This window comes from Afipia sp. DC4300-2b1, from assembly GCF_049895725.1.
GTDB lineage: Bacteria > Pseudomonadota > Alphaproteobacteria > Rhizobiales > Xanthobacteraceae > Afipia > Afipia broomeae.
The window spans coordinates 111,988-223,325 of sequence record NZ_JAFCSX010000003.1 but is presented as its reverse complement, the minus strand read 5'-3'; the positions used below and the strand labels follow the sequence as shown (position 1 = coordinate 223,325).

The window sequence follows — 111,338 nt, the reverse complement described above, 5'->3', positions numbered from 1 at the left end:
CCGAGATCATCGACCGCAACGAGTTGTCCGCGCCGGGCAAGCCGCTCGGCAAGGAGCGCTGGGCCGGCGGCATCGACAGCGTCGGATCGACCACGCTGGCGAATCTGCTGTCGATGACCAGGTACGGCGGCGCGATCGCGGCCTGCGGTCTTGCCGGCGGTATGGATTTGCCGTCGTCGGTGGCGCCTTTCATTTTGCGCGGGGTGTGCCTTTTGGGCATCGATTCCGTGATGTGCCCGATCGGCCCGCGCAAGGCCGCCTGGGAGCGGCTGGCGAAGGACCTCGACCATGCCAAACTTGCTGAAATGACTAAGGAAATCGGTCTCGCCGACGTCTTCGACGCAGGCCCGAAAATCCTCGCCGGCCAGCTTCGTGGCCGCACTGTGGTGAGAATTTCCTGAGGATGTTCAGACTTTGCCAACCATGATGCGCCAATGTTGCCATGGTTGGTATGGTAATCAGCGAGTTAAGGCGTAAACCGCCGGGCGCTTGGCCCAGCGGGTTCACTTGATCCGCAAGTTCAGTCAGTTGGAGTAGCTCGTATGCTCGTCCGCATCGTTCTTGGAGCCCTGCTTGCCGGTTCGGTTGCAGGTCCCGTCTTGGCCGAAACCATGAACGCGGACGAAGCCCGCAAGTTCGTCGCCAACAAGATGTTCGCCTTCACGTGCTTCGACGGCACCAAGGGTGTCGGCAAGATCACGTACGACGGCGCAGCTGCGGGCGCGGTGCAGTTCAGCGGCGCCGGCGAGACCCGCCATATGCGCCTGCCGTCAAATACGCTTCAGGTGCGCGGCCAGCAGATCTGCGCATCGATCAAGGGCATTCCCTTCGAGCCATGCTTCAACCTGAACAAGACTGACAATGTCAGCTTCCGCGGCTCGGTCTCGGGCATGGGCTTTGCCTATTGCGATTTCCGCAAGCACGGCAATGCACGCGTGTTCCTGGCGCAGTCGATCTCGCGTCCGCGCTCGCTGCGCGCACCCGGTGTGACCCAGTCGGCGGATGCGACCCCGCGCGCCGAAGTGCGTCCGGCCTCGGTCCGCAGCGAACCGGCGCTCGAACTGCGCCGCTCCGCCAGCGAGTAAACGAAGGATTTTGCTTCGTCATTGCGAGGAGCACTTGCGACGAAGCAATCCAGTTTTCTAAGAGTGGATTGCTTCACGGAGTTTATCGTCGGGCGGCGCTTTGCGCCGACCCGTTGGCTCGCAATGACGATATCGAATCACGCCGCCGGGCTGCCTTCAGCCGGCGGCGTCTTCGTTTGCCGGAACAGGATGCGCTGGTACAGCCATCCGATCGCCACCAGCACGAGGCCCAGACCGATGAACGAGAACGCGCGGTAGGCGCCGGTCAGGTTCGACATGTCGATCAGGAATACCTTGAGCACGGTGAGGGCGATGATCACCGCCGAGGCGAGACGCGCCCGCTGCGAGGGCAGCAGCAGGCCGATGCCGAGCAGCACCACGCCGAACACCAGCCACGCCACCGAGTAGGTGTACTGCTCGGCGTCGAAGGTGGTGCTGCTGTTCAGGTAAGGTCCGTGATAGAGGTGCCGGATTTCCAGCGTGATCCAGGCCAGCGCAAGAACGAGCGAACCGGCCGCGATGGTGTTGGCATAGGGCGCGGCGCGGCGTCCCGCCACGGCATAGGACAGCAGCAGCGCGAGGATCGCCGGAAGCGCGTAGCCGAGGATCAGCGGGTTGATGAACGTGCCTGCGATCTCGATCCTCCAGATCGCCGGATTGGCGATGAAGAACAGCCCGAACAGGATCGCGAGACCGGCGAACCATGTCAGCAGCAGCGCGCCGGCGTTGTGGATGACGCTGCCCGTCCGGATGCGAAGCCGCTCCAGTCCGATCGCCATCGCGAGTGCGACGCAGACTTGCAGACCGACCTCGATCAGACTCGACGATGTGCGATAGATATCGCCGTTGTTGATGTAGTGGCGGATCTCCGTGAAGGCGAGCAGCACCGTGAACAGGATCGCGGCGGCTTCCACGCCGCGCAGCGGGCCATCGTCACCGCGGCGGCGCAGGAAGTAAGAGCCGAGCCAGAATGAGGCTGCCGGAATGCCGTAGCCGAGCAGCAGCCAGTTGAAGATCGGCGTGGTGCCGAGGTCATCACCCACGATGCGTGGCTCGTGGCCGATCCGCAGCACCACGATGCCTGCCAAAATTGCCGCGAGCGCCCGCAGGAACGGGATCGGCCGTTTCATGGAGATCCATGCCGTGCCGAGCGACATCAGCGCCAGCGCGATGGTGAGCCAGCCTTTCTCAAGCGCGAACGTAAACGCCAGCGCCAGTGCGGCGAGCGTACCGGTGGCGAACATCGCGGTTGCGATCATCTGGCCGGGACGCGTATCGCGCTTGGTCAGGAGTTCGGTCGCCGCGGCGAATGCGCCGGCGACTGCAATGGCGATGATCGCAAACGGGATCGAGCGATCGAGATGCGCGATGCGCGCGTAAAGCGCGACCAGCAGTGCCAGCGGTGTGAACACGCCGGCCGCCGACCAGATCACCGGAATGATCGCGCTGACGGAACGGCCCTGCGCGAGGAAACCTGCTGCGCCAAACGCCGCGCCGAAACCGGCCGCCGCGATAAGATGCATGCTGATCGAGCCTTCGTCGGCGCGCGTGCCGATGCCGGGCATTGCGCCGCCGGGCATCACGGTGAGTTCTGGATTGGCGCGGATCGCCCATTCGGCGAACACGGCGAAGACGAACAATGCGGCCGCAACGATTGCGCCGGTGGCGCTCTCCGCGCGCCAGGCGATGGCGAAGGTTGCTGCAACCAGCAATGCGAACACGATCATCGCCGCATCGGCGTGATTGTGGCCGAGCACCAGCGCCGTGGCGCCGAACAGGAAAACCGCGAGCGATATCGATGAAACAGGCTCGACCTGGCCTTGCTCCGCCGACGGGCCGAACATGAACCCGGCGACCACCAGAACCGCGGCCAGCGCGAAGCTTGCAATCATATCGAACGCATGCGGGCCCAGCGTATTGGCTTCGGCAATGCCAACCAGCATCCAGAACGCCCCAAACGCGATGGTGGTGACGGCGAGCCAGCGCCACAGGCGAATGCGTGCAAGGCCGAAGGCGGCTGCGGTGACGATGGAGATATAGATATAGAGCGCCCAGTAGTCCGGCTTGTCCGATGCCACCAGCAGGGGCGTCACGAATGCGCCGACCACGCCGAGGCCCGCAAGCGCCGGACCATGCAAGAGCGCAGCGGCAAGGGTGCCGAGCGCGACCGCGCCGAGCAGGACGAAGGCAACAGGCGGCGCGAGAAAACCGTAGAGCGCGTAGGATGCATAAACGGTGGCGAATGCGACCGCCGTTCCGGCGGCGGTCAGGATCGCCGGGATGTTGGCAATCGGCAGCGGTGCGATCGACGACAGGCTCTCCTTGCGCCGTGCGAACTCACCGACCGCAAGCAGCGCCAGCGCGAACAGGCCGCCGAGCAGCACACGCACCTCGGGGCCGAGCAGTCCGGCTTCGATGGAATACTTGACCAGGAAGACGCCGCCGAGGGCGAGCGTCAGTCCGCCGACCCAGACCACCCAGCGGGTGCCGATGCGCTCCTCGAAGCCGGGGCCGCTCGATGCAGCCGGTGCGGCAGGTTGAGCGGGTGTTTCAGGAATGCCGCCGTCCACTGTTTCCCGATAGCGCGATCCGGCAGGCGGCAGCGGCGGCGGAGTTGACGCGGCCCGCTCGGCTGATTCAGGCACTGCCGTTTCGGGCGCGATCGGCGGAGCGATCGGAGCATCCGTTCTTGTTGTCGATGGACGCGCGCCGCCCGCGAGCGAGGCTTCGAGCAGGGACAGCCGCGCCTCCAGTGCCTTCGAGCGCATGGTCACGTTGCGGGCAATGCCGATCGCGATAAGAGCAAGGACAAGCGCAATAAATTCCATCGATCCTCCTTGCGCGATCCGCCTCAGCGAGGGCTTTCGGATCACGCGAAAAATTCTTTGCCGCTTAGTGGCCGATCAACTTCTGGAAACTGATCCGTTTGAACTGGAATGCCTGTGTCGATACTGGCGTGGCAGGGCTCCCTCTCCCGTGGGGAGAGGGTTGGGGTGAGGGCGTAGAATTTGTCGTGAGACCGTACGCCCTCACCCGCCGCGCTTCGCGCGTCGACCTCTCCCCACGGGAGAGGTGAGGCTGTAGCGATGCCGCTCTCTGGCTCCACATTCTCACCTCATTCTAGCGTCGTCCCCGTACCCGCAATCCGGGCGCGGGCCGTTCCTGCAAGACTTCGCGGCGAAAACGAAACAGCGCCGCCGGGCGTCCGCCGGTCTGGGTCGACATTTCGCCGGTCGGTTCGACCAGCGCACCGGCCTCCACCAGACGGCGGAAATTCTGCTTGTGCAAATGACGTCCCGAGATCGCCTCAACGGTGCGCTGCAAGTCCGTTAGTGTGAACTCCGAGGGAAGAAGTTCAAACACCACCGGGCGATATTTCAGCTTGGCGCGCAGCCTCGCGATGGCGGTGGCGAGAATCCGGCGGTGGTCGAACCGCATCGGCGAGCCGAGCGCCGGCAGTGTCTTGCGCGCCAGTGCGGCGGGACGCCCGTCGCGGCGGGATTCCTCGATCAGCCCGGCCTCGTAGAGCAGCTCATAACGGTCGAGCACGCGCTCTTCGTCCCACTGCGCACCGTGGGTGCCGAAGTAAAGCCGGACGCGGTCGCCGCGCGCCAGTGCGCGTGCGGTATCCGGCTTTTCGGATTGCGCCGCCCAGTCTTCCAGCGCGGGGAGAATCTCTTTCTCGATCATTGCCGGGCGCTCGTCGCGCCAGTCCTCCCAGGGAAAATAGCGATACCACGGCTTGAATGTCGCGCCCGCCACCTGCGGCTTCGAGGTGCTGTCCGCGGCGCGGGTCAGCGCGAGATAGCCGACCGAGGCGACATGCGCGTCGGTGTCGCTGCGCTGGGCATGACGGCCGCGATCGCCGAAGGTGTAAAGCTGTTCGACATAGCCGAGCCGCAGGCCGGTCTGCTCTTCCACCCATGAGCGCAGGCCGATTTCCAGTGTGCGATGAGCGACCGCGTCGAACGGCCCGAACGGCAGGCCCTCGAGCTCGTCGCCGTCGCTGCCGGAGGCGGTCAGGATCGACGGCTCGTTGCCGTCGATCGACACGATGGCCGCCGTCAGTCCGATCTCGATCGGTGTGAGGATTTTATCGGTCATGATGCAAAAGCCCCGTCATTGCGAGAAGCGTAGCGACGAAGCAATCCAGCTTTCAGTTGCCCTGGATTGCTTCGCTTCGCTCGCAATGACGGATCTCATTCAATCTCCACCCGGAACGGCCGCCCCTCGATGGTCATGTTGCCCGGACCCATGGCGTCGAGCGCGCGGACCATGCGCCCATTACGCCCCAGCACCTCGTCCGCCAGCGTGACGATCAGGCGGTTGGGATAGGCGCTCGGCGATGCCGAGCGAATCTGCCGTGCGATGGAGGTCTCGTCCCGATGCGGATTGAGCGCGCAGGCCGCCATGAATGCGCTCGCGGTAGAGCGGCTGATCCCGGCATAGCAATGGATCACCATTGGCGCGGTGCGATCCCACTTGCGGATGAAGGTCAGCGCCTGTTCGACATGCTCATGCGACGGCGCGGTGAATCCCTGCGCCGGTTCGATGATGTCGTCCATCTGGATGCGCAGGTGATTGGCCTCCGGCACTGACACCGGACGCACCACCTGTGAGACATTGGCCATCACGGTGAGGATGTGTTGGGCGCCGGTGGCTTCGACAGTGGCGGGCAGGGCGGCGAGCGAGCAGACGTGAATCATGGCGGTCCTTATGTTCCGCACGAGTATATGCCTGCTGTCTTCGCCCGTCATGCTGCACGGCAAACATGCCGTGGATGATTATGACAAAAGCGCCTTGAATCGCGCGAGAAACTGCTTTTCGGCGCGCCCGGCCGACCATGGCGTCACATAGTCTTTTTCGGTCGCCGCAGGTAGCTTGGGATCGCGGCCGAACAGGCGCCTGGCTTCGGCCTGCGCGAAGCCGGCGAGATGCGTCGCCTCGAGATAGGCCGCGCCCATGTCGGCGGACTTGATCTGCTGCTCGATCTCGGCGGGCAGCACCGCAGGGAGGCCGAAGCGGATGTGGATCGCCGACAGGAGCCGTTTCTCGACGACTTTATACGAGCCTCCGATCACCGCCTTGAACGGCGAAATCATGTCGCCGATCACGTATTCCGGCGCGTCGTGCAGCATCGCCGCGAGGCGAATGCGATGATCGACGCGCGGGGTCTGCTGGCGCAGCACGGCCTCGACCAGCAGCGTGTGCTGTGCGACCGAGAAGATATGCGCGCCGTGGGTCTGTCCGTTCCAGCGCGCCACGCGCGCGAGGCCGTGAGCAATGTCCTCGATCTCGATGTCGAGCGGCGAGGGATCGAGCAGGTCGAGGCGGCGGCCCGACAGCATGCGCTGCCAGGCGCGCGATGCTGGTTTGGAGGGCGATGATTTCTTCGTGGTCATTTTGATTTTACGCGCACGGGCTTCTTCAGCTTGCTGCACGTTTCATGGCAATGGCAGGTCACAAGATGGTCGTTGACCATGCCGGTGGCCTGCATGAAGGCGTAGACGATGGTCGGCCCGACGAACTTGAAGCCGCGCGCCACCAGCTCTTTCGACATTTTGATGGACACGGGCGTGGATGCGGGCACCGAGGCTGTGGTCTTGAAATTGTTGACCTTCGGCTTGCCGTCGACGAAGTCCCATAGGAAGGCCGAGAAGCCGGGACCTTCTTCCATGATCTTCAGATACGCCTTGGCGCTGTTGACCGTGCCTTCGATCTTGGCGCGGTTGCGCACGATCCCGGCTTCGTTCATCAGCGCGGCGACCTTCTTGTCGCTGTAGCGCACGATTTTCGCCGGCTCGAAATCGTCGAAGGCCTTTCGGAAATTGTCGCGCTTGCGCAGGATCGTGATCCACGACAGCCCGGCCTGAAATCCGTCGAGGATCAGTTTCTCGAACAGCGCGCGGTCGTCGTATTCCGGCACGCCCCATTCGGTGTCGTGATAGGCCATGTAGAGCGGGTCTTCACCCGGCCACGGGCAGCGCTCCAGCCCATCGTCATGCAGGCGCGCGCTTCTCATGCGGAGGCCTGCTTCGGTGTGGCCTTCACGTCATCGGGCGAAACCAGACTGATCGGGAGCCCGCCCGCGGTGAGCGGCAATCCGGCCTCAAGTGCATCGGCAACGCGGTCGGTTCGCAGCAGCGCGAGGCCGACGCCGTTCGCCGACGAACCCATGGTGCCGACGGCCTTGTCGCCTGCGGTCACCGGCAACCCGATTTCCGGCACCGAGCCGCCCAACCGCACCCGGACGGTGCGCGTGCGCGCGGTGCCGCGATGCTGCATGCGGGAGACGACCTCCTGGCCGACATAGCAGCCCTTGTCGAAATCGACGCCGTGCAGGCGGTCCATGTTGGTCTCGTGCGGGAAGGCGTCGCCGTAGATGAAGTCCACGCCGCCGCGCGGCGCGCCGCAGGCAATGCGGTGGGCCTCATAGGCCTCGCTGTCGGTCACGTCCGCGCCGATCGCGGCCGCGGTCTCGTCGACCAGATCGTCCGGCACGAAGATACGCCAGCCGAGCTGCGGATCGCGCGGGTCTTCAAACGCAAGATCGGGTGTCGTTGCCGGAGCACCGCCCCAGACCGCCATCACGCCGAGCTGCGAGGACAGGTTGTCGACCGTGACTTTCTTCCGCAGCTTGTAGAATCCGAGTTTGGTGGCGAAGGCCTGCGCGAGCGCCAATGGCACGTCGAACACGAAGCCGCCGCCATGGGCCTCCGGCGCCTCGGTGACGAGAAAATCCACGATGATCTTGCCCTGCGGCGTCAACAGCGCGCCAAACCGGCCCACACCGGGCCGCACCAGTTCCACATTGGTGGTGATCAGCCCGTCGAGGAATGCCCTCGCATCTTCGCCGCTGACTTTGACGACGCCGCGATCCGGCAGAAACGCTGCTTTCATAAGGTTCTCTCGGGATTCTCAAGTTCTGTGGGACAATTCGCCCGCTGGTTGTTACATCGCAACGTAAGGCGCTAAGGTGCGGACAACAAGGCCCGCGCCGCCGTGCGACCACAGCATTGAACGCGTAAAATCCGGCCCCAAAATCAGACGAGTTTCGAGCATTGACCCAGACATTTGATGTGATTCTAAAATCCGGCACCGTGGTCAACCAGGACGGCGAGGGGGTCCGCGACATCGGCATCTCCGCCGGGCGGATCGCGGAAATCGGATCGCTCGGCGCTGCCAGCGCGGGCGAGGTCATCGACTGCAAGGGCCTGCACATCCTGCCCGGCGTCATGGACACGCAGGTGCATTTCCGCGAACCGGGCCTGACCCACAAGGAAGATCTGGAAACCGGATCGCGCGGCGCGGTGCTGGGCGGCGTCACCGCCGTGTTCGAGATGCCGAACACCAATCCGCTGACCGTGACCGAGGAAGCCTTCACCGCCAAGGTGAAGGCCGGGCAGCACCGGATGCATTGCGATTTCGCATTCTTCATCGGCGGCACCCGCGACAACGTCAATCATCTGCCTGATCTCGAGCGCGCGCCGGGTTGCGCCGGCGTCAAGGTCTTCATCGGCTCCTCGACCGGCTCGCTGCTGGTGGAGGACGACGACAGCCTGCGCCGCATCTTCAAGGTGATCCGCCGCCGCGCGGCATTTCACGCCGAGGACGAATACCGCCTCAACGACCGCAAGCATCTGCGCATCGAGGGCGATCCGCGCTCGCATCCGGTGTGGCGCGACGAGGACGCGGCCCTGATCGCGACACAGCGCCTCGTGAACCTCGCGCGCGAGACCGGCAAGCGCATCCATGTGCTGCACATCTCGACCAAGCAGGAAATCGAATATCTGCGCGACCACAAGGACGTCGCCTCCTGCGAGGCGACGCCGCATCATCTGACCCTCGCCGGTCCCGAGGCCTATGAGCGGCTCGGCACCAAGGCGCAGATGAACCCGCCGGTGCGCGACGCCAGCCACCGCGACGGCATCTGGCGCGGCATCGAGCAGGGCATTGTCGATGTGCTCGGCTCCGACCACGCGCCGCATACGCTGGAAGAAAAGGACAAGGTCTATCCGGCCTCGCCGTCGGGCATGACCGGCGTGCAGACGCTGGTGCCGATCATGCTCGATCATGTCAACGCGGGACGGTTGTCGCTTGCGCGCTTTGTCGATCTCACCAGCGCCGGCCCGGCGCGGCTGTTCAACATCGCCTGCAAGGGCCGGATCGCCGCCGGCTACGACGCCGACTTCACCGTCGTTGACATGAAGCGCGAGGAAACCATTACCGACAAGTGGATCGCCTCGCGCGCGGGCTGGACGCCGTATGATGGAGTGAAGGTCAAGGGCTGGCCGGTCGGCACCTTCGTGCGCGGCAAGCGCGTGATGTGGCAGGGCGAGGTCGCGACCCCGTCGACCGGCGAAACGGTGCGGTTTCTCGAGACGCTGAAGGCGTGATCTGAAGAGCGACCGAACAACGCCCCGGCAGCGATGCCGGGGTTTTTGTTGTCGCGAAATCCATCAATCAGGATCGCAAAGGCCTCACGCGACCTCGTCGGTCCAGACCTTGAAGCTGATCAGTTCATTCGGCCCGAATGTCTGCGTGATCGGAACGTCGGAGGCGTCGCGGCCCTGCGCGATCAGCACACGGCCGATGCGCGGCACGTTGTTGCGCGGATCGAACATGTGCCAGTGGCCGCCGATATAGGCCTCGAACCAGCCGGCGAAATCTCCAACCCATGGCTTCGGCGTGCCGATGTCGCTGAGATAGCCGGTGCAGTAGCGCGCCGGAATATTCATGCAGCGGCAGAGCGTGATGGCGAGATGCGCGTAGTCTCGGCACACGCCCTTGCCTTCGTTATAAACCTCGAATGCCGTCATCGTCGCGCGCGCATGCTCGTAGCCGAACGTGATGCGGTGATGAACGAAATCGCAGATCGCCTGAACGCGCGCCCAGCCCGGTGCGGTGTTTTCAAACTGCTTCCACGCGATGTCGGACAGGCGATCCGTCTCGCAGTACCGGCTGCCCAGCAGATAGACCAGCGTGTCCGGCGGCAGATCCTCCACCGCGTGCTGGATCGCCGACGGGACGGCGACATCCGGCACGCCGCTGTCGCGGACCAGTCCGTCGGCGAAAAGGCGAATCCGTCCCGGCGGCGCGACCATGCGGCTGCACCAGTTGCCGAACATGTCGCGATAGGGCGTGATCGGCACCGGCGGGGTCGTGGTGAGAAAATCGGGCGTGATGACATCCGACGCGCGCGTGAAGTGCGTGCCCAGCACCATGATCATCGGCGTGGCCTGCGGAAAATCGTAGATCATCTCGTAGCCGACGCGAATCTTGATTCCAGTCACGTGTTTCCAATCGTGGGTGTGTGTGAAGGTCATCCCGGCATCGATGCCAGGCCTGTTGTTTGACGTGTTAAACCAGTGCGATCACCGGCTCCTGCAAGGACGTGACCGGAATATTGACGTGGCAAACGAGACCGGCCGGATTGAAGATCAGCCGTGCTTCGCCCTGAAGCTGGCCGGGCAGCGCCTGCTCGATGAACCGGCTGCCGAAATTCTTCTGCTTCGGTTCGGTCACCGCCGGCCCGCCGCTTTCCTTCCATTCGAGGGTGAAGCGTTCCGCCTCGGCATCGACCGACCATGTGATCGAGACGCGGCCGTCCGGCACCGACAGCGCGCCGTATTTCAGTGCGTTGGTGCAGAGCTCGTGGATCACCATCGACAGTCCGACGGCTGGTCCCGACGACACGGCGATGTTTTCGCCGGTGATCGTGAACTGCGCCAGCCCCTCGGTCTGGAACGCGAGGATTGCGTTTTCGATCAGCGAGCGGCAGCCCGCGCCGGTCCAGCTCTCGCGAATGAGAAGATCGTGGGAGACGCCGAGCGCCGCCAGACGGCTGGCGATGGTCTTGGCCGCCGCCTCGACGCTGGTGGCTTCGCGCAGGCTTTGCGAGGCGATCGCCGAGGCAATCGCCAGCATGTTCTTCACCCGGTGATGAAGCTCACCGATCAGGACGGTCTGAAGTTTCGCGGCGACAACATGGGCATGAGCTTCGACACCTGCCTGAATGAGCAGTTGCCGAAGCTGGTCGTTTTCGTCCTCGACGTCGCGTAGCGGGGCGAGATGCCGCTCAGTGCTCATGAATTATCCCGTGTTTCGGCGGCGCCTTACGATTTGCGCTTTGCCACAGGCGGCGGGGGCGGATTCAGTTCGGCGATCTTGAGCAAGGCGTCGGCATGGGTGGCATGGGGACCGGTGACGAACGTCCCGCTCATCTTGGTGGTGTACCATCCCGAAACGACGCCAAGACGAAGCGCCTCTTCCGGTTTGACGTGCCGCGACGACAGCTCTTTCGTTGTCATATCAAGCATGCATAGTCCTCCCGTTCCCGCCGAACGTCGCAATGAGTTTCAGGATCAATCGTTCGCGGAAAACAATCGAGGTGGAAAACGTAGTCAGCTTTCGCTGTCGAGCCGCGCGAAATCCTTGAGGACCGAGGCGACCAGATCGCGGTGGTGCGTATCGTGCACACCCAGCGTCGCGTAATAGAGATTCAGAATGTAACGCGCCTTCGCAGCCGCTTCGGGCCACGATGTTGCATCCGTGTCGAGCAACTCCGTCTCGATCTGAAGCTGCCGCTCGCGCAGGACTGCTGCGTGGCTCTCGGCGTCGGCGAGAATGCGCCGCAGTCCCGTCGCTTTCTGCGCTGCCATTCCGCGCCGGGAATCGAGATCGACTGGATCGTCAGACATTTGGCGCCACCGCGTCCCGATGCTGCGCGTCGGCAAGATCGACCGAACCGATGGCGATCATTTCCATCGAGTGATGATGCGGCGGCGCGCCCGGCACCATGATCATGGTGGCGATGCGCCGAAAGCTCGGAAAGGACAGGCCTTCGATCATTTCCTCGTCGGTCACGATCTCGTAAGCGCCAGCCGGAAGCAGGCGTTCAATGCCCTTGATGCGCGCCGGATGTTTGAAGGTGACCGTCTCCCGCCGCGTTCTCGTGATCATGAGAAGCGCTCCGCGGCAACCTGATGGTGTGGCATGAGTTGACTGTGCGCCTTTCCGGCGCGGATAGCTATCGGTTTATTGCCTGCGAACAGAGGCAATTCGCGCCAATTAAGGCGGCAACGCATTTCCGTCGAAGGCCCGGCTGATTGCCCAGCTTTTTCATTTGCAGATGAACGCGTTCATGTTGTCGCGCATCCCTGCAACATTTCGTGATGGGGATACAAATCCCCGCGCTCGGAACCTCACTTATGTTCGGCATGTCCCGCCCCGTCATGAGGGGCGTTTCGCGATCGTCACGATACGCGGGGCGGGATGCGGTGGCGCGGCAGCGTCAGGCCGGAGCGAGGGTCGCGGGGCGCAAGCCCGGATCGCGCGCACGCACCCGCAAGGGCGTGCGCAACATCCGGAGGCGCGTGAGCGATGCAAGCGACGGCAGACGAACCACGCTGTGCGCGCCGGCCCAAGTCGTGTGGTCCCGACGCCCGAAGCTGGCGTCAGTCCGGCAGAGAGCCGCTTCCAACCGGAGGCGGAAACCCTCAGCAGGGATGCGGTGACGTAGCATCGTCCACCGGGGAGAGCACGAAGCAGGCCGGAGCCCCACCGCGTGCGGAACGCCGGATGCAAACGGCGTGACCGTGGCGACTACGCTCGTGTGCTTTTTACCTTTTGCACACGGGGCTGCGGATGCGCTCGCGCATCCGGCGTTCCGCGCGCCCTCATTCAAGGGCGAAGCGATCAGGATTTCGGGCGCCCCCGCGCCGTCATAACAACAGGGGCGATGGCGCGTGGCTGTTTGAAATTTGAATAGGAACAAGGGCGCGAGCCCTTCAACACCACCGATGTCGTCCCCGCGCAGGCGGGGACCCATAGCCACTGGATTTGGGGTGACGAAGAAAGGCGTTGATCTGTTTTCGCGACAGGATCGATAGCGCGGGGGAGTATGGGTCCCCGCCTTCGCGGGGACGTCGTGGAGAGGGTCGCGCGCGATGCGTCTTACTGCTTGAACTCGACCACCGAAAATTCGCCGCTGCGGATGCGGCCGGCGAGACCTTCGACGAACTTCGCCACCGCGTCTTCGCCATAGGTGCTGACGAGTTCAGCGAAGGCGGCGAACAGGCTGGCCTGCGCCAGGCAATCGCCATCGACGCCGTCGTGACGCGCTTCCGCCCAGGCCTCGTTGAGGTAATTCAGCGCCGCCCGCTTCTGGTCCTGATCGGGCGAAAATCCGTGAACGGGCGTCCAATAGGAAGGATGCGACATGAAATCAATTTGCCTGTGGAACGCGTCCGGGCGGACTGCACGTTGAAACTGCACAGAGCATTAGCATGCAGGGCGGAGCCCGCGAGCCGGTTCTTTAGGAAAGGTTAACGGCGCGAATTCAAGTTATCGCGTTATTTCCGGCATTCCCGTTCGGGCCGGCGAAAGCTGTCCACCGGAATTTTCAGTTGGCGTAGCGCGCCGTGAGATCCCGCGAGATTTTCGAGCCTTCGTCGAGGTAGCGGCGGATGGCGACATTCGCGGCCGGCGTGCAGGAGCGGTAGGTTTGCTGGAACCCGTTATAGCCGCGGTTGAAGCTCGCGATCATCCGGCTGCGGCGATCGCCGGACGGGGTCTCGGCATCGACCAGCGCCTGCATTTCGGCGCGCCACTTCTGGCCTTCATTGGTGCCGCAGATTCCGCGCAGGTAATGCAGGGCGCCGAGGATTTCAGCCAGCCGCTGGAGATCGCCGTCGAATGGCGCAGCCGCGTCCTGGGCCCGGACCGGAACCGGACCGGCCAGTGCCGTCACCAGGAAAATCGCGAAAATCCGCTTTAGCATAAGGGCCGCATATGCCCGTTCAACGGGCCGGAAGCAAGGCAGAGACTAAAGGCCCATGATGGCGCAGGCGGAGCGGATCGTCTCGTCCAGTCCCTGGGTCACCCGCAGGCCGTGGACCGCCTCGCGCGGGGACAGCCATTTGGCGTCGTCCAGTTCGTCATTGAGGGCGATCTCGTTGGCGACCCAGCGGGCAGCGAACGGCAGGACGACAAAATGGCCGTGGCCGCCGGTTCGCGGGGGGAGGGCCTCGCGATAGCCGATCAGGGCGACGATCTCGATCCTGAGCCCGGTTTCCTCGCGGACCTCGCGGGCCAGCGCCTCGTGCAGGCTTTCACCGAATTCCACCCGGCCGCCGGGGAAGGTGTAGACGCCCTTGGCCGGCTCGCGGGCGCGGCGGACCAGCAAAATCTTGCCGTCACGGAAAATCCCGGCGCTGACGGCGAGCTGCGGGCCGGTATGGGAAAGGCCGGTCACGGTCAGCGGTTCATGATCTGGTCGATGTCGTCGGCATCGCTGCTGCTGCCGTTGATCATGGAGCCTGCCAGGGTGACGAGCGGTTTGACCCAGCCCGCGGCCTGCTCGGCCAGGATGGTGCGGGTGTCGTCATGCCGGACCCGGCGCATGGCGTCGCCGACCGTGGTCAGGATCGACGTCATGGTTGCGGTGATGTTGTCGAACTCGGCGCGGACGGCGGGATCGCTGGAATCATAGGCGCTGATGGCAAGGTCGCGGGCCTTGAAATTCGAGGCGGCGAAATGCTCGCGATAGCTCATCGGCTGCCAGCCGAGAAAGTCCTCGAAACATTCCGGAATGTCGGGGATCATTTCGAGCAGCATGATCGCTTCGTTGAAATGGTTCAGATAATCTGTAGCGAGCCCGGTGCGGGGATTGATGTTGGCGTCGCGCAGCCGCTGGGCGCGGGCGGCCATGTCATCGGCCAACTGGGCGTCTGAGGGGCCGCACTCGTCGTCAGCGGGGGACATTGCGTGCAGGGCGGAATTCGACATCGTGATGGATGTTTGGGCATCGCAGGTTAAAGGTGGCTGAACAAGTTTTGCTTATGTGTCATTTTCCAGCGCTGAGGCTTTATTTTCGAGTCTTTTTATGTGCGGGCGATACCTGATTACATCATCCCCCGAGGCGCTGCGCCGGCTGTTCGGCTATGGCGAGCAGCCGAATTTTCCGCCCCGGTATAACGTTGCTCCGACCCAGCCGGTGCCGGTGGTGATCCTCGAAAACGGCGTCCGCCAGTTCCGGCTGATGCGCTGGGGTTTTCTGCCGGCCTGGGTCAAGGACCCGCGCAAGTTCGCGCTCGTCATCAATGCGCGCGCCGAAACCGTTTTGGAGAAGCCGTCGTTTCGCAATGCCATCCGGCGGCGGCGGTGCATTCTTCCGGCAGATGGCTATTACGAGTGGAAGACATCACCCACGCGCAAGCGGCCGCATCTTATCCGGCGGCGAGATGGCGCGCCGATCGGTTTTGCCGGCGTGGCCGAAACATGGATGGGACCGAACGGCGAGGAGGTCGACACCGTGGCCATCGTGACGGCTCCCGCTGCCCCGGAGATGGCGGCGCTGCATGACCGGGTTCCGGTGACGATCGAGCCGCGGGACTTCGATCGCTGGCTCGACGGTGGCGAGATCGATCTTGAACCCGCGCTTGAATTGCTGGTCGCGCCGCGGGCGGGGACTTTCGTCTGGCACGAGGTGTCAACCGCAGTGAACCGCGTCGACAATGACAGCGCGGACCTGATCCTGCCGTGCAGCGAAGAGGACATCGCCATCGCCGAGGCTGCGAGCCGCAAGCAACCCAAAGAGCCTCAAAGAAAGATTAAGGTCTCTGCGCCCGAAGAGGACAACGGGCAGGGCTCTTTGTTTTAGAGGCTCGCTGCTCTAGGGCTGCTTCGCGGCTGTCACGTCGGGGAAAATGTTCAGCGCCGCGTATTGCAGCAGCATGATGGTCTTGGCGTCGACAATGCGGCCGTCCGCGATCATCGCGAGCGCCTCGGCGACCGGCAGTTCCAGCGTCTCGATATCTTCGCCTTCGTGGGCAAGGCCGCCGCCGCTTCCGATCTTCATGTCGGGCTGATATTCGGCGATGAAGAAATGGAGTTTTTCGGTGACCGCGCCCGGACTGGTGAAAGCTTCGAAGATTTTCTTGATGGGGCCAAGGCGATAGCCGATCTCTTCTTCCGCTTCGGAGCGGATGCGTGCTTCGGGCTCGGCATCGTCCAGCGAACCGGCCGGCGCTTCGACCAGCAGGCCATCGTATCCGTTGGCATAGGTGGGATAGCGGAACTGTCGGATCAGGATCACGGTGCGCTGCGCACGGTTGTAAGGGAGTATCGTCACGCCGTCGCCGCGATCGAAGGTTTCGCGATGCTGTGTTTGCCATTCGCCGCTGGAGCGCCGCCAGTCGAAGGTTGTCGAACGTAGTTTGTATTTGTTGTCCGAGAGCACGCGGACGTCCTTGATGCGAATGCGGTCGCTCACGCTCATGCAGTTACCTTCAGGACTTGTCGGAAGTTGCTGTCAGGGCGTCATCGGGCGGCCATCGAGCCACTTTGCATAGACGACGCGCTCCTGCTGATCGTAATCAAGCGTCTCGTAAAATGCTTGTACACGGGTGTTGTCTGCACGAACCAGCAGTTGGAGTTTCTCGATGCCACGATCGCGCAACCAGTCTTCTGCCGCCGCCATGATCGCGCGCCCGTATCCCTTGTTGTGGTGATCAGGGTCCACGGCGACATAATAGACCCAGCCGCGATGTCCATCGTGTCCTACCATGACGGTTGCAACGATGGTGTTTCCGTCGCGGCCGACGAGTACCTCCGAATTGGTCTTGCCGCGCGCACGTGCAATGTCCGCCTGCGGTTCGTTCCATGGTCGCGTCAGTTCGCAGCGCTTCCACAGCGCAACGACAGCGGGAATATCGGCGTCGGCGATAGCGCCGATGGCGAGGTTGCTTGTTGTCGTTGCCGATGCGTCGGTCACAGCACCTTGCCCGGGTTGAGAATGTTGAGCGGATCGAGCAGACGCTTGATCGACCGCATGATTTCAAGGGCAACGGGGTCTTTGACATTCGGGAGTTCGTCGCGCTTAAGCACGCCGATGCCGTGTTCGGCCGAAATCGACCCGCCATGCTTTGCGACGACCGCATGTACCACGTCGTTCATGTCGTGCCAGCGCGCGAGATAGTCCGCCATGTCAGCTCCGATCGGCTGGCTGACATTGTAGTGGATGTTGCCGTCGCCAAGATGACCGAATGCAAACGGCCGGGCGCCGGGAATGAGTTTGGTCACGGCGGCGTCGGCCTCGCGCAGAAAATCCGGCACGGCGGCGACGGGGACGGAAATATCGTGCTTGATCGAACCGCCTTCGGGCTTCTGCGCCGGTGAAATGACTTCGCGCAGTTTCCAGAACGCCGCCCGCTGGTCGAGATTGGCGGCGATCACGGCGTCGTTGACGATGCCGTCCTCCATGCCTTTGCCCAGGATCGCCTCGATGGTGTCGCGGGCGTCGTCGCGCGGCGAGGAGATTTCCATCAGCACGTACCAGGGGTGACGGCCGGACAGCGGCGCGCGGATCGATGGGCCATGCTTAACCGTGAAATCGATAGCGATCTGCGGGATCAGTTCGAAGCTGGTCAGGCTTCCGGCGGCGATGTTGCGCGACATGTCGAGCAATGTGAGCGCATCCTCAGGGGAAGCGATGGCGGCGAAGGCCGTCTCGACGGAGCGCGGCTTCGGAAACATCTTCAGCGTCGCGGCGGTAATGATGCCGAGCGTGCCTTCCGCGCCGATGAAGAGATCGCGAAGGTCGTAGCCGGTGTTGTCCTTCTTCAGGCTCGACAGACCATGCATGATGCGGCCATCGGCGAGCACGACTTCAAGCCCGAGCACGAGATCGCGCGCAACCCCGTAAGCAAGCGCGGCGATGCCGCCGGCATTGGTGGAGAGATTGCCGCCGATGGTGCAGCTTCCTTCCGCGCCGAGCGACAGCGGAAACAGCCGGTCGGCATCGGTGGCGCGCTGCTGCGCATTGGCGAGGATCACACCGGCTTCGACAGTCATGGCGTTGGATTGCGTATCGACGGCACGGATCTTGTCGAGACGCCGTGTCGAGATCACCACTTCGCCGTTGTGCGGCGTCTGGCCGCCGACGAGGCCCGTATTGCCGCCCTGCGGCACCATCGCGGTTCTCGTCTCGGTGGCGAGCTTGCAGATCGCGGAGACTTCCGCGGTCGAGCCCGGACGAAGTACCAGTGGTGAGTGGCCCTGAAACAGGCCTCGTTCTTCGGTAAGATAGGGGGCGGCGTCGTGCGGATCGGTCACCGCATACTTCTCGCCAACGATCGCGGCAAAGCGCGCCAGCAACTCGGGCGACAGAACGGTGGGCGGTGGCTGCACGATATTCATGTCGTTATCAAAGTCCTGATCTGTCAGCTTCTTGGAACGGCGGCGCGTTGCAGGCGATCGTTGATGGCTTCGCCGAGACCCTCATTGGGCACTGCCATGACCGCGATGGCACGGGACCCGCGCGCATCGAGTTCGCGAAGATAACCGAAAAGGTTCGCGGCGGCCTCCACCAGATCGCCGGCTTCCGACAAATTCATGACGCTGGCCCGTTCGGAGCCGGGAATCATGCGCGGCCCGAATGCCAGCAGTGCTTCTCCAGCTTCCAGCCGGTGCGCATTGAGCCGCACGGGGGTGTGCGGCGCGTAGTGCGAAGCCAGCATGCCCGGCGCCAGCGGAAGCGCCTCGGCTGAATTATGGTCCTCCGGCACGCGCGCGAGCTTTTCGCCCAGGACGCGTTCGATGTCCTCACGGGGAAGCCCGCCGGGCCGTAGCAGCAGGGGCGTCTCGAAGCAGCCGACGATGGTGGATTCGACGCCGACCGAGACAGGCCCTCCGTCGACGATGAGATCGATGCGGCCGGAAAGATCGCCGAAGACATGCTCCGCCGTGGTCGGCGAGACGTGTCCGGAGATATTGGCAGACGGCGCAACGATGGGCTTGCCGAAAGCCCGCAAAATCTCATGAGCGACCGGATGAGCGGGGACCCGAACCGCAACCGTCTCAAGCCCGGCGGTGGCGAGATCGGACACCGGACATCCGGGAGCTTTCGGCAGCACCAGTGTCAGGGGTCCCGGCCAGAAGGCTTCCGCGAGACGCAAACTCCTGTCATCGAAGCGTGCAATGCGCTTGGCGGCCTGCAAATCACCGACATGGGCGATGAGAGGATTGAACGAGGGGCGTCCCTTCGCCTCGTAAAGCCGGGCGACGGCGCGGGCGTTGGTCGCGTCCGCGCCCAGTCCGTAGACTGTCTCGGTCGGAAACGCGACAAGTCCGCCGCCCTCAAGGCAGCGCGCAGCGGTGTCCGCTGCGCCGGAAGCGGGAAGAATTGCCGTTTTCAAACCAAGTTTCATCGCATGAGCCGCGCCATCGTGGCGTTTGTTGAGGGATTTGATCCCTTATACAGCTTCTTGCGGTCCGCGAGAGCCGACGCTATACCGGCGCCCATGTCGGAGTGTGGCTCAGCCCGGTAGAGCACTGCGTTCGGGACGCAGGGGTCGCAGGTTCAAATCCTGCCACTCCGACCATAACTCTTAGAAAAATCAGCTATTTTTCCCCTGTGAGGCCCTCAGCGCTGCCTTGGTCGAAGATCGCCCGCGCCGTCAGCGTCCGCTGACCCGGGTCCAGTTTTCGCCGCCGCAGATGGCGCCGACACAACCTTCGACGCGCAAGGTTCTAGGCCCCGTCAACAAGACCTTGCTGTCGTATACCTTGCCGTCATCGCCATTGTAGATGCGACCGGCCCACGTGCCGGGGCCGCTGGGTGTCATTCCGATGAAGAGCTGCACGCCGACCATGGGCCGCGATGCCAAAGCAGGATCGGGATTTTTGTCGTCGGTCTGCGGCTTCCCGGTTGCAGGATCGATTGCCTCGCGCAGCCAGGCGACCTTTCCGCACAGAGCCCGTCCACACTGGGTGACCTGAATCCGGGCGTCGCCCTTTTCCGTAAGCCAAAGACCCAGCGGAGATCCTTCGTCGGCTCTGGCGGCGCTCAAGCCACCCAACAAAAAAACCAGCGCCAAAATGAGATTCAATTTCGAATTCATGACCAACCTGTACTGCTCCGAAGCCCCCGGCGCGGAGCGAACCTATACAGGCCGATCCGTTATTCAAGCCGCGGAACCATTCTGACCGGCGTGTTTTTGGCGATTGTCACATCGCAGACACCATCCGTCAGTTTTCGCGCCGGGCTGCGGCGAACTGTCGTCATTGATGCGTCCGAGATGGCGTAAATCGCGCCATGGATATTGCTTTCACGGCGGTCTTTGGTCCTTATACAGAAGCCTGATTCAGGCTTTTATTATTGCTGCCAGCCGGTTGAGGGCATGCACGAACTTATTCGCGATATTACCTTTTCGATCCTGTTTGCCTGGGTGCTGGGCCTTGCCGGTCATTTTTTCCGGCAACCCCTGATTCTCGCGTATCTGGTCGCCGGATTCGTCATCGGCCCTTACGGCATGGGCTGGGTCAAGTCGCAGGAATCGATCAGCACGATCTCCGAACTCGGCCTGATCTTCATGCTGTTCATGATCGGGCTGGAAATCGATCTGAAGAAGATCATCAGGGCCGGTCGCGTCATCCTGTTCGCCGCCGGCGGTCAGTTGATCGGTGCATGTGTGCTCGGCGTGGCGTTTTTCCTCGCCATTGGTCTGTCACTGGGCGCGGGCAAGTTCGACGCGCTTTACCTGACAGTCGCGTGTGCGCTGTCGAGCACCGTCATCATCGTCAAGGTGCTCTACGAGAAGCGGGAACTGGATACGCTGCCGGGCCGCATCACGCTCGGCGTCCTGGTGCTCCAGGACATTTTCGCGATCCTGTTTCTCGCGGTGCAGCCCAGCCTCGCCGATTTGCAGATCAGTATTGTCCTGCTCTCGATCGGCCGCGTCGGGCTGCTGGTGGCGACCGCGATGATCCTCAGCCGGTTCGTCCTGCCGAAGATCTTTCACCAGATCGCGCGCAGCCCCGAACTGGTCATGCTCGGTGCGCTGGCATGGTGCTTTCTGATCGGCGAAGTCGCCGAACGCCTGCATCTGTCGCGCGAGATGGGATCGCTCGTGGCGGGCGTGTCGCTCTCCACATTCCCCTATGCGCTCGATGTCACGGCGAAGGTCACCACGCTGCGGGATTTCTTCATCACGCTGTTCTTCGTGGCGCTTGGCATGACGATTCCGATTCCGAATTCGTCCACCATCTGGCTGGCGCTGGTCATTGCGGCGTTCACGGTGGTCAGCCGCATCCTCACGACATTCCTGCCGCTCTACTTCATGAAGCAAGGGTTGCGCGCCAGTCTTTTGCCGGCACTCAATCTTGCGCAGATCAGCGAATTCTCGCTCGTGATTATTCAGACCGGTATTGTGGCGGGACACATCACAGCCCAAACATCCAGTGCCGCGTCGTTCGCGTTCGTGATCCTCGCGGTGCTTTCGACCTTTGTGATTATGCGCAGCGACCCGATCACCCGGTGGGCCATCGGTGCGTTGAAAAGAATTGGATTTCGGGATCTCGACCAGGCCCATATCGCCGATGCCGATCACGAGGGCGGACACGGCACGGCGCGGCGCATCGTCATTCTCGGTTTCTTCCGGGCGGCGAGCGCGCTGCTCAGCGAAATCGAGCGCAAGAATGCGTCCCTGCTTGAGCAGATCAGCGTCGTCGACTTCAATCCGAACGTGTTTCGCACGCTCACGGCGCGCGGCATTCATGTCATCTACGGCGACATCAGCAACATCGACACGCTGCTGCATGCCGGTGTCGGCAAGGCCGAGATCATCATTCTCAGCGTGCCGGACTCGCTGCTGAAGGGCGCCAATAACGAGAAGCTGGTCCGCCACGTCCGCTCAATGAATCCCAATGCGAAGATCATTTCGACGGCGGACCTGCTGGCGGACGTGTCCGATATTTATGCAGCGGGCGCGGACTACGTCACCGTGACCCGCCTCACCGATGCAGCGGAACTCTACAGGGTCATTGATGCCGCCGATCAGGGCCTGCTGGAGGAAAAGCGCGCCGAGATGGACGACCTTCTGAGCGAGCGCCGCGAAGTCCTGCCCTGAGGCTTCGGCGGCAGTTCTCCGGAGCGCGTTCCGCCGTGCGGAAGCTTCGCGCGTTTAAAACCGCGAAATCCGTTCCCTCTGGACCTCTTGCCCGGATTTGGCAGGGGCATATCTCTTGTTTGAAGCCGTCAAAGGCCAGTGGATGACGGCCATGTGGACGGGACAGTTGCGCGGGCCCGCGCCCTGCGCCATACGATCTGCACCCCTTTTGAGAGCAAGAGCGCGTTATGGCCCATCCTATCCCTGAAGTTTTGAAGGCGTTTGCCGCGGGTGAAATCGTTGTGGTGACCGACGACGATGACCGCGAAGGCGAGGGCGATCTGATCGTCGCCGCCACGCTTTGCACGGCGGAGAAGATGGCCTTCATCATCCGCCACACCTCGGGCATCGTCTGCGCCCCGATCACGGCCGATAACGCCCGCCGGCTTCGGCTCGATCCGATGGTCGCCCATAACGACTCCAACCACACCACCGCGTTCACGGTGTCGATTGACTACAAGCCCGGCATGACCACCGGCATTTCGGCGGAAGAGCGCACGGTCTGCTGCCGGGCACTCGCCAATCCCAATGCGGGCGCCAGCGATTTCGCGCGCCCCGGCCATATCTTCCCGCTGATCGCGCGCGATGGCGGCGTTCTGCTGCGCTCGGGTCATACCGAAGCGGCGGTCGATCTCTGCAAGTTGTGCGATCTGCCGCCGGTCGGCGTCATCAGCGAACTGATGAACGACGACGGCACGGTGATGAAGGGCGAGCAGGTCGTGAAGTTCGCGGCCCAGCACAACCTCAAGCATGTCACCATCGCTGACATGATCTCGTACCGGCAGGCGCGCGAGAAGCTGATCGAGCGGGTCTCGACCTTCACCGTCGACAGCCCGATCGGGCAATTGGATGGCTATGCGTACCGTTCGCCGTTCGATCCGGTCTATCATGTCGCTTTCGTCTACAAGGGTGTCGGCAACGGCCAGAACGTGCTGGCGCGTTTCCACAAGCCTAACATCGTGAAGGACATCTTCTTCGGGTCGGGCCGGATTCTCGCGGCACTGGAGCACTTCAAGAAGAACGGCAGCGGCGTATTGGTCTATCTGCGCGATGGTGCAGCGGGCGTGCCTGTTGCTCCTATCGCTGACGATCATTCGGCGGAAGCGGACCGTCATCGGCAGTGGCGTGAAGTCGGCGTCGGCGCGCAAATCCTGCGCGATCTCGGCGTAACGTCGATCCGGCATCTCACCTCATCGGCGCACGACTACAAAGGTCTTTCGGGATTTGGCATCGAAATCATCGCCAATGAGCCATTCGAGAGCTAGGTGCTCGCGCGCGGGAACAGGTTTTGAGCTTGCAACCTGACGCCGACGATTTATCGTGATTTCACAGCAGCAGTCTAAAGCTGAAAGGATTTTGTCATGAGTGCCCGCCCGCAGACCAAGGACAAGCCAGCCAAGGCGACATTCCAGTGGGACGATCCGTTCCTGCTCGACGAGCAGTTGACCGAGGACGAGCGCATGATCCGCGACACCGCGCGCGCTTACGCCCAGGACAAGCTGCTGCCGCGCGTCACGCAGGCGTATGCCGAAGAGAAGACCGATCGCGAAATCTTCAACGAGATGGGTGAGCTCGGCCTGATCGGCGTCACGCTGCCGGAAGAATACGGCTGCGCCAATGCGAGCTACGTGGCTTATGGCCTGGTCGCGCGCGAGATCGAGCGGGTCGATTCCGGCTACCGCTCCATGAACAGCGTGCAGTCGTCGCTGGTGATGTATCCGATCTACGCCTATGGCGACGAGACCCAGCGCAAGAAATATCTGCCCAAGCTTGCCACCGGCGAGTGGGTCGGCTGCTTCGGTTTGACCGAACCCGATGCCGGTTCCGATCCCGACGGCATGAAGACCCGGGCCGAGAAGGTCGCGGACGGCTATCGCCTGACCGGCTCGAAGATGTGGATCTCCAACGCGCCGATCGCCGACGTGTTCGTGGTGTGGGCGAAATCCGCTGCGCACGACAATAAGGTCCGCGGCTTCATTCTCGAGAAGGGCATGAAAGGTCTGTCAGCGCCGAAGATCGGCGGCAAGCTGAGCTTGCGCGCCTCGATCACCGGTGAAATCGTGATGGACGGCGTCGTGGTTCCGGAAAGCGCGCTGCTGCCGAACGTTACGGGTCTGGCAGGTCCGTTCGGTTGCCTCAACCGCGCCCGCTACGGCATTTCGTGGGGTGCCATGGGCGCTGCGGAAGACTGCTTCCAGCGCGCGCGGCAGTACACGCTCGACCGCAAGCAGTTCGGCCGGCCGCTCGCGGCGACGCAGCTTGTGCAGAAGAAGCTTGCCGACATGGAAACTGAAATCGCGCTCGGCCTTCAGGGTTCGCTGCGGGTCGGCCGCCTGATGGATGAAGGCAAGATGGCGCCCGAGATGATCTCGATCATGAAGCGCAACAACTGCGGCAAGGCGCTCGACATCGCCCGCGTTGCCCGTGACATGCATGGCGGCAACGGCATCTCGAGCGAATACCATGTGATGCGTCACGCGCAGAACCTCGAGACCGTGAACACCTACGAGGGCACCCACGACGTTCACGCCCTCATTCTCGGCCGCGCCATCACCGGCATTCAGGCGTTTTCGTAACGCCTTGCCAGGCGAGGGCTGAACTTGAGCGATAACGAAGACATTCCGTTCAATCGGGATTTCCCGCTTGCGCCCGGCGTCGTGGACGAGGTCGTCCCCGGCGTGCGGCGGGTGTTGTGCAACAATCCGAGCCCGTTCACGTTCACCGGAACGGTGAGCTACATCGTCGGCAAGGGCAACGTCGCCATCATCGATCCCGGCCCCGCCGATGAAGCCCACATCCAGGCGTTGCTCGACGCGGTGCGCGGCGAGACCGTGACTCATATTTTTCTTACCCATACCCACAAGGATCATTCGCCGGGCACACCGCGCCTCAAGGCCGCGACGGGCGCGACGGTTTATGCCGAAGGGCCGCATCGTGCTTCGCGTCCGCGTTATGGCAGCGAACTTGCGCCGACCGAATCCGGCGCGGATTATGAGTTTCGCCCCGATGTGATCCTGAAGGACGGAGAGAGAGTCACCGGTGACGGCTGGCAGCTTGAGGCTGTTGCCACGCCGGGACACACGGCCAACCACATGGCTTTCGCGTGGGCCGAGCGCAAACTGATGTTTGTCGGCGATCACGTCATGGGCTGGTCGACCTCGATCGTCGCGCCGCCCGACGGATCCATGGTCGATTACATGGCCTCGCTCGAACGGCTGACCCGCCGCGGCGAGCAGCTCTATTTCTCCGGCCACGGCCCGGAAATCCCCGACGCGGTACGGTATGTGAAGTTTCTGATCCGCCACCGCAAGGCGCGTGAAGACTCGATCCTGTATCGGCTGGCCAAGGGCGAAGCGGATATCCCGACCATTGTTCGCGCGAGCTATATCGGTATCGATCCGCGGCTGATCGGCGCGGCGGGTTATTCGGTGCTGGCGCACCTTGAGGATCTGGTTGCGCGCAATGTGGTTGCGACTGACGGTGATCCCACCATCGACGGCACCTATCGCTTGGTCGCGCCCTTGGCTTGAGGCTTGGCCGGCGTGATCAGCTTCTTTACCGGTTGGGCGGTGTCGACGGCATCATTCAATTCTTCTGCGAACTTGGTGATGCGTGCCGCGTTGGAGCCGAGATCGTGCTCGAAATAGCGCGATGATGAGCGCATATCGACGCGGGCACTGTCGCCATCCGGTGTGATGCGGATCGCGACATCCTCGCGGAAACCCATGATCGGCGTGCGCGCCACCGCCTCGATCCGGCCGATCCGCTGGGGCGGCAGTGGCGGGCGTTCGTCTATGATCAGCCACTTGTGCCGGTTCACCAGGCGCAGGGCCATCTCGTAAGCCTTCTGGGCCGGGACATCGATGCTGATAGGCTCGACATCGGGGTAGGCGGTACGCTGCTGTTCGGCTGAATAGAGGCCTGCATAGACGGCGGGGTTCGCGCCATCGCCGGCGCGCAGCCGCGCCAGTGCCTCGAACCGGGGCGGATCGATCGGATCGGTGGTGATGTCGTGAATCGCAGGCAGCGTTCGGTACTGGAATGCGAGATAGGCCGGGTAGGCGAGGATCGCGGCGTCGATCAGAAAAGCCAGCAGAATGCGGCTCATGCCGCGCGAGCCGTTCTGCCAGATCGCCGCGAAGGCGGCGAGACCAACCAGGATTGAGAGGCCAGCACAGGCGAGCGCGCCGAAAAGGGTCGTTAGCGCCGGTTTGAAATCGAGGACACCGAACCTGACGATAACCACAGCAACGACCGATGCGAGCAGCGAAAACACCGCGAGGCGCCGCGACCACGACGCGAGGGCGGAGATCGGCTCCATCTGGTAAGCGGCGGCAATCCGGCGGGCCATGCCTCGAATCCGTATATGCGTGGTCTGAAAGGGTGCGCCGGTGACCTAGCCCATTTTGAGGGCTGGTGGGAAGCAGGTTTGGGAACCGGGTACGAAAATGCCCGGCACGAGGCCGGGCATTTGGAACCTTTCGATATCCGGCGATCAGGCCGCCGCCGTCGGGAATTGGTAGTCCTTGAACTGATCCCGAAGCGCGGTCTTCAGAATCTTGCCGGTGGCGGTGTGCGGAATGGCGTCCACGAACTGAACGTCGTCCGGCATCCACCATTTGGCGATCTTGCCGTCCATGTATTGCAGGATCTCCTCGCGGTTCGCCTTCTGCTCCGGCTTAAGCTGCACGATCAAAAGGGGACGCTCGTCCCACTTCGGATGATGCACGCCGATGACCGCAGCCTCCAGCACCTTTGGATGGCCGACCGCGAGGTTTTCGAGATCGATCGACGAAATCCATTCACCGCCCGACTTGATCACGTCCTTGGAGCGGTCGGTGATCCGCATATAACCGTGGCCGTCGATGGTCGCGACGTCGCCGGTGTCGAAGAAGCCCCTGTCGTCGAGGATATTTGTCTCGACACGGTAGTAGCCTTTCGAAACCGCCGGCCCGCTTACCTTTAGGCGGCCGAAGGTCTTGCCGTCCCACGGCAGTTCCTTGCCGGCGTCGTCGGTGATTTTCATCTGGACGCCGAACGGCGGATAACCTTGCGTCTGCAGGATATCGAGCCGGGCCTCGCCCGTCAGGTTTTCGAACGGAGGCTTGAGGGCGCCCACGGTGCCGATCGGGCTCATCTCGGTCATGCCCCAGGCGTGACGGACTTCGCATCCCATATCGACGAACGCCTTGATCATGGAGCGCGGCATCGCCGATCCGCCGCAGATCACGACCTTGAGGTCGGGCAGGGTCTTCTTTTCCGCGGCCATGTATTGCAGCAGCATCAGCCAGACCGTGGGCACGCCGGCGGTATAGGTCACCTTCTCGGTGGAAAGCAGTTCATAGACCGACGCGCGTCGAGCTTGGCGCCCGGCATCACCAGCTTGGTGCCCATGGTGGGTGCGGAGAATGCGATGCCCCAGCTGTTGGCGTGGAACAGCGGCACCACCGGCAACATGGTGTCGCTGGCGCGGGTGCCGAGCGCGTCCGTGTTGTTTGCCATCAGGGCGTGTAGAACGTTCGAGCGGTGCGAATAGAGCACCCCCTTCGGATCGCCCGTGGTGCCTGAAGTGTAGCACATCGCGGCTGCGGTGTTCTCGTCGAACTCCTTCCACTGAAAATTGCCATCGACCTCGGCGATCCACTCTTCATAGGAGATCGCATTCTTCAGCGTGGTCTGCGGCATATGAGCCTTGTCGGTGAACACGATGAAGCGTTCAACGGAAGGCATCTTGTCGGCGATCTTTTCCAGCAGCGGAACGAAAGTCAGGTCCGTCATCATGATGCGGTCTTGCGCATGATTGACGATCCAGACGATCTGGTCAGGGAACAGCCGTGGATTGACGGTATGGCAAATGGCGCCAATGCCCATGATGCCGTACCATGCTTCGAGATGACGCCAGGTGTTCCATGCAATGGTGGCGACGCGGTCCCCGATCTTGATGCCGTGCTTGTCGAGCTGCTGGCCGACCTTCAGCGCGCGGGCACGAATTTCAGCGTAGTTGGTGCGATGAATAGGCCCTTCGACCGATCGCGTCACGACTTCCTGCTTGCCATGAATCGCCGCCGCGTGATCGATAATCCGATGACACAACAAGGGCCAATTTTGCATCAATCCAAGCATTCGGTATTCCCTCCTCAAGACATTCTTTTTGTTGGTGTGATCGTTGCTCCCCGAAGGGATTGGAATGAACTTTAGCGCGGACCACGCGGCCCGCAAATGGCCTTGTAACTGGCATGCCACGGGTCGGCTGCCGGTGCTCTTTTTTTTGGCGTTGGCGGCGGTCCTTACATGTGCTGCGTCGATGGAGGCAAGTGCCAATGTGCCGCTGCCGCGGCCACGGCCTGCTGACGCGCCCACTGCGGCCGAGCCGGAAGGGGGGCCGCCCGATCAGGCGCCGCCCGTGCAAGAGCCAGCGGAGGCCAGGCCTCCCGAGCTTTCGGCGTGCAGGAAGGCGCTGACCGAAGATATCGCAATCGCGCCCTCGATCCCGCCCATCAAGGGGCCCGGCGGATGCGGCGGCGAGGACCTGGTGCGCCTTGAGGCGATCGTGTTGTCGCCGACCCAGCGGGTGGCGCTGAAGCCTGCGGCGATCCTCCGCTGCACCATGGCCGCTGCGGTGGCCGACTGGATTCGCACCGACATGGCGCCGCTGGCGGCGAAGCTCGGCACCACCATCAGTGAACTGGATAATTTCGATTCGTTTGAATGCCGTGGCCGCAATCGCGTCCGCGGAGCAAAACTCTCCGAACACGGGCTTGCCAACGCGCTCGACGTGAGGGGCATGACGTTTGCGAACGGCAATAAGCTGTCGTTGACCGATCGCACGGCGTCACGCGAGATCCGCGAGAAGGTGCTGGCCTCGGTCTGCACGCGCTTTACCACGGTGCTTGGACCAAGCTCGGACTGGTACCACGAGGACCATATTCATCTCGACCTCGCGCAGCGGCGCGGCAACTACAAACTTTGCCAGTGGGGCGTCCACGATCCGCTGCCGGCAGTCGCGCCGCTCCTCCCGGCCGAGCGGCCCGAGGAAGCTCCGCCGCGTCCGACTGCGGAAGAGAAGGCCGCATCCGGGAATCCATCCGAGGCCGCTTCAGAGGACGATGACGGCAAGCCGGCGGCGCCTGCGAAGCCGCGTGGCAAGTTGTCCCGGCGGAGCGGCACTCAATAAAAAAGCGCCGGACTGACCGGCGCTTTTGATCTGGTTCGGTTCAGCGAAGCTTAGAACGGACCCGTTCCGCCGCCGGCGCCTTGCAGCGCCATCTTCGAGTTGTAGGGTGAGTCACCCTGCTTCGGATCGAGCACCACCACGACCGTGCCCTGCTTGGCGCGGCTGTAAAGATCGATCACGTCCTCGTTGGTCATGCGGATGCAGCCTGAGGAAATCGACGCGCCGATATATTCCGGCTGGTTGGTGCCGTGAATGCGGAACAGCGTGTCGCGATTGCCCTGATAAAGATACAGCGCACGCGCGCCGAGCGGATTGTCCGGGCCGCCGGGGACCGACTGCGGCAGACCTTCGATGCGCTTGTGAATGTCCGCTGTGGGGGTCCACTTCGGCCATTCCTGCATGTTTCCGACGCGAGCGATGCCGGAGAACGCGAGCGCCTCTTCTCCGACGGTGATGCCGTAGCGGATCGCCTTGCCGCCCTCCAGCACGTAGTAGAGATAGTGGTTGTCGGAATCCACCACGATGGAGCCCGGCGATTCCTTGCGATGATAGTTGACGATCGCGCGCCGGAACGGCGCCGCCACTTCCACCTTCTCATAGCGCGCCTTGGCCAGAAGCTCCTTGTCGCGCGGCTTGAGGGTAGCTTCCGGTGATTTCTCGTAAGTGGCCGACGTCGCCTGCATGCAGCCGGCGAGCGAAAGACCTGCGAGAAGAACGATAATTTTTGAGCCGAACGAGGACATTCCGAAGTTCCAAAAGAGGGCGCGGGGTGTGTCTTCACGCCAAATCTAGCCGGAAGAAGCTTCCGATTTCGTTACCCTTATTTGCGCCGAAACGCGCCGATTTTCCAGCGCTTCCAGGACGGTTTTGCCATGCAGCACGCCACCTGTGGCATTTGCGCCTCAGGAGAAGGGGCGATTAAACCGGAGGGTGCTTAAAGGCCCGGCAAAGGCCCGGATTTCGGGCCAATCAGGCCAATCAGGACGTCCGGGAGGACGTCATTCTGCAGTCGTCCCGGCGAATCGATCTCCTTTTTGGATGTTGCTCCGGTTAGGAAAATGATCACGTCCTCGTTATTCATCGCCGGGGAATCGATGCGGCAGCCGCCGGTCGGATTCGTCCGTCTCCCATCGGATCGACCGGACCGGCCTGACGTCGATCGCTCCGGCTGCCTCGTCCCGCATGACAATTGTATGTCTCGTCGCCGTTCGTGCAGGAATCGGAGAGATTGCGCTTTGAGAGCAGATAGACGACACGTTGTTCGCGAAAGAGAGATTCTAGGAGTCGCCTATGTTGTCGGTCTTCGTTCCCACTGCATCTTCGTTGAAGAAATTCGACAACGTCGAGGCCGACGCGCTGCCGCCGAACGCGATCTGGATCGATATGAAGTCGCCATCTCCTGGCGAAGACAAGGCGGTCGAAAAACTGGTCGGGATCGAAATCCCGACCCGCGAAGACATGCAGGAGATCGAGATTTCCAGCCGCCTCTATGTTGAGAACGGCGCGCGCTACATGACCGCAACGCTGATGTGCGCGGCGGATTCGCAGGCACCGCGGACAACGCCGGTGACGTTCATCCTGACCGATCACCGCCTCGTCACTGTGCGTTACGACGAGCCAAAGCCTTTCGCGCTGATTGCGGCGAAGCTCGCGCGGAGCTGTTCGCCGAGCATTACCGGCGATGGCGTTCTTCTCGAATTGCTTGATGGTGTCATCGATCGCTGCGCCGACATTCTGGAGCGGGCCGGCGCGGATGTGGATGCGGTTTCTTCGCAGATTTTCGAACCTTCCGCCGAGCGCGGCCACGCGCGCACCTATTCGCAGATCCTTCTGACCATCGGCAAGAAGGGCGACCTGACCTCGAAGGTTCGCGAGAGCCTTGTCTCAATCGGCAGGCTGATCTCTTTCGTCACTGTCGAAACCGATGCCGGACGCTGGAGCAAGGAGCAGAAGGCGCAATTCAAGACCTTGCAGCGCGACGTGTCATCACTGACGGATCACGCTTCCTATCTGTCGAACAAGATCACGTTCGTGCTCGACGCCATGCTCGGTGTTGTCAATCTCGAGCAGAACAACATCATCAAGCTGTTCTCGGTGATGGCGGTGGTGCTGATGCCGCCGACGCTGATCGCCTCGATCTATGGCATGAATTTCAAGATGATGCCGGAACTGGAGCAGCCTTGGGGTTATCCGTCGGCGCTGATCGCAATGCTTGTCGCGGCGATCGGGCCGTATCTGTTCTTCAAGTGGAAGCGGTGGCTGTAATTCCGGCCACGTAGCTATTTTGCAAGCTTCGCAATCGCCGCCTTGATTGGCCGCGCGGCGCTGTCGTAGTCGGCCCATGCCTTGGTCTTCGCGAGCAGCGCCGGCACGGTGCGCAACGTATACCTCATCGGATCGAGATCGCTGCGCACCTGCGCCCATGTCATCGGCATCGACACCGGTGCGCCATCGCGGGCGCGCGGGGACAGTGGCGCCACTGCCGTCGATGTCCGGTCGTTGCGCAGATAGTCGAGGAAGATTTTGCCCTCGCGCTGCTTCTTAGACATGTTGAGCAGATAGTGTTCGGGGCTGTCCGCTGCCATCTGCTGGCAGACGGTCTGCGCGAACGCCTTGGCGGTTTTCCAGTCGACTTTGTCCTTCTTCGCATCCTTCAGCGGAGTGACGACATGCAACCCCTTGCCGCCGGTGGTTTTGCAGAAGCTTTCCAGCCCGAGATCCGTCAATCGCTCGCGCATCTCGCGCGCCGCGTCGACCACGGCGGAAAACGCGACATCGGGCGATGGATCGAGATCGAACACCAGCCGTCCGGGCACATCGGGCTCGTCCGGCGCGCAGTTCCAGGGATGCAGTTCGAGTCCGCCGATCTGTGCCACCGCGACCAGTCCCTCGACGCGATCAATCTGCACATACGGCTTCTTGTCACCGGAGACCTTCACCAGATCGAGCAATTTCGACATGCCGCTCATGGCGTGACGTTGAAAGAAAGTCTCGCCGCCGATTCCGTCGGGGGCCCTGATGATGGAGCAGGGCCGGCCCTTGATATGCGCGATCAGCCAGTCGCCGACCTGCTCCATGTAGTGAGCGAGATCGAGTTTGGTGACGGGCTCGCCATCGCCGCCATCTGGCCACATCGCCTTGTCGGGATTGGAGATCGTCACGCCCATGACGATGTTGTCGCCACCGCGCGAGGCGGCGCCGTGTGGGGAAGGAGTCTTGCCGTTCGTCTTCGCGGACAGTGTCGCGACATGAGTCCTGGCGGGCTTGTCTGCGGTTACCTCGCTTGCCGATTTGTCCTTACGCAATCCCTTGAACGCAGCCTGCCGGACCATATTGTCCCCGGTCCAGCCGGCGAACTCGATTTCGGCCACGAGCTCCGGTTTCAGCCAGTGCATGTCCGATGTCTTTTTTGGCGCGCCTTCGCCGCCGAAAGGACTCTTCGCCGCTGCGTTGGCCTTCAGTTCAGGCATGATCTGCTTGACCGTCGCCTGTCCGTAGCCTGTTCCGACGACGCCGACATAGGCGAGGTGACCGTTGCGCGGCACGCCGACCATCAGCGAGCGGAATTTGCCGCCGTTGCTCTTCCATCCGCCGATCACAACCTCATGTCCGGCGCGGACCTTCGCCTTGGTCCAGCTATCCGAGCGTCCCGAACGATAGGGTGCGGTGACCTTCTTCGACACGATGCCCTCGAGCGACAACGCGCGCGCGGATTCCATGATGGCGTTGCCGTTGGACTCGAAATGCTCGACGTAACGGATGGTTCCTTCATGGCGCTTTCTCTTGCCGTCGAGCAGAAGCTTGAGCCGTTTCTTTCGCTCTGGCAGTGGAAGCGGCCGCAAATCTTCACCTTCCGCGAACAGGAGGTCGAACGCGAAGAAGATCAAATCGTCGGTCTTTTCGTCCGACAGCGCTGCCTGCAAGGAGGCAAAACTCGGATGGCCCTCGGAATCCAGCGCAACGACCTCGCCATCGATGATGGCATCAGGAAGCTTCGCTGCCTGTTTGGCGATCGCCGAGAATTTTCCGGTCCAGTCGAGACCTTTGCGCGTACTCAACGTGACGTCGCCGTTCTCGATCCGCATCTGTACCCGATACCCGTCGAACTTGATCTCGTGCACCCAGTTCCTGCCGGAGGGCGGGTTCTCGACGGATGCACACAACTGCGGCTCGACGAAATCAGGCAGCTTCGTCACGCGCTTTACGGCGGCTCTTGATTCTGCGTGTTTGGCGACGGGCTTTTCCTTTGCGGCCGAGGTCTTGGCGTGGCCCTTCTTGCTGCGCTCGTCAGCCGCGAGACCCTTGTTCGAATCCCATACGGCATCTGCCCCCGCGCCCTTCGATTTACCTGTCATGAATGGCGTCGGCGCGGGGCCCTTGCCCGCCGCGATCTCTGCCATCGTGCGGCCTGATGCGACGGACGTGTCGTCGTCGAGAATGTTGTTCGCCTTGCCTTCGCGAACGTATTCGTCCCGGTGCTTGATCAACAGCCAGTTGGTGCGTTTGCCGCCGTTGCGGTCGTGCTTCATCCGCACCAGCACCCACTCGCCGTGGAGCTTGCCACCTTCCAGTGCGAACTTGAGGTCGCCTTTCTTGAAACCATGCTCGGGATCGTCCGACAGCCAGTAACCGCGATCCCAAATCATTACGGTGCCGCCGCCATACTGCCCCTTGGGAATGGTGCCTTCGAAATCGCCATAGTCGAGCGGATGATCTTCCACTTCGACGGCCAGGCGCTTGTCTTTCGGGTCGAGGGACGGGCCCCGGGTTACCGCCCATGACTTGAACACGCCGCCAAACTCCAGCCGCAAGTCGTAGTGCAGCCGCGTCGCATCGTGCTTTTGAATGACAAAACGTCGCGCCTTGGCCGGCGCCACAGGAGTACGGCCGCTCGGCTCTGCCGTCTTGGTGAAATCACGTTTTGTTCGGTAAACCTTAAGTTTCTTTTGGGCCACGGCGAGGCATTCCCAACGGTGCAATAAACGCGGAACAATTGTATCATGCGCCATCAGGCGGGAGTTCAGGAACCAAAACCTGCGGCTCCTGTTGGGGTTCCGTCCCGGGTATGCGTTTGAGTTGGAGGTCGCCGATGTTGCCGCGTGCGTACTGGAAGGGTTCGCTGAAGCTGTCGCTGGTCACTTGCCCCGTGGCGCTCTATCCCGCCTCGACCACGGTCGAACGAACCCGGTTTCACATGATCAATACCGAGACAGGAAACCGGCTGAAGCAGCAGATGGTCGATTCCGAGACCGGTGAAGTGGTCGAGAAGGAACAGAAGGGCCGCGGCTACGAAGTCAGCAAGGGCGAGTACGTCCAGATCGAGAAGGAAGAGCTGGAAGCTGTTCAGCTCGAGAGCAACCACACCATCGACATCGACAACTTCGTTCCGCGCGACGAGATCGACCGCAGATATCTGGACAGTCCCTATTACATGGTTCCGGACGGCAATGCCGGCCTCGACGCCTTTGCGGTGATCCGCGATGCGATGAAGGATCAGGATCGCGTGGCGCTCGCGCGCGTCGTTCTGTCAAATCGCGAACGTATCGTGGCGATCGAGCCCCTCGGCAAGGGTCTGCTCGCCACCACGCTGCGATATGCGTACGAAGTTCGAAACGAGGAAGATTTCTTCGCCGACATCAAGACACCGAAAATCTCGAAGGATATGGTCGAACTCGCTTCGCATATTCTCGACAGCAAGGCGGCGAATTTCGACGCCTCAAAGTTCGAGGACGAATACGAAAACGCGCTGAAGGCCTTGGTCAAACAGAAGGCTTCGGGCAAGACCATCAAGTCTGTCGAGAAGCCCGCGAAGGCCGACAACGTCATCAGCCTGATGGATGCGCTGAAGCAGAGCCTGAAGGGCAAGGCGCCTGCACAGCGTCCGGCACGCGCATCCCGTACCGAGCCCCGGACTGCAAAGAAAGCAGGCCGCTCGACTGCGCGGCAAAGGAAGGCCGGTTAAGTTTACGCCGCCTGCGCGGCAAGCAGCTTTTCGCGCAGCGCCTTGATATCGTCGGTCAGTTTCATCACCTCGGGAATTGTGAGGTTGGTCGAGCAGCCGATCGCTCGCGGAATCTCGATTGCCTTCTGCTTCAGCTCTGCGCCCTTCGGCGTCAGTTGGATCCGTACAACCCGTTCGTCGTCCTGATCGCGGGTCCGGCGCACCATGCCTGCCGTTTCAAGCCGCTTGAGCAGCGGAGTGAGCGTGCTCGATTCCAGCAGGAGCTTCTCGCCGATCTCGCCGACCGTTCTGCCGTCTTTTTCCCAGAGCACCGCCATCACCAGATACTGCGGATAGGTCAGTCCCAGCGGGTCAAGCAGGGGCTTGTACAGCCGTGTGAAAGCATGCCCTGCCGAATACAGGGCGAAGCAGACGAAATTATCGATCTTCAGCAGATCGTCCGCAGTTGGTCGGGCGGCCATGACCTGTCCTCAAAGTTTTTCAGCAAGGGATCACACCTATTTAAGGCGCGCGCGATTGAATCGCGCAACGCATTTTTGCAGGGCTGCCATTCCAAATATATGTTGTACGATTATATCGTGCACGATATAAATGATCTTGTTCAGTTCCCGGCGGGAGGCAGCGCAAAGTTGTTGGTCCGCCTCTCGAGTGAAACCCCAAGGAGAAATCCATGCCCACCAAAGTTCTTTATCGCACCCAGGCCACAGCAACCGGCGGCCGCGATGGCAAAGCCTCGACCACGGACGGCACGTTTCAGGTCAATCTTGCGACCCCGAAGGAACTCGGTGGCGGCGGCGGACCTGGCAACAATCCCGAGCAGCTTTTCGCAGCCGGTTATTCGGCCTGTTTTATCGGCGCCATGAAGGCGGTTTCGGGAACGGTCGGCGTCAAGGTGCCAGCGGATGCCACCGTGACTGCTGATGTGGGTATCGGCCCGCGTTCGGAAGGCGGCTTCGGTCTCGATGTTGCGCTGACCGTGGCGCTGCCTGGCCTCGATCGCGCCGACGCGGAGAAGCTGGTCGCCACCGCGCATCAGGTTTGCCCGTATTCCAACGCAACGCGCAACAACCTCGATGTGAAGCTCAACATCGTCTGATTTTGCGGCGAGACAAACAGAAGAGCGGGCCACGGGCCCCGCTCTTTTGTTTGCGCCTACACGTGCTGACCGCCGTTGATGTGAATCTCGGCGCCGTTCACGTACGAACTGGTTTCGGTGCACAGCACGTAGATGATCTTCGCGACTTCATCCGGCGTGCCGAGCCGGTGCATCGGAATTTGTTCGTGAACGATCTTGTCGGTGCCCGGTGACAGGATCGACGTATCGATCTCGCCCGGCGCAATCGCATTGACGCGCACGCCGACGCGGCCGAAGTCGGACGCCATCTCCCGCGTCAGCGCGGCGAGCGCTGCTTTCGATGTCGCATAGGCCGCACCCGCGAACGGATGCACGCGCGAGCCCGCGATCGATGTCACGTTCACCACCGATCCCTTCGCGGCCTTCAGTTCTTCGATCAGCCCGCGTGCCAGCATCACAGGTGCGAAGAAGTTGACGCGGAACACATGGCTCCAGACATCGACATCGGTGTCGATAGAGCCCATCCGCGCGCCGCCTTCTCCCTTGGGAGAGATCGCCGCGTTGTTGACCAGCGCATGCAGTACGCCGCCCTCGAGCCGCTCGCGGATTTCATCGATGGCGCGTGCCGTGTCCTTGTGATCGGAAAGGTCGACCTGGATGTGATCCTCAGGGCCGGCGTCCCAGGGGCATTGCTCGGGAAACGGATGGCGCGAGCAGGTGATGACGCGCCAGCCCGCGCTGGAAAAGCGGATCACCGTGGCGTGGCCGATGCCGCGGCTGGCGCCGGTCAGCAGCAAGGTGCGCTTGGGCGCGTTGGAATCCGCGGGAGTTGAAGTCGGCATGAATGAGGGTCTCGCCTTCGGGCGTTAGCGTTCAGGACATCAGTTACGGATAGAGCCGCGTCTTGCTCCATTCGGCATCGGGGGCCGCGCGGCGGAATTCGATGCGGTCATGCAGGCGGAACGGGCGGTCGTGCCAGAATTCGAAGGCCTGCGGCGTGATGCGCCATCCGCTCCAGCCGGGGGGGCGGGGGACCTCGCCGATAGCATACTTGGCGGCGTTGAGCGCGATGGCTTTTTCGAACGCCATCCGGCTTTCGAGCGGCTGCGACTGCTTGCTGGCCCAGGCGCCGATCTGGGCCTGCTTCGGACGGGTCGCGAAATAGGCATCGGCCTCGGCGTCGGTGACGCGGTTTACGGTCCCGCGAATGCGGACCTGCCGGCGCAGCGATTTCCAGTGAAACAGCAGCGCGGCCTTGGGGTTGGCGGCGAGCTCCCGGCCCTTGGCGCTGTCGATGTGGCTGTAAAACACAAAACCAGCGGTATCGAAGCCCTTCAGCAGCACCATCCGCACATCCGGAAGCCCCTCCGGGTCCACGGTCGCGAGCGCCATGGCATTGGGATCGTTCGGTTCGGACTTCACCGCCTCGGCAAACCACACCGCAAACAGCCCAAAAGGCTCGTCGGCGGCGGTGAAATCACCGGAAATTAACTCACCTGGGGTTTTGATGGAGTGTGGACCGTTCATGTCTGGAGTATCCGGTTGCGTACCCTGGCGCCTCTTCGTGCCAAGCGTGTTCTCGAGCGTTCCCTATATAGGGTACGCGAGGGCCGCGGCCTATCGCCGATCGGGCTTGTCACGGCTGCTGTGCTGGTGGCCGTCGGCTGCTCGTCCGGGGGATGCAGCATGGGGCCCTTCGGAAAGGACGCTAAAAAGGACGACATGTCGGACGTCACCGGCTCGATCGGCCCGATGATTCGCTCCCACGACGACACCAATCTGACCGACGCCGATCTCGCACTGGCCCGCAACGCCGCGTCCGATGTGCTGACCCGAGGGCAAAAGGACGTCAGCCAGCCATGGGAAAACCCGGAAACCGGCGCGCGCGGCTCGGTCACGCCGTTGGCCTCCACCTATACGACCGAGGGGCGGACCTGCCGGGATTTCCTCGCCAGCTACGTGCGCGGCGCCAATGAAGGCTGGCTGCAGGGTGAGGCCTGCCAGCAGGGCAAGGGGCCCTGGGAAATCCGCCACATGAAACCGTGGAAGCGCAGCTAGGCCGGTTCGATCGCTCGGCCAGAACCGCCCAACTTTGTAGTTTTGACACCGTTCCGGGCGAAACCCGTTGCGGGATTGTCACGAAAACACCACATCAGGGCAAAGGGCCGCTCGGCCCGAACCTGAATTCCTGCAAGGAGACCGAACGAATGCGCGACCCCTACGAGGTCCTGGGGGTGCAGCGGGGTGCCACTGCTGCGGCGATCAAGAGCGCCTATCGCAAGCTCGCCAAGAAGCACCACCCCGATGCCAACAAGGGCGACCCCAAAGCGGCTGAACGCTTTTCCGAACTCAACATGGCGAACGAAATCCTCGGCGACGAGGACAAACGCAAGCAGTTCGACCGCGGCGAGATCGATGCCGAGGGCAAACCGAAGTTTCAGGGTTTCGACGGCGGCTTCCCCGGAGGCGGCGGCGGACGACGCGCGGGCCCGGGCGGCTTCGAATATTCCTTCCGCACCGGCGGTGGACCGGGTGCCGGCGGCTTTGCCAGCGGCGGCGCATTCGAGGACATTCTCAAAAGCATGTTCGGCGGCCAGGCTGGCGCCGGAATGGGCGGCGGTCCGCGCGGCGGCGCCAGCACCTTCGAATACGACACGCCGTTCGCCACCGATCTCGATGTCGCCGTCGCGATGACGGTCGCGCTTGAGGAAGCCATCAACGGCGCGACGCGGCGGGTCCGTCTGCCGACCGGCAAGGAGCTCAACGTCAAGATTCCGGCAGGTGTCGCCGCCGGTCAGCAGATCCGCCTCAAGGGGCAGGGCGAAACCGCGCCCGGTCATCGTCCCGGCGATGTGCTGATCACGGTGAACATCGCACCGCATCCCTACTTCAAGATCGACGGCAACGATCTGCGTCTCGATCTGCCGGTCACGCTGTACGAAGCCGTGCTCGGCGCGAAGGTGCGCGTCCCGACGCTCGACGGCGCGGTGCAGCTTTCGATTCCGAAGAATACATCATCGGGCCGGACGTTTCGTCTGAAGGGCAAGGGCATGCCGATCAAGGGTGCATCGGGTGCCGACGGGTTCGGCGATCTGTACGTCACCACCCGCATAGTGTTGCCGGATGCCAATGACGCGGAGCTTGAAGCGCTGATGGAAAAATGGCGCACCGAGCACCCGACGAATCCGCGCAAGGATTTCGAATGAGGCGTGCTGGGTCATCCTGAGGTGCGAGCCGCGTTTGCGGCGAGCCTCGCAGGATGCGGGCTTGCGTTACCTGCCGTCATCCGTTGAGGCTCGCTTCGCTCGCACCTCAGGATGACGGCAATCAGATTTTCGCGTTGTTCGTGATCTCTCTCCGCGTGGATGTGGCAGTCATCGCGCGCGACACTCACAGATGTCATCACCGGCCTTGTGCCGGTGATCCCGATTTTCAGATTCAATTTTCAAACAGCCACTTTGAAATTCCGCGCGCGCACGCGCATTCTTCCCGCGCATCGCGCGAGGTGAGCTTTTCGTTGTGCCCCTCACCGCGCGCGCGAGGCCTGCCTCGTTCGCGCCCTCAATATGAGGGGCATGGAGCGCCGCGAGGCGCACCTTTGTATCGTTTCGCTTCCGGCATCGCGTGCGAGGCGATGGTCTTCCGGAAGCGCATCGCCTTGCGGCGCTCCATTGCGGGACTTTGGGCGAGGGGACCGTACTTCCGGGTGCGGACGGGGGAGGTTACTCGACCCCTGATCCGGACGGCTTTCGCCGCCTTCGTCCGCTCCGCGTCCAGCCGGCGAACGGCAGAGCCACATAGTTGGCCCGGACGGTGACCCCAGCCTCCCGGACGCGTGTGTGCGAAACACGCGCGCAGGCGCCGCATCCTGCTCCGCTTCAAAGCGCCCTCGAGAAGCGCCCCTCACGAACAGGACGTGACGAACTTAAGCGCGCTTCAGAACACGGGGACGCGTATCCCCATCACGAAATGTTTCGAGGTCGGATTTCCCCACTTGTCATTCCGGGGCGCGCGGCTTCGCGCGAACCCGGAATCCATGGCCACTCACCGGATTCCCGCATCATCATGGATTCCGGGCCTGCGCCAACCGGCGCATCCCCCGGAATGACGGGGAGGATTCTCGCACGAAGGCGCGCATCCAGGCATGACGGGCGGAGAAATTGCGGCCGGTCAGGCGTTCGCGCCGAACCCGAAAAGTTCCGCTGCCGGGACGATATTTTACAACCGGTGGCAATCCGGCGCCGGAATACCCATATGTTGGTAATGACCAGCAAATCACAGACCAAGCCGCGAACTCCCGAACAACTGGCCCGCCTTGAAAAACAGCGGCTGGCCAAGATCGAGGGCGAAATCGCCCTCGCAGAAGTCGGCAAGGAGTATGTCGACGTCCGCAAGAATATGGATCGCCTGAAGGCGCTGCGCCTGGCGAAGGAAGCCGAAGAGGCCGCCAACCCACCGCCGGTCGAGCCGAAAAAGAAAAAGGCCGCGCCGAAAAAGCTCGCCGTCGTCACAGCACGTGAAGCGGAAGCCGTCGGCGAGTGACGCCATTTGTATTTTCCTGCAACTGACATCTTTTTTCCGACTGACCAAGAGGCCCGGCAATTTGCCGGGCCTTTTATTTTTCGGCGGATTGTTGCCGTCGCGCTTTGAATCTGTAACGTCGGCCTGATGACAATCAGCAGGACCGGCACCGGCACATTCGATGGTTAAAGCGCGATGGATCGGCATCGCCTGTCTCGGCATCACAGCGTTCGGCTGGGGCCTGAACTGGCCTTTCATGAAACTCCTGTTGCGTGAACTGCCGCCGCTATCCGCGCGCGGCCTCGCGGGAGTTACGGCGTCGCTCATTCTGGCGGTCGTGGCATGGAGCCGCCGCGAACGATTAAGCGTGCCGCGCGAGGCCATCCTGCCTCTGCTGTTCGCGACGTTTACCAATGTCATCGCGTGGATGGGATTTGGCACTGTTGCCATGAAATGGGTCACCGTCGGCGAGGGCGCGCTGCTCGCTTACACAATGCCGATCTGGGCGACGCTGTTCGCATGGCCGCTGCTCGGCATGCGTCCCACGGTCCGCAATATCATCGCACTGTGTCTCGGCATTATCGGAATCGTGATCCTGTTCGGCGGCGACGGATTTTCATTTACGCCGGAAAAGCTGGCGGGTGCGTCGCTGGCGCTGTCTGCGGCAATTCTCTTTGCACTCGGCAACATTCTCAATCGCGCGCCGATACCGGTGCCGCCGGTTGCGCTTGTGGCGTGGCAGGTCGGACTTGGTTGTCTGGCGATGATTGTCTTCGGCCTGTTGTTCGAGAAGCCGGATTTTTCCGCCGTCTCGCTCCAGGGCTGGGCGCTGATGGCTTACATGACAATCGTTCCGATGGGCGTGTGTTATCTCACCTGGTTCGAAACCTTGCGCATCCTGCCGCCAGCGACAGCATCGACCGGCATGCTGCTGGTTCCGATCGTGGGCGTGATGTCCGCCGCGTTGATGGTCGGGGAACCGCTCGGTCTGCGCGAGGTTCTTGCGATGGTCTTCACACTGGGCGGCGTCACATTGGCGCTGCAACGGACGTAACCGAAATTCGGGATGACGCTGCGGCAACGCCGATGCTGTGCGCAGCGCAATGGCATGCTATCTGTTTCGACAGAAAATAATACCGCAAAGGATCAGCTTGTTACTTGAACTTGGAATTGTCGCCGTCCTCATCGTCATCAACGGTCTTTTGGCGATGTCGGAGCTTGCCATCGTCTCATCCCGTCCCGCGCGATTGTCCGGTCTGGTTGAGAAAGGCGTCAGCGGTTCGCGCCGTGCGCTCGCCCTGGCGTCGGACCCCGGAAAATTTCTCTCCACGGTTCAGATCGGAATCACGCTGGTCGGCGTGCTGTCCGGCGCATTTTCCGGCGCGACACTCGGCGCGCGTCTCTCGGCATGGCTGGCGAGCGTGGGACTGTCGCCGGGCGCCGCGGATGCCGTTGGCGTCGGTGCGGTGGTGACGCTGATCACCTACGCCTCGCTCATTGTCGGTGAACTGGTGCCGAAGCAGATCGCGCTGCGCGATCCTGAAGCGGTGGCGGTGAAGGTCGCGCCGGCGATGGTCGTGCTCGCGAGGGTATCGCTGCCGCTGGTGTGGATCCTCGATCGTTCGGGCAAGGCATTGCTGTGGGTGCTCGGCCAGCGCGGCGAGGCCGAGGAGAAGGTGAGCGAAGAGGAAATCCACACGCTGGTTGTGGAAGCCGAGAATGCCGGCGTGCTCGAGCCGGGCGAGAAGGAAATGATCGCAGGCGTGATGCGGCTCGGCGATCTTCCGGTCGGTGCGGTGATGACGCCGCGTCATGAGGTCACGATGATCAATCTGTCGGAGCCGGATGAGGCGATTCGATTTGCTTTTAGGAACAGCACGCATTCGCGCCTGCCGGTGTTCGACGGCGAGGAGACGCTCGGTATCCTGCAATCCAAGGACATGCTGGATGCGTATCTTGCGGGCGAGACACCGGACATCCGCAAGCTGATCCGCGAGGCGCCGATCATTCCCGAAACGGTCGATGCGCGTGATGTCGTCGCCATCCTGCGCGATTCACCGGTGCACATGGGACTGGTCCACGACGAGTACGGCACGTTTCAGGGCGTCGTCACCAGCGCGGATATTCTTGAGTCGATCGTCGGGAGTTTTCACACCGAGGAAGGACCGGCCGAACCCGCCTTCGTCCGGCGCGACGATGGATCGTTTCTCATTTCCGGTTGGATGCCTGCGCTCGAATTCGCGCGCCTGCTCGACATTCCGTTGCCGGCGTCACGGTCCTACCAGACCTGCGCCGGTTATCTGCTGGAGAAATTCGGCGCGATTCCGTCGGTGGGGCAAAGCATCAGCGCCGACGGCTGGAGATTCGAGATCGTCGATCTCGACGGGCGGCGTATCGACAAGGTGCTGGCCAGCAGGGAGTAGGCTCGTCGTTGCGAGAGAAGCGAAGCAATCCATCTTTTAAAACAGAAAATGGATTGCTTCGTCGCAAGCGCTCCTCGCAATGACGTGTTCTCCAAAGGCTGATTACAGCCCGGCCTTCTCGTTCTGGTCATAGACCAGCCGCGCGACGTGCTCGAGGCGGGTGCGATCGGTGCCGCCGCTGACGACGTAACCCACGCCGCGATCGGCCCAGAACAGCGCGCCGGTGCCGTCGTTGACGGCGTAGCGCATCTGCGTCGTCTCGGTTTCCGCGCGCGCGGCGAAGATCGTGAAGCGCTCACCCGACGCCGTCTCATACATCAGGAACGATGCGGGACCGGTGGGGCCGGGCAGCAGCCGTCCGCCGACGAGCTTCAGCCCGGTGGCGTCGAGTTCGGGCGCGCGGACTTCCCAGCCGCAGCGCTTGCTCAGCCACTGTTGCAGATGCGCCTTGTCGCTGCCCGCCACTTCGACGGGATGGCGCACCTCGACCACATAGAGTTTGTGCGCGCCGAGCGCATCGCCGGTGAAGCTCGCGAACGCCGACGGCGTTGCGTTCGCGCCGCGGGCGGCCCAGCCGATGCCGCCGCCGACAGCGAATGCCAGCAGCGATGCGGCGATTGCGCCCATCATCCAGCGGCGCGGGGTGCGCGACAACTGATCGACCGAGAGGCTGTGTGGCACCGGCTCGTCCGCGACGGAGTCGTACTTCGCATGCAGCGCGTCGCTCATTGCGCGCCATGACGTGACCCGCTCGGCGTCGTCGGGATGCGCCTCGAGCCAGGCCTCGACCGCCGCGCGGCGCTCCACGGGGAGTTCGTTGTCCACGTAGGCGTGGAGTTCGTCCTCGGTCACCGGAATGTTGTGGTCGGTCATCAGCGTTGTCTCTCGAATTCGAAGTCTTGCAGCAGCAATGGCATCAGGTTTGTGCAGAAAGTGGGGTGGAGGTTACGCATGATACAGAGTTGACCTCCACCCCGCGCGCCAATCGCGTGGCTTTCAGCGCGCCACCCTCTCCACGAGGAAGAGGGAGAAGAAGCGTGTCTCCCCGGTCGCGCATCAATTCCATCCCGTATCGTCCCCTTCGGTTTCATTTCACCCGCCGCAGCACCGGCCGCTCTCCTTCCAGTGCGGCTTTCACATGCGCCCGCGCACGGGCGAGCCGCGACATCACCGTGCCGATCGGCACGCCCTGAATGTCGGCGACGTCGCGGTAGCTCAGGCCTTCCAGCACCACCAGCAGCAGCACCGCGCGCTGGTCTTCCGCCAGGGTCGCGAGCGCGCGGGAAATGTCGCGGCCTTCGGCCTCGGTGCCGGAGGCGTCGGCGGCGGTGTCGTGCAGTTCCATCATCGCCGGCTGCCGCGCCAGCGAACGGCGGCGGTTGCGGTTCAGGTTGGTCAGGATCGTGTAGAGCCAGGCGCGCAGGTCGCCGCCGAGGAAGAGCTTTTCCGAACGCAGCGCCCGCACCAGGGTGTCCTGCACCAGATCGTCGGCGATGTCGGTGTCCCGCGCCAGCGCCCGCGCATAGCGCCGCAGGGCCGGAATCATGGTCTCGACGCTGTGGCGGAAATCGTTGCTCATTCAGTTCGTCCGGTCCGGCGGCTTACAGGCCGTTCTACTCTGAAAACACCGAAAACGCGGGAGTATTCCGCTGTTTCTGCCCGTTATGGTCAGGACTTGCGCCGCTTGTCCGGGTTGAACGGCCAGGGGGCCTGTGTCATCAGGGGCCGCCTTGCCTTCGGCAATTGAAGAAATCTTTCGAGCAAGAAACGTCAATGCCATCTCCCACCGTTTACTTCATCCGTCACGGCCAGACCGAATGGAACGCCGCGGGCCGCTTTCAGGGCACGCAGGACATTCCACTCAACGACCTCGGCAAGGAGCAGGCGATCCGCTCCGGCGAATTGCTGACCGATATTCTTGCGCGCGACTCCCATGATCCCGCGAAGATCCCGTTCGTGTCGTCGCCGCTCGGGCGTGCACGCTCCACGATGGAGCTGCTGCGGGGCGTGCTCGGCGTGCCGCCGCATGACTACGAACTCGACGACCGCCTGCGCGAGATCGGTTACGGCCACTGGGAAGGCTCGACCCTGCCGCAGATGGAGCAGTCGCATCCGGAGATTTTCGCCGAGCGTCAGGTCGACAAGTGGGGCGTGCCGCCGCCGGGCGGCGAGAGCTACGCCTCGGTGACCATCCGCATGCGCGACTGGTACGACTCGCTGATTCAGGACACGGTGGCGGTGTCCCATGGCGGCTCGATGCGGGCGCTGCTGGTGGCGCTGGATGTCGAGACCCCGGTGGGCGCTGCGGACCTGACGGTGGAGCAGGGCGTGGTCTACGTTTTTGCCGACGGGCAGGTGACGAAACATAGTTAATGCTTCGTTAACGCGGCACTTTAAGCGCCTCAGATTTGACCCTAAGAGGCCTGCGCGTTACGACTTTACGTCAATTCTGGCGATTAGGGGCCCTTTGGCCCATCGGGTAATTTCCTATGTCCTTCAACACCTTCGGCCACATGTTTCGCGTGACGACCTTTGGCGAAAGCCATGGGCCCGCGCTGGGCTGCGTGGTCGATGGCTGCCCGCCCCAGATCCCCCTGACGGTTGAAGAGATTCAACTGGATCTTGATCGCCGCCGTCCCGGCCAGTCGCGGTTCACGACCCAGCGGCAGGAAGCCGATCAGGTCAAAATCCTCTCCGGCGTGATGGACACGGACAAGGGCCAGGTCACCACCGGCACGCCGATCGCGCTGATGATCGAGAATACCGACCAGCGCTCGAAGGACTATTCCGAGATCAAGGACAAGTTTCGTCCAGGTCACGCCGACTTCACCTATGAGGCGAAATACGGCCTGCGCGACTATCGCGGCGGCGGGCGCTCGTCGGCGCGCGAGACCGCGGCGCGTGTCGCCGCCGGCGCGGTGGCGCGGAAGATCATTCCCGATGTGAAGGTGCGCGGCGCGCTGGTGCAGATGGGTCCGCACAAGATCGATCGCGCGGCCTGGGACTGGGATGAGGTCGGGCGCAATCCGTTCTTCTGTCCCGACAGGGCCAAGGCCGATTTCTTCGCGGAGTATCTCGACGACATCCGCAAGAAGGGATCATCCATCGGCGCGGTGATCGAGGTCGTCGCCGAAGGTGTTCCTGCCGGATTGGGCGCGCCGATCTACGGCAAGCTCGACAGCGATCTTGCGCTGGCGCTGATGAGCATCAATGCGGTGAAGGGCGTCGAGATCGGCGCGGGCTTCGGCGCCGCCGAACTGCACGGCGAAGAGAACGCGGACGAGATGCGCATGGGCAACAACGGTCCGGTGTTTCTGTCGAACCATGCCGGCGGCATTCTCGGCGGCATCTCCACCGGGCAGCCGGTGGTGGCGCGTTTTGCGGTGAAGCCGACGTCGTCGATCCTCACCCCACGCCGTACCATCGACAAGGCCGGTGCCGACACCGACATCATGACCAAGGGTCGTCACGATCCCTGCGTCGGCATTCGCGCGGTGCCGGTGGGCGAAGCGATGATGGCCTGCGTGATCGCCGATCATCTGCTGCGCCATCGCGGTCAGGTCGGCGGCTGATTACAGCCATGAGTGGACTTTCGGACATTTTCGTCCGGTATGATCGGACCGTGAGGCTGTATTTTTAGTTCCCTCCTCAATCAGGAATATGATACCGCTAAAGCCGCTGGGTGAGATTTCCGCGCATCGCGAATGGTGCTGCGTGAAGAGAAGTCGGCGGTACGCATGGGGCAGAACAGTTCCGGTGGCATTGAGGAACCCTTCTCGGTGACGGTGATTGACCGCGCCGAACTCTCAACCAGCGCGGTCTGGAGTTCGACATTCGCCGATGAGCGGAAAGATTATCGCTACTACGAAATCATCGAGGACACGCTTCGCGAAGGCTTCGACTACAGGTATTTTGCCATCCGCGATGCATCCGGGCGCATCCGGGCGATACAGCCGTTCTTTCTGCTCGATCAGGACGTTCTTGAAGGCGTCGGATCGGAGTGGCGGCTGATCTCAACCATCCGGCGCCGCTACCCGCGCTTCCTCAAGATGCGAACACTCATGGTCGGCTGTTCCGCAGGCGAGGGGCATCTCGCTGACGGTGAGGGTCTGTCCGCCGCCATCGTTGCGGACGTGCTTTCGCGGCATATCCGCAAGCTGGCGAAAAGTCTCGGCGCGCAGCTCATTGTGCTCAAGGAATTTCCCGCCAGCTATCGCGAGACGTTTGAATGCTTCGTGCGGCGCGGCTTTGGCCGCGCTCCGAGCATGCCGATGACAAAACTCAATATCGAATACGAGAACTTCGATCGCTTCATCGAGAAAGCGCTCAGCGGCAAGGCGCGGAAGAATGTGCGCCGGAATCTTCAGGCATCAGCCGGCGAAGATATCCGCATGACCGTAACCGACGATACAGCAAATCTGGCCAAGGAAATCTATCCGCTCTATCTTCAGGTCTACGAGCGATCCAAGTTCCGTTTCGAGAAGCTGACGGAGGACTACTTCCGCGATCTCGGCACACGGATGAAGGACAAGGTCCGTGTCTTCACATGGCACCGCGGCAATACGCTGGTGGCCTTCAACATCTGCATGGTCCAGGGCGAACATTTCTTCTCGGAGTATGTCGGCTTCGACTATTCCGTTGCGCTCAATCTGCATCTCTATTTCTGCGTGGTTCGTGACACGATCAACTGGGCCATTGCGGGCGGCTACAAATGGTTTCGCAGCAGCGGCCTGAACTACGACCCGAAACTCCACCTGCGGCACCAGCTCGATCCGGTCGATCTGTATGTGCGTCATGTCTCGCCGCTCGCGAACGTGGTCCTGAAGCGCGTGCTGCCGTGGCTGTCGCCGGTGCGCTACGACGCCACGCTGAAGAAATTCCCGAATTATCGGGAGATGTGGTGAGCGTGGCTGACGAGCTTGACCGGGCCCGCCCGCCGTCGCAAAACGAACCTTATGCAAGCCAACAGCGTTCAGAGCGTCATCGACTGGTTGATCAACGGAGCGCGGTCGGCGTCACGCGTGGACCGGTTTATCGTGGAAACCTGCGAGCGCATGGTCGCTTGCGGCATGCCGCTCTGGCGCGTCGGCGTCTTCGTCCGCACACTTCATCCCAATATGCTCGGCCGCAACTTCGTCTGGCGCAAGGGCGAAGGTGTTGCCATGGGCGCCATGGCTCACGGCGAGCAGGAGTCGGATTATTTTCTCTCAAGTCCTCTGGCCATCGTGTTCGAGCAGGGGCAGGAAGTGCGCAAGCGGCTGCTGGATGACGGTGCCGGCAATGTGCCGTTTTTCGCCGAGATCCGCGACGAGGGCGCGACCGACTACATCGCACTTCCGCTTCTGATGTCCGATGGGACAATCCATGCGGTGAGCTGGATCACGCAGCATCCGGATGGCTTCACGGAGGCTCAACTCGCCGACCTGCGCCTGATGATGCCATCCCTGACCCGCATGATCGAAGTCTGGCTGCTGCGGCGGACCGCAGCAGGATTGCTCAACAATTATGTCGGCGCGCGGGCCGGCGCGCGGATTCTTGCGGGACAAATCCGCCGCGGCCATACCGAGACCATGCATGCCGCGATCTGGCTGTCGGATCTGCGCGGCTTCACGCCGCTGTCTGACCGGCTGTCGTCCGAAGCCGTGGTGGATGTTCTCAACACCTATTTCGACTGTCAGGTGCCGGCGATCCTGAATCACGGCGGCGAAGTCCTGAAGTTCATGGGCGACGGCCTGCTCGCGGTGTTTCCCATCACCGGCAAGGAGGGGGACACGGAAACGGTTTGCAGGCGCGTGCTCGAAGCGGCGCGGGAGTGCCGCGCCAACGTGGCGGCGATGACCTATGCCTACGAGTCCGAGATACTGCGCGACTTCCGGTTCGGCCTCGCGCTGCATATCGGCACGGTTCTGTACGGCAATATCGGCGGCGGCGACCGGCTCGATTTCACCTGCATCGGTCCGGCGGTGAATCTTGCTGCGCGCATCGAGAAGATGACAGGCCGCCTCAACCGCACCGTGCTGGCGTCCACGGAATTCGCCAGCCATGTCGATGCGGGATGGACTGATCTTGGCCTGTTTTCGGTCGCGGGCTTTGCCGCGCCTGAACGTGTCTACGGCCTGCCGGATGATGCCTCATTGATGAACGATTCATCGGCATCCCCGGCCAGCGCCTCATCTCCGTAAAATTTTATCGCCGTTCATGGAAATAACATCCTTCGCGAAGCGTTATCGGTTAGGGGCGCGCTCGGGTAGGAGTGAGCCATGTTCAGAAAACTGATGATCGGTGTTGCTGCGGTTGCTGCAATTGTTGCGTTTGCCCCGCTCGATGCCGTCGCGCGCGGTGGTCACGGCGGCGGCGGTGGTGGGGGTTTCCACGGCGGCGGAGGATTTGGCGGTGGCGGATTCCGCGGCGGTGGTTTCTCAGGTGGCGGCTTTAGAGGTGCCGGCAGTTTCGCCGCCATGCACGGCGGCGGATTCAGCGGACCGCGATTTGCCGCTGCGTCGGGAATGGCCCGGTTTGCCGCGATGCCGGGCGGAGGCGCCCGCTTCGCCAATGCCGGTTTCCATCATGGCAGGTTTTGGCATCATCACCGCCGCTTCGCACCGTTCGCGGTCGGGTTTGGTTTCCCGTACTATTACGACAACTATTATTACGATGATTATTACGGGTACGACGAGGGCTGTTACCAGCTAACGCAGGTGCCGACGCCCTATGGCTGGCGCTGGCGCCGGGTCTATGTCTGCGGCTGACGCCGCACATGAAAACGGCGGCTGAGCCCAGCCGCCGTTTCGGAATGAGATAGTGGCGGCGTTTAAGCCGCGCGCACAGTCGTCAGGAATTTCTCGACCTCGATCTTGAGGCGGCTGCTGTCGCTGGACAGCACCTGCGCGGACGACAGCACCTGACCGGAGGCCGCTCCGGTTTCACCGGCGCCGCGGCTGACCTCGGTGATGCTCTGCGCCACCTCGCCGCTGCGCTGGGCAGCATACTGCACGTTGCGCGCGATCTCCTGGGTGGCCGCCCCCTGTTCCTCGACGGCTGCTGCGATGCTCGAGGAGATTTCCGAGATCAGATTGATCGTCGCGCCGATCTCCTTGATCGTGGAGACCGACTCCCGGGTCGCCGACTGCATACCGGCGATCTGGGCGCTGATCTCGTCGGTGGCCTTCGCGGTCTGCGCGGCGAGGGCCTTCACTTCGGAGGCGACCACCGCGAAACCGCGGCCGGCGTCTCCGGCGCGGGCGGCCTCAATGGTGGCATTGAGCGCGAGCAGATTGGTCTGTTCGGCGACCGCCGTAATCAGCTTCACCACGTCGCCGATGCGCGCCGCCGCCTGAGACAGTTCGGTGATGCTGGCATCGGTTTTCTGCGCCTGACGCACAGCCTCACCGGCAATGCGGCTGGATTCCTGCACCTGCCGTCCGATCTCGGCGACCGATGAGGTGATCTCTTCGGTGGCGACCGCGACCGACTGCACGTTGCTGGAGACTTCCTGCGAGGCGCTGGCCGCCGAGTCGGAAATCTTGCCGGTGGAGTCTGCCGTGGTGGTCAGCGTATTCGCCGCCGCTTCCAGCTCGGTCGATGACGACGACAGCGAACCGACCAGTTCACCGATCAGGGATTCGAAGTCGCGGGTGATCGCATCGACCCGCTGGCCGCGCTGGATCTTGGCGTCGGCGTCGAGGGCCGCGGCTTCGTCCGCCGCCTTCTTGGCGATCAGCGCGTCCTTGAACACCTGCAATGTGTCGGCCATGGTTCCGATTTCGGTCTTCTCGCCCTGATGCGGGACCTCGGCGCTCAGGTCGCCGCTGCCCAGCGCCCGCATCGGAGTCACAATCGAGGCGATGCCCGTTGTCACGCCGCGGACGAGATAGAAGCTGAAGACAAGGCCGGCCACCAGTGCGAGGCCGAGAATGACGAGCCCAAGCTGGACAGCCGTGGAATAGTTGTCGTTGGCGCGCTGGCCCTCGGTGGCCGCGCCCTTGCTGTTCATTTCGACCAGCTTGGTCAGCGTGTCGTCCACCTTGATTCCGATCGGGGAGGCCTTCTCGAAATTCAGATCCTGCGCCATCGAGCTTTCGCCCTTGCGGGAGGTTTCGAGAACCTCGTTGGCGGCGGCGAGGTATTCCTTCCAGACCTTGACCAGTTCGTCGTAGACCGCGCGTTCTTCTGGCGAGGAGATCAGAGCCTGATACTTCTGGTTGGCCTGATCGTAGGCTTGCAGGCGGCCGGCGAGATTCTTGTCGATCTTGGCCTTGGCGTTGTCGTCGAAGGTCAGGAAATGGTCACGGAGGATGGCGCGGTAGCGCGCGGCCTGGGTCTGCATGTCTCCGAGCCAGCGAACGCTGGGCAGCCAGATCGTCTGGATCTGCTGCGCCGAGGCGTTGATCGAGCGCATCTGAAGTATGCCAAAAAGATTTGTCGCGGCCAAAGTCAGCAGAAAGAACGTCACGATTCCGATCAGTTTGGCGCGAATGGAGAGCTTGGACAGCATCGGGGTGATCCCTGGTTATCGATTTTTCTAACCGGATGCCGAAGGAGCCAGATCAGGATGCGGATCGGGCGAAAGGAGGGTGGCAATTTCCAGTCGAATGCCGACGCCTTCTGACGCCGTCTTCGCGGGCGGAATCATCAGGGATTCCCGTGAACTGTTGGTAAATGAAGTATCCTCCGCGTCGCTCTGACGCGGCGGCGGAGGAAACAAAAAGGGCGGCTGAAATTCAGCCGCCCGTTTGCCGTTCGATGTTGCGGCGAGCTTACGCCGCGCGGACGTTGGTGAGGAATTTCTCGACTTCGATCTTGAGGCGGTTGCTGTCGGTTGACAGCATCTGCGCGGCAGACAGCACCTGGCCGGATGCGGCCCCGGTTTCACCCGCGCCGCGGCTGACATCGGTGATGCTGTTGGCGACGTCGCCGCTGAGCGAGGCTGCCTGCTGCACGTTGCGGGCAATTTCCTGCGTCGCCGCGCCCTGTTCTTCCACCGCGGCCGCGATGGTCGAGGAAATTTCCGAGATCAGGGTGATGGTCTTGCCGATCTCCTTGATGGTCGCGACCGATTCCTGCGTCGCGGTCTGCATGCCTGCGACCTGGGCGCTGATCTCGTCGGTGGCCTTGGCGGTCTGCGCGGCGAGGGCCTTCACCTCGGAAGCAACCACGGCGAAGCCACGGCCGGCATCGCCGGCGCGGGCAGCCTCGATGGTGGCGTTGAGCGCCAGCAGGTTGGTCTGTTCGGCAACCGCCGTGATCAGCTTCACCACGTCGCCGATGCGGGCGGCGGCCTGCGACAGCTCGGTGATGCTGGTGTCGGTCTTTTGCGCCTGACGCACGGCTTCGCCGGCGACGCGGCTGGATTCCTGTACCTGACGGCTGATTTCGCCGACCGACGAGGTGATCTCTTCGGTGGCGACCGCGACCGACTGCACGTTGCTGGAGACTTCCTGCGACGCGGCGGCGGCTTCGCCCGAGGTCCTGCCGGTGATTTCGGCGGTGGAGGTCAGGGTGTTGGCAGCGGCTTCGAGTTCGGTCGATGACGACGACAGCGAGCCGACCAGTTCGCCGATCAGCTTTTCGAAGTCGCGGGTGATCGCATCGACCCGCTGGCCGCGCGCGATCTTGGCGTCGGCATCGGCGGCGGCGGCTTCGTCCGCCGCCTTCTTGGCGATCAGGGCTTCCTTGAAGACCTGCAAGGTGTCGGCCATGGTGCCGATTTCGGTCTTTTCGCCCTGATGCGGCACGACGGCGGTGAGATCGCCTTCGCCGAGCGCCTTCATCGGCGTCACGATCGACGTGATGCCGCGGGACACGTCGCGCACCAGATAGAAGCCGACAACACAGCCGATCAGGACGGCCGCCCCGAGCATGATCGCCACCAGCATGAATGCGGCATTGTAGTTGTTCGTTGCGTCCTGGCCGGCGATATCGGCGCCCTTGTTGTTGAGGTCGATGTCCTTCTTCAGGATATTGTCGGACTTGATGCCGATGAGGTTGACGGTCGTCGTGTTCAGCTCATGTGCCTCGCGCGGATAGGAGCCCGCGGCCTTGCGCGACAGCGCCATGACTTCCTGGGCGCCCTTCTTGTAGCTTTCCCACGTCTCGACCCACTCGTTGTACAGCGCGCGTTCTTCCGGCGACGTAATCATCTTTTCATAAGCCTGCCGCGCCTTCATGTTGGCTTCGACAACCGTTTCCAGCGTCTTTTCCTGCGCCAGCTTTTCCTCGAGAAGCTCCGACAGCATGTGCTCGCGGATCACGTTGCGATAGGTGATCACACCGGCGCGCAGATCGCCGAGCACCCGAACGCTGGGCATCCAGTTGGTCTGGATGTCGACGGCATTGGCATTGATGGCCTGCATCTGGCGGATGGCGAAGAGACCCATGCCGGTCATCGCGACCAGCAGGATGACGAGAACGACGGTGATCTTGGAACGAATGGAAATCCTGGAGAGCATGGCGGACCTTGAGTCTTTCTGACCGGTGGCGGATGGGCTGGGTTGGCAAGGGCAGGAATAGAGAAACCGGGAATGCCAATCCGCCCTTCGGCGTTTCGGATTCGTGGTTTCCAATTTCGCTATGTGAGGTGAAATGTTCGTAAAGGTATTCCGCGGCCGATGCAGAAATGTGCTTTTTACGTACGGCGTTTATGCCGATGCGCGCTGCACCCGATGCATGTGTCGAAGGCATGAAAAAAACCGGCGGAGCTTTCGCGCCGCCGGCTCTCAAATGTTCGCTGGGCGAATCGTATCAGGCGGCGCGGATCGTCGCGAGGAAGTTGTGCACCTCGGTCTGGAGATGCGTGCTCTCCTTCGAGAGCGACTGGGCGGCCGTGAAAACCTGAGCCGATGCGGCGCCGGTTTCGCTGTTGCCGCGGTCGACGTCCGAGATGTTGGCGGCAACGCGCGCGCTCAGTTCGGCCGCCTGCTGAACGTTGCGGGCAATCTCCTGCGTCGCGGCGCCCTGTTCTTCGACAGCGGCGGCAATGGTCGATGAGATCTCGGAGATCAGATTGATGGTGCTGCTGATCTCCTTGATGGTCGTGACGGAGGCGCTGGTCGCCGTCTGCATGCCGGAAATCTGGGTCGTGATCTCGTCGGTCGCCTTGGCGGTCTGTGAGGCGAGCGCCTTGACCTCGGAGGCGACCACGGCAAAGCCACGGCCGGCTTCGCCCGCACGCGCCGCCTCGATGGTGGCATTGAGCGCGAGCAGGTTGGTCTGTTCGGCAATCGCGGTAATCAGTTTCACCACATCGCCGATGCGGGCGGCGGCCTGCGACAGTTCGCTGATGCAGGAATCAGTCTTCTCGGCCTGCTGGACGGCGAGTTGAGCGACCCGGCTCGATTCCAGCACCTGACGTCCGATTTCATTGACCGACGAGGTGATTTCCTCGGTGGCGCTGGCGGTCGACTGGATGCTTTCGGAGACCTCGCGTGAGGTGTTGGCGGCGGAGTTCGACAGTTGCCGGGTGACGTCGGCGGCGTTGGTCAGGGTGCTGGCGGTGGCTTCCATTTCGGTGGAGGCCGATGACAGCGAGCCGATCAGTTCGCCGATCATGCCCTCGAAGCTGCTGGTGGCCCGGTCCAGCGTTTCGGCGCGGCGCATCTTTGCGCTGGCTTCTGCTGCGGCAACTTCGTCGGCGGTCCTCTTGGCGATCATGGCGTCCTTGAACACCTGCACGGCGTCGGCGATCTGGCCAACCTCGGTGTTTTCGCCCTGATGAGGAACGTCGGCGGCGAGATCGCCGGTCGCCAGCGCCCGCATCGGGGTCAGGACCGAACCGATGCCGCGGGCGACATCGCGCACGATCAGGACCGCGGCGCAAAGCCCGGCCAGCACCATGGCCGCCAGCGCGGCCAGAACGATAAGGAATGCGAGTTCATAGGTGTTTTCGGCATGCTGTCCGGCGGCGGCGGCGCCCTTGTCGTTCAACTCGACAAGCTTGGCCAGCACCGCATCCATGCTTCGTCCCGCCGGCGTCGCACGCTGGGCGTTGACGGCGCGCGCCTGTGCGACCTCGCGCTTGCGGGCATGGACGATCACTTCGTCGGCGGCCTCGCGGAAGATTTTCCAGGTTGCCGCCAGTTCTTTATAGAGCGCAGCTTCTTCCGGGGAGGAGATCAGCGGCTCATAGGCCTTGTTCGCGATGTCGTAGTCCTTGCTCCGGGCGTCGAGATTGCGCTGGATGTCGGCCATGAACTTGTCGTCCGGCTCCGTCAGATAGTCGCGCAGCACCGCCCGGTAGCGCGCCGACTGGGTGCGCAATTCACCGATCAGGCGGACGCTGGGCAGCCAGCTTGTCTTGATGTCCTGCGCTGCGGCGTTGATGGCGCGCATTTCCACCACGGCGAAGGCGCCCATAGCGGAGAGGGCAATCAGCAGGAGGGCGACGAGAGCGACGAGTTTGGTGCGAATGGAGAGCCTTGAGAGCATGAAACAGTCCTTTGAGGTCTTTCTGACCCCTTTCAAGAAACGCGGGGCGACACCAAACGCGGGGGTTTGGCCGCCGAAAATGACTTCGACGCCTGAATGGGCGTGGGTGGTGTTGGCAATTTCCAGTCGGACGCCCGTTCAATGACGGAGCGTCCGCTTCGCGAACGTAAATAAATTCCGTGAAATGTTGGTAAATGTTTGCCGGCCGGGCAAACAGCCTGAAAAAGGGCCAGAATTTCCGGCCCTCATAGGGCATGGGGATGGCCCAGTTTCCTGCTTTCAGGGTCGCGCAGGCCGTGTCACCATCCTGACGTGAAAGACGGGAGGTCCGCCAATGCGCTGGTGTGTCTCGATCGGAGCGGTGCTTGTCGCGGGCGTGCTCGCCGGCGGCGATGTTCCCGGGCTGGCTGCACCGGCCAAGGCGCCTGCGCCGGCCGCTACCGAGGCCAAGGTCGACGTCGAACTGGTCCTCGCGGTCGACGTCTCCTATTCCATGGACTTGGATGAACTGGCGCTCCAGCGCGAAGGCTACGCGCTCGCGGTCACCTCCAAGGAGTTCCTGCAGGCGCTCAAGACCGGCCCGACCGGCAAGGTCGCGGTGACCTATTTCGAATGGGCCGCCTCGACCGACCAGAAGATCATCGTGCCATGGCGGGTGATCGATGGTCCGGAATCGGCGGGTGCGCTGGCCGAGGAAATCCTGAAAGCGCCGCTGCGCCGCGCCTCCCGCACCTCCATCTCCGGCGCGATCAACTTCGCGATGCCGCTGTTCGAGGCCAACGAATATCAGGGCCTGCGCCGCGTCATCGATATTTCAGGCGACGGGCCGAACAACAACGGCGAGCTCGTGACGATTGCGCGCGACGCGGCGCTGGCGAAGGGCATTACCATCAACGGCCTTCCGATCATGTCGAAGGAAACCAACTACGCGACCATGGATATCGAGAATCTCGACTGGTATTACGAGGACTGCGTGATCGGCGGCGCCGGATCGTTCGTGGTGCCGATCAAGACCAAAGAGAAATTCAAGGAAGCGATCCGCACCAAGCTGGTCCTCGAAGTCGCGCATCGTGTGCCGGAAATGCGGGTCGTGCCGGCGGCCACGCGCGAGCCGCGGGTGTCATGCACCATCGGCGAGAAGATCTGGCAGGAGCGGTGGGGACGGTGAGTCCTTTCTGTGTTTCGCAAAAGCAATCGGCCCCTCACCCCAACCCTCTGCCCGCGCGCGGGGAGGGGGAGCTAACGAATTTCTTTACCTCTCCCCGTTTTTACGGGGAGAGGTCGCGAGCAAAGCGAGCGGGTGAGGGGCTTCTGCTCTTTACCTTCTAAACCGCGCGACCAGCTCCACATGCGGCGTATGGCGGAACTGGTCGACCGGCGTGACGCTGTCGATCTTGAAACCGCCATCGATCAGAATGCGCGCGTCGCGTGCGAAGGTTGCCGGATTGCATGAGACCGCGACGGCGAGCGCGATCTTGCTGGCAGCCAGTTGCTGCGACTGCGCCTGCGCGCCCTGGCGCGGCGGATCGAACACCACGCAATCGTAATCGCGCAGTTCCTGCGGCATCAGCGGACGCCGGAACAGGTCGCGCGCTTCGGCCTTGATCGGCTTCAGGCCCTGCGTGAGCTTCACGGCATTTTGCAGCGCCGTCACCGCAGCCGCGTCGCTGTCGAAGGCCGCGACCTTGAATTTTTCCGCCAGGCGAAATGCGAATGGACCGAAACCACAAAACAGATCGGCGATATGCTTTGCGCCTTTGCAGCGCTCGAATGCCAGTGCCGCAAGGGTTTCCTCGCCGACCGCCGTCGGCTGCATGAAAGAGCCCGCCGGCAGGGTCACCTGCGCCTTGCCGACGCGCACCACCGGCGGCTTGCGCATGATGACCAGTTCACCATGACGCGTCAGCCGCGCGAGATTGTGTTTTTCAGCCAGCTTCGACAGGGACATCAGCAGCGCCGTGCCGAGCGGACCGGAGCCGCGCACATCGACGTCGAGGCCGTTATCGGCTGCGGTGATCTGGATATCGAGCGGCTTGCTCACCGGCCTCAGCAGTTCGGCGATTTCGTTGGCCGCTTCGATGGCGCCGTGCATGGCCGGATCGAGGATCGGACAGTGATCGATGGCGATGATCTCATGACGGCCGGCGGCGGCGAAGCCGACCCGCAGGATTCCCTGCTGGCTCTGCCGCGCATGCAGCGTCATGCGGCGGCGGCCGGTGCCATGGGCATCGATCAGCTCAAGGACCTCGCAGCCGATGCCGGCATGGTTGAGCGTGTCGACCACAAGCTGCCGCTTCCAGTTCCGGTAAGCATCGTCCTGCCAGTGCTGGATGGCGCAGCCGCCGCAGGTGCCGAAATGCGGGCAGAACGGATCGATGCGCTGCGGGCTTGGCGTGACGACGTGCGCAAGCGCGCGGCGGTCCGGGTGGCCGGGCGAGGGCAACACATCGACCGTCTCGCCGCCCAATGCATAAGGCACGTAAAGCGTCTCGCCGCCGGACACAGCAACGCCATCGCCGAAATGGCCGACATGATCGATGATGAGGCGCTCGGTCATATCTCTAGCCGCGCCGCGCGCCGATGAAGAATTCGGTGTTGCCGTCGCCGCCGGCGATGGACGAAGGGAAAACCCTGATATCGGTGCAACCCAAGGACTCCGCGAAGGTGGCGATGTCGTCGCACACCGCCTTGTGCACGGCCTCGTCGCGAATGATGCCTTTCTTGGAATGCTTCCGCTCGGCCTCGAACTGCGGCTTGATTAGCGCCAAGAGGTGCGTCGGTGCGGCAGCAATCGGCAGCACCGCGGGCAGCACCAGCTTCAACGAAATGAAGCTGACATCGATCACCACGATATCGGGACGGATTTCGAGCCGCTTGCCCGCGAGCGAACGAATGTCGGTTTCTTCCATCGAGACGATTTTCGGATTGCCGTGCAGGCTCGGATGCAACTGTCCGCGTCCAACATCGATGGCATAGACGAGGCTGGCGCCGTTCGCCAGAAGCACTTCCGTAAAGCCGCCGGTCGATGCGCCGACATCGACACAGACGTGATCCTCGATGTCGATGGGATACTGCTCCAGTGCGCCGCTGAGTTTCACTCCGCCGCGCGACACCCAGGGATGCGCGGGCTCGGCGGAGATCTCGGCATCCGCCGGAATCGTTTCCGACGGTTTCAGCACAGGCTTGCCGTTTGCAGTGACGCCACCCGCTTCGATGGCGGCCTGCGCGCGGGCGCGACTCTCGAACAGGCCGCGCTCAACAAGCAGAAGGTCTGCGCGCTTGCGTGAGGTCATGTGCCACATCCTTTCACCTCTCCCCGTGGGGGAGAGGTCGGCGCGCGAAGCGCGGCGGGTGAGGGGGCTCGATAACCTTGTTCAGACATCCAGAGCCCCTCACCCCAACCCTCTCCCCACTGGGGAGAGGGAGCGCATCGCATGCGGTGTGACAGCACGTACCTGCGGTGACGGCTTACCGAAGTTCAGGCCAGCTTGACTGTCTCGGTCTTCACGTCCTTGCCGAGTGCCTCGAACACTTTCGCGACGATGCCCTTGGCATCGAGGCCAGCCTGTTCGTACATCTTTGCCGGTGAATCGTGATCGATGAAGGTGTCCGGCAGCACCAGCGTTCGCACGCGAAGGCCGCGATCGAGTGCGCCGTGATCGGCCAAGGCCTGCAGCACATGGGTGCCGAAGCCGCCGATGGAGCCTTCCTCGATGGTGATCAGCACTTCGTGCTCGCGCGCGAGCTTCAGGATCATGTCGAGATCGAGCGGCTTCATGAAGCGCGCATCGGCGACGGTGGCGGACAGGCCCAGCGTTTCGAGTTCGTCGGCGGCCTTGAGGCATTCGCCAAGACGTGCGCCGAACGAGAGCAGTGCGACCTTCGATTTTCCGCTCGCCTCGCGCATGATGCGGCCCTTACCGATCGGCAGCGGCACGCCGAATTCGGGCATCTCGACGCCGCGGCCTTCGCCGCGCGGATAACGCAGCGCGCTCGGGGCATCGTCGATCGCGACCTGCGTTGCGACCATGTGAACGAGATCGGCTTCATCCGCAGCCGCCATGATGACGAATCCGGGGAGGCAGCCGAGATAGACGTTGTCGAACGAACCCGCGTGGGTCGGGCCGTCCTGGCCGACAAGACCGGCGCGGTCGATGGCGAAGCGTACCGGAAGACGCTGGATCGCCACGTCGTGCACGACCTGATCGTAGCCGCGCTGCAGGAAGGTCGAGTAGATCGCGCAGAACGGCTTGAAACCTTCTGTCGCGAGGCCTGCGGCGAAGGTCACGGCATGCTGTTCGGCAATGCCGACATCGAAGGTGCGGTCGGGGAACGCCTTGCCGAAAATATCGACGCCGGTGCCGCCCGGCATCGCCGCGGTGATGGCGACGATCTTGTCGTCCTTGCGCGCTTCCTTGACCAGGCTTTGGCCGAACACCGACGTATAGGACGGCGCGTTGGATTTTGCCTTGGCCTGCGCGCCGGTTGCGACGTCGAACTTGGCGACGGCGTGATACTTGTCGTCGGACGCTTCGGCGGGCGCGTAGCCCTTGCCCTTCTGCGTGACGACGTGAACCAGGATAGGTCCGGTTGGCGCATCGCGCACATTGGTCAGCACCGGCAGCAGGTGGTCGAGGTTGTGGCCGTCGATCGGCCCGACATAGAAGAAGCCGAGTTCTTCGAACAGCGTGCCGCCGGTGACCATGCCGCGCGCATATTCCTCGGCGCGCAGCGCGCGGTCCTCGAAGAATTTCGGAAGTTTGTGCGCGAGATTTTTCAGCGCTTCGCGCGCCGACGCATAGGTCTTTCCGGACAGCAGCCGCGCGAGATAGGCCGACATCGCGCCGACCGGCGGAGCGATCGACATGTCGTTGTCGTTGAGAATAACGATCAGGCGCGAATGCATCGCGCCGGCATTGTTCATCGCTTCATAGGCCATGCCGGCGGACATCGAGCCGTCGCCGATCACCGCGATGACATTGTTCTTGCCGCCGGTAAGATCGCGCGCCACGGCCATGCCGAGACCGGCGGAAATCGAGGTCGAGGAGTGCGCCGCGCCGAACGGATCGTATTCGCTCTCGGCGCGCTTGGTGAACCCTGACAGGCCGTTGCCCATGCGCAGCGTGCGGATGCGGTCGCGGCGGCCGGTGAGAATCTTGTGCGGATAGGCCTGATGGCCGACGTCCCAGATGATGCGGTCGTCCGGTGTATTGAAGACGTAGTGAAGCGCGGTGGTCAGTTCGACCACGCCGAGGCCGGCGCCGAAATGGCCGCCTGTCACCGATACGGTGTCGATGGTCTCCAGCCGCAGTTCATCGGCGAACTGGCGCAACTGCTCGGGCTTGAGCTTGCGCAGCAGGTCCGGCGTCGGCGCGGCGTCGAGGAGGGGAGTCTTGCTCGAATTTGACACTTGAATATCCGCAATTATTTGGGGGCGCTCGGCCCGGCATGGAAAGATGCCCGGAAAGGTCCGAAACGGTCCCGTGGCTTATACCAATTCCAAAGTCATGCCAATCCGCCGGGCGGTGGCCATAGGTCTCACGTTTTGGGCATGACGGTGCCGGAACCGGGCGCAAAACCGCTGATTTGGCGCTGACGTGGTTACATCTGCGATGTCGTCCCCGCGAAGGCGGGGACCCATAGCACTGAGCTGGCGACCCAAAAAACAGATGCTCGATATCGTCAGTGAAATCCGACCACAGGGAGCATGGATCCGCGCTTTCGCGGGGACGAGGGCTGGGTATGTACGGGGTCGTCTGACCGATTTACTGAACGTCGAGCGGCTCGGTGCCGACAGCGTGACCTGACGCGTCGGTGGTGATCTTGTCGACACGGGCTTCGGCCTGGCGCAGCAGTTCTTCGCAGCGGCGCTTCAGGCTCTCGCCGCGCTCATAGATCGCTACCGATTCCTCGAGCGGCACCTTGCCGTCCTCGAGGCGCTTGACGATGGATTCCAATTCCTCGATCGCGCGTTCGAAGCTGAGCTGCTTGACGTCCGCATGGGGAGTGTCGGCCATGGTCGTTTTCCGAGTTCTGAATCGATGATAGCGCCGCTGAATCTAGAAACGATTTGCGGGCGCAATATGGCGGCAATGTAGCGCGATTTGCAGCAGCGAGGGAAGCTGTTCGCGCTAGTTGTTCATCAGCGCGGCGACGTGTACGGCGACCGAATCGCGCAAGCCCTGCAGGTCGTAGCCGCCTTCCAGCACGGAGACGATTCGCCCCTCGGCCGACTTGTCGGCGATCTCCATCAGCTTGCGCGTGACCCAGGCGAAATCCTCTTCTCGCAGTTCGAGACTGCCGAGCGGATCGCGCCAGTGCGCGTCGAAGCCCGCCGAAATCACGATCAGTTCGGGTGCGAACGCTTCCAGCCGCGGCAGGATCGCAATGTCAAAAGCTTCGCGGAATTCGCGGCTGCCGTTGCCGGGACGCAGCGGCGCGTTGACCACGGTGTCCTGATCGCCGCGTTCCTGCGTGGCGCCGGTGCCGGGAAACAGCGGCATCTGATGGGTCGATGCATACATCACGCTCGGATCGGACCAGAAGATTTCCTGGCTGCCGTTGCCGTGATGCACGTCGAAATCGACCACGCAGGCGCGCGCGATGCCGTACTTGCGCTGCGCGTAGCGCGCCGCGATCGCAGCGCTGTCGAAGAAGCAGAAGCCCATCGGCCGCGATGTCTCGGCATGATGCCCCGGCGGACGGGTGCCGACAAAAGCGTTGGTCCGCTTGTTCTTCATCACCGCATCGACGGCTGCAACCGCGCCACCGGTGGCGCGCAGCGCCGCTTCCCATGTCCCCGGCGACATCGTGGTGTCGCCGTCGAGATAGACCATGCCCTCTTTCGGCGCGATATGGCGCAGTTCGTCGATGTACTCGTTGCTGTGGCACAGCGCGACGACGTCGAGATCGGCTTCCGGCGCTTCGACCCGCACCAGCGATGTGAAGGGCTCCGCCGACAGTCCCTGTTCGATCGCACGCAGACGATCCGGCCGCTCGGGATGGCCGGGGGCCGTGACGTGATTGAGGCCCGCGGCATGGTGATAATAGAGTGTCGGCATGGACGGATCGATCTTTCCGTTGTCGGCGATGGCCTATCTAATCAGGCTTTCTTCTTGCGCGCAAAGAAGGCGCTGAACGCGTTCCGCGCCTCGTCCGATTTCAGCCGTTCGCCGAAATGATGCGATTCTTCATCCATCCTGCGCAATACATCCTCCCGCGCGGGCTTCAGCAGCTTGCGGGTGAGCGCCACCGCGTCCTTCGGCAGCGAACCGATTTCCCGCGCAACCTTGCGTGCCTCGACTTCGGTATGTCCGGGAGCGACAATCACATTGACGAACCCGGCCTCGCGGGCTTCGTCCGCGGTCACGGAGCGGCCCATCACCAGCATCGAAAACGCACGATGATGTCCCATGGTGCGCGGTGCCAGCAGGCTGGAGGCGGCTTCCGGAACAAGACCAAGGTGAATGAACGGCGTCGAGAACGTCGCGGTAGTCGAGGCCAGAACGTAGTCGCAATGAAACAGCATGGTGGTGCCGACACCGACCGCGATGCCGTCGACCGCGCCGATCAGCGGCTTCTCATTGTAGGCGAGCGCCTTGAGAAACTGGGTCGCTGCCATCGGGCGAGAACTGTCGTCGTTCGCGGTGTTGGCCTTGGCGAAATCCTCGAGGTCGTTGCCCGCAGTGAAGACGCCGGAGCCGCCGGAGATCACGATGCTGCGGATGTCCGGATCGTTCTGCGCGGATTTGATCGCGTCGGCCATCGCGATGTACATGCCCTGCGTCAGCGCGTTCTTCTTGTCCGGGCGGCGCATCGTGATGATGCGCGTGTTGTCTTCGTCGGTGACAATTACGTGGTCGGTCATTGGCGTTTCCTGAAATGGCGAAGGCACTGCAGCATGGAGGGCGGCTGGCGCTGCCGGTTGGTTCATCCTACATCATTGGCCAGAAACGGAATAATGGCCATTCGATTTCCACCCCTCCGTTATAAAGGGATACTGCCATGCAACTCACCGGCATCCATCACCTGACGGCGATTTCCGCGAATGCCAAGGGAAACCTGGCGTTTTACACCGGTGTGCTGGGTATGCGGCTGGTCAAAAAGACCGTCAATCAGGACGATGTCAGCGCCTACCATTTGTTTTATGCCGACGGGAAGGCCAATCCGGGAACAGACCTGACCTTCTTCGACTGGCCGGCGGCGCGGGAACACCGCGGCACCCGCAGCGTGTCGCGCACCGGCTTGCGGGTCAACGGCGAAAAGGCACTGGGTTTCTGGCAGGACCGGCTAATCAAGCTCGGCGTCCATGTCGGAAAGGTGACCGAAGTCGATGGCCGCCTGACGCTGCCGCTTGAGGACCCTGAAGGCCAGCGGCTGGTGCTGGTCGACGACGGCGGCCACGGCGAAGCCCATCCATGGGAGAAAAGTCCGGTGCCGGCAGAACACCAGATCCGCGGCCTCGGCCCGATCGTGCTGAACGTGCCTGATCTGGCACGCACCGAACGCGTGCTTGTGGATGTGATGAACATGACGCGCGTCCGCGACTACGCCTCACCCGACGGCGAGCATCGCATCAATGTTTACAGGATGGGCGAGGGCGGCCCGGCGGCGGAACTTCATGTGCTTGAGCAGAAGGATTTGCCCGCCGCGCGTCAGGGCGCCGGAGGCGTGCATCATGTCGCGTTCCGCACGCCCAATGACGAGCATTATCACGCCTGGACGGCGCGGCTCGCGGAGTTCGGCGTTCACTCCAGCGGCGAGATCGATCGCTTCTATTTCCGCAGTCTCTATTTCCGCGAACCGAACGGCATCCTGTTCGAGATCGCCACCGACGGGCCGGGTTTCGCCACCGACGAGCCGATGGAAACACTCGGGGAGAAACTGGCGCTGCCGCCGTTTCTCGAACATCGCCGCAAAGAGATCGAGACGGGGTTGAAGCCGCTGGCGTGATGCGGGTCGCTTGATGCGAGACGGTTGCTCAACGCGCAACGTCGTCCCCGCGAAAGCGGGGACCCATACTCCTTGTCCGCGTTTTGGCGAGGGCTTCAGCGTTCTTATGAGCTGGTTAGGCTGACGGTTATGGGTCCCCGCTTTCGCGGGGACGACATCGTAGGCGGTGTGCGTCCGGCTGGAAATTCCCGGCGTCTACGCGACCAGCACGACGTCCGCGCCGGTGGTTGCCGTCGACGCATCCATGATCGTGCGCTCCAGTGCGCCGGATTGCACGGTGACGTTCTCCGCGAAGAAACGCGCCAGCGCGACATAACGCTGCGCGTCATTCTGGAGGGCTTCGTCGGTGCGCGCGGCCAGCGCCTCGTTCGCCAGCATGCAGCCGCCGAGCGTGGTCGAGAACATGCGCAGATACGGCGTCGCGCCCGCGAGCGCTTCGGCCGGCGAGGTTGCGATCTTTTCCAGAAGCCACTTGCTGGTGCGCTCCACCGACGCAACCGCATCGCGCAGCTTTTCGCCGGTGGTGCCGAAGGCCGGATCGTTGGAGGCTTCCACCTTCTTGACGATCGCTGACAATTCGCCGAGCAGATCCCACACGGCTTCGCCGCCTGACATCTGCAGCTTGCGCATCAGCAGGTCGTTGGCCTGCACGCCGTTGGTGCCTTCATAGATGGTGAGAATGCGCGCATCGCGGACATACTGCGCGGCGCCGGTTTCTTCCATGAAGCCCATGCCGCCGTGCACCTGCACGCCGATGGCCGCGACCTCGTTGCCGATGTCGGTGGAGAAGGCCTTTGCCATCGGCGTCAGCAATGCACCGCGTGCCGCGGCCTTCGCCTTTACCTTCGGATCGGAGGCGCGATGCGACACGTCGATGGCGACCGCCGTCGCGTAGCAGATGGTGCGTGCCGCCGCCGTCATGCCGCGCATCAGCATCAGGTTACGCTTCACGTCGGGATACATGATGATCGGATCGGAGCCGGTGTTCTGGCTGCCGAGCGCCTTGCCCTGCTTGCGCTCCAGCGCATAGGCGAGGGCGCGCTGATAGGCGCGGTCCGCGATGCCGACGCCCTGCAAGCCGACGCCAAGGCGCGCCTGATTCATCATGGTGAACATTGCGGCCATGCCGCCGTTTTCCTTGCCGACGAGGTAGGCGATCGCTCCGCCCTTGTCGCCCATGGTCATGGTGCAGGTCGGCGAAGCGTGGATGCCGAGCTTGTGCTCGACGCCGCTGGCGTAAATGTCGTTGCGCGCGCCGAGCGAGCCGTCGGCGTTGACGAGATACTTCGGCGCCAGAAACAGCGTGATGCCTTTCGAGCCTGGAGGCGAGCCGGGCAGGCGTGCCAGAATGAAATGAACGATGTTGTCGCTCATGTCGTGGTCGCCATAGGTGATGAAGATTTTCGAGCCGAACAGACGATAGGTGCCGTCGGCCTGCTTTTCCGCGCGCGTGCGCAGCGCGCCGACGTCGGTGCCGGCCTGCGGCTCGGTGAGCTGCATGGTGCCGGGCCATTCGCCGGAGATCAGCTTGCCGAGATAGATATCTTTCAGTTCCTTGCTGCCGTGGGCATCGAGCGCGTCGATCGCGCTCAAGGTCAGCAGCGGGCAGAGGCCGAACGCGAGGTTCGAGGCGCTCCAGATTTCGTTGACGGCGGAATGCACCGCCAGCGGCAGACCCTGTCCGCCGAAGTCCTCCGAGCCGGACACCGCATTCCAGCCGCCTTCGCACCAGCGCTTGTAGGCATCCGGCCAGCCCGTCGCGGTGACAACACCTTTGTCGGTGAGCTGGATGCCTTCGCGGTCGCCGGTCTGGTTCAGCGGCTCAAGCACGTCGGTGGCGAACTTGCCAGCTTCCTCGATCACCGCGGCGGAGAACTCCGGATCGTAGCCATTATAATGTCCTGCTTCCACGGCGGCCAAAAGGCCGGCGCCGTGGTTGAGGGAGAGGAGCATGTCGTTGATCGGCGCGCGGTAGGTCATGGCATGATCTCGCTGTTCGGCTGGCCTCGGCAATCGTTTCCGCAACGTGCCGTTTGGCCGAGGCGGATGAGTGCGCAAGTCTTGCTCTCATATGTTGTTGTTTGACGGTCTCTTTCCTCGCGCTTGCGGTTTCTTGTGCGGGTCCGCCCGGCGCTCCTTTGTCTTCCCACGAAAAAGGCCGGCCCTCAACTGCGGCGCAGGCGTATCTCAGGTATGCCACGCGGCCTGATGACCGGCTGGAACGCCGAGGTCTGCCTCGATCTTCCGCCGTTCCCAACACCTCCGCGCGAGGCGGAGGCCGGTCCGGTCACTGGAATCGGCGCGATTTTTCCTTTTCTGGCGGCATTTTCCCACCAAAAAAGCGGGTTTCCACTTTGCCGGAAAATGCTCTAAGACCTGCGCAGCTACGGTGAATCGGTGCGGCTCAGGGTTTCCGGAAGGAAGCCGGCCCGCCGCCTTCCGACAATGAGCGGCGCGAGGCGGCGGGACCGGGTCCTGCCGCGAACCGTTCAGCGCTATTGGGGCGTCGCCAAGTGGTAAGGCAGGGGATTTTGATTCCCCCATGCGGAGGTTCGAATCCTCCCGCCCCAGCCAGCCAGTCCGGCTTTTATAGAATATTATTTTTTTAGTGCAGAAATGCCCGCAAATGGCGGGCTTTTCATGCGTAAGGAGTCTCTGTGGAGACCGATGTTCGCACCAATTCCTCCGGAAATCCCTGAAAGTCTCCATGTATTCATTGGAAAATTCCCGTTTTTTGGAGACTGGCATTGGAGACCGGAGAAAAAAACCACTGCTTGGGGCGGCGGCAGTGGTAATCGCAACCTTTGGCGGCGAGCGTAGGGACTGCAGTGGACAAATTCGGGGTGACACCGGCAACCCCATCGAAGCTTTTATAGAGCCTTGCTTAGTTGAACTCGCTTTGAGAGCGCTTCCCGGCTTTCTTTTCGTTCGCTGTATCGGTTTGTGAGATATGCCGATTCATTTCGCGTCAGCAGTGTGAACTTTACCAGTTCTTCCATCACGTCGACCATGCGGTCGTAGTACGGCGATGGTTTCATACGGCCGCAATCATCAAATTGTTCGTATGCCTTCGCCACTGAGGATTGATTTGGAATCGTGATCATCCGCATCCAGCGGCCAAGAACGCGAAGCTGATTGACTGCGTTAAACGATTGCGAGCCGCCACTGACTTGCATCACGGCTAACGTTTTTCCTTGCGTGGGCCGAACAGCCCCAATCGAGAGCGGTATCCAGTCGATTTGAGTTTTTATGATGCCGGTCATTGCACCGTGGCGCTCAGGACTGCACCAAACCTGGCCCTCCGACCATGTCGAAAGGTCGCGCAGCTCTTCAACTTTTGGGTGGTCGCTGGGGGCGTCATCGGGCAGCGGCAAACCTGTGGGATTAAAGACGCGGGTTTCCGCACCGAAGGCTTCAAGCAGGCGCGCGGCTTCCATTGTTGCAAAGCGGCTAAAAGACCGCTCCCGCAATGAGCCGTACAGCAACAAAATTCGCGGCCGGTGAGTCGCTCGCGTTGGCGGACCTAAGTCAGTCCTAGGCAATTCAAAAGCTCCCCTATCGATATTGGGAAGGCCAAGCAGGTCAGGCGGCATCGATAACCTCGCCATCCTCTTTCACAAACCGGCCGATATGTGGGTTCGGTAGTAAATCAAGCACCGCCTCGGATGGACGACAGAGCTTTATGCCCTTTGCGGTAACTACAATTGGCCGATTGATCAGAATCGGAGTCGCCAGCATGAAGTCGATGAGATCATTATCGCTCCACTTGGAATCGGCCAACCCAAGCTGAGCGTAAGGCGTGCCCTTCTCACGGAGCAAAGACCGCACCGGCATTCGCATTTTATCGATCAACTCAATCAGCCTTTCACGTGCGGGCGGCGTTCTGAGATATTCAATTACGATTGGCTCGACACCGCTTTGCCTAATCATAGCCAGTGTGTTGCGTGAAGTACCGCATTCTGGATTGTGATAGATCGTGATGCTCATAATTGAGCCTCCGGATTTAGAGCAGGGGCGTCTCGCTCCGGGCGCAATAGCCAAGACATGACTGCGAGACCAACGAGTGCGCCGCAGAATTCCGCTAGAATGAATCCGGGCAAGTCGTGCGGCCGAATGCCGGAGAACGTATTTGTTAATGAGCGCGCGATCGCTACGGCCGGATTTGCAAATGAGGTTGATGCTGTGAACCAATAAGCGGCTGTGATGTAGAGGCCGACTAACCACGGTATGGCGTCTTTCTGAAATCGAATGCCAGCAAGGATTGTTGCAACGAGTCCGAAGGCCGCAATACCTTCCGCGAACCATTGTGAGCTGCCGGTTCGTGCTTTTAGAGAGACATCGAGAATGGGTAGGGCGAACATCAAATGCGCCATGATCGTGCCGACAATTCCGCCCGCGATCTGGGCCAGGACGTAAAGCAGACCAGTGCCGACTGACAACTCTCGCTTAAGCGCAAATACCAGTGTCACGGCTGGATTAAAGTGGGCGCCGGAAATTGGACCGAGGATTGTGATCAGTACGACGAGAATGGCGCCGGTTGGTAAGGTATTGCCGAGCAGAGCTAAGGCAACATCTTTCGTGAGCGTTTCGGCCATGATGCCAGAACCCACAACTGTCGCCACGAGCAACGCTGTTCCCAGTCCTTCGGCGACCAGTCGACGTGGCAGATCGAAAGCAAGCATCAGCCGGCTTTCTCTTGACCTAATGTCGATCCGTCGAGACGGCCGATTTCGCGCAGTTGAGTGCCGAGCGACAGCTTATCGATTCCGGAAAGCGGCAGGCTGGTAAACGCGATCAGTCTATTTTTCAGATAACGAAACGCTGTAAGGAATGCGGCGTGCTTCTGAAAGTCGTTACCTTCCACGGCGGCTGGATCCTCAATCCCCCAATGCGCGGTCATTGGTTGTCCTGGCCAGATAGGGCAGGATTCACCGGCTGCGTTATCGCAAACAGTGAACACGAAATCCATCACGGGTGCGTCGGGAGCGGCAAACTCTAGCCAGCTTTTTGAGCGCATGCCTTCAGTTGGATATTCCAAACTTTCAAGAACTTTCAGTGCGAAAGGGTTCACTTCTCCTTTTGGCTCACTTCCTGCCGAGAAAGATTGAAAGCGACCACGACCATCCTTTCGCAAAATCGATTCAGCGAGGATCGAACGCGCGGAATTACCGGTGCAGAGAAACAGGACATTGAAAATTCTATCTGACATTACGTTTTCCCTTTGGAGAACAAGAGGACAGGCTTTCAATCAAGGGCGCACACACCTCGGGGCGACCACCGCAGCAGTCCTTGACCAAAAACAGCGTGACCTCTTGAAGTACGGATAAATTGGCGCGGTAGATGATCGAACGGCTATGGCGCTCGCCCATTACAAGTCCCGCACGTGATAAGATTGAAAGATGAGATGAGAGAGTATTCTGCGGAACGCCCACAAGACGCGCTAATTCGCCAGCCGGCACGCCGTCAGGTTCGTGCTTCACCAGAATGCGGAAGGTATTGAGGCGAGTTGCCTGTGCGAGCGCGGCGAAGGCGTCAATTGCTGCTAAAGGTTCCATATATCCAGAATAACAGATATATTGATACGGTCAACGGCGCTACGAAGCAGCAACTTCGGCCTAATATTCCCGAATCTGCTGGTGCAGGAGCAGAGACCGGTTCGATCAGGAATGCGTGAGTTCGAATCCTCTCACTCCAGCCAGCCAGTCCGGCTTTTGGAGATTTTCTTACTTTGAGGCGAGAAATGCTCGCAATTAGCGGGCTTTTTAGGCATTTGGAATCTCCACAGAGACCGATGTTCGCCCCAGCTCCTCCGAAAAATCCCGGAAGTCTCCCGGTATACATTGGGAAATTCCCGTTTTCTGGAGACTCGCCTTAGAGACAAAAGAATAAAACCACTGCGCGGTAGGGTTGGCAGTGTCAGAGAGCCTCAACAGGAAGGAGACGTTGCTATCTGTTGAGGTCTAAATCGGCAAATAGGGGCGCGTGTACCAAAAGAGAACCAGCGATTCGATTGTTTACAACGAGCGTTTTGGAATCCCTGCGATTCCAAATTGCATAGCCAGATCAGAGAAGGTCCATGCGGGGCGAGTGGTTGCTGAAAACATTTCGCCGTATTGCCTTAGGGTGGTCACCCGAAAGCACCGTTGCTTGCTCCAATTGCTTTGAGGATATGGGATTGCGTCTTGAAGCAATGATGCTCGGACGCACGGACCAATCAGCGTGCCCAAGGTGCAGAGACGCCTTTGGCAAAAAACTCACAAAGAACGACGTCGAGGAATTGCAAAATGAGTTCTTCTCGCTTGCAACGGCTCCTCACAAATCGAACATGCGGTTGGTTGCGTTGCGAATTGAACAAGATACTGCAGATCAAGTCGAGAAGCTGCGCCCGGAAACATGGCGTGATTGGCACTTAATTCAACAGTTAGTTGGAGGCAATTTAGGATATTCCGCGCCGCGACTGTTCTACTTCGGTGTGACTAACCACCTTGACGGCCCAAACGGCAGCCTTACGAAAGAAATGATTTCTGATGAAATCCTACCGAGACTAAGAAGCCGAGCTCTGGGCAATACAGACGTGTTCTTTAGAATCCGCCTCAATATTGATCAGAGTAAGCGCTTCGACCTCGTACAGTTTGACAGCCCACCTCTCCGCAGACGAGGATTTGGTCGCTTCGATTATTCAAACGCACCGGTGCTGTATGGATCACCGAGTTTAAAAGTCTGTGTGCACGAGTGCAGAGTTACTTTTGGTGATGACGTTTATGTAGCGACGATCCGGCCCACTAGGCAGCTAAACTTGATCGATTTCACGGGTAATTTTGATCAACCTCAGGACGTCGACCCCTTTGATGATCTTAGTTGGTTCTTCAATGGACTGCTTGCGTCGTCAGATTCTCGCGCCTATCGACACTGTAGACGTATTGTAAAAATGTTGCGCGATGAGACGGGAGCAGATGGCATTATCTACAACAGTTTCTTCACGCGCGTGATGGGAGATGATGATCAAAGTCCCGCGATCAACTATGCTTTATTTGGGCGTCCTATCGCGGAAGGGAAAATTGAAGTGCTTTCGATGAACACGTTGCAGCTCAATACAATCAAGTACGATTTCAACCTTGGACCAATCTTTGACTAGCATGGAATTCTTATGATCAAGATAGTGCAATCCGTCCTGCCTGTTGGTCGGCACTTCGGACTTTGGGGCAGTCACGTTTGCTGGCCCTCACCATGCTAATTCCATTTTTAGGAACGCTAATATTATTCAATCAGTACGTCATCGATGTTCTTGCCATGTCGCCTGAGGTGTCGACGCGGTGGTTAGGCGGAAACGATCATGGTGCATCGACCAGCCAAGTGTTGACGGTAAACAGGCTTGTCACGACTTATTTTGGATTGGTTCTCCTTGGAGGAGCTTCATTCTTTTTCACTCTCGCGTGTCCTCGGGAGGTTAAAGCTTACGGTAGCGCGCAATCGTATATCGAAACTGAGAGGCCGTTCGTAACCTCAGCTCGTACAGCGCTGCTAGTCACTGCAGTGGCAAATGATTATCTCGTGAACACGGGCGAGGAGGAGGCGATACGCTGGTGGCCGCCCCTTAAGAAAATCGCTTATCCGTCGGAGCTGGAGCTTCTCTTTGAGGGAGTAACACGACAGATATCTGATAGGAGTATCGAAGGTGTTGAGGATGTCGATATCCATTCTGGGAATGGCAATATTCATGCTGAGAAAGTCGCGAGAATTCTGCGTGCGCAAATCAGGGCGTTACGCGTAGTGTGGGGACGTTCCACGCTGAGGCTGAGAAATACAGCATAGATTTGCTTTCCCATTCTTTATCTCGCAGGCTTTTCTGTCCTGTCCTATCCAACCAGCACGACTATGTACCAAATCTTGAGGCGGCTTTTCGCCTGATCAAAAGGTTTCCGAGAGGAATTTTCAATGAATGTGGTGGGGGAATTTTTAGCACACATGTGGAGCTATAAACTTTCCGTATTTCCCGTTCTTCTGACTTATCTTTTGTTCGATGCTCAAGCGATTGTTCGGCGATTGACCCGAAAGGCTTACGTTCCCATCTATTTCATGTTCTTCCCCTTGGGCCATTCGGACAAGCTATATGCCCAGTATTTTAATGAGGACGATGTTTACTGGGTTGGCGCGTCTATGACACCCAAACAAAAGATATCTCTTAGGAATCGCATCAGGCGTCACGCGATAATATCGATGTTGCTCGCAGCTGTGTTCGCGCCGTGGGTCTGTGGATTTCTTGCGGCTCTTTACTTGCCGCGCGATCAGTTTTTGGAGTTTGTATGGTTTTTGATGATAGTGAAGACGCTCTTGATTGCGAGGGCGTTGTATGAATTACGAGCAAATGCGTGGTTTGTTGAGAGAAGTAATTCGTTTTTATTTCTTTGCGTAATTTATGTTGGCTATCTGTTGTTGATCTTAAGGGGCACAACGAAATCTTACGGTTGGGCGGCAGAAAATCTCAACACACTTGGTGTGTTGGGCACGCTTTGGGGGCTACTGGACTACGCCTATGTGGACATTTTCATAAATATCTTCGTGGTATCTGCGGCAACGTGGGCCGTTACGACGCGATACACCGATCCCGCACTTATTCCTCAGCCTTATAAGGAGGAGTCCAATGACGATACAAACAGCGCGTCCACTGTTGCGTCGGATTAGTGCAGGTGGCTCGATCAATCCTTACGCGATAGCTTTTATACTAACCGAGAGAACCTTTCGTGGGCCGGTCGTTCGGGTGATGGAGCTTCTCTACTCTGCGGTGCTGATCTTCATTGGCCGATCTGAGCCGAGGATTACTATTGGCCATTCGCAGGTATCGTTCCAATTCTGGCGGTTCTGCTTTGGGCGACGAAATTCCGCGCTCCTTTTTGGGGCGCTAAGTTTGGAGGCGAGTTACAGGGTCTGTTGCCTTTACCTTGAGGCTCATCAGCCGCAATCCCTCAGGCAGATGCTGATCTGCTACAATGGAAAGCCGAGCCAGCTTTATGCGAGCCGGTTCATTGAGAACTTGAATATCGTGCTGACGCTCGCGGCCAGTATGCGCATTGAGACTGCACGAATGTTGCCGTCCAAGTAAGTTTTGCTGATAGGCAATTCCGAGGGAACAGTGATGTGGTTGAGGGCTGGAAAATATTTGCTGCTGGTGTCGGGCTGGATTGCGGCTCTTTTTATTGGCGTTTTGGAGTTGCCTCAAAAGGTCCATTCGTTTTTCGAGACTTTGCCAGCTGCGAGGAGTGACGTCGCGACGTGGTGGAACCTCAATGTAGAGTTCACCGGCGCGTGGACCAATGAGGGAGATATCATTTCAACGATAGCGATGCCGATGGCTTTGAGCATGCGCGTTTACAGCAAAAAAATTGACGGAGAAATATGGTCTGATGGACTAAGCAACTCGATCCATCCTGTTATTTTGCTAGGCGGAGAATTGCGCGGTGGGGAGCTTCAGGCTTATGCATTTGATTATATCGAAGGGAAGGAGACGGTCTATGCGACCTTCAAGATCAAAAAGATGGGTGATAGGCTCGTTTTGGAAACGCTTGAGCAGCCCGTTGAATTCTTTCCAAAACAGGCAGAGCTTTTCGCGAATTCCGATGCTTTGAAAGATAAGCCTCTCACAAATTTCGATCTGATAACCAAAAGTTTGAAGGCCAGCAGAAAGTAACGGAAGCGGGAAAACGTCTTCAGCCCGAATAAGTTTGGAATCTTCCCAACTTATAGCCACGAACGAAACCTTTCGAGGTGCTGACCTCAAGAAACTCATTGGCCACGATCAGCGCCCGGATAGCAGCGCGCGTATCACCATCGCAAGCAGCTATTGCTTGATCGACAGCAGCGTCTAGCCGCTCCAATTCCGTCTGTGGATTTGGTTGTGGAAGTGCCGACATGCCGCTGTTCCGTGTTGACCGCCTGACTATGATGTTCTTATTTTGTTCTCATGGAGTCAAGAGAGCCAAAACGCCGATTTCCACCGCCTTGGAAGGTAAAATTCCAAGAGCATGGGTACGATGTTCAAGATGCTACGGGCTTTCGATTAGCGACGGTGTATTGCGATGAGGCGCTAAGCGCTGCGAAGTGGAGGGATGCGAGCAGTCTCTTTCCAACGCGGGACGAAGCGCGGCGCATCGCAAAAGCAATTGCGCGTCTTCCCGAATTTTTGACGCAACGGAAGGGCTTCGAGCCGCGCGGAGAAGGCGTGCGATGGAAGGCGAGCCGTCCATACCATGTCGCATTGGAGGATTTGTACGTCCGAGCCAATTGGGACGAAATCAATGCACTCTGCAAGCTGAATGGGCTTCCATTCAATGCGACGGGAGAAAAAATCGGAGAGGGAGGAATATGGTGCGTTTATGAATTCGAAAGGCAGCTAGACGCCATACAATTTTGGAACGCCTTCAACGGACGTTGGCTTCGAGGCAGTGAGTATGTTCATCCCGAGCCGCCAAAGGACTTCCCGCCGCTAAAGTCGATAAAGGAATGGGCCAAATTCAATCGCGGAAAAGGAGGACGCGATCCAAACAACGGATGGCTTTAATCTCGCTAAGATCATTCATTTGGTTCGTCAAATTTAGTGAATGCATCTTTTCCGAATAGTTCGATGTCGCGCTGAATAGCTCTAAAGAGGCTTGATCCTGTAAAGCCGCTAGGATTGGCTAGTGGTTTCCCGCCATCCGCACCAAGTCGATACGTTCCATAACATCGGTTCAGCGATTCCGACGCCCATTAACTTCGAACGTCAGACCCGCTTTGAAAATCTCTGCGCAGCGGTGATCCGATTGGCGAGAAGGTCAACCTCGCGCCGGTAAATCTCATCGCGTAAGAACTTGAGCTCCTCAGCGTGGCTGGCTTCGGCGACATCAACATACCAAGCTTTCGGCCGGCCGTCGGATCCATCATTCCAGCGATACTTGCGCTTTTTTAGTATCTCACGGAGGTCAAAAGGGGATTGCTCGGCCCATATGCGCACAGTCGGCTTTCGAGCCGATTCAAGCAGTAACGCAAGTGCCGTGTTCTCACTTCCGTTAGGCTTCATCGACATAATTTCCAGCAGCGCCTTGCAATCGTCGGCTGCTCGATGTGAATGATGAAAGTAACCGCATCCGGCTAAAAGGTAGGCCAAGCGGGATCCTTCAAAACCTAGCTTTCGCCATTCCACTTGGGTTGCCGAGCAGGCCCAGTATTTGTGCTCAAAGGCTGGCCAATATCGCTCGCTAAACTGCCGGTCGAATGCCGCATTGTGAGCAATGATGATTGCTGCATCTGCAACAAAGTTATTGACGTCATCGGTCGAAATCTTGTGACCAGCTACTAGTGCATCGGTAATGGTTAGCTCTACAATCTCGGACGGTATCGGCGCAGAAGGTTCGTTAAACTCCTCAAAAACTGCGGTGACATGTGTGATTTCACCGGACGGAAGATAGGCGAATTTCACCATCCCAATTCAATGATCTCGTCCTTACTTGGGTCGAGACCGGTCGTCTCAACGTCGAGCGCCAAACCAATCCGAGTGCCGGCACACATATCTTGCGCGCGGACTTCTCGTGGTTTCAGTCGACGAAGAACGCGATAGTCTGGGGAGAGGGCGAGCTTTTGCGCCATGGCGTCGAGTTCGGAATTTGATACAGTCATAGAATTAGCAATCCGTAATGAAGCACAGCACTTTATGTGGAATATTTATCATATTGAACTGGTCGCCAGACCTTTCCAAGGGCTGCTTCAATCTTTGCAGGTGTGCCGGCCGGCAATCAACACTCGGGTCCGTTGATGTCCCTCTCATCAACCGAGTGGAAGCTTGTTCGCGCGCAGGTTATTCAGCGGGATAACTCCACATGTGTGGAGTGCGGTATTCCCGCCGAAAGCGAAGACGTTGATGTGCATCATTTGCTGCCGCGGTCAGCGGGTGGTGCCGACGACCCATCAAATCTTGTCACTCTGTGTGACGGCTGCCACGCCGCGCACCACCCAAAGCTTGCAGGCAGTCTCGCTCGGCGCGCTATGGAGTGCTGGGCCGTTCGTTTGGCACGCTGGCTGGACCGAGAAGGAGAAGTAGTCCCCGAGAGCCAGGCCTTTGGTCCATTGCTCCGACTTTTCGGTCTCGACCGGTTCAAAGAAGGCCAACTGCCGATTATCCAAGCGGCTTTGACAGGACGTTCATTGTTGGTCGTAAGTCCGACGGGGTTCGGCAAGACCTTGTGTTTCCAACTGCCTGCTGTCGTCAGAAAAAGCGTCAGTATTGTCGTATCCCCGCTAAAGGCGTTGATGGGAGAGCAGGTGTCCTCGCTCCTTCGCCGTAAGATTCCGGCGAGCTTCATTAATAGCGATCTCGACCCAAGCGAGAAACGTCTTCGTTATCAGCTTTTATCAAAAGGCAGCTTTAAGCTTCTGTATGCAGCGCCTGAGCGGTTTTTCGTAAGGAGCCAGGCCGAGCAGCAAGTGCTGCGCACGATGCGACCCAGCTTTTTGGTGATTGATGAGGCTCATTGCGTCGATCAATGGGGGCGGGATTTTCGGCCCGAATACGGCCGGCTTAAGGAAGTAAGGGAGGCGTTAGGATCCCCTCCGATCCTTGCATTCACTGCTACCGCCGGTACGGAGATGCAACAGCGCATTCTTCACTCTCTCGGTATTCCTGACGCACAGGTGTTTGTTCGCGGCGTCGATAGGCCTAACATTGCATTGCTGCGTTGGCGGGCGTCCATCGACAAAAGACCGGTGATCATCGCAGATATTTGCCGGCTTTCTTTGCCGAGCAACGGTAAGCTGATGATTTTCGTGCCGACCCGCAAAATTGGTGAAGCACTGCAGGCCCATCTGGCTGGTGAGGGGCTTGAGACGCCGTTCTATCATTCGCAGCTCGGCAATGGCTGGGAGCGAGAACAGTTACTTAAGCGCTTCGTTGGCGATAGTCGGCCTGTCGTTGACCGAATTATCTGCACAAGTGCTTTCGGGATGGGTCTCGATGTGCCGAATGTGCGCATGGTGGTTCATTGGCAGCACCCTGCCTCAATTGAAGACTACCTCCAGGAATTCGGCCGCGCCGGTCGCGACGGCGCGCCGTCGATCGCCGTTCTGCTGCAGGGAGAAGGCGAGGCGAGGGAAGATATCGGACTGCTGCGATACATGGCTCAACGCGCGATCAACGGGGCGGGCCTGAGCGATGATTCGGCGGCCTTAGCGTTGCGATACAAACATAATCAAATCGCTGCCATGGCTAAAATGGCCGGCTACAATACCTGCTTCCGCGCGGCGTTGGTCGGCTATTTCAAAGGGCCTGAGAAGCCTGTGCGAAAAAGCATAGCCACGCGAATTATGGAATGGGTCTTTGCCGATGCTAGGCTTAGTCAAAGCCGAGTGGCTTGCTGCGATGCTTGCCATCAGGCCGCCATCGTCAAGCAGGGGAAACTAAATTTCATTCGAAAGGTGATAGGCTCTTAGTGGGCCTGATCATTCCATAATATCGGGTTGGCAACTCGTGGCATTTCTCCAATAAACGGAGATAGATCTAGCTTTGCCGTCTACGAGGAGCTGCCTGAATTGGCGGAATTTCGTGAGTTCGACTAACATTTATTTGTCGTTGACCGATTCGCGCGATGATCCGATACAAATCGCTAGCAGTTGCCTAAAGCGAGCATAGCATCCGTCAGTCACTCTGAACGCGATCGCCCTGTACAACTCGCGAGTTATGTGGGTCGGGCGCTACCAAGCGCATTCGCGAGCTGCATTTGCGATTGCGAGTTTTTTTAGCCACGACATGGCGTGCGCTTTCTTATTTGATCGATGCGGAATTATGACCGACATCACCGCCGTACATATTTTCGGATGGAATGGGGCAAGCCATTATGAGGGTAATATCATTTCTCTTGCGCACCGGCGCGGTGCTCGTGTGGTCCACGCTGAAAATCGTAAAATGGATGTTCATCGGTGTGATCTCGCTGGCAGCGGGGTACGTCGTAATTCTCGTTATGGGGAATGTTGTATTCGCGACGAAGCGCAATGAAGCGCACCGTAACCTTCATCCGCAGCATGCCGATTGCGCGAATTCTTCGGACTGGTCTGTACTCGCGGAATCTCAAAACAATGAGTTGCTCGCAATCGAGCGTGATCCGTCTTGGCAAAGGAAACTACGCTGCGCAATCCAGACGCACTCTGTTCCGACGGCGAGTGGCGACAGTACAAGTCAGGAGCGCTTGAAGTTCAATCTCGCCTTTCTCGAGTTTATGGAAGATGGAAGCCCGCAGCCACTCGAAGGCAGACCTGCAGGTTCAGCAGAGCTGTCGCAGTACGCGTTGCTGCAGCGCCATCTGCTGAGCACCCCTTCCAACTTTGTGATCGCCTTCGCTCACGGCTGGCGTCACGATGCAAAAATTGGCAATGATAACGTCTCCGATTTGCGGCATTACGCGGCGCATGCCGCCAGATTTCTGGCGGAACGTTGCAATAAAGAGGGCCGATTCTGCGGCACGACTGTTACTGCAATTTATATCGGTTGGCGCGGAGCCAGAGTCGACGAGGTTCGCATCAAACAAACATTTGGCCATCAAATTGGCGGTCTGTTGGCAAATGCAACAATGTGGATCACGTTGTTTGATCGAAAGCCGATTAGCGAGGAAATCGGACCCTCGGCAGTCACTGCGCTTCGTGGCTTGGACCGCATTCTTGACAGCAAAAAATCCCCGGCCGCGCCATCAACGGATATGCCAGCTGGATCGCTGAGCAATGATCAAAGAATGATTGTTTTGGGTCATAGCTTAGGTGGCAACATGATGATGACTGCCCTCAAAGATCAGCTAACGAAGAACATTATTCGACACGACAAAGGTGCGCCATTCGAGTCGCCCGTCGGCGACATGGTAGTGTTGCTCAATCCAGCTTCCGAAGCAGGGCATTGGACCGCGCTGCAGCGAGCCGTGTGGCACCGTGTTGCTTTCCGTGCGTCGGAAGCAAACGCCACGAGTACGGTTGGCGACGGGCACGGTTTGTTTAAGCAGGAACAACCACCAGTCCTCATGTCGATAACGGCTGCAAGATCATGGCCGCCATCAGGGATCTGGCCGCAAGATTGCGATTGGCTGCGCATGCCTGCTCGAAATAAAAATGAAGCAGAAGCAAAAGCAAAAATACTACCGTTGATTGAAAGCAATCGCAGTGTTTACGTCACCGATGTAAATTACGATTGGGCAACTCACGATCTGTTTCCCCTATTCAAGTTTGATTTTCGGCCTGTTGCCTTGACTGTTCAGCGCATCGCAGACCGAATGGCGGCACGTCAGGCAATTGAATCGGGAGCTTGTCCAGCATCCAGATCGGTTCAGCCTACAGAAAAAGCGTCGGGGTTCTGGAAGCTATTGGCAAGGCCAATTGCGCTATTAGCATCTTTCTTGCGCAACGCTCCATTTATGAACACAGATCGAGAGCAGACTCACACAATTGGCCATCTAAACCCACAGAGACCATCTACCGACACACTTGCCGAACGTGTAACTCTACCAATTCGGCCTTTCGGTACTACGCATGAGTTAGTGGGCGATCGCGATCGGAATAGTGAAACACCGGTCTTCTATGGTGATATCGGACGCGATCAATCAGCGTCGTGTCCTAGCGCGACAAGTTGGTTGTGGCGTGCGCGAAATTTAAATCGTAGTTCGAACGGAACGCTCTGGGACAGCAGTAAACTCGAGCCTCTACCAAGCGGTCAGGATGCGAAGCCGTCTGCAAACATCGTACATAGTTTCTTGAGCCCCGGGATGGCGCCCATTACCAGGGCAAATGATCCATTCTGGAATGTGCGGGCTTTTGACAACGCGCTTTCGGAACACGGGGGTTACATGCTGTCATCTTTTATTTGCACCGTGTTTCAGTTTGTGTTGGATGACGTTGCAAAAGCTCCTGCCCAACCGACAAACTGAACTATCTACATTGGCGGAGTTTTCGAGCCCGCGCCCTGCTTAGGCCATTTCCATTGGGTCTTCCGGGTTTCAGAATCGTAAGGCGTTGCCTTGGTTGGACCATGCCAAGGGTAGCGTTTTCGGAATTTGCGCCAAGGATAAAGTTGCGGGCTGGTCGCCGCTTAGAATGGCCGCTGTAATACAGGGTGCCATAAACGCATAGCGCAGTTCTTGCCGCAACAGCTTCGGATGCAGTTTGACCAAGGTGGCCAGCGCTTCGACAGTGTCAAATTTGTTATTCTTTAGGTCACGCAGCCACGCATGGGCTCGAACAGTGGCCTGAACCAGTTTTGCATTAGGCTGGCGTTCGTCTGCCTCAATGATAGTTGCCGAATCCGGTTGGCGCACCTGCCAAGGGATCGGGAGTTGGTTCGATCGAATTTTCGCCGCAGGTGTAGTTGAGATTTTGACAGCGCGGCTGCTAAGGTCGGCGCGTTCGACGTAAGTGCCAATAATATCTGCATCCAACACAGCTTGATCAATCTTCAGCCGTTGCCGCAGAGCATTGATCAGCGTCCGTTCGATATCGGCAGCCGAGACACGTGCGACCGATCCGGCTTCGGTTTTGCGACCGCGCAGAATTGCCGAGCTGACATAGAAACGATAGCGGGCGCCGTTCTTCGACGAAAAGCTCGGGCTCATTGCGTTACCACGATCATCGAACAGTTTGCCCATCAGGAGCGCGCCGCTTTCCGATCGTTTGATCTTCCTTTTGTGGGTGCCAGCCGCGAGCAACTCCTGCGCCTTGTTGAAGGTTTTTCGGTCAACAATGGCCTTGTGCTCGCCGGGGTACCATTTGCCGCCGTGACCGGTCTCGCCAATGTAGATCCTGTTTTTCAGGAAATGAGCAAGAGGGCCGTAGGTGAATGGAATCCCGCCGTTGAACTTCTTGACCTTGGTGTTCCGCCGCTTGGTGACAATGCCGCGCTTGTCGAGATCGACTACCAGCCGGCCAAACGATTGAAGCTCAACGTAACGCCGAAAGATGGTCCGGACAGTTTTTGCCTCGGTGGGGCTGATGACGAGTTTCTTGTCTCGAGCTTCATAACCAAGTGGCACCGTGCCACCGGTCCATTTCCCCTTGCGGCGCGATGCGGCCACCTTGTCCCGGACGCGCTCGGACGACAGTTCGCGCTCGAACTGAGCAAAGGATAGCAGGACGTTTAAGGTGAGCCGCCCCATCGACGTGGTGGTATTGAACTGCTGGGTGACGGCCACAAACGAGATTGATCGGGCGTCAAATGCCTCAACCAGTTTGGCGAAGTCCGCCAGCGACCGGGTGAGGCGGTCGATCTTATAGACCACGACAACATCGACCTTGCCGGCGTCGATATCCTTCAGAAGTCTCTGGAGGGCAGGACGGTCAAGATTGCCGCCGGAGAATGCAGGATCGTCGTAGGGCTGCGCCAGCACCTTCCAGCCGAGCGAGGCTTGGCTCTTGATATATGCCTCGCAAGCCTCGCGCTGGGCATCGAGCGAGTTGAATTCCAACTCAAGGCCGTGTTCGGTCGACTTGCGGGTGTAGATGGCGCAGCGCAGGGGCTTGGGAGCGCTACTTGCCATCGGTCGCACCTTGAGTCTTTGACCGCAACCCGAAGAAGCGCGGCCCATTCCAATTGGTGCCGGCAATCAGCGAGGCGATCTCGGAGAGGCCCGCATAGGTCTTGCCGTCATAGGCGAAGCCGTCCGGCCGGACCACGACGCGGTAGGTTTTTCCCTTCCATGTGCGGACCAGTTCCGAGCCGGACTTGATCCGGCGCGGAAGCTCCAGCCGCCCGTTAGGCTTGGCGGCCATGGCTTTCACAAGCTGGTCGAGCAGGCGCTTGGTCGGACCGGACAACCCGCCATAGGCCTTTTCCTGTATCCGATGGGCAATGCTCCGGCGCAGCAGGTCCGGCCCAAAAGCCTTTGGTGGATCCGTTCGAAGCACCTCCCGGTATCGCTTACGGAGTACGACGATGGGGGCTGTCGCCAGCCGATCCAGCTCGGCTTCTATGGCTGGATTGAGCGGCGTCATGGAGGAGGGGGCTTTGGTCATTTCGTGACGGCCTGCTTTGCGACCCGGTACACGCGCTGGCCATCGGTTTTAATCGAAGTCAAGTTCAGCTTGAGCTTCTTGCGCACGGTGCCTGCAAAGAAGCCGCGCACCGAATGTTGCTGCCACGCCGTTGCCTTCATGATGGCGGCGATGGTGGTGCCGGACGGGGCGCGCAGCATCTCAAGGATTTTGTCCTGCTTGGACACGGCCACGTTCGGCGCCTTCAGCATGACCGGCTTCTTCGGCGCCACCGGCGGCAGAACCTTCCCGGCGGGTTTCGTCGGTCGCTTTGCTGCCGTCGTGGATTTACGCCCGGTCTTGCGAGGGGGCTTTCGATTGCTGGTGGGCATTTCGGTTCTCCTGCGTGCATGACAGCATCCTGTGCCGCCACTGCCGCGGCCCGTCGGTTGCCGACGGGCAATGAACCTTTCGGTTGGAGAGAGTTCTTAGTCGCTCGACAACCGGTTGAGCAGCGAAGCCGCATCCTGCAAGCGGCTGGTCTCGTAGAAGATCTGTTCGAGATCCATCGAGACCCTCACGCCTTCACTGACGCTGCCGGCCAGAGCGCAGGCCTCAGCAGCCTTGGCAATCCGCGCAGCCTCGCCAAGCCGAATGCCGATCTCGGTGAGGATCAGCCCAATTGCCTGTTCTGTAATTTTGCGGTCCATCATTCTGTCTCCGATTTACGGCGACAGTGACGCTCCACGTGCTGGGGAAGTCGAGCGGAAACGCAGCAATCTAGTGGCTCTTATCAGCCCGTCTGGATCACGAAATGATCGTCGCTGAAATTGGGGCCGAATAGCTTACTTGGCCTGACGCTTCGGGGCGGTTTTAGCTGCACCTTTTCCGCCAACGTAATCTTTGAACAGCTTTGTGGGATCGGCGCCGAGCGCGCGGGCGATGGTGATAAATTCAACAACATCAAGCCTGCGCTCGCCATTCTCATACTTGGCGATGAACGACTGGGGCTTTCCCAGTTTTTTGGCCAGCGTCTCTTGTCGCACATCTACGCCTTTCCGCACTGCGACAAGCAGGTCGATCAGGCGGGAGTACTCCGCGGATTTGAGGGACTTCTGCATGTGCCGCCCGAGCCGTGAATCGGCGGCGCACAATTTGATCCCATAAATGGATTATCCCAAAACTGGATAGTTGGATGAAAACGAGTTATGGCTTGGGCCTTACATTGGAGAGGCAAGCTATGAAAATTGCTATCGTCTTGTTGTCTATTTTAGCTTTTGGCCACTGCGCTCAAGCACAGGACGCCGAAAAGTATGTCACGTCAGGAGAAGGAGTGCTTTGCGTACGCTTTTCCGATTTGAGGGAAGCCTTGAAAGCGCTTATCAGCGGCGACATAGCGTGGGTTAGAAGTCTGGACTGCGTGAAGGTTATGGAAGGCGTGCCGGTCACAGTTATAGAGCAGATCCAATCTACAAGTGATGGGAATCCTTGGAAGGTTCGGATTACACTGCCGAGTGGGCGTGGGGCATCGGTATGGGGGCCGGTATTTGCGTTCAAGAAAATCCCCGCCGATGGTTCAAAGAATTGAACCGCAATTACTTCGCGCAATAGAAATGGGCCGCGTTAGACGCGGCCCATTTCTGCTGTGCGTAATTTTCAAGTACGCACAATCGACTTTGGCGGGCTGGTCCCTCAACGCACTCGATAACCAATTTTCCCGGTGCCGCCTCTTGGCGATATATCTAACTTGCCGGCCCATCGTTTTTCTGTGGCGTTTTTTTAACTTTTTTAGCCAATGTCCGCAAGCGGTCCATATCCGGTGGTTTTCTGAAATTTTCCGCCCATTCGAGGTGAAGACCTTTGTAAATAATCCGCAACATATCGACGCAAAACCTGAGGTCGTGCCAGATAATAGGTGCGTCCTCACTGCCGATATCTTCTGACAGAAGATCCAGCATCGATGTTTCGTAGAATTTCTTTGCATCGATCAGCCAGCTGAAACGCGCTAATTCATCAGCCGTAAGCGCCGCGATTGTGACCTCGCCGGTTTCAAAGTTCAGCAACAAATCATCAGGATGTGGATAAACGTGGGGCTCCGGACGTCCCTCAAGCTTTCTCTGCGCGCTATCCTCGCGCCACCATTTTTTGTATTCGAAAGCTGCGGTAAAGAGCTTGTCACGCTGGGCGTGAAGTTCGCTCTCTGCTTTGTGAAGCAGTTCCATCGCGAGCTTTTGTGCACGAACGTTACCATTTACAGCACTGCGATTGGTGGAGCGCGCAATCGCTCTCGATGTCGTGATTGCTTTCTTTTTGCCGCGACCGTCAGTGAGCTCAAGCGGCAGCATTCCCTCCTCAATGAGCATTTTAGCAAAATCATTCAGTGGAGGGGTCTTATTTTTTGATCCCTTGGGACGCCCTTTGGGATTTGGGGACACTCCAGGCTTAAATCGCGTTTCTACGGGAGGTTTCCCGTAGCCATTGGGATAGTCGCCGACACTCTCCCGATGAAAGTTCGGATTGGGCTTTTTCGGGCTCTTACGTGCCATGGTTTGCGACCTCAGGCTTCGCGAGCAGCGGTCGATGCTGTCTCAATGTCATCAAACGTGCGTTTGGTGTCAGAATGAACAGCATCTTTCCCGGTCATCTGCTGCCACCTACGGATGGCGACATCGACATAGGCGGGATCGATTTCGAGACCGTAGCCACGCCGACCAACTTTCTCGGCAGCGAGAAGTGTGGTTCCGGAACCGCAGAAGAGGTCGAGCACGATATCGTCGCGTTTGGTGCAGTCGCGCATCGCATCGCTCACCAACGCGATGGGTTTAACCGTGGGATGCGAAGCGAGATCAGTCAGGCGACCAGCACGGAACGTGTTGACTCCGGCATAGGGCCAGACATTCGAGCGAGAGCGGCCATGACGGCCAAGCTCAACATTGTTCAAATGAGAACCAGGCCCGACGCGAAACACAGCGATCTGCTCATGGGCGCTCCGGTAGAAGCTGCCCTGACCAGCATTGGTTTTCGTCCAGATGCAGGTATTGATGTGCCCATCGTAGGTCGCTTTGCTGGCCTCGAGCAGTTCGCCCATGTGCCGCCAATCCATGCACACATAGTTCAAAGCGCCGGCGCGAGACACGCGCGCCGCGTTGCCCAAGGTGCCCTTGAGGAATTCCACGAAAGCCTCGGAAGACATTTCCCCCGATGCTTCTGCAAACTCGCGGTGCTTGATCTTGCCGCGCCCAACTACGCCGGCGACTGCGACGTTATAGGGCGGGTCCAGGAAGCACATGGCCGCCATTTCGCCGTTCATGAGGCGGTCAACGTCCGCCGCCAAACGAGCATTTCCGCAGCCGAGACGATGATTGCCGAGGATCCAGATATCGCCAATGGAGCTCACGGGCCGGCCAGACGTCAGTCCAGGAGCTTCGTCAGCGGGATCCTGCGAGGACTCCTCGAAATCTACGAGAAGCTGGTCGATCTCCGGAATCTCGAAGCCGGTGATCGAAATCTCGATGTTTTCTGCCAGCAAAAGCGGCGTAAGGGCAGGCAGCTCAATCGCGAGACGCTCACGATCCCAGCCTGCTTTGGTGGCGATGGCGTTGGCGGCGATCATCAGCGCACGCTTGGATGCGTCCGACAAATCGCCAGCGCGGATAGCGGGAACCTCGCTCAAGCCGAGCAGTTTCGCGGCTTCCAGGCGCCCATGGCCAGCGATGATGACGTCGTCGTCATCTGCCAAGATCGGAAACCTGAAGCCAAACGCTTTGATGCTCGCGGCAATCTGCTTGATCTGCTTTTTCGAATGCGTGCGTGCGTTCAGCGGGTTGGGCTTGAGTTTGTTGATAGGAACCAAAACGATGTTTGCCATGAGGCCTCCTCCGCAGCGGCGAAGCCGTGCGTCAATGCTTGATGAAGGGGAGGTCAGGTCACTGGTCGCGTAATGGAAAAATCCATGACGCAGTCTTGAGAATTGCTCTCAAAACATCGATCGCAGGCATCGCCGACAATCGAGACTACAAGGTCCTTGCGGAACTGACGGGATACGACGGATGATCCATCAACGTCGTAGGTTCCTTCTACTGCTTTTGCAGATGGTGTTCAAGAGCTTTCAAGCGCGTCCCTCGTGGCACAGAGCTTGATTCGCGTATTGATGGTTACGGAACGGTCGCTTCTGACGCAAAGCGGACATCGATTCAAACGCCCACGTCGGCGACGTGGTATGTTTGGCAAGCGGACGGCGTCCGCTCGAAATCCGCTGATGAGAATGCGCCTGCAATACTGCTGTGAAGCTATCAAAACTATAGCTATAGGGTATTGGGAAATCATACTGGCCTGACGCCATAGTCTACATTCAATAATCACGACTCGAAGAGGTTCAGCACATTTCTATACTGATAGATCATCCGGTATTCTGATTTTCAGTCAACGGGCCAGTTCGGCGGTTGTGCGTGCAAAGGTCTTTTACAGAATCTGAAATGAAGCCATTTACGGTCTGTCGTGCCAAGCAAGGGGGTTCGCCATGGTCACCAGAGGATTCACCGGCCGCGGCTCAGGCGGCGACCAAACAAATCGGATACCACCAGGTCAGCATCTCGTGGAGGATTTCCCCGTCCTGACAGCCGGGCCCACGCCGCACGTGGAGCCCTCAGATTGGAAATTTACCGTCAAAATCGGTCCGAAGCCCGTCAAAGTGTGGAATTGGAGCGAGTTCAACGCCCTGCCGAAGACCAAGGTCACCCGGGACATCCACTGCGTCACGTCCTGGTCCAAGCTGGATACCGCGTGGGAGGGCGTGCTCGTCGAAGACATCCTTGGCGATGCCGGGCTCGATCGGCCCACCGATTTCGTCCTGGCGCATTCCTACGATGGTTATTCGACAAACGTGCCGCTTGCCGACCTGCTCTCAGGGAAGGCGATGGTTGCCGTCAACTATGCGGGCAAGCCGCTGCCGCGCGATCATGGAGGGCCGGCGCGTCTTCTGGTTCCGCACCTCTACCTCTGGAAGTCCGCCAAGTGGGTGAACGCGCTTCAGTTCACAACGCGTGACGAGGCGGGCTTTTGGGAGCTGCGCGGCTATCACATCTACGGCGATCCGTGGCGCGAGCAGCGATACACCAATGACTGAGAATGGCGCGCAAACCGCGTTTTGGCAGTCATGCGTGATCGACGAAATCGTCCAGCAGACACCGAGCATCAAGAGCTTCTTCCTGCGGTTGAGCAAACCGTTCGCGCACATCGCGGGTCAGCACGTCGATGTCCGGCTGACCGCGCCTGATGGCTACAGCGCGATGCGCAGCTACTCGATCGCGTCCTCGGTGATCTCGTCCCCGACCGTCGAACTCGCCATCGAGCGGCTGCATGATGGCGAGGTCTCGTCGTTCTTTCACGATGTCGCGGCGATCGGCGACGAAATCGAGCTTCGTGGTCCGCTCGGCGGCCATTTCCTATGGCCTGAACCTGCCGTAGACGCGGTGTTATTGATCGGGGCAGGCTCCGGCCTCGTGCCGTTGATGGCGATGATCCGACAGCGCGGTGCACTGTCCCCAGCCGTGCCGACAGCGCTGCTCCTGTCCGCGCGAACCGCTGCGGACGTTCTCTTTTCAGAAGAACTTCATTCCATCGAAATCAGCGATGCGGCATTCGTCTTGGCGCTGGCGATCACGCGCGAAGAACCGATCCGCGCATCGGACTTTGCGCGCCGGATCGACGACGTGATGGTCCAAGAGATTTTGGCTCGGCTTCACCGAAAGCCCACACAAGTATTCGTTTGCGGTTCCAACGGTTTCGTCAACATCGCGACCGAGGCCGCGCTGCTGGCCGGCCTCGACGCGTCCATTATCAAAACCGAGCGCTACGGTGGCTAGGTGCCTTTCGTGGACGAAACATCCTCAACAGTCGGGGGGGGCGCGCGCGTCGATGTCGTCGGTGGCGAAGAGCCCTGGCTTTAAGGGCGAGGGATTCTATCGGATCAAAGGTAGCAGGACCAATGACAGTCGAGTGTGCCCTCAGTCTCCGCGGCTGCTGCGATGATCATCTCCCTCTTTCAGTTCAGGTTGAAGAGTGCCGGACGCTCAAGCGCCGATTGAGGACCTGTGGGCAATGGGTTCGCCATAAGGTAAAAGATGAGGGGCGGGCAGCTTGGCGAACGCTCAAATCTCTGCCGCCGCGCCGCCACCGTTCATCGACCGCTGCGGCGGACTTAAGATTGGAGATGATCGGTTTGCGCGGCACTTCCTCTCGTTACGGCTCCGCCGCCCAAGCCTTCCATTGGCTGACCGTGCTGCTGGTTCTCTCCGCCTACGTGCTGAGCAAAGGCGACCAGGATTCGCTCTATTCCGCCGCCGCGGACGGGCTCCGCAGGTTTCATGAGGCGCTTGGGGTGCTCGTCTTCATAGTCGTCGTGCTTCAATTGCTATGGCGGCTGATCGACAGCACGCCGTCGAGGCAGCCGATGCCGCGATGGATGGCTGCAGCCGCGACGTTCGTCCACTTCGCGCTCTATGCGCTCCTCATCGCGATTCCGACAACGGCAGTGCTCGGCACCTGGCTTGTGGGGATTCCCGTCACCCTTCCTGGATTCGATATCGCCCCCCCGATCGCGAAGGCGCGTGGACTGGGCCAGTCGATCATGAAAATACACACGACCCTCGGCGACGCACTCCTCTGGGTTGCAGGCGCGCATGCCGCCGCGGCGCTCTTTCACCACTTCTATCTGCGAGACGAGATCTTTCAGTCGATGGCTTCCAGGCGGATGAATGATCAGTCCTAGCCACTGCGGCGACGCTGTCCGCCGACGCGCTTCGGCACTTCCGTCGGAAATCTAGATGATGAAATCTATCTTCACGCCAATGCAGGTTACAAAAGTCAGGACGGACGATCATTAACCGGACGCGCCAGCGATCAAGCGATCGGCAAAATTCGATCCCCTACATGCACCTCACCTCCTTCAAGCACGAGTGCGGTCAGACCTCCGTGGCCGCGAACCGCGTTGTAGCCACCAGATCCGAACTCCTCTTCCAGACGACTGCACGGTGCGCAGTCGCCCGTACCTTCCAGAAGAACCCTGCCGACTCGAAATCGTCGACCTTTCAAGGCGACAAGGTTTATGCCACTTGTGACGAGATTTCGACGTAATCGCTCCGGTGCCACCTCAGCTTCACCCAGAAACGAAGAAATCGCGACTAGGTCTTCGGCGGCGATGAGCGTGACCTGACGCCGGCCGTCCGGGCTGGCGTAGTGATCGCCCTCGATCCCACCCCCGGCAATAAACAGCGCGGATGAAATCGGCCGCACTGCCTCGCGTCGGCCTGGCCTCACGCCGATCCAAACAAGTTCTCCGCCGCGCACGGTTGCATGCGTGAGGCGGCCAATAAGGCTGTCAGGCGAGATGGCCATCAATAGTCATCCTTTAAAAGTTTCTGCAAGGTGTGGCTGCACCTCCGTCAGCAATGATGCTCAAGCTTGTGCCAAGTCCTGCATAGATGCCTTCAGGTCCGCAGCAAACTCGGATCTTCGATAGGGGAGGTCAACGCCGCCCGTTCCGACCAACCCGCAAGGATAAGTTTGGATCCAAAGCCGCGGCGGGTCGGATTGCAACCGCAGGACCGCTCACGCCAGCGGACGACTATTGGCCCGGTGGTTAGCTCCCACATCTCTCACTGCGGCGTTCATGCTCACCGTCTCACTCCCGGCCAATCCACGGTAGCTATGATAGCTTCGAAGGCCACATAAATCGTGGCGCGATAGCCGGTAGCCGCTCTGAAACCGAAGCACGCTTCACGTGGCAAGTCAGCAGATTCTGGAAGTTCCGACCGTCAAGGCGGCTACCCGCCGGCATGACTATCGAAACTATATCGCCCAGCTATTGGATATGGCCGAAATCAGCCTTCATAGATGTCCGCGGAACATGAGTTCTCATGTTGTTTCGGGACACGGACTTTGAACGAAGAGCGAACCGTGTTGCTTAGCCGCGGCATTTGGCTTCTGAAGAAGATCTTAAAAATCGCGTTCAGTTCCGGTGACTTTTCGTCCGAACTCCGTTTACGTATCAATGCAAGGAGTTTGAGATGGGCATGATCGGGCGACGGGCGCCAGAGCTGCGGGTGCGGCGATGGATCGGCGGGAATGGCGAGGCGCTCGATACGCCGTTGAAGCTCTCGGATATTGGTACGCGCGTGAAGATCGTGTTCGCGTTTCAGCACTGGTGTTCGGGTTGTCATTCACATGGCTTTCCCACTTTGCAGCGGTTTTACAGCATCCTGGCCCCAACGGGGATTGGCTTCGCTGCGATACAGACGGTTTTCGAAGGAGCCGATGAGAACACGCTCGAGAAGCTGAATTTGAATCAGAGGAAATATGGGCTTTCCATCGCCTTCGGTCACGATGTGCCTTCGACAGGCGCCGCGTATCCGTCATTCATGGAGGACTATCGAAGCCGCGGCACGCCCTGGTTCATCGTTATCAATGCGGATAACCGAATAGTGTTTTCCGATTTCCACCTTGATGCAGACTGGCTTGCGAGCGAGCTGAAGCGGGCACGATTTGCGTCCTGATAGCTCATCCGAGCGACACACAGCTGGAGACACTGATGAAAGCCGTTGGTTACAAGGTTCCGGGACCCATCGCCGAGGATGCCGCGCTGGTCGACATCGATCTGCCTCGGCCTGTCGCTGCAGGATGCGATATCCTGGTTGAGGTGAAGGCCGTCTCGGTCAACCCGGTCGACTACAAGATCCGCAACAGCACGCCGCCCGTCAATGGCGATTGGAAGGTGCTGGGATGGGATGCCGCCGGGATCGTGCGCGAGGTCGGCCCCGACGTGACGCAGTTCGAGTCAGGCGACGAGGTCTATTATGCCGGATCGATCACACGGCCCGGCACCAATGCGCAGTTTCATCTCGTCGACGCCCGGATCGTCGGTCGCAAACCCGCTTCGCTCGACTGGGCGGAAGCGGCGGCGCTGCCGCTGACGGCGTTGACGGCTTGGGAGGCGATGTTCGACCGCCTGGACGTGGCGAAGCCCGTCCCCGGTGCGGCACCGGCGATCCTCATTATCGGTGGCGCGGGCGGGGTCGGGTCGATCGCCACCCAGATCGCGCGACAATGCACGGACCTTACTGTCATCGCCACCGCCTCTCGACCGGAAACCCAGGAGTGGGTAAGAGGGCTCGGCGCTCACCACATCATCGACCATTCTCGGCCGCTCGCGGCACAGATCGCCGAGCTCGGCATCGGCGCTCCCGCTTTCGTCTTTTCGACCACGCACACCGAACAGCATGTCGCCGACATCGCCGAACTGATCGCCCCGCAAGGACGGTTCGGGCTGATCGACGATCCCAAGGTATTCGATATCATGCTGTTCAAGCGCAAAGCGGTGTCGATCCACCAAGAGCTGATGTTCACACGGTCGATCTACGGCACGCCCGACATGAATGAGCAGGGCAAGATCCTCGATGCGCTGGCCGTGCTGGTTGACGACGGCAAAATCCGCACGACGCTGACCCGGCAACTGTCGCCGATCAATGCCGCCAATCTGAAGACGGTGCATGCGTTGATCGAAAGTGGCGAGGTAAAAGGCAAGATCGTCCTCAAAGGCTTCTGATAACCGCCACCGCCAAACATCTTTTCCAACCTCAAGAACGGAAATCCCATGACCAAATCAATTGCCACCGCCTCGATCAACCGCGAAACCGCAGTCGCCCTCATCGACGCGGCGATCACCGCGGCCCGTGCAATCGGCATCCCTGCTGCCGTCGCCGTTGTCGACGCCACCGGTAACCTGCGCGCTTTCGAGCGCACCGACGACGCGCCGTTTCTCACCGTCGATGTAGCCGTCGACAAGGCTTGGAGTTCCGCCTCGTTTGGATTCCCGACCCATGTCTGGAACGACTATGTGACCAACGATCCAAAAGTGGCGCCGCTGGCCTATCGCCCCCGGATGGTCGCTGTCGGCGGCGGCTATCCGATCTTGGAGCACGGGAAGTTGATCGGCGGGATCGGCATCTCCGGAGGCACCTATCAGCAGGATCAGGATGCGTGCGTCGAGGCACTCAAGAAAATCGGGTTCCAGCTACCAGCCTGACGACTGTCAGGCCATCACCGGTGGCGGTGGCCGACAGATCCGACCTTGTGAAATATTCTATGATGTAAGCGTTCGTCGTCTTCACACGGGAAGACATCATCGATCCGGATGCACTCGCAACCTATTCTGTGCTCCGGGTTGCGCGGTCGAGGCGGCGATCAGCCTCATCCATGCAAGTGGGAAATGCGTGATCCTGTTCCATTTACTGGACGGCACCGCGCGGTTCAACGAATTGAGACGCCGCATCCCAGGCGCGGCGCGCAGCGGACGCTGACCAAACCGTCCTGCTCAACGGGGCAAAATTGGAAACCGATATGGGTCAAAGTCTCTCTTCCTCGCTTGTGCACCGCGCACGGCGAGGCGGGCCGGACCCGCGTTACGCTAGGGAATTCAGCGCCGATTGACATTCAGCCGTGGGGGTATCCTCAATTCAGTAGATATAATCCTACCTGCCATTCGTGGTGGCGAGTTGCTAGATGCGCGGCCGCCCAGGCGATCAGGATTCGAGCTGACGCAGTTCGGCGTCGATGGGACAGTCGGCGCAAGCGTCGTAGCCACAGAGGCGGCAAATCCTATACATCTCCTCGTGACTCTTCAGGCGCGCGCGCAGAACGCGTTCAGATATCGCAGTTAATGTCGCCAGCTCTTTATTGCTGAGAGTAGATAGCCCTTCTGCGATGATCCGGTCCCTTGCATCCAAGACCTTCCTGCTCGCTCTCCGCCCGGCTGCCGTGAGATAAAGCGATCGAGTCCGTCCATCAGTGGCATGGCCTCGACGTTCGATGAGACCGTCGGCGACAAGCCGATCGACCAGACGAACACTTCCAGCATGCGAGAGTCCGACACCAATCGCAAGGGTCCTTATAGACAGCCCAGGCTCGTGGGCGAGAAGTGCAAGCGTCGAAGCAGTAGGGCCCGCCTCGGGCGCATGCGACGAGGTAACGCGAACGATATCGTCGCTGATCATGAGAGCAAACGCGCCGAAGATGTTGCGGTTTCGAGGTGCATTCATTGCCGCATTTATATATGCGTGGGACATAGATTCAAGCCGATAATGGGTTGGGTCGCGCCATGTCCCCAGATTGCGGCTGCCAACTCGCTAAAAGCCTGCCGCTGATTTGCTATTGTGGAAACCTGAGGGGGGCGTGCACTGCAGCCGGCATCGCTGGTTCGGCGGTGTCGCTCCACTTACGCAATATCTCTCCATGTGAAACGAGTAGATTGAGATCGCTGTCGTCATCGGCAGATGGCAGCAGTTCCACCCGGAACGAGGTCCAGGATTGCTGCGAGGATGTGCGGCAATTACGGGACCGGCCTGACACGTCTTTTGGAGCGTCGATTGTCCGCAACGCCGAGTTGGCGAGTTCAGGAAGGTGGCGAGCGCGATCGCCCGTCGCTTGCTTCTCTTGTCCAACCGCAATCATCAGGGGTAGGTACGTCTTACGAGTCGGATCTCACGACGAATTCACGGCGCTATCCGCAAGCTTGGACGACTTGTCCAATACTCACCCGGTATAGTTTTCATAGTTTCGCGAACCAGCATCATCGTGCCGCTTAGAAAGGAACCGCCCGTCTCCTTGCCGGAGTAGGTGCGTCATCAGGGGCGCTGAGCTTGCCAGCCGCAGCCTTTCGCGGCCGCGCCTTTCAGCCGACGATCGCATTTAGGCATATCGTTGCTATTGAAACTATACCGGCAGTGCATTGGAAAACATCATTGCGCGGTGCGATAAGGTAAGTACCTCTGGTGCTGCATTTACGGATCCGCGCCAAAGGGAGCCTGGACGGGCATAACTCAACGCTTGGAGAACAGTCGTGGAAAAGAAAAGTGTGCGCATTGGTCTTTTGATCGTTGGAGCTGCTGTCAGCATGGCTGCTGCAACGGCCGTGTTCGCCCAGTCAAAGTCCAAAGAAGATAACTCGATCACGCGAACGCGCTATCTTCCGGAATACACCGCTTCGGGTGAATTGATTCTACCAAAGAATTTCAGCGAGTGGGTATACGTCGGCTCGCCGCTAACTCCCCATGCGCTCAACGGTGGCAAGGCCGGCTTTCCCGAATTCCATAATGTGTACATCGAGCCGGTTTCTTACGAAATCTACAAGAAGACAAATGTGTTCCCCGAAGGGACGATCTTCTTCAAGGAGCTGCAGTTGACGCTCCCGGGCGAAAATCCCGATGGGTCGCGCACTGAGCCATCGGGACGGGGTTACTTCCCCGGAAAATTCAACGGGGCGGACGTCACGGTCAAGGACTCCAAGCGATATCCAAGCGGTTGGGGTTACTACAACTTCAATCACCATGAGCCGAAGGCGAAGACGGCCAAGCTGCAGGCAACATCCGATTGCGGCTATTGCCACGAGGCGAGCGCGAAAAAGGACCAGGTCTGGACCCAGTTCTATCCGCTTCTGGACAGATAACGTCCAAGGCAAATGTCCCTTGTTCGCCACTACGAGATGGGTAACAGCACGATGAGACTTGCTAGTGCTATAAAAGTTGCCTTTGCCGGCTTGGTCGCTATTGGCGCTGTGACCGCCTACGGACGCTTGAGCACAGGTTCGAACTATACCGGTGCCACTGCGGCGGTGGTTGACGATAAGGGGGGCATGCGCATGCCCTCCGATTATCGGACGACCTACCAAATGCTGGGGACTTGGGCGGTAGCGGCAGACGGTACTCCGGGTTCAAAGGAGATGCACGTGGTCTATGCCTCTCCCGGGGCTATTGTTTCGTACCGAAAGGACGGGAAATTTGCCGACGGCACCGTGCTGGTGAAGGAAGTCTTCGAGACAGCGACAAACGAAATGACGACCGGAACTGTGAGTAGTGCCCACCAGCTCAAGGGCTGGTTTCTTATGGTGAAAGACAGCGTCGGACGGTATCCGGGAAACAAGCTCTGGGGCGATGGCTGGGGCTGGGCCTGGTTCAATGCATCCGACCCGCTGAATACGACAACCACCGATTATGCGACCGACTGCCAGTCCTGTCACGTGCCCGCGCAGGCGTCGGACTGGATTTACACTAACGGCTATCCTCCTCTAACCCGCTAGGCAGAACAATCCAACAATCGAACCTCCGCGCAAGCGGAGGAAGGATGATCCGTGTCGATAGAACCGGTAAGGTAGAAGGAACGATCTAATGGAATCAACAGCTGCGCCGGGGCGAACCTCTTCCGAGGGACATCTCTACATGCAGACCAATGAGGTCCGCAACGCGATTGCTCACTATCGGCGCGACGCCGATGGGACGATCGCACTCATCGAGCGCGTCGAAACCGGCGGGGCCGGTTCGGGTGTGTTCAAACCAGTCAGCGGGCAAGAGAGCGCGCCTAACGCATTCGAAGGGGCGAGTAGCGTTATCCTTGCCGAACGCGAAACCCTTCTGTTTACGACGAACGGCGGCGACAATAGCGTGACGAGCTTCTTTGTAGCTCCAAACGGCAGGCTGACTGTGATCGATCGTCAATCGACAGGCGAGCCCGTCATCGGGCGCAGTGGAACGGCCAAATCTCTCGCGTATAGCCCGAGATGTCGTACGCTATTCGTGCTTCATGCATTCGGCCCCAATCACCTACGTTCCTATACCGTGGCTGATGATGGCAGGCTGACACTGCGTCCCGAGCAACACACGGTAAACACTGCGACGAAGACGGATCGAGTGTCCACGCAAGTCGTTTTGTCGCCGGACGGGAAGTTTCTGCTTGTCGACATTTTGTTCGATGCTCGTCCGGCCCTCAACCCGGACGGTTCGGCGAACCTGATCGTAGCGAATGCGCCCGACCCAGACGGGCTCGTTGTGTTCCCTGTGCGCGAAAACGGCACGCTCGGCGACGCTTCGTTCGTTGATGCAGGTGGTGCGGGGCCTTTCTACATCGGCTTCCTAAACGGAAGCCACGACGTCTTCCTAAATGGCGTTGCCGTAGGCGACGGTGTTGTGGTGAGTCGTATCGATCGAGAGGGTCGCGTGACCAATGGTCCGTTGGTGGCGATCGACACTTCGCTAGGCAAGCCGTCAGAGCTCTGCTGGCTGCAGGTGACCTCCGATAACTCGGTCGTGCTGGCGACCAACTTCGGCTACGGAACGGTTTCGACCTATCAGCTTGAAGAAGGCCGCTTGAGCATCCTGAAGGATCCGGCGAATATCGCAATACCGGGTGACGGTACCTTCCGCGCTGTGAACGGCCTTGTCAGCAGCGGACCCAGCGATAGTTGGCTGGCTCCGGACGATCGATACTTCTATCAGATTTTCGCGAATGCCTCGGTTCTTGTCAGTTACCACCTCGACAAGAGGAGCGGCAAACTGACGGAGGTTGGTCGAAGCTTGATTCCCTACGATAGTCCGCAAGGTCTCGCAGGATTCTAGGCGTCGACCTACAGAGCGCACTCGACGAGGCAAAATCCTATAATCCCCATTCCTGGATTTTGTCCGTCGAGACGCTCCCGCGGAGCGCGCTCGGAAATGACAAGATCCAGTTTTGTCCATTTCTGCGATTCAGTCTGCCGAGTTGCGCTCCGTCACAATTGCGGTCTGCCGCGCCTCTCAGTTAGTCGCTAGGATACTAGGATAATATGACGCAGAGCGGTGTTTGCGATCAGAGCTTGGCCTCTCCCATTCTTCGCAATGCTTCGGAATGGACCGAGGAATTCTTTGCGACGCGCCTCGACACGTTGAAGGCGGAGGGGCGATACCGCGTGTTTGCCGAAATAGAGCGCCGCGCCGGCGACTTTCCGCGTGCCCTGGAACATCGTCTCAGTGCCGAGGTGACAATCTGGTGCTCCAATGACTACCTGGGCATGGGGCAACATCCGGAAGTGCTGGCGTCGATGCAGCGGGCAATTCAGGATAGCGGTGCCGGGGCGGGCGGCACCCGCAACATCTCCGGCACGACCCACCATCACGTTCTGTTGGAGGCTGATCTTGCCGATCTGCACGGAACGGAAGCCGCATTGGTCTTCACGTCGGGATATGTGGCGAACGAAGCGGCGTTAGGAACCATCGGCCGCGAAATCCCCAACTGCATGATCTTCTCGGACGCGCTGAATCATGCGTCCATGATTGCAGGAATCCGGCACAGTGGCGCTGAGAAGCATATCTTTCGACATAACGATCCGGAGGACCTGGACCGATTGCTGAGAAAGGCCGATCCGGGCAGGCCGAAGCTGGTCGCCTTCGAGTCGGTCTATTCAATGGACGGGGATATTGCTCCAATCGGAGCGCTTTGCGATGTGGCCGAGCGTTACGGCGCGATGACATATCTCGACGAAGTGCATGCGGTGGGGCTCTATGGTGCACGCGGCGGGGGCATCTCGGAACGGGATAATTTGGCTCACCGCTTGACTGCCATTCAGGGGACGTTGGGTAAGGCCTTTGGATTAATGGGCGGCTATGTGGCCGGCTCCCACAAGCTGGTCGACTTCCTCCGAAGCTTCGCGCCAGGTTTCATCTTCACCACAGCTCTTCCGCCCGCCATAGCGGCCGGAGCACGAACGAGCATCGAGATTGTTAAAAACTCTCCGACGATCCGATCGCGGCACCAGGATCGCGTGACCCGCTTGAAAGGACTGCTCGCAGAGGTGGGTCTGCCGACCTTGCCGTCGCCCAGCCATATCATTCCATTCATGGTCGGTGATGCCGCTGTTTGTCAGGATATCAGTGAAAACCTGCTGCGCCGCCACGCTATCTATGTTCAGCCGATCAACTATCCCACAGTGCCACGTGGAACGGAGCGGCTACGCCTGACACCAAGCCCTGTGCATTCGGATGACGACATGTTCCATCTTGTAGAGGCCTTGAAGGAGAGTTGGATTCGATGCGTCGATCCCCGCTTCGGCCAAAGGGCATCCCTCATGGGCGGGAAGACTTAGTCTATAGCGCAATCGCTCAGCTCTGCCGCGTCCCGAGTCAGCGCTAAGCGAGATCGCGTCGAGAGCACAGCATCGTATCGACAGGCCCGACCCGCTGCGTAAAGAATAAAGTCCTTAATATAGGTGCACCCATTGAGAATGCGTAACTCTGTAAGTAAGGCGCATGCGCCATGGCATTGATCAATCTCGCCAACCCGACACGGTTTCTTGCGATTGTGACGCGTGTGCTCCCATGGCTTGTAACGACTACCGTCTTGCTGCTGACGACCGGACTCTATCTCGCTGCACTGGCGCCTGACGATTATCAACAGGGCGCGACCGTCAAGATTATGTTCATCCACGTCCCCAACGCTTGGCTGTCCATGTTCGTCTGGGGCGTCATGAGTGTGGCTTCGTTGGGCACGCTGGTATGGCGGCATCCGCTGGCCGATGTCGCGGCAAAGGCGGCTGCACCTCTCGGCGCCTCCTTCACATTCTTGGCGCTGGTAACTGGCTCGCTGTGGGGCCGGCCGATGTGGGGCACCTATTGGGAATGGGATGCGCGGCTGACCTCGGTGCTGATCCTATTCCTGATGTATCTCGGCCTGATCGCGCTGTGGCGCGCGGTGGAGGACCCGTCGCGCGCCGCCCGCGCCGCCGCGATCCTGACGCTGGTCGGCGCGATCAATATCCCGATTATCAAATTCTCGGTCAACTGGTGGAACACGATACATCAGGGCGCATCGGTCGTGCGGGCCGGCGGCCCTTCCATGGATGATGCATTTTTGATTCCCCTGCTCGTCATGGCTGCGGGATTTTCCTTGCTGTTCTTGACACTGCACCTGGCGGCCATGCGCAATGAGATATTGCGACGGCGAGTGCGCAGCCTGCAAATGATGCAGGCCAGCCGCCAAAGTCCCGCGAACGACACCGATGCCTTTCTGCGCAAGCAGATCGCTTCGCAAACCGGCGCAAGGTGACGTCATGGTGCTTGGCCCTTACGCTTACTTCATCGTGATTTCCTACGCGTTAGCCGCCGCAGTTGTGTTGAACCTGATCGGCTGGATTGCATACGACTACCGCAACCAGAAGGCCCGACTGCGCGCGCTCGAAGCCAACGGCGTCGTCCGGCGCTCGAACGGAGCGACGGATTCCCGATGATCACAGCAACGGAAAATCCCCGCGCTCGGCGCTGGCTCTTTGCACTGCCGCTGATCGTGTTTGCGGTGATAGCTCTGCTATTCTTGGTCCGACTTCATGGCGGCGATTCCTCGCGATTACCCTCTGCGCTGATCGGACGACCGGTCCCACAAACGGCGTTGCCTGCGCTTCCAAACCTGCAGCGAGATGGCGTGCAGGTGCCCGGGCTTCATCCGTTCGACTTCAAGGGAAATGTCAGCGTCGTCAACGTCTGGGCTTCATGGTGCGTGCCGTGTCGCGAAGAGGCGCCGCTGCTAAACGAACTTGGCAAAGACAAGCGCCTGCAGCTCATCGGCATCAATTACAAGGACTCGTCCGATAGCGCTCTTCGCTTCCTGGGCGGTCATGGCAATCCGTTTCATATCGTCGGCGCCGACGGCAACGGCCGCGCTGCAATCGAGTGGGGTGTTTACGGCGTGCCGGAAACGTTCATCGTCGGGCGCGACGGCACCATTGTCTACAAGCTCGTGGGTCCCGTGACGCCCGAAAACTTCGAGCGGGTGCTGAAGGTCCAGATCCAACAAGCACTGAATTAATTCTACGCAATTCGCCGCGGCCGGCTTGAAAGGCAACCGAGGACTGATGTTCCAAGCGGTCCAGACACACCAGCGAGGAGGTATTATGATGCCATAATTAAATATGCATCGTGCATATAGACAGGGATCGACTTGTTAACTATATGCGCCACGCACACATTTCGGGCCGACGCGGAAGCGCTTTCCAGGTGGTAGCGGAAACATTGTGATTTGATCGGGCTGCAAAGCTATGGAACTCAATCAAGTGGAGTATTTCGTTAATTTGGCAGAGACGCTAAATTTCACCACTGCAGCGCGATTGAGCGGCGTCTCGCAGCCCAGCTTGACCAGATCCATTCGTCGTTTGGAAGAAGAGCTTGGCGGGCCATTGATCTATCGCGACGGCAAAAACAGCCGATTGACCGCGCTGGGGCAGGAGATCGAGAAAGATTTCAAGCAGGTGCAGCTTGCATTAAGGAGCGTGCGCCAGCACTCGGATAGTTGGGCCCTCGGTAGTCAATGCGTTCTCGACATCGCGGTGGCGCCCTCGGTAAGCCCAAATGCATTCACATCGTTCTTCCTGCGGGCAATGGAGGAAAACCCAACAGTCTGGATCAAGATCCATGCTCTCCAACCGAACGAAGACACGGCAGAAATTCTTTCGGGCAAGTACCACGCCTGCATCCTGCCGCGTCAGCCGAAACCTGATGTCAAACTTGACGTGCGTCCGCTCTTCCGGGAACGTTTCGTGCTTGGCTGCGCTGCGCAGCATCCGCTCGCAAGCGTCGATGTCGTACGTGCCGCAGACCTGGCCTCGTTTCCTTATGTCGACCGCCTCCGGTGCGAGTTCCGGGACCGGATCCAGGAGCACTTTTTTCGTCAAGAGATCGTGATGCGGCCACGCTTTCGGGCAGAGAGGGAAGACTGGGTGCAGCGCGTCGTCGCCGATGGCCATGCAATATGCATCCTGCCAGAGCATTCGGGTGCGGCACCTGGGCTTGTCACACGGCCTATCGAAGGCCTGTCCTTGGAACGCGAACTGGTGATTGTGACGGTCTCGGGATCGACTACTCCGGTCGAGATGCGAAAGATCGCACAACTTGCCTCACGTTACGCGTGGTCGTGAAGAAAACAGCGGCTGCGTTTCCGTGGCTATTAAAGCGATACCTGCAGCGCATATGTTCGAGATCGAATCATTGATCCGGGCGTTCCCGCCTACGCCTTCAGGTTCGGATAGGATGGCGCCCTTGCTTTCAGAGACGGAGGCGTCCTCTATGCTAGGGGTCGCACCGTATCGAGGTGCCCGGCACGTTCTTGAGAGAGAAAGAAGATGAAGACGTCCGCTGTATTGTGGCGACGCCGGGGGCGGATGACGTTCCACTATGCGATTGCGGTCGTGACGGTTGGAAATGCAGTGATCGGCGGCCTGGTGTTTCATCGCATATCCGGCTTTGCGCCAACGGCCTCGCTGTTTTCCTGCGCAATCATGTTTGTGGCGTGGTTCAGCGGCACCGCTCCGGGCATTGTTGCCACCGTGCTCACCATTCTGGCTTTCGATTACTTCTTCTTGCCGCCGTTCTATTCCTTTGCGTTGCCGCTGAAGGATATTCCGCAACTGTTTGTGTTCGCCATTGGTGCATTGTTTGTGGTGGCGCTGTGCGCGGCGCAGCGCCGGTCGGCCGACGCGCTGAAGCGGGTGCGCGATGAGCAAAAGGTCGCTCTGCTGCAACTCGAACACGCCAATGAAACGTTGCGCGGCGAGAATGCCGAGCGAAAGCTCGCCGAGGACCGGGCGCGCCGGGCGGAAGAAACACTGCGGGCGACGATCGATACGATTCCGGCGCTGGCGGCGCGTTACGGCCCCAACGGCGAGATCGAATTTGTCAATCAGGCGTGGCGCACTTATACCGGACTCTCGCAGGAGATATGGAAGGATCGCGGCAGTCTCATCGTTCACCCCGATGACCGGGTGCGAATCGATCGGGTGTGGCGGCATCACGTGGAGACGGGCGAAGCGTTCGAAACCGAGCAACGCCTATTGCGGTCTGACGGCGAATATCGCTGGCACTTTCTACGCCGCGTTCCACTGCGCAACGAGAGTGGCGAAGTGATCGCCTGGTATAGCATCGGTTACGACATCGAGGATAGCAAGCGCGCCGAAAGCGCCCTGCGTAGCAGCGAGGCTCTACTCGCGGAAGCGCAGCGGGAACTCCAGCTCACGATCGATAGCATTCCCGCCATGGTTTCCACGTATCGGCCGGATGGCGTGCATAGCTATGTCAACAAGATCTGGACCGACTATGTCGGTCTGACCTTGGTGGAAGCCGTGAGCGATCGCGGCGCTGCCCTGTTTCGTTCCGACGATCCCGAGCGCGCTTTGTGGCGCGCCTGCCTGGAAAGCGGCGAGCCGCTATCGACGGAGGCGCCGATCCGCGGCGCCGATGGAGTGTTTCGATGGTTTTCCATACGCCGCGTGCCGCTGCGCAATGAGGAGGGAAAAATTGTCAAATGGTATTCCATCGGCTTCAATATCGAGGATCGGAAGCGTGCGGAAAATGCCCTGCAGCGAAGCGAGGCCTATCTGGCCGAAGCTCAGAAGCTCAGCCTGACCGGCAGCTTTGCGTGGGACACGGTCGGGGACGATCATTTTTGGTCTGATGAGACGTTTCTGATCCTCGGCATTGACCGGGCTGTCAGGCCCTCCATTGACCTTTTTCTGCAGCGTGTCCACCCTGACGATCGCAATCTGATGCAGCAGGGACTGAGTAGTGCGGCCACCGGATTGCGAGACCACGATTCCGAAGTGCGGCTGTTGATTTCCGATGAACAGATCAAGCATGTCCGTGTGGTCGCGCACCGCCTGGTCTACGGGTCGGGCAAGGAAAGAGTGGTGGGCGCACTCATGGATATCACCAGCGCGCGAAAATCCCAGCAGGCCCTGCTCGCCGCCCAGTCCGCGCTGGCCCATGCCAGCCGGGTGGCGACGTTGGGCGAAATCAGCGCCACCATTGCCCATGAGGTCAATCAGCCGCTTGCGGCCATCGTCGCCAACGGGCAGGCGTGCCTGCGCTTCCTTAATCATGACGATCCCGATCTGGATGACGTGCGCGGCGCAGTAGAATGGATCGTCAAAGACGGAAATCGTGCGGCTGATGTCATTCAGCGAGTCCGTAGCTTGATGAAAAAGGCGGATACCCGGATGCTGCCGCTGGACATCAACGTAGCCATCCAGGAGGTGGCGGCACTGTTGCAGCGTGAGTTGACCGCGCAGAATGTCGAGCTGCGGCTGGAGTTGCAGCCAGGAATGCCGCCGGTCGTGGCGGATCGTGTTCAGATCCAGCAGGTCATCATCAACCTGGTCGTGAATGGCATCGAAGCGATGCAGGCGACCGACCGATCCCGCATCCTGGTGATTCAATCCCGCCCGGATGAGGCAAGCCGGATTCTTGTGGCCGTGAAAGACTGCGGTACCGGCCTAGATGAAGCCGCGGCGGATCGCGTCTTCGAGGCGTTCTTCAGCACCAAGCCAGGCGGTCTCGGCATGGGGCTGTCGATCTGCCGTTCCATTGTCGAAGTCCATGGCGGTCGCCTATGGGCGACGGGCAACGGTCGGGGGCCGGGCGCGACGTTTCAGTTCGCCTTGCCCACCGTTTAGGCGTGCATGGACCATTGAATTTCCCATATGGTTCATTTTGGCAGTAGACACCGACCCGGCAAGGGGGCGTGCTGGAGGCGGTGCCGTGTCTGGCTGGTAATCGATCATGGACAACAAGACGGATCCGCAGCAAGTCGTCATCGTAGTGGACGACGACGAGTCGATGCGTGTGGCGCTGACCTACCTGTTCCGTTCGATGAAGCTGGCGGTGAAGGTGTTTAGTTCGGCGTCTCAGCTACTGGACAGTAAGCTGCCGGACGTGGCCAGTTGCCTGGTACTGGACATTCGCCTGCCGGGCGTCAGCGGCCTGGAATTTCAGGATGTACTGGCCAAAGCCGGAAACCATATTCCCATCATCTTCATGACCGGACACGGCGATATTCCCATGACCGTGCGGGCTATGAAGGCGGGAGCCATCGATTTCCTGCCCAAGCCGTTCCGCGATCAGGACATGCTGGATGCCGTGACCCGGGCGCTTGCGCAGGACGGCACCAGGCGAGCCGGCTTGCAGGCCGCCTCCGCGCTGCGGCAGCGTCATCAAGCGCTGACGCCGCGGCAGAGCGAGTTGTTCTCCTTCGTCACGTCCGGACTGATGAACAAGCAAATTGCAGCCAGGCTGGATGTCAGCGAAATCACGGTGAAAATCCATCGCGGACACATGATGAAGAAGATGGAGGCGCGATCGGTGGCGGACTTGGTCAGGATGGCAGGGGAGCTCGGAATCGACAAGACAAATCCGTAAACCAAAACGTTAGTATGAGTGCGTCAAGGCACATCGTGGCGCAATCCTGGCGCGAAATATCTTGCTTCGCTCAGTAACCAGGATTGATCGATTTGGTTGAAGTTCCAGTGATCTCCGTCATTGACGACGATGCTTCTGTCCGCACCGCCATCAGCAATCTTGTGCGCTCCCTCGGATACTCGGTTCATACGTTTCCTTCTGCGGAAGCTTTTCTGCAGTCGGTGCAACTGACGCAGTCCTGGTGCGTGATCACCGATGTGCGGATGCCGGGAACCAGTGGGATCGAGCTCCAATCCTGGCTTCGGGCCCAGGGCAACCGGGTGCCGTTCATCTTCATCACGGCCGTTCTCGAGGATAGGGTCCGCGCCCGAGCGCTAAAGGACGGAGCAATGTGTTTTCTTACAAAACCCGTGGATCAGGATCACCTGATAGGTTCTCTCGCAAGGGCAATCGCGCAGCACGACGATCGGACAGGAAACTAGAATCGTAGCTTTCGCTGCACAGCGATCGGTGCACCTTAACGCTCGCGCTGCCGAATGGCTGCTATTGGCGGTGAGTTCAAGCGGTCGTTCAAGCCCGGTCGGCTTTTGATTCCGCTGATCCCGGGCGACCAGATGGATCGTCGCATGCCCCGCTGCGCGCTGATGTCTGGGGCCCCGGGACGAGAGCCGGAAACAGCCACGAGTGAGCAGTATTGACCACTTGAAGTCATCTGCATGGGGATAATGCGCAGTCTCTGGGAAATTGGCGCCGTGGGAGCATCCGCATATCCCAACCAATCATACCTAGGTTTACGTAGACGAACCGCATAGACGATTGGTCAAGGGCACGGAGGCGCGCACCTTCTCTCGCAGGAGATGGACACTAGGCCGTCAATCAAGGGCGGCCACTTCGCGGCGTGGAAGAACCTGAGCTATTCAACAATGGAGTCGCAAAGGTGATATAGCTAAAATATGCGCCACGCACATAGACAGCGGCCCTTCCATCATCTATATGCGCGGTGCACACATAATTCCGAGCCCGCGTGAGAGCGCATTCCAAGTGGTAGCGGGATGAAACATTGTGATTTGATCGGGCTGCAAAGCTATGGAACTCAATCAAGTGGAGTATTTCGTTAATTTGGCAGAGACGCTAAATTTCACCACTGCCGCGCGATTGAGCGGCGTCTCGCAGCCCAGCTTGACCAGATCCATTCGTCGTTTGGAAGAAGAGCTTGGCGGGCCATTGATCTATCGCGACGGCAAAAATAGCCGATTGACCGCGCTGGGGCAGGCTATCGAGCTGGATTTCAAGCAGGTACAGCTTTCCTTAAGGATCGTGCGCCAGCACTCGGATAGTTGGGCCCTCGGTAGTCAATGCGTTCTCGACATCGCGGTGGCGCCCTCGGTAAGCCCAAATGCATTCACATCGTTCTTCCTGCGGGCAATGGAGGAAAACCCAACAGTCTGGATCAAGATCCATGCTCTCCAACCGAACGAAGACACGGCAGAAATTCTTTCGGGCAAGTACCACGCCTGCATCCTGCCGCGTCAGCCGAAACCTGATGTCAAACTTGACGTGCGTCCGCTCTTCCGGGAACGTTTCGTGCTTGGCTGCGCTGCGCAGCATCCGCTCGCAAGCGTCGATGTCGTACGTGCCGCAGACCTGGCCTCGTTTCCTTATGTCGACCGCCTCCGGTGCGAGTTCCGGGACCGGATCCAGGAGCACTTTGCCCGTCAAGAGATCGTGATGCGGCCACGCTTTCGGGCAGAGAGGGAAGACTGGGTGCAGCGCGTCGTCGCCGATGGCCATGCAATATGCATCCTGCCAGAGCATTCGGGTGCGGCACCTGGGCTTGTCACACGGCCTATCGAAGGCCTGTCCTTGGAACGCGAACTGGTGATTGTGACGGTCTCGGGATCGACTACTCCGATAGAGATGCGGAAAATCGCACAATCTGCCTCAAGTTACGCATGGTAGTGAGAAGAGCGGCGGGTTGCCGCAGCTATTAAAACTATACCTGCGGCGCATTGGAAAAGAGACCTCTGCGCTGCGATAACTAAAGATAACTCGCGTACCTTCGGAGCCGACAACGACGCTGTCATTTCAAATCAGGCAATGGACGTTCAACATGCAGTTCGGACAATCTCAGAAAGCCATCGACCGGCTCACGGCCGAGCAGCGGCGTATCACCCAGGATGCGGGCACTGAACGCCCCTTCACAGGCGAGTACAACGACCACAAAGATCCGGGCATCTACGTGGACATCGTCTCGGGCGAGCCTCTATTCGCATCAACCGACAAGTATGAGTCGGGCTGCGGGTGGCCGAGTTTTACGAAACCTATCGCTCCCGAAAATATCAACGAGTTGCGAGACAATTCCAACGGGATGGTCAGGACCGAGGTGCGATCGACATATGGCGACAGCCACCTCGGCCATGTTTTCCCGCGCGGGCCGGCCGCTGACGGTGGCTTGCGGTATTGCATCAACTCCGCGTCGCTCCGCTTCATTCATCGCGACGACATGGAGAACGAGGGCTACGGCGAGTATCTGGACCAGGTCGAGGAGGCCTAACATGCATCAGCGCGCTGTACTTGCCGGCGGGTGCTTTTGGGGCATGCAGGATTTGATCCGGAAGCTCCCTGGGGTTGTCTCGACCCGTGTCGGTTATACCGGTGGGAACACTCCGCACGCCACCTATCGCAACCATGGTGACCATGCAGAAGGAATCGAGATCGTCTTCGATCCGACAAAAACGAGTTATCGGCGCATACTCGAGTATTTCTTTCAGATCCACGACCCTACGACGCCCAATCGTCAAGGTGGTGATATTGGGAGCTCGTATCGTTCGGCGATCTACTACGTCAACGACGATCAGAAGAACGTCGCCGATGAAACCATAGCCGACGTGGATGCGTCTGGCCTTTGGAAGTCCAAGGTCGTGACGGAGGTAGAGCCCGTCGGAGCATTCTGGGAAGCCGAGCCGGAGCATCAAGATTATCTCGAAAAGCGACCAGAGGGGTACACCTGTCACTTTCCGCGTCCCAACTGGGTCCTCCCAAATCGGGAGAAGGTTGGCGCGACCCTGGCATCTCCTGCTGACGCTGGCGTGTAGGCGTTCTCCTAGGACACGGCGCTTACTTTCTTGAACCAGGCGGTGCACGGCAGCCTTGATAGTCGATGCCACGGCTCGACATAAAACCACGTTTTCTGCAAGAGGACGTGCGGCTCGTTTCGCTGCTGCACCCATCATCCGATGGAGACAGTTGGCCGTCTTCCATCAGTTGAACACGACGGAGCGGAGAAGCTCTCTATGAGAACGTGTAGGCCAGAAAAGGGCTCGAAATGACGAATTTTACAAAGGATCTCCATTTTCAGGTCGCCGAAAATGGCGCCGGATCGTTCAGCTCCCTGGCTCTGCTCAGATGGGCTTTGGTTGTCGTCTTCATCTGGTTCGGCGGAATGAAGTTCACCGCATACGAGGCAGCCGGTATCGCACCGTTTATCGAACACAGTCCGATCATGGGCTGGTTGCATGCTCTTCTCGGAATTCGAGGCGCGAGCTCCTTGCTAGGTGTAATTGAGTTATCAACCGCAGCAGCCCTCATTCTAGGCGCTTTCCATCCAATCTGTTCAGCGTTGGGGGCGGCGATGTCCGCAGCGACCTATCTTATCACGTTGACGTTCTTCTTGAGTACTCCCGGCGTAGCCGAAGCAACCGCAGGCGGATTTCCAGCCATTTCCGCGGTTCCTGGGCAATTTCTTCTCAAGGACCTCGTCCTGCTGGCTGCATCGCTTTCTCTACTCTCGGCGTCCGTCCAGGACTCACGGCTCAGTATTCAAGGGTCTTGAGGTGGATCTATAGGCGTGGGGGCATGTGCCACGAAACAAGACCCCCGCGGATACCCAGATGAAACGCAAGGGGTTCAGCCGTGAGATTGTCGCTCGACCGCGTTCGGTGACGGATGAAAGGCTCAGATACTGCAGATGGAGTTGAGGCTGGCAGCTTCCACCTGCGGCATCTTGCCAGATCGTAACGGCTCATACCGACGTCGTGCACTACTGAAGGATAGACGACATGAACAATGCGCGGTGGGAAGAAAAGTTAGTTATGGCCGCTCTTTCCCCATGCCGTGCAGTAGGGCTTAGGCGAAGGCGCTCGTTCGCCGGGCGAGGCACGACTCAGGCCCAGGGTCCATTTGAGCAGCATGCTGATGCATCCCAGGGATCCGTCTGATGGTTTTGTGGTCTCTGTTCGCTATCATGACGCTCGCAGCGAGCGTTGCCGTGCTCTGGCCGCTGATATGGACTTTTGCATCGCAGGTCGGGGGTAACGAGGCTGCAGTGTACAAGGATCAGCTAACGGAGCTTGATCGTGATGTCGCCGCCGGTCTGATCGGAGTGCCCGAAGTCGAGGCCGCGCGGGCGGAGATCGGCCGGCGCCTATTGGCCGCCGTGGATGGAGGCAGCGATCCGTTGTCCCAAACGGACTCTAGCCGACGTCGAGTCTCGGTCGTCTTGGCGACGGCGTTGGTGGCAATGCCGCTCGCCGCGGCCGCTTTATACTCGTCGCTCGGATCGCCGTGGCTTAGCGACTTCCCAATGGCTTCGCGCTTCCGCACCGTGGACGCCACTCAGGCAGGCGACATCTTGTCGGCACAGGTTGAAGAATATCTGGCGGCAAACCCCACTGTTGGGAACGGCTCGACGGTGTCAGCGCCGGAATTGATGAGGTTTGGACGCTACGGTGAAGCCATCCGAGCTTACCGGACTTCAATCGACGTCTCGGGCGATAGCGCTGAACGACGGTCGGATCTAGGCGAGGCGATTGCGCGCGCAGCGGGCGGGGCAGTGACAACGGAGGCCAGAGCGGAGTTCGAACGCGCGTTTGCGCAGAATGCTGACGATCCCAAAGCAGGCTATTTCCTCGGGCTCGCCGCCGAGCAAGATGGAAGGACAACTGATGCCGCTTCGATCTGGCGCGGCATGCTCGCCAAGGCCGCTACGGATGCGCCATGGCGACCTCTGCTACGATCGTCACTAGCACGGGTCAGCGGACCCGTCGCACCCGCTCTTTCGAGCGATGTGATGGCCGGTGCCAGGGACATGAGCGAGGACCAGCGCAGCCCGATGGTTCGTAGCATGGTTGATCGTCTGGCGACGCGATTGAAGAAAAATGGAGACGACGTAGAGGGATGGGTTCGGCTGGTGCAAGCGTATCTGGTGTTGGATGAGCGCGAAAAGGCGGCGAACGCACGCAGCGAAGCGCGTCAGGCGGTGGGGGGCGATGCCAACCGCCTCCACCAACTCAATAACGGTCTGAGGCCATTGGGGTTCGGCGGATGATAGCCGGATCAAAATGCGACGACGAAGGATTTACATGACCCGTAAGCAACGGCGTTTGATCATGATTGGCGGTTCGTTAGTAGTTCTCGCAGTAGCGGCCGGATTGGTGCTGAACGCGATGCAGGACTCGATCGTGTTCTTCTCGACGCCGACCATGGCGATGGAGAAGCCGGCGCCGGTCGGCAAGCGGTTTCGGCTGGGCGGCATGGTGGAGCAGGGCTCGCTGGTACGCGGCGACAATCTCGCCGTCTCCTTCAAGGTGTCAGACGGCGGCGCGACGCTGCCGGTAACCTACAAGGGAATTTTGCCGGATCTGTTCCGCGAGGGACAGGGCGTAGTCGCCGAAGGCGCGCTCGATGCATCGGGTGTGTTCAAGGCTGATACGGTGCTCGCCAAGCACGACGAGAACTACATGCCGAAGGAAGTCGCCGACGCGCTGAAGAAGCAGGGGCGCTTGCAGGAAGGCCTCGGCGGAAAACCGGTGGCGACGCAGGGAGCCGCGCGATGATCGCCGAGGCGGGCCACTACGCCTTGGTGCTGGCGCTGGCGCTGGCGCTGATCCAGTCGACGGTGCCGATTCTGGGCGCGCGGTGGCGCGATCCGGCGCTGATGAACGTTGCGCGTTCCACGGCGCTGGCGCAGTTGTTGTTCGCTGGGCTGTCCTTCGCGGCGCTGACCACGCTGTACATCACCTCGGATTTCTCCGTCGCCAACGTGTTTGAGAATTCGCATTCCGCCAAACCGCTGCTCTACAAGATCACCGGCGTGTGGGGAAACCACGAAGGCTCGATGCTGCTGTGGGTGTCGATCCTGGCGCTGTTCGGCGGCCTCGTCGCCGCGTTCGGCAACAATCTGCCGCTGTCGCTGCGCGCCAATGTGCTGGCGGTGCAGGGCTGGATAGCCAGCGCCTTCTATCTGTTTATGCTGATGACCTCGAACCCCTTTTTGCGGCTCGCCAATCCTCCGCTGGAGGGCCGCGATCTCAACCCGGTGCTGCAGGACATCGGCCTCGCGATCCATCCGCCGATGCTTTATCTCGGCTATGTTGGTTTCTCGATTTCGTTCTCCTTTGCCGTTGCGGCCTTGATGGAAGGCCGCATCGATGCGGCCTGGGCGCGCTGGGTGCGGCCATGGACGCTGGTGGCGTGGATATTTCTTACGCTGGGCATCGCGATGGGCTCCTACTGGGCCTACTACGAACTCGGTTGGGGCGGCTGGTGGTTCTGGGATCCGGTGGAAAACGCCTCGCTGATGCCGTGGCTCGCGGGTACCGCGCTGCTGCATTCCGCCGTGGTGATGGAGAAGCGCAATGCGCTGAAGGTCTGGACCATTCTGCTGGCGATCCTGACGTTCTCGCTGTCGCTGCTCGGCACTTTCCTGGTGCGCTCTGGCGTGCTGACCTCGGTGCATGCCTTCGCGACTGATCCGACGCGCGGCGTGTTCATCTTGATGAT

General features: G+C 60.1%; 111 protein-coding genes, 2 tRNA genes and 2 pseudogenes (2 of these 115 only partly in view). 60 read left to right on the top strand and 55 right to left on the bottom strand.

The genetic code is table 11. The annotated features are described in order from the left end of the window. A protein-coding gene (locus ACP7AL_RS13490; RefSeq protein ID WP_425992040.1) for an MDR family oxidoreductase crosses the window boundary here: on the top strand, positions 1–401 show its end. Its footprint begins 586 nt before the window's first position; the window shows 401 of its 987 coding nt (coding positions 587–987); the start codon falls outside the window, past its left edge; it ends in the stop codon at positions 399–401. 141 nt (positions 402–542) lie between these two features. Next, positions 543–1,085, top strand: coding sequence for a hypothetical protein (locus ACP7AL_RS13485; protein WP_425992038.1), 543 nt, complete (start codon positions 543–545; stop codon positions 1,083–1,085). A gap of 137 nt (positions 1,086–1,222) precedes the next feature. Here the strand turns inward: ACP7AL_RS13485 and ACP7AL_RS13480 are convergent, their stop codons facing one another. The 6 genes from ACP7AL_RS13480 to ACP7AL_RS13455 form a co-directional block, all read right to left on the bottom strand. After that, positions 1,223–3,913 (bottom strand): DUF2339 domain-containing protein, encoded by a 2,691-nt coding sequence (locus tag ACP7AL_RS13480; RefSeq protein WP_425992036.1) that lies wholly within the window; start codon positions 3,911–3,913, stop codon positions 1,223–1,225. A gap of 292 nt (positions 3,914–4,205) precedes the next feature. Then, complete coding sequence (locus ACP7AL_RS13475; RefSeq protein WP_024919364.1) at positions 4,206–5,189, bottom strand: NUDIX hydrolase; 984 nt, start codon at positions 5,187–5,189, stop codon at positions 4,206–4,208. A 95-nt stretch (positions 5,190–5,284) separates the two neighbouring features. Further along, complete coding sequence (locus tag ACP7AL_RS13470; RefSeq protein WP_425992033.1) at positions 5,285–5,791, bottom strand: tyrosine phosphatase family protein; 507 nt, start codon at positions 5,789–5,791, stop codon at positions 5,285–5,287. 78 nt (positions 5,792–5,869) lie between these two features. Next, positions 5,870–6,487: a YfbR-like 5'-deoxynucleotidase gene (locus ACP7AL_RS13465; RefSeq protein ID WP_425992031.1), complete on the bottom strand. Its 618-nt coding sequence runs from the start codon at positions 6,485–6,487 to the stop codon at positions 5,870–5,872. Then, positions 6,484–7,107 (bottom strand): DNA-3-methyladenine glycosylase I, encoded by a 624-nt coding sequence (locus tag ACP7AL_RS13460; protein ID WP_425992029.1) that lies wholly within the window; start codon positions 7,105–7,107, stop codon positions 6,484–6,486. Before ACP7AL_RS13460 ends, ACP7AL_RS13465 begins: the two co-directional genes overlap by 4 nt. Next, on the bottom strand, positions 7,104–7,985 hold the full coding sequence (locus ACP7AL_RS13455) for a YgfZ/GcvT domain-containing protein (protein WP_024919361.1): 882 nt from the start codon (positions 7,983–7,985) through the stop codon (positions 7,104–7,106). Before ACP7AL_RS13455 ends, ACP7AL_RS13460 begins: the two co-directional genes overlap by 4 nt. A gap of 161 nt (positions 7,986–8,146) precedes the next feature. Here ACP7AL_RS13455 and ACP7AL_RS13450 point away from each other — a divergent pair, with 161 nt between their 5' ends. Continuing rightward, entirely contained in the window at positions 8,147–9,481 is a 1,335-nt protein-coding gene (locus tag ACP7AL_RS13450) for a dihydroorotase (protein WP_425992027.1), read from the top strand. 84 nt (positions 9,482–9,565) lie between these two features. Here the strand turns inward: ACP7AL_RS13450 and ACP7AL_RS13445 are convergent, their stop codons facing one another. The 9 genes from ACP7AL_RS13445 to ACP7AL_RS13405 form a co-directional block, all read right to left on the bottom strand. Then, positions 9,566–10,369 (bottom strand): transglutaminase-like domain-containing protein, encoded by an 804-nt coding sequence (locus tag ACP7AL_RS13445; RefSeq protein WP_425992948.1) that lies wholly within the window; start codon positions 10,367–10,369, stop codon positions 9,566–9,568. 76 nt (positions 10,370–10,445) lie between these two features. Beyond that, complete coding sequence (locus tag ACP7AL_RS13440; RefSeq protein ID WP_425992025.1) at positions 10,446–11,174, bottom strand: sensor histidine kinase; 729 nt, start codon at positions 11,172–11,174, stop codon at positions 10,446–10,448. Positions 11,175–11,200: 26 nt separating this feature from the next. Then, positions 11,201–11,404: a hypothetical protein gene (locus tag ACP7AL_RS13435; RefSeq protein WP_024919357.1), complete on the bottom strand. Its 204-nt coding sequence runs from the start codon at positions 11,402–11,404 to the stop codon at positions 11,201–11,203. Positions 11,405–11,488: 84 nt separating this feature from the next. After that, a complete protein-coding gene (locus tag ACP7AL_RS13430; protein ID WP_024576077.1) occupies positions 11,489–11,785 on the bottom strand; it encodes a hypothetical protein in 297 nt (98 codons plus the stop codon). Further along, positions 11,778–12,047: a hypothetical protein gene (locus ACP7AL_RS13425; RefSeq protein ID WP_425992022.1), complete on the bottom strand. Its 270-nt coding sequence runs from the start codon at positions 12,045–12,047 to the stop codon at positions 11,778–11,780. The genes ACP7AL_RS13430 and ACP7AL_RS13425 overlap by 8 nt, the downstream gene beginning before the upstream one ends. Positions 12,048–13,040: 993 nt before the next feature. Then, positions 13,041–13,307 (bottom strand): hypothetical protein, encoded by a 267-nt coding sequence (locus ACP7AL_RS13420; RefSeq protein ID WP_006019063.1) that lies wholly within the window; start codon positions 13,305–13,307, stop codon positions 13,041–13,043. Positions 13,308–13,488: 181 nt separating this feature from the next. Next, the gene (locus ACP7AL_RS13415) at positions 13,489–13,866 is read right to left on the bottom strand and encodes a TIGR02301 family protein (RefSeq protein WP_006019064.1); all 378 of its coding nucleotides are present in this window, start codon (positions 13,864–13,866) and stop codon (positions 13,489–13,491) included. A gap of 45 nt (positions 13,867–13,911) precedes the next feature. Then, complete coding sequence (locus tag ACP7AL_RS13410; RefSeq protein ID WP_425992019.1) at positions 13,912–14,340, bottom strand: NUDIX hydrolase; 429 nt, start codon at positions 14,338–14,340, stop codon at positions 13,912–13,914. Between the two features lie 2 nt (positions 14,341–14,342). Further along, the gene (locus tag ACP7AL_RS13405; RefSeq protein ID WP_024921902.1) at positions 14,343–14,849 is read right to left on the bottom strand and encodes a hypothetical protein; all 507 of its coding nucleotides are present in this window, start codon (positions 14,847–14,849) and stop codon (positions 14,343–14,345) included. Positions 14,850–14,970: 121 nt separating this feature from the next. Here ACP7AL_RS13405 and ACP7AL_RS13400 point away from each other — a divergent pair, with 121 nt between their 5' ends. Next, positions 14,971–15,747, top strand: coding sequence for an SOS response-associated peptidase (locus tag ACP7AL_RS13400; protein ID WP_425992017.1), 777 nt, complete (start codon positions 14,971–14,973; stop codon positions 15,745–15,747). Positions 15,748–15,759: 12 nt separating this feature from the next. Here the strand turns inward: ACP7AL_RS13400 and ACP7AL_RS13395 are convergent, their stop codons facing one another. Genes ACP7AL_RS13395 through ACP7AL_RS13380 form a run of 4 tightly spaced genes read right to left on the bottom strand, consistent with a single transcriptional unit; the run spans position 15,760 to position 19,294 of the window. After that, positions 15,760–16,365: an NUDIX domain-containing protein gene (locus ACP7AL_RS13395; RefSeq protein ID WP_425992015.1), complete on the bottom strand. Its 606-nt coding sequence runs from the start codon at positions 16,363–16,365 to the stop codon at positions 15,760–15,762. Between the two features lie 33 nt (positions 16,366–16,398). Further along, complete coding sequence (locus tag ACP7AL_RS13390; protein ID WP_425992013.1) at positions 16,399–16,860, bottom strand: GNAT family acetyltransferase; 462 nt, start codon at positions 16,858–16,860, stop codon at positions 16,399–16,401. After that, positions 16,857–18,284 (bottom strand): FAD-binding oxidoreductase, encoded by a 1,428-nt coding sequence (locus tag ACP7AL_RS13385; RefSeq protein ID WP_425992011.1) that lies wholly within the window; start codon positions 18,282–18,284, stop codon positions 16,857–16,859. The genes ACP7AL_RS13390 and ACP7AL_RS13385 overlap by 4 nt, the downstream gene beginning before the upstream one ends. Positions 18,285–18,307: 23 nt before the next feature. Then, positions 18,308–19,294, bottom strand: coding sequence for an L-threonylcarbamoyladenylate synthase (locus tag ACP7AL_RS13380; RefSeq protein WP_425992009.1), 987 nt, complete (start codon positions 19,292–19,294; stop codon positions 18,308–18,310). A 97-nt stretch (positions 19,295–19,391) separates the two neighbouring features. On the opposite strand from ACP7AL_RS13380, the gene ACP7AL_RS13375 reads away from it, so the two are divergent. Further along, positions 19,392–19,468, top strand: a tRNA-Pro gene (locus ACP7AL_RS13375). 75 nt (positions 19,469–19,543) lie between these two features. Here ACP7AL_RS13375 and ACP7AL_RS13370 read toward each other — a convergent pair. Beyond that, positions 19,544–19,987, bottom strand: coding sequence for a DUF2147 domain-containing protein (locus tag ACP7AL_RS13370; protein ID WP_425992007.1), 444 nt, complete (start codon positions 19,985–19,987; stop codon positions 19,544–19,546). Positions 19,988–20,266: 279 nt separating this feature from the next. Between ACP7AL_RS13370 and ACP7AL_RS13365 the strand changes: the two genes are divergently transcribed. The 4 genes from ACP7AL_RS13365 (at position 20,267) to ACP7AL_RS13350 (ending at position 25,563) form a co-directional block, all read left to right on the top strand. Then, positions 20,267–21,994, top strand: a complete 1,728-nt coding sequence (locus ACP7AL_RS13365) for a cation:proton antiporter (RefSeq protein WP_024921895.1) — start codon at positions 20,267–20,269, stop codon at positions 21,992–21,994. 227 nt (positions 21,995–22,221) lie between these two features. Further along, positions 22,222–23,298 (top strand): 3,4-dihydroxy-2-butanone-4-phosphate synthase, encoded by a 1,077-nt coding sequence (gene ribB / locus ACP7AL_RS13360; RefSeq protein WP_006019074.1) that lies wholly within the window; start codon positions 22,222–22,224, stop codon positions 23,296–23,298. A gap of 96 nt (positions 23,299–23,394) precedes the next feature. Continuing rightward, a complete protein-coding gene (locus tag ACP7AL_RS13355) occupies positions 23,395–24,609 on the top strand; it encodes an acyl-CoA dehydrogenase (RefSeq protein WP_006019075.1) in 1,215 nt (404 codons plus the stop codon). A gap of 24 nt (positions 24,610–24,633) precedes the next feature. Then, positions 24,634–25,563, top strand: coding sequence for an MBL fold metallo-hydrolase (locus tag ACP7AL_RS13350; RefSeq protein ID WP_425992003.1), 930 nt, complete (start codon positions 24,634–24,636; stop codon positions 25,561–25,563). Here the strand turns inward: ACP7AL_RS13350 and ACP7AL_RS13345 are convergent. Continuing rightward, positions 25,536–26,384 carry a DUF1499 domain-containing protein gene (locus ACP7AL_RS13345; protein ID WP_006019077.1) on the bottom strand — a complete coding sequence of 283 codons (849 nt, stop codon included), beginning with the start codon at positions 26,382–26,384 and terminating at the stop codon, positions 25,536–25,538. The two genes, ACP7AL_RS13350 and ACP7AL_RS13345, sit on opposite strands and share 28 nt — an antisense overlap. A 144-nt stretch (positions 26,385–26,528) precedes the next feature. Next, positions 26,529–28,156, bottom strand: a pseudogene (locus tag ACP7AL_RS13340) (fatty-acid--CoA ligase). Positions 28,157–28,220: 64 nt separating this feature from the next. Between ACP7AL_RS13340 and ACP7AL_RS13335 the strand changes: the two are divergent. Next, positions 28,221–29,207, top strand: a complete 987-nt coding sequence (locus ACP7AL_RS13335; RefSeq protein WP_425992001.1) for an extensin family protein — start codon at positions 28,221–28,223, stop codon at positions 29,205–29,207. A gap of 50 nt (positions 29,208–29,257) precedes the next feature. Here ACP7AL_RS13335 and ACP7AL_RS13330 read toward each other — a convergent pair whose 3' ends face one another. Beyond that, entirely contained in the window at positions 29,258–29,950 is a 693-nt protein-coding gene (locus ACP7AL_RS13330) for a L,D-transpeptidase (protein ID WP_006019080.1), read from the bottom strand. Positions 29,951–30,497: 547 nt separating this feature from the next. Here ACP7AL_RS13330 and ACP7AL_RS13325 point away from each other — a divergent pair. Further along, complete coding sequence (locus tag ACP7AL_RS13325) at positions 30,498–31,472, top strand: magnesium transporter CorA family protein (protein ID WP_425991999.1); 975 nt, start codon at positions 30,498–30,500, stop codon at positions 31,470–31,472. A 14-nt stretch (positions 31,473–31,486) separates the two neighbouring features. Here the strand turns inward: ACP7AL_RS13325 and ligD are convergent, their stop codons facing one another. Next, a complete protein-coding gene (ligD, locus tag ACP7AL_RS13320) occupies positions 31,487–34,162 on the bottom strand; it encodes a DNA ligase D (RefSeq protein WP_425991997.1) in 2,676 nt (891 codons plus the stop codon). A gap of 134 nt (positions 34,163–34,296) precedes the next feature. Here ligD and ACP7AL_RS13315 point away from each other — a divergent pair, with 134 nt between their 5' ends. Then, positions 34,297–35,169 carry a Ku protein gene (locus tag ACP7AL_RS13315; protein ID WP_006019083.1) on the top strand — a complete coding sequence of 291 codons (873 nt, stop codon included), beginning with the start codon at positions 34,297–34,299 and terminating at the stop codon, positions 35,167–35,169. A gap of 2 nt (positions 35,170–35,171) precedes the next feature. Here the strand turns inward: ACP7AL_RS13315 and ACP7AL_RS13310 are convergent, their stop codons facing one another. Continuing rightward, positions 35,172–35,630 (bottom strand): MarR family winged helix-turn-helix transcriptional regulator, encoded by a 459-nt coding sequence (locus ACP7AL_RS13310; protein WP_425991994.1) that lies wholly within the window; start codon positions 35,628–35,630, stop codon positions 35,172–35,174. A gap of 209 nt (positions 35,631–35,839) precedes the next feature. Between ACP7AL_RS13310 and ACP7AL_RS13305 the strand changes: the two genes are divergently transcribed. Then, positions 35,840–36,265 carry an organic hydroperoxide resistance protein gene (locus ACP7AL_RS13305; protein WP_006019085.1) on the top strand — a complete coding sequence of 142 codons (426 nt, stop codon included), beginning with the start codon at positions 35,840–35,842 and terminating at the stop codon, positions 36,263–36,265. Positions 36,266–36,321: 56 nt separating this feature from the next. Here ACP7AL_RS13305 and ACP7AL_RS13300 read toward each other — a convergent pair whose 3' ends face one another. Both ACP7AL_RS13300 and pdxH read right to left on the bottom strand, forming a co-directional pair. After that, entirely contained in the window at positions 36,322–37,086 is a 765-nt protein-coding gene (locus ACP7AL_RS13300) for an SDR family NAD(P)-dependent oxidoreductase (protein WP_006019086.1), read from the bottom strand. A gap of 43 nt (positions 37,087–37,129) precedes the next feature. Next, the gene (gene pdxH / locus ACP7AL_RS13295) at positions 37,130–37,771 is read right to left on the bottom strand and encodes a pyridoxamine 5'-phosphate oxidase (RefSeq protein ID WP_425991991.1); all 642 of its coding nucleotides are present in this window, start codon (positions 37,769–37,771) and stop codon (positions 37,130–37,132) included. A 15-nt stretch (positions 37,772–37,786) separates the two neighbouring features. Here pdxH and ACP7AL_RS13290 point away from each other — a divergent pair, with 15 nt between their 5' ends. The 5 genes from ACP7AL_RS13290 (at position 37,787) to ACP7AL_RS13270 (ending at position 43,188) form a co-directional block, all read left to right on the top strand. Then, entirely contained in the window at positions 37,787–38,302 is a 516-nt protein-coding gene (locus tag ACP7AL_RS13290) for an RT0821/Lpp0805 family surface protein (RefSeq protein ID WP_006019088.1), read from the top strand. Between the two features lie 149 nt (positions 38,303–38,451). After that, complete coding sequence (locus ACP7AL_RS13285) at positions 38,452–39,450, top strand: DnaJ C-terminal domain-containing protein (RefSeq protein ID WP_006019089.1); 999 nt, start codon at positions 38,452–38,454, stop codon at positions 39,448–39,450. Positions 39,451–40,498: 1,048 nt separating this feature from the next. Continuing rightward, a complete protein-coding gene (locus tag ACP7AL_RS13280) occupies positions 40,499–40,786 on the top strand; it encodes a hypothetical protein (protein WP_006019090.1) in 288 nt (95 codons plus the stop codon). Positions 40,787–40,946: 160 nt separating this feature from the next. Next, complete coding sequence (locus ACP7AL_RS13275) at positions 40,947–41,819, top strand: DMT family transporter (RefSeq protein WP_006019091.1); 873 nt, start codon at positions 40,947–40,949, stop codon at positions 41,817–41,819. Positions 41,820–41,868: 49 nt separating this feature from the next. Then, positions 41,869–43,188 (top strand): hemolysin family protein, encoded by a 1,320-nt coding sequence (locus ACP7AL_RS13270; protein WP_425991987.1) that lies wholly within the window; start codon positions 41,869–41,871, stop codon positions 43,186–43,188. A gap of 102 nt (positions 43,189–43,290) precedes the next feature. Here ACP7AL_RS13270 and ACP7AL_RS13265 read toward each other — a convergent pair whose 3' ends face one another. Beyond that, positions 43,291–44,064: an anti-sigma factor family protein gene (locus tag ACP7AL_RS13265; protein WP_425992946.1), complete on the bottom strand. Its 774-nt coding sequence runs from the start codon at positions 44,062–44,064 to the stop codon at positions 43,291–43,293. A 211-nt stretch (positions 44,065–44,275) separates the two neighbouring features. Then, positions 44,276–44,767 carry a sigma-70 family RNA polymerase sigma factor gene (locus ACP7AL_RS13260; protein WP_024921912.1) on the bottom strand — a complete coding sequence of 164 codons (492 nt, stop codon included), beginning with the start codon at positions 44,765–44,767 and terminating at the stop codon, positions 44,276–44,278. 194 nt (positions 44,768–44,961) lie between these two features. On the opposite strand from ACP7AL_RS13260, the gene ACP7AL_RS13255 reads away from it, so the two are divergent. From ACP7AL_RS13255 to ACP7AL_RS13235, 5 genes are all read left to right on the top strand, one after another. Next, positions 44,962–45,561 (top strand): histidine phosphatase family protein, encoded by a 600-nt coding sequence (locus tag ACP7AL_RS13255; RefSeq protein ID WP_425991985.1) that lies wholly within the window; start codon positions 44,962–44,964, stop codon positions 45,559–45,561. Between the two features lie 116 nt (positions 45,562–45,677). Then, positions 45,678–46,760 carry a chorismate synthase gene (aroC, locus tag ACP7AL_RS13250; RefSeq protein ID WP_425991983.1) on the top strand — a complete coding sequence of 361 codons (1,083 nt, stop codon included), beginning with the start codon at positions 45,678–45,680 and terminating at the stop codon, positions 46,758–46,760. A 165-nt stretch (positions 46,761–46,925) separates the two neighbouring features. Then, the gene (locus tag ACP7AL_RS13245; RefSeq protein WP_425991981.1) at positions 46,926–48,092 is read left to right on the top strand and encodes a GNAT family N-acetyltransferase; all 1,167 of its coding nucleotides are present in this window, start codon (positions 46,926–46,928) and stop codon (positions 48,090–48,092) included. Positions 48,093–48,143: 51 nt separating this feature from the next. Continuing rightward, positions 48,144–49,370 carry an adenylate/guanylate cyclase domain-containing protein gene (locus tag ACP7AL_RS13240; protein ID WP_425991979.1) on the top strand — a complete coding sequence of 409 codons (1,227 nt, stop codon included), beginning with the start codon at positions 48,144–48,146 and terminating at the stop codon, positions 49,368–49,370. Between the two features lie 78 nt (positions 49,371–49,448). Continuing rightward, on the top strand, positions 49,449–49,937 hold the full coding sequence (locus ACP7AL_RS13235; protein WP_425991977.1) for a hypothetical protein: 489 nt from the start codon (positions 49,449–49,451) through the stop codon (positions 49,935–49,937). A 62-nt stretch (positions 49,938–49,999) separates the two neighbouring features. Here ACP7AL_RS13235 and ACP7AL_RS13230 read toward each other — a convergent pair whose 3' ends face one another. The 3 genes from ACP7AL_RS13230 to ACP7AL_RS13220 form a co-directional block, all read right to left on the bottom strand. Continuing rightward, positions 50,000–51,682 carry a methyl-accepting chemotaxis protein gene (locus ACP7AL_RS13230; RefSeq protein ID WP_425991975.1) on the bottom strand — a complete coding sequence of 561 codons (1,683 nt, stop codon included), beginning with the start codon at positions 51,680–51,682 and terminating at the stop codon, positions 50,000–50,002. Positions 51,683–51,944: 262 nt separating this feature from the next. Next, on the bottom strand, positions 51,945–53,636 hold the full coding sequence (locus ACP7AL_RS13225; RefSeq protein WP_425991973.1) for a methyl-accepting chemotaxis protein: 1,692 nt from the start codon (positions 53,634–53,636) through the stop codon (positions 51,945–51,947). A gap of 292 nt (positions 53,637–53,928) precedes the next feature. Further along, positions 53,929–55,611, bottom strand: a complete 1,683-nt coding sequence (locus tag ACP7AL_RS13220; protein WP_425991971.1) for a methyl-accepting chemotaxis protein — start codon at positions 55,609–55,611, stop codon at positions 53,929–53,931. Positions 55,612–55,945: 334 nt separating this feature from the next. Between ACP7AL_RS13220 and ACP7AL_RS13215 the strand changes: the two genes are divergently transcribed. After that, positions 55,946–56,779, top strand: a complete 834-nt coding sequence (locus ACP7AL_RS13215) for a DUF1194 domain-containing protein (protein WP_425991969.1) — start codon at positions 55,946–55,948, stop codon at positions 56,777–56,779. A gap of 150 nt (positions 56,780–56,929) precedes the next feature. Here ACP7AL_RS13215 and ACP7AL_RS13210 read toward each other — a convergent pair whose 3' ends face one another. The 6 genes from ACP7AL_RS13210 to ACP7AL_RS13185 all read right to left on the bottom strand — a co-directional run bounded on the left by ACP7AL_RS13210 (position 56,930) and on the right by ACP7AL_RS13185 (position 63,478). Further along, the gene (locus ACP7AL_RS13210) at positions 56,930–58,168 is read right to left on the bottom strand and encodes a class I SAM-dependent RNA methyltransferase (RefSeq protein WP_425991967.1); all 1,239 of its coding nucleotides are present in this window, start codon (positions 58,166–58,168) and stop codon (positions 56,930–56,932) included. Between the two features lie 4 nt (positions 58,169–58,172). Further along, positions 58,173–58,904, bottom strand: coding sequence for a TlyA family RNA methyltransferase (locus tag ACP7AL_RS13205; RefSeq protein ID WP_425991965.1), 732 nt, complete (start codon positions 58,902–58,904; stop codon positions 58,173–58,175). Positions 58,905–59,089: 185 nt separating this feature from the next. Then, the gene (gene dxs / locus ACP7AL_RS13200) at positions 59,090–61,021 is read right to left on the bottom strand and encodes a 1-deoxy-D-xylulose-5-phosphate synthase (RefSeq protein ID WP_425991963.1); all 1,932 of its coding nucleotides are present in this window, start codon (positions 61,019–61,021) and stop codon (positions 59,090–59,092) included. Positions 61,022–61,376: 355 nt separating this feature from the next. Beyond that, positions 61,377–61,628 carry an exodeoxyribonuclease VII small subunit gene (locus tag ACP7AL_RS13195; protein WP_006019109.1) on the bottom strand — a complete coding sequence of 84 codons (252 nt, stop codon included), beginning with the start codon at positions 61,626–61,628 and terminating at the stop codon, positions 61,377–61,379. Between the two features lie 114 nt (positions 61,629–61,742). Further along, a complete protein-coding gene (locus tag ACP7AL_RS13190) occupies positions 61,743–62,672 on the bottom strand; it encodes a histone deacetylase family protein (protein ID WP_425991960.1) in 930 nt (309 codons plus the stop codon). A gap of 41 nt (positions 62,673–62,713) precedes the next feature. Continuing rightward, positions 62,714–63,478 carry a crotonase/enoyl-CoA hydratase family protein gene (locus tag ACP7AL_RS13185; RefSeq protein ID WP_425991958.1) on the bottom strand — a complete coding sequence of 255 codons (765 nt, stop codon included), beginning with the start codon at positions 63,476–63,478 and terminating at the stop codon, positions 62,714–62,716. Between the two features lie 137 nt (positions 63,479–63,615). Between ACP7AL_RS13185 and ACP7AL_RS13180 the strand changes: the two genes are divergently transcribed. Next, positions 63,616–64,563, top strand: coding sequence for a ring-cleaving dioxygenase (locus ACP7AL_RS13180; RefSeq protein ID WP_425991956.1), 948 nt, complete (start codon positions 63,616–63,618; stop codon positions 64,561–64,563). Between the two features lie 195 nt (positions 64,564–64,758). On the opposite strand, the gene ACP7AL_RS13175 is transcribed toward ACP7AL_RS13180, so the two are convergent. Continuing rightward, complete coding sequence (locus ACP7AL_RS13175; RefSeq protein ID WP_425991954.1) at positions 64,759–66,543, bottom strand: acyl-CoA dehydrogenase; 1,785 nt, start codon at positions 66,541–66,543, stop codon at positions 64,759–64,761. Positions 66,544–66,771: 228 nt separating this feature from the next. Between ACP7AL_RS13175 and ACP7AL_RS13170 the strand changes: the two genes are divergently transcribed. Next, positions 66,772–66,936, top strand: a complete 165-nt coding sequence (locus tag ACP7AL_RS13170; RefSeq protein WP_425991952.1) for a hypothetical protein — start codon at positions 66,772–66,774, stop codon at positions 66,934–66,936. Positions 66,937–67,062: 126 nt separating this feature from the next. Next, positions 67,063–67,137: transfer RNA gene (locus ACP7AL_RS13165), tRNA-Gln, on the top strand. 296 nt (positions 67,138–67,433) lie between these two features. On the opposite strand, the gene arsH is transcribed toward ACP7AL_RS13165, so the two are convergent. Genes arsH through ACP7AL_RS13140 form a run of 5 tightly spaced genes read right to left on the bottom strand, consistent with a single transcriptional unit; the run spans position 67,434 to position 70,118 of the window. Next, a complete protein-coding gene (arsH, locus tag ACP7AL_RS13160) occupies positions 67,434–68,156 on the bottom strand; it encodes an arsenical resistance protein ArsH (RefSeq protein WP_425991950.1) in 723 nt (240 codons plus the stop codon). Continuing rightward, on the bottom strand, positions 68,146–68,550 hold the full coding sequence (gene arsC / locus ACP7AL_RS13155; protein ID WP_425991948.1) for an arsenate reductase (glutaredoxin): 405 nt from the start codon (positions 68,548–68,550) through the stop codon (positions 68,146–68,148). Before arsC ends, arsH begins: the two co-directional genes overlap by 11 nt. Beyond that, a complete protein-coding gene (locus ACP7AL_RS13150) occupies positions 68,547–69,245 on the bottom strand; it encodes an aquaporin (protein WP_425991946.1) in 699 nt (232 codons plus the stop codon). Before ACP7AL_RS13150 ends, arsC begins: the two co-directional genes overlap by 4 nt. Beyond that, positions 69,245–69,772: an arsenate reductase ArsC gene (locus ACP7AL_RS13145; RefSeq protein WP_425991944.1), complete on the bottom strand. Its 528-nt coding sequence runs from the start codon at positions 69,770–69,772 to the stop codon at positions 69,245–69,247. Before ACP7AL_RS13145 ends, ACP7AL_RS13150 begins: the two co-directional genes overlap by 1 nt. Then, complete coding sequence (locus ACP7AL_RS13140; protein ID WP_425991942.1) at positions 69,762–70,118, bottom strand: ArsR/SmtB family transcription factor; 357 nt, start codon at positions 70,116–70,118, stop codon at positions 69,762–69,764. Before ACP7AL_RS13140 ends, ACP7AL_RS13145 begins: the two co-directional genes overlap by 11 nt. A 521-nt stretch (positions 70,119–70,639) precedes the next feature. Between ACP7AL_RS13140 and ACP7AL_RS13135 the strand changes: the two genes are divergently transcribed. From ACP7AL_RS13135 to ACP7AL_RS13120, 4 genes are all read left to right on the top strand, one after another. Then, a complete protein-coding gene (locus tag ACP7AL_RS13135) occupies positions 70,640–71,698 on the top strand; it encodes an RES family NAD+ phosphorylase (RefSeq protein WP_425991940.1) in 1,059 nt (352 codons plus the stop codon). Between the two features lie 77 nt (positions 71,699–71,775). Then, on the top strand, positions 71,776–72,375 hold the full coding sequence (locus ACP7AL_RS13130; protein ID WP_425991938.1) for a hypothetical protein: 600 nt from the start codon (positions 71,776–71,778) through the stop codon (positions 72,373–72,375). 123 nt (positions 72,376–72,498) lie between these two features. Further along, the gene (locus tag ACP7AL_RS13125) at positions 72,499–73,245 is read left to right on the top strand and encodes a hypothetical protein (RefSeq protein ID WP_425991936.1); all 747 of its coding nucleotides are present in this window, start codon (positions 72,499–72,501) and stop codon (positions 73,243–73,245) included. 475 nt (positions 73,246–73,720) lie between these two features. After that, positions 73,721–74,248, top strand: coding sequence for a hypothetical protein (locus ACP7AL_RS13120; protein WP_425991934.1), 528 nt, complete (start codon positions 73,721–73,723; stop codon positions 74,246–74,248). Positions 74,249–74,267: 19 nt separating this feature from the next. Here the strand turns inward: ACP7AL_RS13120 and ACP7AL_RS13115 are convergent, their stop codons facing one another. Next, complete coding sequence (locus tag ACP7AL_RS13115) at positions 74,268–74,471, bottom strand: hypothetical protein (RefSeq protein WP_425991932.1); 204 nt, start codon at positions 74,469–74,471, stop codon at positions 74,268–74,270. Positions 74,472–75,319: 848 nt separating this feature from the next. Continuing rightward, the gene (locus tag ACP7AL_RS13110; RefSeq protein WP_425991930.1) at positions 75,320–76,018 is read right to left on the bottom strand and encodes a 3'-5' exonuclease; all 699 of its coding nucleotides are present in this window, start codon (positions 76,016–76,018) and stop codon (positions 75,320–75,322) included. Positions 76,019–76,347: 329 nt separating this feature from the next. Between ACP7AL_RS13110 and ACP7AL_RS13105 the strand changes: the two genes are divergently transcribed. Together ACP7AL_RS13105 and ACP7AL_RS13100 are read left to right on the top strand one after the other, a co-directional pair. Continuing rightward, positions 76,348–78,018, top strand: coding sequence for a RecQ family ATP-dependent DNA helicase (locus ACP7AL_RS13105; protein ID WP_425991928.1), 1,671 nt, complete (start codon positions 76,348–76,350; stop codon positions 78,016–78,018). Between the two features lie 425 nt (positions 78,019–78,443). Then, positions 78,444–80,489, top strand: coding sequence for a hypothetical protein (locus ACP7AL_RS13100; RefSeq protein ID WP_425991926.1), 2,046 nt, complete (start codon positions 78,444–78,446; stop codon positions 80,487–80,489). Between the two features lie 69 nt (positions 80,490–80,558). Here the strand turns inward: ACP7AL_RS13100 and ACP7AL_RS13095 are convergent, their stop codons facing one another. Genes ACP7AL_RS13095 through ACP7AL_RS13085 form a run of 3 tightly spaced genes read right to left on the bottom strand, consistent with a single transcriptional unit; the run spans position 80,559 to position 82,796 of the window. Continuing rightward, entirely contained in the window at positions 80,559–82,091 is a 1,533-nt protein-coding gene (locus tag ACP7AL_RS13095; RefSeq protein ID WP_425991924.1) for a recombinase family protein, read from the bottom strand. Further along, on the bottom strand, positions 82,081–82,566 hold the full coding sequence (locus ACP7AL_RS13090) for a DUF2924 domain-containing protein (protein ID WP_425991922.1): 486 nt from the start codon (positions 82,564–82,566) through the stop codon (positions 82,081–82,083). The genes ACP7AL_RS13095 and ACP7AL_RS13090 overlap by 11 nt, the downstream gene beginning before the upstream one ends. Continuing rightward, positions 82,563–82,796, bottom strand: coding sequence for a DUF3489 domain-containing protein (locus ACP7AL_RS13085; protein ID WP_425991920.1), 234 nt, complete (start codon positions 82,794–82,796; stop codon positions 82,563–82,565). The genes ACP7AL_RS13090 and ACP7AL_RS13085 overlap by 4 nt, the downstream gene beginning before the upstream one ends. Between ACP7AL_RS13085 and ACP7AL_RS13080 the strand changes: the two genes are divergently transcribed. Continuing rightward, positions 82,795–82,938, top strand: coding sequence for a hypothetical protein (locus ACP7AL_RS13080; protein WP_425991918.1), 144 nt, complete (start codon positions 82,795–82,797; stop codon positions 82,936–82,938). The genes ACP7AL_RS13085 and ACP7AL_RS13080 overlap by 2 nt on opposite strands. Positions 82,939–83,012: 74 nt before the next feature. On the opposite strand, the gene ACP7AL_RS13075 is transcribed toward ACP7AL_RS13080, so the two are convergent. Further along, a complete protein-coding gene (locus ACP7AL_RS13075) occupies positions 83,013–83,234 on the bottom strand; it encodes a hypothetical protein (RefSeq protein WP_006019189.1) in 222 nt (73 codons plus the stop codon). Positions 83,235–83,369: 135 nt separating this feature from the next. Then, positions 83,370–83,645, bottom strand: coding sequence for a helix-turn-helix domain-containing protein (locus ACP7AL_RS13070; protein WP_425991916.1), 276 nt, complete (start codon positions 83,643–83,645; stop codon positions 83,370–83,372). Positions 83,646–83,764: 119 nt separating this feature from the next. Between ACP7AL_RS13070 and ACP7AL_RS13065 the strand changes: the two genes are divergently transcribed. Further along, the gene (locus tag ACP7AL_RS13065) at positions 83,765–84,112 is read left to right on the top strand and encodes a hypothetical protein (RefSeq protein ID WP_425991914.1); all 348 of its coding nucleotides are present in this window, start codon (positions 83,765–83,767) and stop codon (positions 84,110–84,112) included. A 154-nt stretch (positions 84,113–84,266) separates the two neighbouring features. On the opposite strand, the gene ACP7AL_RS13060 is transcribed toward ACP7AL_RS13065, so the two are convergent. Together ACP7AL_RS13060 and ACP7AL_RS13055 are read right to left on the bottom strand one after the other, a co-directional pair. Next, positions 84,267–85,070, bottom strand: coding sequence for a DUF5681 domain-containing protein (locus tag ACP7AL_RS13060; protein WP_425991912.1), 804 nt, complete (start codon positions 85,068–85,070; stop codon positions 84,267–84,269). An 11-nt stretch (positions 85,071–85,081) separates the two neighbouring features. Further along, on the bottom strand, positions 85,082–86,392 hold the full coding sequence (locus tag ACP7AL_RS13055) for a site-specific DNA-methyltransferase (protein WP_425991910.1): 1,311 nt from the start codon (positions 86,390–86,392) through the stop codon (positions 85,082–85,084). Between the two features lie 651 nt (positions 86,393–87,043). Between ACP7AL_RS13055 and ACP7AL_RS13050 the strand changes: the two genes are divergently transcribed. The 3 genes from ACP7AL_RS13050 (at position 87,044) to ACP7AL_RS13040 (ending at position 89,293) form a co-directional block, all read left to right on the top strand. Next, positions 87,044–87,649: a sulfite oxidase-like oxidoreductase gene (locus ACP7AL_RS13050; RefSeq protein ID WP_425991908.1), complete on the top strand. Its 606-nt coding sequence runs from the start codon at positions 87,044–87,046 to the stop codon at positions 87,647–87,649. Next, a complete protein-coding gene (locus ACP7AL_RS13045) occupies positions 87,642–88,388 on the top strand; it encodes a ferredoxin reductase (RefSeq protein WP_425991906.1) in 747 nt (248 codons plus the stop codon). Before ACP7AL_RS13050 ends, ACP7AL_RS13045 begins: the two co-directional genes overlap by 8 nt. A 347-nt stretch (positions 88,389–88,735) precedes the next feature. Continuing rightward, on the top strand, positions 88,736–89,293 hold the full coding sequence (locus tag ACP7AL_RS13040; protein ID WP_425992943.1) for a cytochrome b: 558 nt from the start codon (positions 88,736–88,738) through the stop codon (positions 89,291–89,293). A 131-nt stretch (positions 89,294–89,424) separates the two neighbouring features. Here the strand turns inward: ACP7AL_RS13040 and ACP7AL_RS13035 are convergent, their stop codons facing one another. Further along, a complete protein-coding gene (locus ACP7AL_RS13035) occupies positions 89,425–89,919 on the bottom strand; it encodes an MOSC domain-containing protein (RefSeq protein WP_425991904.1) in 495 nt (164 codons plus the stop codon). Positions 89,920–90,590: 671 nt separating this feature from the next. Between ACP7AL_RS13035 and ACP7AL_RS13030 the strand changes: the two genes are divergently transcribed. From ACP7AL_RS13030 to ACP7AL_RS13015, 4 genes are read left to right on the top strand one after another with little or no spacing between them, the layout of a single operon-like run. Then, on the top strand, positions 90,591–91,076 hold the full coding sequence (locus ACP7AL_RS13030; RefSeq protein ID WP_425991902.1) for a peroxiredoxin family protein: 486 nt from the start codon (positions 90,591–90,593) through the stop codon (positions 91,074–91,076). Between the two features lie 35 nt (positions 91,077–91,111). Then, a complete protein-coding gene (locus ACP7AL_RS13025) occupies positions 91,112–92,125 on the top strand; it encodes a zinc-binding alcohol dehydrogenase family protein (protein WP_425991900.1) in 1,014 nt (337 codons plus the stop codon). Positions 92,126–92,173: 48 nt separating this feature from the next. After that, positions 92,174–92,605: a GlcG/HbpS family heme-binding protein gene (locus ACP7AL_RS13020; protein ID WP_425991898.1), complete on the top strand. Its 432-nt coding sequence runs from the start codon at positions 92,174–92,176 to the stop codon at positions 92,603–92,605. Then, entirely contained in the window at positions 92,556–92,879 is a 324-nt protein-coding gene (locus tag ACP7AL_RS13015; protein WP_425991896.1) for a winged helix-turn-helix transcriptional regulator, read from the top strand. The genes ACP7AL_RS13020 and ACP7AL_RS13015 overlap by 50 nt, the downstream gene beginning before the upstream one ends. A gap of 222 nt (positions 92,880–93,101) precedes the next feature. On the opposite strand, the pseudogene ACP7AL_RS13010 reads toward ACP7AL_RS13015, so the two are convergent. Then, positions 93,102–93,500 (bottom strand): annotated as a pseudogene (locus tag ACP7AL_RS13010) (MarR family winged helix-turn-helix transcriptional regulator); the annotation flags it as partial. Positions 93,501–94,417: 917 nt separating this feature from the next. Between ACP7AL_RS13010 and ACP7AL_RS13005 the strand changes: the two are divergent. From ACP7AL_RS13005 to ACP7AL_RS12920, 18 genes are all read left to right on the top strand, one after another. Next, entirely contained in the window at positions 94,418–95,023 is a 606-nt protein-coding gene (locus tag ACP7AL_RS13005; RefSeq protein ID WP_425991894.1) for a cytochrome P460 family protein, read from the top strand. A 12-nt stretch (positions 95,024–95,035) separates the two neighbouring features. Beyond that, positions 95,036–95,653, top strand: coding sequence for a cytochrome P460 family protein (locus tag ACP7AL_RS13000; RefSeq protein ID WP_425991892.1), 618 nt, complete (start codon positions 95,036–95,038; stop codon positions 95,651–95,653). Positions 95,654–95,741: 88 nt separating this feature from the next. Beyond that, positions 95,742–96,965 carry a hypothetical protein gene (locus ACP7AL_RS12995; RefSeq protein ID WP_425991890.1) on the top strand — a complete coding sequence of 408 codons (1,224 nt, stop codon included), beginning with the start codon at positions 95,742–95,744 and terminating at the stop codon, positions 96,963–96,965. A 206-nt stretch (positions 96,966–97,171) separates the two neighbouring features. Next, on the top strand, positions 97,172–98,467 hold the full coding sequence (gene hemA / locus ACP7AL_RS12990) for a 5-aminolevulinate synthase (RefSeq protein WP_425991888.1): 1,296 nt from the start codon (positions 97,172–97,174) through the stop codon (positions 98,465–98,467). Positions 98,468–98,637: 170 nt separating this feature from the next. Continuing rightward, entirely contained in the window at positions 98,638–99,426 is a 789-nt protein-coding gene (locus tag ACP7AL_RS12985; protein WP_425991886.1) for a heme ABC transporter permease, read from the top strand. A gap of 4 nt (positions 99,427–99,430) precedes the next feature. Then, positions 99,431–99,607 carry a heme exporter protein CcmD gene (ccmD, locus tag ACP7AL_RS12980; RefSeq protein WP_425991884.1) on the top strand — a complete coding sequence of 59 codons (177 nt, stop codon included), beginning with the start codon at positions 99,431–99,433 and terminating at the stop codon, positions 99,605–99,607. Next, a complete protein-coding gene (locus ACP7AL_RS12975) occupies positions 99,604–100,182 on the top strand; it encodes a DsbE family thiol:disulfide interchange protein (protein WP_425991882.1) in 579 nt (192 codons plus the stop codon). Before ccmD ends, ACP7AL_RS12975 begins: the two co-directional genes overlap by 4 nt. A 229-nt stretch (positions 100,183–100,411) precedes the next feature. Next, complete coding sequence (locus ACP7AL_RS12970) at positions 100,412–101,287, top strand: LysR family transcriptional regulator (RefSeq protein ID WP_425991880.1); 876 nt, start codon at positions 100,412–100,414, stop codon at positions 101,285–101,287. A 204-nt stretch (positions 101,288–101,491) separates the two neighbouring features. Then, on the top strand, positions 101,492–103,816 hold the full coding sequence (locus tag ACP7AL_RS12965) for a PAS domain-containing protein (protein WP_425991878.1): 2,325 nt from the start codon (positions 101,492–101,494) through the stop codon (positions 103,814–103,816). A 106-nt stretch (positions 103,817–103,922) separates the two neighbouring features. After that, positions 103,923–104,558 (top strand): response regulator transcription factor, encoded by a 636-nt coding sequence (locus ACP7AL_RS12960; RefSeq protein ID WP_425991876.1) that lies wholly within the window; start codon positions 103,923–103,925, stop codon positions 104,556–104,558. A gap of 83 nt (positions 104,559–104,641) precedes the next feature. Further along, positions 104,642–105,040: a response regulator transcription factor gene (locus ACP7AL_RS12955; protein WP_425991874.1), complete on the top strand. Its 399-nt coding sequence runs from the start codon at positions 104,642–104,644 to the stop codon at positions 105,038–105,040. A 604-nt stretch (positions 105,041–105,644) separates the two neighbouring features. Continuing rightward, positions 105,645–106,517: a LysR family transcriptional regulator gene (locus tag ACP7AL_RS12950; protein WP_425991872.1), complete on the top strand. Its 873-nt coding sequence runs from the start codon at positions 105,645–105,647 to the stop codon at positions 106,515–106,517. A 151-nt stretch (positions 106,518–106,668) separates the two neighbouring features. Next, a complete protein-coding gene (gene msrB / locus ACP7AL_RS12945) occupies positions 106,669–107,112 on the top strand; it encodes a peptide-methionine (R)-S-oxide reductase MsrB (RefSeq protein WP_425991870.1) in 444 nt (147 codons plus the stop codon). Position 107,113: 1 nt separating this feature from the next. After that, positions 107,114–107,653, top strand: a complete 540-nt coding sequence (gene msrA, locus ACP7AL_RS12940; protein WP_425991868.1) for a peptide-methionine (S)-S-oxide reductase MsrA — start codon at positions 107,114–107,116, stop codon at positions 107,651–107,653. A 230-nt stretch (positions 107,654–107,883) separates the two neighbouring features. Continuing rightward, the gene (locus ACP7AL_RS12935; RefSeq protein WP_425991866.1) at positions 107,884–108,390 is read left to right on the top strand and encodes a YkgB family protein; all 507 of its coding nucleotides are present in this window, start codon (positions 107,884–107,886) and stop codon (positions 108,388–108,390) included. Positions 108,391–108,774: 384 nt separating this feature from the next. After that, the gene (ccmI, locus tag ACP7AL_RS12930; RefSeq protein ID WP_425991864.1) at positions 108,775–109,884 is read left to right on the top strand and encodes a c-type cytochrome biogenesis protein CcmI; all 1,110 of its coding nucleotides are present in this window, start codon (positions 108,775–108,777) and stop codon (positions 109,882–109,884) included. A 34-nt stretch (positions 109,885–109,918) separates the two neighbouring features. Continuing rightward, positions 109,919–110,392, top strand: coding sequence for a cytochrome c maturation protein CcmE (gene ccmE, locus ACP7AL_RS12925; RefSeq protein ID WP_425991862.1), 474 nt, complete (start codon positions 109,919–109,921; stop codon positions 110,390–110,392). After that, on the top strand, positions 110,389–111,338 hold the beginning of the coding sequence (locus ACP7AL_RS12920; RefSeq protein ID WP_425991860.1) for a heme lyase CcmF/NrfE family subunit. The gene runs 1,033 nt beyond the window's last position; only the first 950 of its 1,983 coding nucleotides appear in the window; its start codon is at positions 110,389–110,391; its stop codon lies off the right edge, out of view. The genes ccmE and ACP7AL_RS12920 overlap by 4 nt, the downstream gene beginning before the upstream one ends.

What these genes read in the sequence shown, in the direction of transcription:
- ACP7AL_RS13355 (WP_006019075.1), top strand. Translation starts at nt 23,395, where the DNA reads ATGAGTGCCCGCCCGCAGACCAAGGACAAGCCAGCCAAGGCGACATTC.
- ACP7AL_RS13225 (WP_425991973.1), bottom strand. Translation starts at nt 53,636, where the DNA reads ATGCTCTCCAGGATTTCCATTCGTTCCAAGATCACCGTCGTTCTCGTC.
- ACP7AL_RS13195 (WP_006019109.1), bottom strand. Translation starts at nt 61,628, where the DNA reads ATGGCCGACACTCCCCATGCGGACGTCAAGCAGCTCAGCTTCGAACGC.
- ACP7AL_RS13080 (WP_425991918.1), top strand. Translation starts at nt 82,795, where the DNA reads ATGACCGGCTTCTTCGGCGCCACCGGCGGCAGAACCTTCCCGGCGGGT.
- ACP7AL_RS13395 (WP_425992015.1), bottom strand. Translation starts at nt 16,365, where the DNA reads ATGAGCGTGAGCGACCGCATTCGCATCAAGGACGTCCGCGTGCTCTCG.
- ACP7AL_RS13015 (WP_425991896.1), top strand. Translation starts at nt 92,556, where the DNA reads ATGCGTGCGTCGAGGCACTCAAGAAAATCGGGTTCCAGCTACCAGCCT.
- ACP7AL_RS13435 (WP_024919357.1), bottom strand. Translation starts at nt 11,404, where the DNA reads ATGCTTGATATGACAACGAAAGAGCTGTCGTCGCGGCACGTCAAACCG.
- ACP7AL_RS13185 (WP_425991958.1), bottom strand. Translation starts at nt 63,478, where the DNA reads ATGACCGACCACGTAATTGTCACCGACGAAGACAACACGCGCATCATC.
- aroC (WP_425991983.1), top strand. Translation starts at nt 45,678, where the DNA reads ATGTCCTTCAACACCTTCGGCCACATGTTTCGCGTGACGACCTTTGGC.
- ACP7AL_RS13035 (WP_425991904.1), bottom strand. Translation starts at nt 89,919, where the DNA reads ATGGCCATCTCGCCTGACAGCCTTATTGGCCGCCTCACGCATGCAACC.
- ACP7AL_RS13405 (WP_024921902.1), bottom strand. Translation starts at nt 14,849, where the DNA reads ATGTCCCCCGCTGACGACGAGTGCGGCCCCTCAGACGCCCAGTTGGCC.
- ACP7AL_RS13245 (WP_425991981.1), top strand. Translation starts at nt 46,926, where the DNA reads ATGGGGCAGAACAGTTCCGGTGGCATTGAGGAACCCTTCTCGGTGACG.
- ACP7AL_RS13485 (WP_425992038.1), top strand. Translation starts at nt 543, where the DNA reads ATGCTCGTCCGCATCGTTCTTGGAGCCCTGCTTGCCGGTTCGGTTGCA.
- msrA (WP_425991868.1), top strand. Translation starts at nt 107,114, where the DNA reads ATGCATCAGCGCGCTGTACTTGCCGGCGGGTGCTTTTGGGGCATGCAG.
- ACP7AL_RS13325 (WP_425991999.1), top strand. Translation starts at nt 30,498, where the DNA reads ATGTTGTCGGTCTTCGTTCCCACTGCATCTTCGTTGAAGAAATTCGAC.
- ACP7AL_RS12985 (WP_425991886.1), top strand. Translation starts at nt 98,638, where the DNA reads ATGGCATTGATCAATCTCGCCAACCCGACACGGTTTCTTGCGATTGTG.
- ACP7AL_RS13220 (WP_425991971.1), bottom strand. Translation starts at nt 55,611, where the DNA reads ATGCTCTCAAGGCTCTCCATTCGCACCAAACTCGTCGCTCTCGTCGCC.
- ACP7AL_RS13370 (WP_425992007.1), bottom strand. Translation starts at nt 19,987, where the DNA reads ATGAATTCGAAATTGAATCTCATTTTGGCGCTGGTTTTTTTGTTGGGT.
- ACP7AL_RS13415 (WP_006019064.1), bottom strand. Translation starts at nt 13,866, where the DNA reads ATGCTAAAGCGGATTTTCGCGATTTTCCTGGTGACGGCACTGGCCGGT.
- ACP7AL_RS13070 (WP_425991916.1), bottom strand. Translation starts at nt 83,645, where the DNA reads ATGCAGAAGTCCCTCAAATCCGCGGAGTACTCCCGCCTGATCGACCTG.
- ACP7AL_RS12960 (WP_425991876.1), top strand. Translation starts at nt 103,923, where the DNA reads ATGGACAACAAGACGGATCCGCAGCAAGTCGTCATCGTAGTGGACGAC.
- ACP7AL_RS13175 (WP_425991954.1), bottom strand. Translation starts at nt 66,543, where the DNA reads ATGACCTACCGCGCGCCGATCAACGACATGCTCCTCTCCCTCAACCAC.
- ACP7AL_RS13315 (WP_006019083.1), top strand. Translation starts at nt 34,297, where the DNA reads ATGTTGCCGCGTGCGTACTGGAAGGGTTCGCTGAAGCTGTCGCTGGTC.
- ACP7AL_RS13045 (WP_425991906.1), top strand. Translation starts at nt 87,642, where the DNA reads ATGACTGAGAATGGCGCGCAAACCGCGTTTTGGCAGTCATGCGTGATC.
- ACP7AL_RS13285 (WP_006019089.1), top strand. Translation starts at nt 38,452, where the DNA reads ATGCGCGACCCCTACGAGGTCCTGGGGGTGCAGCGGGGTGCCACTGCT.
- ACP7AL_RS12995 (WP_425991890.1), top strand. Translation starts at nt 95,742, where the DNA reads ATGGAATCAACAGCTGCGCCGGGGCGAACCTCTTCCGAGGGACATCTC.
- ACP7AL_RS13260 (WP_024921912.1), bottom strand. Translation starts at nt 44,767, where the DNA reads ATGAGCAACGATTTCCGCCACAGCGTCGAGACCATGATTCCGGCCCTG.
- ccmD (WP_425991884.1), top strand. Translation starts at nt 99,431, where the DNA reads ATGGTGCTTGGCCCTTACGCTTACTTCATCGTGATTTCCTACGCGTTA.
- ACP7AL_RS13400 (WP_425992017.1), top strand. Translation starts at nt 14,971, where the DNA reads ATGTGCGGGCGATACCTGATTACATCATCCCCCGAGGCGCTGCGCCGG.
- ACP7AL_RS13190 (WP_425991960.1), bottom strand. Translation starts at nt 62,672, where the DNA reads ATGCCGACACTCTATTATCACCATGCCGCGGGCCTCAATCACGTCACG.
- ACP7AL_RS13055 (WP_425991910.1), bottom strand. Translation starts at nt 86,392, where the DNA reads ATGGCAAACATCGTTTTGGTTCCTATCAACAAACTCAAGCCCAACCCG.
- ACP7AL_RS13020 (WP_425991898.1), top strand. Translation starts at nt 92,174, where the DNA reads ATGACCAAATCAATTGCCACCGCCTCGATCAACCGCGAAACCGCAGTC.
- ACP7AL_RS13280 (WP_006019090.1), top strand. Translation starts at nt 40,499, where the DNA reads ATGTTGGTAATGACCAGCAAATCACAGACCAAGCCGCGAACTCCCGAA.
- ACP7AL_RS13105 (WP_425991928.1), top strand. Translation starts at nt 76,348, where the DNA reads ATGTCCCTCTCATCAACCGAGTGGAAGCTTGTTCGCGCGCAGGTTATT.
- arsC (WP_425991948.1), bottom strand. Translation starts at nt 68,550, where the DNA reads ATGAGCATCACGATCTATCACAATCCAGAATGCGGTACTTCACGCAAC.
- ACP7AL_RS13330 (WP_006019080.1), bottom strand. Translation starts at nt 29,950, where the DNA reads ATGTCCTCGTTCGGCTCAAAAATTATCGTTCTTCTCGCAGGTCTTTCG.
- ACP7AL_RS13310 (WP_425991994.1), bottom strand. Translation starts at nt 35,630, where the DNA reads ATGGCCGCCCGACCAACTGCGGACGATCTGCTGAAGATCGATAATTTC.
- ACP7AL_RS13170 (WP_425991952.1), top strand. Translation starts at nt 66,772, where the DNA reads ATGACCGGCTGGAACGCCGAGGTCTGCCTCGATCTTCCGCCGTTCCCA.
- ACP7AL_RS13420 (WP_006019063.1), bottom strand. Translation starts at nt 13,307, where the DNA reads ATGTCGCATCCTTCCTATTGGACGCCCGTTCACGGATTTTCGCCCGAT.
- ACP7AL_RS13365 (WP_024921895.1), top strand. Translation starts at nt 20,267, where the DNA reads ATGCACGAACTTATTCGCGATATTACCTTTTCGATCCTGTTTGCCTGG.
- ACP7AL_RS13125 (WP_425991936.1), top strand. Translation starts at nt 72,499, where the DNA reads ATGAATGTGGTGGGGGAATTTTTAGCACACATGTGGAGCTATAAACTT.
- ACP7AL_RS13460 (WP_425992029.1), bottom strand. Translation starts at nt 7,107, where the DNA reads ATGAGAAGCGCGCGCCTGCATGACGATGGGCTGGAGCGCTGCCCGTGG.
- ACP7AL_RS13465 (WP_425992031.1), bottom strand. Translation starts at nt 6,487, where the DNA reads ATGACCACGAAGAAATCATCGCCCTCCAAACCAGCATCGCGCGCCTGG.
- ACP7AL_RS13240 (WP_425991979.1), top strand. Translation starts at nt 48,144, where the DNA reads ATGCAAGCCAACAGCGTTCAGAGCGTCATCGACTGGTTGATCAACGGA.
- ACP7AL_RS12950 (WP_425991872.1), top strand. Translation starts at nt 105,645, where the DNA reads ATGGAACTCAATCAAGTGGAGTATTTCGTTAATTTGGCAGAGACGCTA.
- ACP7AL_RS13455 (WP_024919361.1), bottom strand. Translation starts at nt 7,985, where the DNA reads ATGAAAGCAGCGTTTCTGCCGGATCGCGGCGTCGTCAAAGTCAGCGGC.
- ACP7AL_RS13085 (WP_425991920.1), bottom strand. Translation starts at nt 82,796, where the DNA reads ATGCTGAAGGCGCCGAACGTGGCCGTGTCCAAGCAGGACAAAATCCTT.
- ACP7AL_RS13050 (WP_425991908.1), top strand. Translation starts at nt 87,044, where the DNA reads ATGGTCACCAGAGGATTCACCGGCCGCGGCTCAGGCGGCGACCAAACA.
- ccmI (WP_425991864.1), top strand. Translation starts at nt 108,775, where the DNA reads ATGGTTTTGTGGTCTCTGTTCGCTATCATGACGCTCGCAGCGAGCGTT.
- ACP7AL_RS13135 (WP_425991940.1), top strand. Translation starts at nt 70,640, where the DNA reads ATGCGGGGCGAGTGGTTGCTGAAAACATTTCGCCGTATTGCCTTAGGG.
- ACP7AL_RS13475 (WP_024919364.1), bottom strand. Translation starts at nt 5,189, where the DNA reads ATGACCGATAAAATCCTCACACCGATCGAGATCGGACTGACGGCGGCC.
- ACP7AL_RS13140 (WP_425991942.1), bottom strand. Translation starts at nt 70,118, where the DNA reads ATGGAACCTTTAGCAGCAATTGACGCCTTCGCCGCGCTCGCACAGGCA.
- ACP7AL_RS13060 (WP_425991912.1), bottom strand. Translation starts at nt 85,070, where the DNA reads ATGGCACGTAAGAGCCCGAAAAAGCCCAATCCGAACTTTCATCGGGAG.
- ACP7AL_RS13470 (WP_425992033.1), bottom strand. Translation starts at nt 5,791, where the DNA reads ATGATTCACGTCTGCTCGCTCGCCGCCCTGCCCGCCACTGTCGAAGCC.
- ACP7AL_RS13110 (WP_425991930.1), bottom strand. Translation starts at nt 76,018, where the DNA reads ATGGTGAAATTCGCCTATCTTCCGTCCGGTGAAATCACACATGTCACC.
- ccmE (WP_425991862.1), top strand. Translation starts at nt 109,919, where the DNA reads ATGACCCGTAAGCAACGGCGTTTGATCATGATTGGCGGTTCGTTAGTA.
- ACP7AL_RS13230 (WP_425991975.1), bottom strand. Translation starts at nt 51,682, where the DNA reads ATGCTGTCCAAGCTCTCCATTCGCGCCAAACTGATCGGAATCGTGACG.
- ACP7AL_RS13115 (WP_425991932.1), bottom strand. Translation starts at nt 74,471, where the DNA reads ATGTCGGCACTTCCACAACCAAATCCACAGACGGAATTGGAGCGGCTA.
- ACP7AL_RS13335 (WP_425992001.1), top strand. Translation starts at nt 28,221, where the DNA reads ATGAACTTTAGCGCGGACCACGCGGCCCGCAAATGGCCTTGTAACTGG.
- ACP7AL_RS13025 (WP_425991900.1), top strand. Translation starts at nt 91,112, where the DNA reads ATGAAAGCCGTTGGTTACAAGGTTCCGGGACCCATCGCCGAGGATGCC.
- ACP7AL_RS13430 (WP_024576077.1), bottom strand. Translation starts at nt 11,785, where the DNA reads ATGTCTGACGATCCAGTCGATCTCGATTCCCGGCGCGGAATGGCAGCG.
- ACP7AL_RS13095 (WP_425991924.1), bottom strand. Translation starts at nt 82,091, where the DNA reads ATGGCAAGTAGCGCTCCCAAGCCCCTGCGCTGCGCCATCTACACCCGC.
- ACP7AL_RS13210 (WP_425991967.1), bottom strand. Translation starts at nt 58,168, where the DNA reads ATGACCGAGCGCCTCATCATCGATCATGTCGGCCATTTCGGCGATGGC.
- ACP7AL_RS13000 (WP_425991892.1), top strand. Translation starts at nt 95,036, where the DNA reads ATGTCCCTTGTTCGCCACTACGAGATGGGTAACAGCACGATGAGACTT.
- ACP7AL_RS13425 (WP_425992022.1), bottom strand. Translation starts at nt 12,047, where the DNA reads ATGATCACGAGAACGCGGCGGGAGACGGTCACCTTCAAACATCCGGCG.
- ACP7AL_RS13380 (WP_425992009.1), bottom strand. Translation starts at nt 19,294, where the DNA reads ATGAAACTTGGTTTGAAAACGGCAATTCTTCCCGCTTCCGGCGCAGCG.
- ACP7AL_RS13305 (WP_006019085.1), top strand. Translation starts at nt 35,840, where the DNA reads ATGCCCACCAAAGTTCTTTATCGCACCCAGGCCACAGCAACCGGCGGC.
- ribB (WP_006019074.1), top strand. Translation starts at nt 22,222, where the DNA reads ATGGCCCATCCTATCCCTGAAGTTTTGAAGGCGTTTGCCGCGGGTGAA.
- pdxH (WP_425991991.1), bottom strand. Translation starts at nt 37,771, where the DNA reads ATGAACGGTCCACACTCCATCAAAACCCCAGGTGAGTTAATTTCCGGT.
- ACP7AL_RS13440 (WP_425992025.1), bottom strand. Translation starts at nt 11,174, where the DNA reads ATGAGCACTGAGCGGCATCTCGCCCCGCTACGCGACGTCGAGGACGAA.
- ACP7AL_RS13345 (WP_006019077.1), bottom strand. Translation starts at nt 26,384, where the DNA reads ATGGCCCGCCGGATTGCCGCCGCTTACCAGATGGAGCCGATCTCCGCC.
- ACP7AL_RS13065 (WP_425991914.1), top strand. Translation starts at nt 83,765, where the DNA reads ATGAAAATTGCTATCGTCTTGTTGTCTATTTTAGCTTTTGGCCACTGC.
- msrB (WP_425991870.1), top strand. Translation starts at nt 106,669, where the DNA reads ATGCAGTTCGGACAATCTCAGAAAGCCATCGACCGGCTCACGGCCGAG.
- ACP7AL_RS13385 (WP_425992011.1), bottom strand. Translation starts at nt 18,284, where the DNA reads ATGAATATCGTGCAGCCACCGCCCACCGTTCTGTCGCCCGAGTTGCTG.
- ACP7AL_RS13215 (WP_425991969.1), top strand. Translation starts at nt 55,946, where the DNA reads ATGCGCTGGTGTGTCTCGATCGGAGCGGTGCTTGTCGCGGGCGTGCTC.
- ACP7AL_RS13205 (WP_425991965.1), bottom strand. Translation starts at nt 58,904, where the DNA reads ATGACCTCACGCAAGCGCGCAGACCTTCTGCTTGTTGAGCGCGGCCTG.
- ACP7AL_RS13270 (WP_425991987.1), top strand. Translation starts at nt 41,869, where the DNA reads ATGGCATGCTATCTGTTTCGACAGAAAATAATACCGCAAAGGATCAGC.
- hemA (WP_425991888.1), top strand. Translation starts at nt 97,172, where the DNA reads ATGACGCAGAGCGGTGTTTGCGATCAGAGCTTGGCCTCTCCCATTCTT.
- ACP7AL_RS13150 (WP_425991946.1), bottom strand. Translation starts at nt 69,245, where the DNA reads ATGCTTGCTTTCGATCTGCCACGTCGACTGGTCGCCGAAGGACTGGGA.
- ACP7AL_RS13145 (WP_425991944.1), bottom strand. Translation starts at nt 69,772, where the DNA reads ATGTCAGATAGAATTTTCAATGTCCTGTTTCTCTGCACCGGTAATTCC.
- ACP7AL_RS12965 (WP_425991878.1), top strand. Translation starts at nt 101,492, where the DNA reads ATGAAGACGTCCGCTGTATTGTGGCGACGCCGGGGGCGGATGACGTTC.
- ACP7AL_RS13275 (WP_006019091.1), top strand. Translation starts at nt 40,947, where the DNA reads ATGGTTAAAGCGCGATGGATCGGCATCGCCTGTCTCGGCATCACAGCG.
- ACP7AL_RS13030 (WP_425991902.1), top strand. Translation starts at nt 90,591, where the DNA reads ATGGGCATGATCGGGCGACGGGCGCCAGAGCTGCGGGTGCGGCGATGG.
- ACP7AL_RS12975 (WP_425991882.1), top strand. Translation starts at nt 99,604, where the DNA reads ATGATCACAGCAACGGAAAATCCCCGCGCTCGGCGCTGGCTCTTTGCA.
- ACP7AL_RS13090 (WP_425991922.1), bottom strand. Translation starts at nt 82,566, where the DNA reads ATGACCAAAGCCCCCTCCTCCATGACGCCGCTCAATCCAGCCATAGAA.
- ACP7AL_RS13040 (WP_425992943.1), top strand. Translation starts at nt 88,736, where the DNA reads ATGATCGGTTTGCGCGGCACTTCCTCTCGTTACGGCTCCGCCGCCCAA.
- ACP7AL_RS13180 (WP_425991956.1), top strand. Translation starts at nt 63,616, where the DNA reads ATGCAACTCACCGGCATCCATCACCTGACGGCGATTTCCGCGAATGCC.
- ACP7AL_RS13480 (WP_425992036.1), bottom strand. Translation starts at nt 3,913, where the DNA reads ATGGAATTTATTGCGCTTGTCCTTGCTCTTATCGCGATCGGCATTGCC.
- ACP7AL_RS13300 (WP_006019086.1), bottom strand. Translation starts at nt 37,086, where the DNA reads ATGCCGACTTCAACTCCCGCGGATTCCAACGCGCCCAAGCGCACCTTG.
- ACP7AL_RS13255 (WP_425991985.1), top strand. Translation starts at nt 44,962, where the DNA reads ATGCCATCTCCCACCGTTTACTTCATCCGTCACGGCCAGACCGAATGG.
- ACP7AL_RS13075 (WP_006019189.1), bottom strand. Translation starts at nt 83,234, where the DNA reads ATGGACCGCAAAATTACAGAACAGGCAATTGGGCTGATCCTCACCGAG.
- ACP7AL_RS12935 (WP_425991866.1), top strand. Translation starts at nt 107,884, where the DNA reads ATGACGAATTTTACAAAGGATCTCCATTTTCAGGTCGCCGAAAATGGC.
- ACP7AL_RS13235 (WP_425991977.1), top strand. Translation starts at nt 49,449, where the DNA reads ATGTTCAGAAAACTGATGATCGGTGTTGCTGCGGTTGCTGCAATTGTT.
- arsH (WP_425991950.1), bottom strand. Translation starts at nt 68,156, where the DNA reads ATGCCGCCTGACCTGCTTGGCCTTCCCAATATCGATAGGGGAGCTTTT.
- ACP7AL_RS12970 (WP_425991880.1), top strand. Translation starts at nt 100,412, where the DNA reads ATGGAACTCAATCAAGTGGAGTATTTCGTTAATTTGGCAGAGACGCTA.